This is a genomic window from Tenacibaculum ovolyticum DSM 18103 (assembly GCF_000430545.1).
Taxonomy (GTDB): domain Bacteria; phylum Bacteroidota; class Bacteroidia; order Flavobacteriales; family Flavobacteriaceae; genus Polaribacter; species Polaribacter ovolyticus.
Genome location: NZ_KE387163.1, coordinates 398,110 through 513,452 on the forward strand (window position 1 = coordinate 398,110; position 115,343 = coordinate 513,452).

A 115,343-nucleotide genomic window follows, 5' to 3' on the forward strand; every position below is an offset into this window, starting at 1 on the left:
TAAACCTCATAGAGATTATGAATTAGGCTACGAAGACGGTAATTTCCGTTTACACATACCAATTATTACCAATTCTGGTGTTCAATTTATTTTAGATAATAACGAGTTAACAATGTTACCTGGTGAATGCTGGTACACCAATGTAAACTACGTGCATTCTGTTAAAAATATAGGAAAAGAAGATCGTATTCATTTAGTAATAGATTTAATTAGAAACGAATGGACAGATGAGCTGTTCTTCTCTTTAGCACCTAAAGAAAGTTTTAAAGCTATACCCAAAGAAAATGATTCTCCTGAAACTATTAGACAAATTATTAACGAATTAAAACGTAGTGAAGAACCTGCTGCAAAACAATTGATTAATGAACTACAATATAAATTAGATAATCTAAACATTATTTAAACGGTAATTATAAAAAATATGGAGACAAAGCAACATTTTAAAGACAGAATACAATTACCTTTTAAGTTTGATGTAGAAAAAATGCTTAAAGAAGCAAATGCTTTTAAACAAGAAAATTACGAGTACTATAAAGTTATTTCATTGCGTGCACCTGCACATTTGGTTGACAAATCACTTCCTTTTCCACCTCCAGCAGTTGATTATGCTGATGGTTCATGGACAGATTGGATGAATACTCCCAATTTAGAAAAATCACCTTATTTAAAAAGTATTGTTAACCAATTTAGTGAATATACTACTGTAAATTTGGTGAGGTTATTATTTTTAGCTCCAGACTCTGTAGTAAAAGAACATAAAGACCCTACTTTAGCTCTAGAGGAAGAGAAATCGATGATTCGTCTTACTATTCCTATTGATAATAATAACGGTGTTGAGTTCTTTTTAAATAATAAATTGGTAGATATGAAAGTGGGAGAATGTTGGTATTTACGTTTGTCTGATTCACATCGTGTTATTAATGAAGGAACTACTGATCGTATTAATTTAACGATAGACGTTATACCTAATGATAAAATTATTGAAATGATTAACAATGCTCGTTAAAAACACGAACATTTATAATTTAATATATGAAAGGAAAAACACCTTCATTAATGTTTTTGCAAAAACATTCTAAAATTGGATTAGCATACTTTCTTATAATTGCTTTTTTAGGGGTGTTGCTTCGTTTTTTTTCAATAATAGATTTACCTATAAACTATCGTTTTACTGTACACGCACATTCTCATGTTGCTTTGTTAGGTTGGATTTATACCGCCTTAACTACACTTATTTTTAAAATGTATTTAAGTAAAACAAATGTTTCTATTAAATACAAACGATTGTTTTGGGCTACGCAACTTACCATTGTTGGTATGCTAATTAGTTTTCCTTTTACAGGGTATGCGCTATTTTCTATTGTATTCTCTACGCTTTTTTTAATAGCTTCTTATTTTTTAGCAAATTTGGTTTTTAAATACACTCCAATAACTTATAAACAAACAAACTCTTATAAATGTATTCGTATTGCATTGTGGTACATGATTATTTCGAGTATTGGCCCTTGGGCTTTAGGTATTATTATAAAAACGGTAGGAAATGGTTCTGATTTATATAGAAATGCTATTTATTTTTATCTTCATTTTCAATACAATGGCTGGTTTATTTTAGCATTATTAGGCGTTTTTCTATATATTTTAGAGCAACAAAAAATTACACTTACGAATAAAACATTTCAATCCTTATTTTGGTTGCTAAATAGTGGGGTTATTTTAACTTTCGGTATTTCTTTACTTTGGATGAAACCTACTATTATCGTTTTTATTCTTTCTGGTTTGGGAGCTATGTTGCAGCTCGTTGCTTTTTATATTCTATTAAAGGAATTGCATTTTTTTAAAGAGCAATTAATTACCATTTTTTCTAAATTTTATTTTCATTTATTAAAAGTTATTGGGTTATTATTTTTCTTAAAATTGGTATTTCAAATAATTGGGTCAACTCCCTATTTTGCAAGAGCAATTTCATCAAATGTCGATTTAATTATAGGGTATTTACATTGGACATTTTTAGGAGTAGTTAGTATTGCTCTTTTACTTTTTTTACATCAATTTAAATTAATAAAACTATCCAAAAAGAGTGTTTTAGTTTATTTAATAGGTTTTATTTTAACTGAACTCTTTATTTTTTATAAAGGAATAATTGTTTGGACCAACCTTTCTTTAATTAATAACTATTTTGAATATTTAGTAATTGTAAGTTGTATTCTTTTAATCGGAATTTTTAATCTTTTTATAAATCAGTTTAAAAGAAAATAATTAGGATTAAAAACATCTTTTTTACTACTTTTATCTAAAAATTATAAATGCTATCTAACGCTTGTAAATATGCTATTCGGTCGGTACTTTACTTATCAATACACAATACTGAAAATAAAAAAGTTGGGGTTAAAAAAATTGCAGAAGAACTAGAAGTACCTCAACCTTTTTTAGCTAAATTATTACAACAACTTACTAAAAACAAATTAGTTTCTTCTTCTAAAGGACCAACTGGTGGTTTTTATTTAAACGAAACTAATTTAAAAAATACTGTTTGGGACATTATAATATGTATAGATGGCTCTACAAAATTTGATAATTGTTTTATGGGCTTATCATCTTGCAGCGACTCCAACCCCTGTCCTGTACACTTTACTGTTGCTCCTTTTAAGCAAAAGTTAATGGCTGATTTTAAAGACAAAGACATTCAAGAATTTACAGAAAACATCAAATTAAAAGGAAGACATATTTCTTTAAAAAATTTTGATATTTAATGAATTATCAAAACTAAAGCTATAAAATAAGCACAATTAACTATTTTCTAAGAAATACACGTTTTTGTTTTTTTTATAATATTAAGAGAATTAAAAATCTTTCTTTTTAGATTTATAAATAATCCTCCAAGCAGGAAGAACAGTCCACAATACAAGAACTAATGTAGATAATACCATTCCAATATTTGTTCCAAAGAACTTTTGAAATACTGCGCCTGTATAGCCTAGTAATGCAGAAATATCTAATTTTAATAGTATTAATATTCGAGATAAGTCAACAGGATTAAACATCGTAGCGATTAATGAAAATTTGTCTAATGGATATTCTTGCATCATTACTAAAGAAATTAAAAATAAACCATCATAGATTACAGCCAAAAACAGCCATAATAAAATAGCATATCCGAAGCCTTTAATTTTATTTTCATTTGATAATGCAATATTAAATGCCAAAGCCACAAAAATAAAAGTCAAAAAAGCTCCTACGGCTATAAGAGATACAAAGTTAAAAATATCATTAGATTCTAGTAAACCATAAGCTAAAAATGGAATACCTAAACCTATAACTAAACTTAATGAAAGCGATATAGAAACTCCTAAATATTGCCCCATAAATATTGTAGATCTTTTTAAAGGTTGTGCTAATAATAACTCAGTAAATTCACGCGAATTATAATAGTACATTACTCCAAAAATTGTTCCGATTAAAGGTGTAAGCACTACAATAACATTCATTAAAGTAATTACTGCTTTTGAAACATCGTTATTTAAAAACAATAACACAAAACCGAGTGCTAAATAGAATAAAAAATACACATAACTCCAACTGCTACGCATTAAATCGTAAAAACTATATTTTAATATTTTAAACATTTTCTTTAATTAAAATTGCTGCAATAGCATGTTCAAGATCATTTTGTTTGGTTTGCTCTTTAATAGCAGTTAATGTACCTTTAAAATAGATTTTACCATCTAATAAAAAAACTATCTCATCTGCCATTTCTTCAACAAAACTCATAATATGAGAGGTTATTAAAATGGTTTTACCCTTTTTCTTTTCAGCTAGAATTATTTTTTTTAAGTTTAATAAAGAGATTGGGTCTAGCCCCGTAGTTGGTTCGTCTAATATGATTAATTCACTATCAAACATAAAAGTTAGTACTAAATTTACTTTTTGTTTGGTTCCTCCTGATAAATTACCTAATTTTTTATCTAAAAATGGCTGTAAACGAAACAACTCAATCAAATCTTGATCTACTGCTGGTTTAGATCGCAAATTTTTGACCATTTTTATTAATTCATTTACACTTAAGTTACTAGGGAAATTAGCTATCTGTGGTAAATAATTAATGTTATTTCTGTATTCATGCTTTTTTAAAACACTTTTGCCATCAATAACAATATCTCCTTTATTAGGAACTACCATTCCTAAAACACTTTTTATTAAAGTTGTTTTCCCTGAACCATTTGGTCCTAAGACTGCAAAAATTCCACCAGATTTAATACTTAAATCTAAACCTTTAAGAACTTCTACTTTTCCAAATTTTTTATATAAACTTCTTATTTCAATCATTTAAATGGCTTCATTAATGGGTTACTGTCAACCAATTCATCTGGTGTAAATACAGGTGATACTTTTTCTGAGAAGTTAATAATATCAACAAACAAACTTCTCATTAAAATAATTGTTTCAGGGGTTTTATTAACTATATAAGAAAATAATTTTACGGGTCTGTATGGTATATCTCCAACACCGTTTTTATCTAAATCGTACCCTGTGTATGAACTCCAGTAATTATTATCAAATTTATTATCGTTTATTTTACTATTGTAAGAAATATCAAATGAGTTATTCAAAAAATTATTATCCTTAAAAATATTAGTATAACATGCTCCCGCAATTTTTATTGACCAACCATTACTTATAAAATTATTTTTAAGGTAATTGATTCTTGTAGATCCTTCTACATTTATACCTATAGTATTTTCTTTAAAAGTATTATTCTCTATTTCTGCATCATAAATCTCTTTTAATAACAATCCATATGAAGCTGTTCCCCAATTTTTTGTAAATGTATTTCCTGTCATTTTTATAAACTTAGAAAACATTACGGCAACTCCTGCCCCATTATTTTTAAAAATATTGTTATGGTATTCGTTTTTATTAGAAAACATGAAGTGTAAACCATAGCGCATGTTATCATGACTATTATTATTTAAAACTTTACTTTCTTTAACAAATTCTAGATAAATACCATCTCTTAAATTATGTGCTTCATTGTTTTCAACAAGCATATTCGAACAGTTCCATAAATGAATACCATTTCCAGATGCTGATTGGTCTACAGCTTGACTTGAAACGTGGTTATTAATAATCTTACCATTATGAGATTTTTCAATTAAAAACCCAAAAAATACACTTTCCAATCTATTGTTCTTAAATGTAAAATGATTGCTTTTAGAAATATAAACTGCTGCATAATCTTTTGTATAACTTTTCCCTGGATTTATAATATTTAATCCAGATACCGAAACACTATCAGATTTTACAACAAGCACATATCCTTTATATTCACCATTAATAATAGGCTTACCTTTACCAATTATTTGCAAAGGCTTATCTATTAAAACATTACTTTCTAAATAAGTACCTTTTTGTATAATAATTTTATCGTGGGGTTTTGCTTTAGCGATGGCATCGGTTAAAGTTTTAACCTTACAAGATGTACACACCTCAATAGTCTGAGAGTAACTATTTAAAGTAAAAATTATGATTCCTAAAAGTTGAATTATCTTCTTTTGCATTTTGTTATTTAATATTCAAAAATTAGTATCTTTTTTTAATGGTTATATAAAATATTATTCTTCAGAAACATGTATCCTTTTTAAACTATTAAGAGTATTTATACTCCTATTATTAAAAACCTGCCCTAAAAATTAAATTTCAAGACAGATTTATTTAATTTTTAAATATATTCTATTTCGAAAACCAACTCGTTTTAATTTCTTGCCAGTTAAATATTTTATCAGCATCAACTTTAGTAAATTTTTTAGCTTCTTCTTTTGAAGAAAATGCTGATAAATTCGCCCCCATTGGACTTTTTATTGATGGACTAATTAAATATGTAGCTGCTTTTGCATCAATTAATAATGTTGGTTTTAAATAATCTGTAACTAAAAACAATGCTATTTTATCTATTTTTTTATCGTCTAAGTCATTTAACATACATTCAATAGCATCGTACTTATAAGGTTTTCCTTTTTTAGTAACTATTTGTGCTGCATGTGCTTTCTCTACAATATTCATCTTACAAAAAGAACAAGCGTCTTTGCCGTATTCAATCTTTGATGGCGCTATTGAACAAGCGAAAATTAGATTCAACATCAATAAAAATACGATTCCTTTTCTCATATATTTTTAGTTTCTTTTTTTCCGACAAAAAATGCAATAATGGTAAGCATCATACCAACAAACATTAAATAACCTCCTGTGTGTGGTAAAGAAGTAACATCAAAATTTAACATTTTTTGATATCCTAATAATGGTGGCTTATAGCTCATAGGACTACCATCTGGGTTTACTACTTTTATAATAGCATGCGGATCTAAATCACTTCCGTATGCTGTTAACCATTGATTAAAATCATACATACCTAGCACACCTAAAACGGTCATTAATATAAACCAACCAATAAACCATTTATAGGAAACTTTACCAAAAAAACCAAGTAAACCAATTAACACACCCAGTCCTGCCATACCACCAATTACTTTCGGAAAAACTGAAAACTCCCACATATCTGCTGGTTTTGGTATTACTTTCATACCAATATAATGATTAAGACCATCAATATTTGTTAAATCAAATTCAGAAACTCCTTTAATACCATCTATATGAATGTTCATTCCTAAAGGATCTGGATATTGCGGAGCACCAAGCATAATGTTCCATAAAGGAAACTTGAATAAACTCAATAATAGTAAAGAGCCGATAATCATAATAATACCTGCTTTTTTCATCTGTGTGTTTTTTAAACCTAAGAAGGTTTTTATTTAGTATCTTTAGTTTTTAAAGAAGGCTGCTTGATAACTAAATATCAACCTATAAAATCAAGCAGCCAAATCAACTAAAAATCAATTATAATTTATTATTCACCATCTAAAGACCAAGATAATTTTATGTCTGAGTTTTTTGGTGAAACTCTAATATACCCTTGCATTTCTTGATGTAATGCTGAACAGAAATCTGTACAATAAAAAGGCCAAACACCTACTTTTTTAGGATACCATGTAAGCGTTTTTGTTTGCCCTGGCATTATTAATAATTCAGAATTATTAGCTCCAATCATTGCAAATCCATGCGGTACATCAAAATCTTGTTCATGGTTTGTGATATGAAAGTATACTTTATCTCCTACTTTAACACCTTCAATATTATCTGGTGTAAAGTGAGATCGAATCATAGACATATAAATATGTACGTCTTTCCCTTCTCTTACTACTTTTGCGTCTGCTGGTGATGTAATAGCATACGGATGCTTATTTTCATCTAACCTATAGAATTTTTTAGAATTATTTTTTATAATATCTGCTGGTATTGCAGCTGCATAATGGGGCTCACCATGTGTTGGGAAATCTAATAATAGCTCCATTTTCTCACCTGATATATCATATAATTGCGCAGAGTGTTCTAATTCTGGTCCCGTTGGTAAATAACGATCTTTTGTAATTTTATTCATTGCAAACATATACTTACCAAAAGGTTTTCTTGAGTTACCTCCAGGAATTGTTAAGTGACCTACCGAATAATAAGTTGGTTTTCTATCAATTACTTCCCATGTTCCTAATTTCCATTTTACAACTTCAGAAGAAATAAAGAAAGTAGTATATGCGTTACCTAAACCATCAAACTCTGTATGTAACGGCCCTAAACCTCCAGACTTAACAGAACCGGCTAAAACATCTTCATAATTTAAAATAGGAATTCCATAAGCTTCACCATCAAATTTTTTATTTTCGATAGCTTCTAACATTTTAGAAAAAGAGTGAATTGTTAAATCTGCCGATAACTTTCCATTACCAATAATATACTCACCTGTTGGGTCTACATCACAACCATGTGGTGATTTTGGAGTTGGTAAAAAATAAATAGCTCCAGGAATATCTGCCGGATTAACCGTTAATACTTCTTTTACCATTGTAGATGTTGCAGTATGAGTATGCTCATCATATACATTATGTGCATAGTTTGTTAGCATTTTAGTACCACCTCCATTATCTACATATTCTTCAATTTTTTTCCAGTTAATAGCTGCAATAAAATCTTTATCATTTTGTGAAGCATTTACTTCTAATAAAGTACTTGCTTCCTCAGTATTATAGGTAGTAAAGAAAAACCATCCATGAGATTTATCTCTACCAGGGTGAGAAAGATCGTAGTTAAAACCTGGCATTAGTATTTGGAATTTAATTCCCATTCTACCTGTTTCTTTATCTACTTTTATAAAAGATAAAGCTCCTTTAAAATTCCCTTTATATTCATTAATAGGCACATCAACCTGTGGTACTGGAACAGAAAAACGTGTTCCTGCAACGACATACTCTGTATTTTCAGTAATAAATGAAGAACTATGGTTACCTGCACTATTAGGTACTTCTATAATTTCTTCAGTCTCAAAAGTTGTAAGACTAATCCTTGCAATACGTGGTGTGTTATTACCATTTATAAATATCCAACGTCCGTCTAAAACTCCATTCGTTTGAGAAATATCTGGATGGTGAGAATCATCCCAAGGTATTTGACCAAAAGAAGTATTTAACATTGGTTTTGTTTCTTCAGAATATCCATAACCTGTAGTTGGGAATTGAGAAAAAACAGGAATTTCTTTAAACATTCTACCTGAAGGTAAACCGTAAACTGTTAAGTTACCACTATAACCTCCTGATATAAATGCATAATGCGAATCGTGTTCACCTGGTGCAACATATACCTTTTCTGCTTTACTACTATTTAAAGCACTTTTATTACTATTATTACCTTTATTACCACAACTTACAAACAAAAAAGAAGTTGATAAAATTAATATTAAAAATTTAAAACTTGTTCTCATCAGTGTTTATTTTATAATTAATTATTATAATGTTCTAAAAAACTCTAGAACCTGCCTCGCTTCTTCTTTAGAAAGATTTTGATTGGCCATAGGTGAACCATTAAACTTCATTAATAACTCTTTTGCTATTGGATCATTCTTAACCATTTCGTCAGGATTTAAAATCATATTCATTACCCATTCAGGTGAACGTCTTTTTAAAATATCTGTAGGGTTTGGACCAATAAATTTTCTATTTGTTCTATGACAAGCTGAACATTTACTTTTAAAAACTTTAGCTCCTTTATCTGCCATAGCTTTATCTATTGTTTCAGCTAATTCTACCGACTTAATAGGCCCAATACCTTTGTTATTTAAATCTATTGTTCCTGCTTCTTTAACTTTTTTAGTTGTTGTTTTTTTAGTTTCTGTTTTTTTTACCGCTGCTTTTTTTGCAGGTTTTTTATTATTTGAGGTATCCTTTTTTTCTCCACCTCCACAACTAACAAATAATGTAATTAACATTATCATTAACACATTTTGTAATCTCATTTTATATTGATTTTTAGATTATTATTTATCACTTGGCACTAATACGTCTCCAATAACATGTATCCAACCATTACTAACTTTTACAGATTTTAAAATTTTGGTTCCTCCAACAAATAATCCATCTTCTTTTTTAGTAACTTCTAAATATTCTCCAGATGCCATATAAAGTTTTCTGTTTTTTCGTACGTTTTTCTCTAAAGTAGCAACAGTATAATTTGCTGGAGCAACATGATTTTTTAAGATAAATGATAGTTTTGATTTATTTTCAGGCTTTAATAATGTTGCTACAGTTCCTTCTGGTAGTTTATCAAAAGCTCCATTTACAGGTGCAAAAACAGTTAATGGACCTGCATTTACTAAAGTATTTTCTAAATCAGCAGCTTTAACAGCAACAACTAATGTTTTAAAGTCTTCTAAAGAAGCTGCTACTTGTAGCGCATTAGGTTCAGAATCTTCATCTACCACAGCTGATTGCCCTTTATGTGCTTTCTCTGTAGTTGCATTAGTGCCATTAATAGTTTCTTTTTTTGTCTCTTTACATGAAAAAAATGCAAAACATATGAATAGTGTTAAAATTGAAATTTTTGTTCTCATCAGTTGACTTTTTAAATTCTACACAAAATTAAAGCAGCTGATTCTTTAAAAATATGATTAATATCATACAAAAAGACTTTTTTATCTTTTATTAATTTATAAAAATTTTAATACTTGTTTATCTAAATGTTTCCATGAATTAACATTTATCGTTTCAAAAACAGCTATCATTTTAACTCCATAAGCTGTTAATTTTGTACCTCCCCCACTAACTCCTCCGACACTTTTAATAACCACAGGTTCAATTGCATTATTATTAACAGATTCGATCAAGCTCCAAGCTTTTTTATATGAAATACCAAGCTCTTTAGCCGATTTAGATAAAGACTTAGTACTGTTTATCGATTTTAATAATTTGACCCTTCCATCTCCCAAAAAAACATTGCCATCTACTTCAATCCAAATTTTACTTTTAATTTTATATTCCATAAATAAATATTAGTTCATCAAAAATAATGCTATAGATAAACCTAAACTATGACATAAATCATCCTATTGGGTTACCTATTTATAATCATAACAAATTGAATACTTATCTCATTTTCAAATAATAGCTAAACACCTTATAAACAAAGGGTATAGATATATTTCGCTATTTCTTAAAAAACATAACGCCTTGATTTAATGATAAATATCATGTAAATTATGTTTTTAAATTCTCTAATTTGTACTAGAATTAAACAACTATTTTATGCCTATTAAAAGTTATTTAGCACACCCTCATGATGGAAAAAAGGAAGAGCTTCAGCAAGCAATTTCAATTTTAAAAGGATGTGAAATAATTCCTGCAGAAAATGAAAATGTACTTGTTGTTCTCACAGAAACACAAGATGATGCAGAAGATAAAAGTTTAAAAGAAACTATAGAAACCATTAAAAGTTTAAAATTACTTGCCTTGGTTTCTGGATTTAATACACCAATAAAATAAATAAGATATGAACGCCTCTTTAACAAGTAGACGAAGTTTTATAAAAAAAATGGCTGCTACAGCAGCAATGACAGCTGCAGCAACTATGTTTCCTGGAATTATTTTTGCCAATGAACAATTGGCAGGAATTTCAAATGGAAATTTAGATTGGAAAAAAGGACCTTGTCGTTTTTGCGGTGTAGGTTGTGGAATTTTAGTTGGTGTAGAAAATGGAAAAGCAATAGCCGTAAAAGGAGATCCTAATTCTAGCGTTAACAAAGGATTACTTTGTGTAAAAGGATACCACCAAATTATGTGTATTCAAGCCAAAGATAGGTTAGAATATGCTTTAGTTAAAAAGAATGGTGCTTATGTAAAAACTCCAATTAGTGAGGCATTAGATATAGTTGCTAACAAAATGAAAGAAACCATTGAAAAACATGGTAAAGATTCTGTTGCTATGTACACTTCTGGGCAATCTACGATTCCAGAAGGCTATGTAGCTTCAAAGTTTATGAAAGGAGCTATTGGTACAAATAATTTAGACTGTAACGCTCGTTTATGTATGGCAAGTGCAGTTACAGGCTTTTTAACAACTTTTGGAGCTGATGAACCAATGGGCTGTTATGAAGATTTTGATCATGCAGATTATTACATTACTTGGGGAAATAATATGGCAGAAATGCACCCTGTATTATTTTCTAGAATGTTGGAGCAAAAAAATACGAGAGGTGCTAAAATTATCGATTTTGCTACTAGAACAACACGTTCAAGTATGGCAGCAGATAAATCAATTTTATTCGAACCTCAAACAGATTTAGCTGTTGGTAACGCTATTTGTTACGAAATAATTAATAATGGTTGGGTTAATAAGTCATTTGTAGAGAAACACTGCAACTTTAGTAAAGGACTTACCAAAATGGGGTATGGTTTAGAAGATAATTATAAATTTAAAGACAAGCCTACCAAGATAAATTTTGATGATTATAAAGCCTTTTTAGAAGATTATTCTCCTGAAAAAGTATCAAAACTCACAAAGGTTTCTGTTAAAGACATAAAATATTTGGCAGCTATTTATGGTGATCCAAATAAAAAAATAATGTCACTTTGGTGTATGGGTGTTAATCAACATACAAGAGGTACTTGGATGAATAACATTATTTATAACATTCACTTATTAACAGGTAAAATATCACAACCAGGTAATAGCCCGTTTTCTTTAACAGGTCAACCTTCTGCTTGTGGTACTGCTCGTGAGGTAGGTACTTTTACACATAAACTACCGAAAGGAGTTGTAATGAATCCAAAACATAGAGCTAAAGCTGCAAAAATTTGGAAAGTTCCTGTAGAAAAAATTCCATCAAAACCAACATACCATGCTACTGAAATGTTTAGAGCTGTTGATAGAGGTGATATTAAATTTATTTGGACACAGGCTGTAAACCCGTTAGTCTCTTTACCAAGAACAAGTAGATTCCGTCCAGGAATGGAAAAAGATTCTTGTTTTGTTGTAGTTTCTGACGTCTTCCCTACTCCAACTTCAGATGTTGCTGATGTAATATTACCAGCATCTTGGCATATAGAAAAATCTGGACTTTACGGAAATTCAGAAAGAAGAACACAACACTGGGATCAAATGGTAGAAGGACCTGGAGATACTACCCCTGATGCTTGGATGTTTATAGAAGTTGCTAAACGTATGGGATACGGAGATTTATTCCCTTACTCTAAAGAAAACCATGTAGAAGAAATTTATAATGAATATCGTCAGTTTCATGAAGGAAAAAAACACGGTATGGCACCTCTTGAAGTTCTTAAAAAGGAATCTGGAGCAATATGGCCATATGTAGACGGTAAATCAACTCAATGGCGTTTTAATTCTAAATACGATCCTGCATGTACAAATGGTGAAGAGTTTCATTTTTATGGAAAACCAGATGGTAAAGCAGTTATTTGGCAACGTCCTTACGAACCTGCACCTGAAATGCCTGATAAAGAATATCCTTTCTGGTTAAATACGGGTCGTGTTATTGAACACTGGCATACAGGTTCTATGACACGTAGAATTCCTGTATTACACCAAGGAATGCCAAATGCATATCTTGAATTTCATCCAGATGATGCAAAAGCTTTAGGTATTAGAAATGGTGAAAAAGTAAAAGTATCATCACGAAGAGGTTCTTGTATTATGCCTGCTTCTATTAACGAAAGAGGTTTACCTACCAAAGGACAGGTTTTTGCTCCTTTCTTTGATGAAAACATGTTAATTAACGATGTAACACTAGATGCTTTTTGTCCTATTTCTAAAGAGCCAGATTATAAAAAGTGTGCAGTTAAAGTAGAAAAAGCATAAATTATGAGAAAACGATTAGGTATCATATCGCTATTTGTAGTGCTATTCATTGCTTTTATTGTTATTTGGAATTATAGTTATTACCAAGGACAAGAAGAAGCTTATATTCCTATAAAAACGAATAACGCTGTTCCTACAATTCCTACGGAAGCTGGTGTTTTTAAACGTTCTGAACATGCTTTAGATTATACTAATATGCCTGTAGATTTTGAACATCAAAGAACATTAGAAACATATTATGATAATAGAGCATATCATGGAGCACCACCTAGTATTCCGCATCCTGTAAATGAGCATCAAAGCTTAGGAGCAAATGATTGTTTAAAATGTCATGAAAATGGTGGTTTTGTTGAAAAATATAAAGCATACACACCTGTTACTCCACATCCTGAATTGGTTAACTGTAGGCAATGTCATGTAACTCAAAAATCTAAAACCTTATTTAAAGCAGGTAATTTTGCAAAAGTACATGCACCGAAAGTAGGAAACAATAATGCTTTAATTACGAGTCCACCTGTTATACCTCATCAAACACAATTACGAGAAAACTGTTTAGCATGTCACGCAGGCCCTAGTGCTCCAAAAGAAATAAGGGTATCACACCCTGAGCGAGTTAATTGCAGACAATGTCATGTACCAAACACTAAAGAACTTACAGAGATAAAAGCTTTTATACGAGAACAATGATAAATACAAATTACATAAAACAAGGTTGGTTTTTAAGTATCGCTTTCTTATTTATTGCTACATCTTGTAAGCATAAAGAAGATGAATATCATAGTGTTACTGATAAAATTGAAGCTAAGAGTAAACATTATAATGGTATTTCTATTTCTTCAGAAAAATACACTGGAAATTTAAAGTTAATAGAAATAACAGAAAATGGTATAACCTTTTCTATTCCTGAACGAAAGGGTGAAATAAAATCATATGCCTGTACTGAGTGTCATTCGAAACCTTTACAGCAAATGCAACGTAAAGATTTAAAAAAAGCACATTGGAATATTAAATTAAACCATGCCAATGCTAACACTATGAACTGTACAACTTGTCATGATGGAAATAGCATGAACAATCTTAAAAGTATAACAGGACATAGTATTGATATTAACAATAGCTATAAACTATGCAGCCAATGCCATCAAAAACAATATAAAGATTGGACAGGTGGCGCACATGGTAAACGAATAGGTAGTTGGGCTCCTCCAAGAGCTTCTTTAACTTGTGTGAATTGTCATAACCCACATTCACCAGGTTTCGATACCGAATGGCCTGCAAGGTTTAATACACAAGTAGCTAAAGAACGAAAGTAACCTAACATTTCTTTAATATCAATTTATTTGATGTTGATGATTTTATAGAAAATATAATATATGAGTGGAATTGGTAAATATTTTAGGTTAAACTTAAACAGTACAACCAAACAAGAATCTTCTAGTGGCGGTTGTGGTTGTAATAGTACTTCTGGAGGTTGTAATTCTCATGCATCTAAGGAAGAATTAAATAATGAAGAGTTTTTTGAAGCTGCTGTAGATGCTTCTATAGGTGAAGAAAGACATAAAGACGGATTTGAACAGGTTTTTGATGTAAAAATGGATCGTAGATCTGCTTTTAAAAAATTAACCGCTAGCTTATTAATTGGTGCAGGTGCAGTTTCTTCTTGTACTAGTGTCGTTTCGAGTGAAGAGTCTAAAGAAAAAGCACAAATAGATTGGGAAGAGCAATTTAAAGGAAACTATAAATTGATGGATGATAAAGAAAAGAACGCAACTGTTGATCGACTTGTACGCTCTTATCAATTACGTACAGGTAAAAACGTTAGTATGTCTTCTAAAAATGCAGAAGAAGATGTATTATTTGGGTATGCTTTTAATATATCTAAATGTCAAGGATATATGGACTGTGTAAGTGCTTGTGTTGAAGAAAACAATCAAGATAGAAATTCGCAAATGGAATATATCCGTATTCATGAAATGAAAGACGGAAAAGGATTTAATTTTAATGAAGCTGATGATAATTATTATCATGAAGTTCCTGCTGAAGGGCATTTTTATATGGGAACTCAATGTTTTCATTGCGATAATCCACCATGTGTAGAAGTATGCCCTGTACAAGCTACTTGGCGAGAAGAAGATGGTATTGTAGTAGTAGATTACGATTGGTGTGTAGGTTGTAGATATTGTATGGCTGCCTGTCCTTACGATGGTCGTCGTTTTAACTGGAGTAAACCTGAAGTTCCTGAAGAAGAAGTAAACAAAAATCAACATTATTTAGGAAACCGAATGCGTAAAAAAGGTGTAATGGAAAAATGTACTTTCTGTGTACAGCGTTCTAGAGCAGGTAAAAACCCTGCATGTGTAGAGGCTTGCCCTACTGGTGCTCGTATTTTCGGTAATTTACTAGATCCTGAAAGTACGATTCGTTGGGTATTGGAAAATAAAAAAGTATTTAGATTAAAAGAAGATTTGGGTACAGAGCCTAAGTTCTGGTACTTTATGGATTAATTACTATTGCGTTAGGGATTGCAGTGATATCCTTTTATTTGTCTCTTTGAGTCGAGTCGAAAAGTTATCAAATAAAAGATTTAACGGAAAGCCCGACCCTTAGGGAACACCCTAAAATAAGATATATACTAAGAGTTATAATAAAAGATAAAATGAAAAGACTTAAAGTTTTTGGAAGTTTAATTAAAGACAGTCTAGATGTAATTACACACGGAACTAAAAAGTACCATTTATGGATGGCTTTTTTAACCTTCTTAATGTTAATCGGAATGTATTGCTATTCTATTCAGTTAGAACATGGCCTTAGTGTTACAGGAATGACCGATCGTGTAAGTTGGGGGTTGTACATCTCTAATTTTACATTTTTAGTAGGTGTAGCAGCAGCAGCAGTAATGTTGGTTATGCCAACCTATGTTTTAAAAGATGTAGACTTTAAACAAGCAGTACTTATAGGTGAAGGATTAGCAGTTGCTGCACTTGTAATGTGTTTAGCTTTTGTTGTTGCCGATATGGGAGGACCCTCTGTCTTATGGCATATGATGCCTATTGTAGGAGTTTTTAATTTCCCTAATTCGATGTTAACTTGGGATGTTATCGCCTTAAATGGATACTTGTTTATTAATATTAGTATTCCCTTTTATATTTTGTTTAGACATTATCAAGGTAAAGAATCTAAAAAAAATGTGTATTTACCAGGAGCAATACTTTCTGTTTTTTGGGCAGTTGGTATTCATTTAGTCACCGCTTTCTTATACCAAGGTTTACAGGCAAAACCTTTTTGGAATACAGCATTATTAGGACCTCGTTTTTTAGCATCTGCCTTTGCTGCTGGTCCTGCATTAATTATTTTAGTTTTAGCTATTATTAGAACTTATACTGAGTTTAAAATAGAAAATAAAACGATTAAAAAACTAGCTTTAGTAGTTACTGTTGCTGCTCAAATTAACTTAATTATGTTAGTTTCAGAATTATTTAAAGAGTTTTATGCTCCAACTCATCACAGTGAAAGTGCTTATTATTTGTTCTTTGGTTTACATGGAAAAACAGCACTATTACCTTGGATTTGGACAGCAATAACCTTAAATGTTATAGCAACCGTTATATTAACTTTTCATAAGCTTAGAAATAACTTTAAAGTTTTATTCTTTGCTTGTACTATTTTATTTATTGCTATTTGGATTGAAAAAGGTTTTGGTTTAATTATTCCTGGGTTTATACCTGGTCCTTACGGTAAAATAGCAGAATATACTCCTACTGGAATAGAAATTGGAGTTACGATAGGTATTTGGGCTATGGGAGCACTAATTTTTACAATACTAGCTAGAACTGCTATTCAAATAGAAATAGGTAAGTTGAGGTATAAAAAATAAAACATTATAATATATAAGTAGTTTTAGTGTTTTTACGTAATAAAGTAAATAACACTAAAACTATTTTACTTCTGGCACACTTGCTTTATATATCTCAACTCCTTTGGTAGATATTATTGTGTAATTAGCATTTGCTTTTATTAAAACTGATTGTCCCTTTTTTACTTTAATACGATTCCCTTTTTGTATAACAGTAACCGAGCCTTCTAAAATAATTAGTATTTCTACTGATTTTGATTTCGATTTATAATTTAAAGGTCTTTCTGTTTGAATTTTACTTAATTTAAAATCCTTTACTTTTGTTCTATAAACCAATTCACTATTACTAGGATCTTCAAGACCATATAAAATATTTGGTATGGTTTCTTCAAATTTTGTATTTTTTAAAAGTTCTATAACATCAATATGTTTAGTCGTTAAACCACCTCTTAATACATTATCCGAATTAGCCATTAATTCTATATTTCTGCCTTCTAAATAAGAATGCGGAACACCTGCATCCTGAAAAATTGCTTCTCCCTTAGATAAGTTTACTATATTAAAAAAATAGATAGAAAATATGCCCCGATCAATATCTTTAGATTTTTTATTATTCAATACTTTTGCCGACCAATATTCTGGAGAAGATTTATCTAGTTCGTTATTTAAAAATTTTGGTAAAATTTTTTCTGCCAGCGGTTTCAAAATTGTATTTACTTCTTTCTGGGGAAATTCCATCACTTTTTTATACAATTCAAAATAATTCCCATCTTTAAAAACATCCAATAAAAAGTTTAATTCATTCGTTTTTTTTAAGTTTTCTATTAGCTCTTTTTTTTGCAAAAAACCATGTAGCAACCAAAAATCACCTAAAGCTACCATTATCTCTGGTTTATGATTTTTATCTTTATAGTTTCTGTTTTTTGCTGTTAAGGCAATCCCTTTTTTATTTTCAAGTTCAAACCCAATTTCTGCCGCTTCTTTTGTTGGATGCACTTGTATTGACAACATTTTGTTTACATCTAAAACTTTAAATAAATAAGGTAATTTACCAAAAGTGTTCGCAACTCTTACCCCTAAAGTTTCAATTGGTTTTTGTCGTAAAAAGAAGTCTAAAGTAAAATTACCTCTTTTTGTTTTTATAATCGAAGGAGCTTTTAAGTGTGCTCCTAACCAATATTCTGCACAAATGGCTACTTTTTTGTTTCTACGAAGTAAATTTGAAATAAATTTTCTCCCTCCCCAATCATAGTTCTGTATTTTTCCTTCAATTAAGAAAATTTTCTTAATAGTTTTTTTTAAAATTATCATAGTTTTCTGAAAAAATTAATAGTTTTTTGATTAATGTAATTTTAAGAGAAGATGTCATAAATATTCTTCTCAAAAAAATTTTATTCTTTTTTTCATACTATACTTGAAGTAAAGATTGGTTTTCTTTTATTGCTTTATTAAATTCTGTTTTTTTTCTTTTACCATTATAAAACCAAGCTATTTGACCTAATTGCCCAATAATTTTTACAGAATCTCTCATTGATAATTTAGACCCATCAGCATGTATCCATCTTTTAAGAGGTTGTTCACATAATATTTCCTTTGCTTTTTTAAGTCCAAAATGAAGGGTAATTCTTCTAAAAATTTCTACATCAAAAATCCATTGTGTTATAAACTTCTTACCGAATGAAATTTCAATAACATCTTTCTTAAAGATTTTTGCTCCACATTGCGTGTCGTTAAAATCCATTGAAAGAATTTTTCTAATAACATAATTTATTGTCAAACTAATTATTTTCCTTGCAGACTCTTTGGTAATATTTGCTCCCATCCTACTCATTCTAGAACCACTAACTATTTTATAATTAGAATTTTCGATAGTTGAAACTAAATCATCAAAATCTGTTAAATCTGTAGATAAATCTGCATCTAAAAAACCTATATAATCTAAATCTTCTTGCTTAGCCATATATAACATACCTTGTCTTACAGCTTCTGCTTTTCCTCCATTTTTTTCACAGTTATACACTGTAATAAAATCTTCTTTTCCTTTTCTTAAATCATGTAAAACTTCTAATGTTTTATCTTTACTACCATCATTTACAAAACATAAATGATAACCTGAATTTTTATCTATAAAATCTATAAATTCTTTACTTAATAACCTTTTTTCTTCGTTATAACAAGGTATTACTACTCCAACACATCGCTGCTGTATAATTACACTTTTATATTTTGCATCTTTATTTGTTGTTTCTGGTACCCCTATTAATCTTTTTACTCTAGCACAAACTTCAGTTAAACTTAAAGGTTTTTTCATATAATCATTAATACCTAAATCAAAGCCTTTTGTTATCATTTGATCATCAGTATTACCTGACAAAATCATAATTGGTGTAGAAGATTTTTTAATATCTCTAATATGCTTTATAACCTCCATTCCAGAAACTAAAGGCATATTTAAATCTACAATTACTAAATCTGGTTGAGAAGAATCATATAGTTCAATTCCTTTTAATCCATTAGATTCTGTAATAACTTCATATCCTAATTCTTTTAGTCTACTTTCTAGAGGAATTAACACTAATTTTTGGTCATCTATAGCTAATATTTTCATGGTTAAGTTTTCGGGGGTTAGTTATAATACACTAATATAGTGTATTTTACGAATTTACCAATGTAATTTCTAATAATTATTATTTACTATAGATGAACAGCAGTTTGGTACTGTTTAATGTATGTTATACTTTAATTAAAAAAGTATATATTTACTATTGAGAATCATTTAAGATAATTAACAAACAATAATTTACTTAAAATTATTGTTTTTTTGTAAAACGATAAGTCAAAAAATAGTTTGCCTAAAAAGCAATTTATTTAAATAAAAATAGCCTTTTGAAAGAAACTTCTAATAAGTATTTAATTACCGCTTTGCTATTAGGGCTTGCATTTCATGGTACTTCTATCTTCTTTACTTTAGAAACAACCTATGATGCGTTAATTCATTTATTTTTTGCAGATCATTATGCTAACAGCTGGTTTGAGCCTTGGAATTATAAATGGTACACAGGTTTTACCGTTATGAGTTACCCGCCTTTAGTACATCAATCTATAGCTTTATTGTCTTTAATTGGTGGCTTAAAATTTGGAATGTTTACCGTAGCTATTATTGCCATAATTTTATTTATTACAGGTGTATATCGATTTTCTTTATTAATTACCTCTCATAAACAATCAGCTGGTTATGCAGCCGTATTAGCTGTATTCTCTTCATCATTTGTAGAAACATTACATATTTTTGGTCAATTACCAAGTATTATTGGGATTTCTGTATTAATGCACGCTTTACCTGAAGTTTATTTGTGGTTAAAAACAGGTAAATACTGGTATTTAGCAACTTCACTTTCTTTAATTTCTGTAACGGTTACTTCACATCATGTAACTCCTATATTTGGAATGATTTTCTTTATTTTTCCACTCATAGGTTTGGTTATAATGGATGCTTCTAAAGAAGAAGTAAAAACAATGAAAGCTGTAAATTTTAAGGTATTTATAAAATATTTTGCAAAGCTTTTTAAACGGATGATTACTTTTGGAGGATTATCTTTAGTAATCATTATTGGTTGTTTACTTCCTTATTGGATTAATTCTAAAAAAAACCCAATTACGCAAGTTCCTATTCCACATGGATCACGTGATAATTTTTTAGAAATCACCTCATCTGGATTAGTTTTCTTTACAATTCCTTGGGGAATATTATTAATTCTTTTACCTTATTTTTTTTACAGATATTATAGTAAACGTTACTTATTTTTTGGTCTTTCATTTACTATCTGTGTTGTTTTAGGTACTGGGGGTACTACTCCAATTCCTAGAATGGTTTTAGGAGAAACAGCTTTTAATATTTTAACTTTAGATAGATTTACTTTATGGGCATCTATTATGGCACTACCTTTATTAGGTGAGTTTACTTTTCGATTTGTAAACGGTGATTTAAAGACATTAATTCAATCTAAATTTGGCGCAGTATATCATCGTATTATTGGTGGTATTTTAGCTTGTTTATTCGTATTTATGACTATTTTCACGATGAGTTTAGGTTATTTTAGACCATCACAGCCTCAGAAAATAAAAATGTTGCCTATTGTTAATTTTTTAAATCAAGATGATCACGATAAGTGGCGCTTTTTAACTTTAGGTTTTGGTGATCAAATGGCATGGTTAAGCTCCTTAACAAAAGGATTATCTGTAGATGGAAATTATCATTCTGCAAGGCGATTACCTGAGTTAACTACACGACCTATTGAACGTTTAGAGAATTCTAAATTTAAAGGCGTTGCTGGTATTGGTTCTTTACAGCAATTTCTAACAACCCCTGCTAAATACAATCTAAAATATATTTTCTCTAACGATAAGTTCTACGACCCTATCCTCTATTTTTGTGGATGGCAGCGATTACGACAGTTAGAAAATGGTATAATGGTCTGGGAGCGCTTAAATATACCTCCACTTTCTTCTATACTTCCAAAAGAAGATGTAAGTAAATGGCAAAAAATTCTTTGGGGTTTAATGCCATTTATAACTGTGCTCTTTGCTTTTGTTTTAAACATACAAATGTTATGGGTAAATACTTTAAAATCTAGAATTAAAAAAGCTCCTGAATTTTTAAAGTTTCAGAACAACTATACTAAATTTTCAAAAGGTCTTTTAACCATAACACATATTTGGACAATTATTTTAGCAATCATTTTAGGTTACGGTTTTTACGAGTTCTACTTAAGAAATGATTCTCATCGAAATCCTAAAAATGCAATTATTGCATATTATGACGCTTTAGATTTTAAAGAGTTTGAAAAAGCATATAATTTAATCGCCCCAAACAGCAATATGACAATTGCACAGTTTATGTTAGAGGTTTCTGTTACAGATGGTTTATTAAGTAGTTACGCAAAACTAGACGCCATTACTACTACCATTCTTCATAAAACCGATAGCTCTGCTATTGTAAAAGTTAATACAGAATGGATTACTCCGCTAGAAAAAGTAAATAAAGAAGAATTTAAATCACTTATAAAAGAAAAAACAAAGTGGTATATACAACCACAGGAATTAAATAATGATTTACCTCCTGATCAATTATATTCTAATAATACTACCAACTATTTTAACCAAGGAAGAAGACGTATTACTACCGAACAAACACTACATGAAGATGTATTAAAGCAACCTGTTTTAGAAGTTCTTTCTGCTAAGCTAGTTAAATTTAAACAACACTACGCCATTATTGGAGAGGTTCAAAACATAGACAATGTTCCTGCCGATGTTGTTTTAAAAGGAACTTTATATAATGATAATAACAAAAAGCTTGCTACCTATGATGCCAAATACCATGTTAAACATAAATTAATGCCAAAAGAAACTAGTTCTTTTAAAATTAATTTTGAAGGTATTGCTTGGTCAAACACCAAAGATTCAATTCCAAAAACTTTTAATCCTGATGAATTTACTCCTGTTGCTTTTGAAGAACAACCTACCAAATTCAATTTGCATATTGCAGGAAATGTTTCTGGATCTGATTTACATAAAAACATAACTTTAAGTAACCTAAAAACACATCCGAAAAGTGTCACAGGAACCATTTTTAACAGTGGTATACAAGAAATTACGGTACCACAACTACTAATTAGTTATTATTCAAAAAATAAAGACTTACTTTGGGTTGACCATCTATTTGTTAAAGAAGGTGTTCGTCAACAACGTAAACAACCTTTCGAGTATAATATTTTAGCTTGTGATTCTATAAAAATGATTTATACAGATATGAAAAATGTTTTTGTAAACGGTTTACCTAATGAAGCAATCGCGAACAAAATAATAGGAAAAAGGATAAAAAACCATAGTTATAAGCAACTACAAACAATACAACATCAATATTTTAAATATATAAATATTGAAATGAACGCATATATAGGTAATCCCAATTAATGAAACTTAAATACTCATATATATTTTTAATAGGATTGATTTTTTTATCATCCTTTTCTATCTTACAAGAAACGGAAATACCTTCTAATATAAAACTAATTACTAAAACTACTAAGTTTAAAGCTGGAGATGATATTACCTTAAAATTCGCTACTTCTAATAGCTCAAAACCATTTTTATATTGTACAAATAGTTATAGTACAATGCTTATAAAACCTAATTTAGAAAACAATGTTCTATACTATAAATTCCCAAAAAACCTGTGTAAAAAAAGAGGCATTGTACACTGGAAATTAAATAAAACTATACTTATGGGTAAGTTAAACATTGTTCCTTTACAAGAAGTAGCTACAATGGAAACATATATTGGGCCTCCAAGTATTGAAGCTGGTAGAAAAGATTATAGTATGCATATAATTATACCTACAGATTCTTTAGATAATCCTTTAGCTGAAAAAACTTTAGTTACCACTAAATTTCAATTTTTAAACCAGCAAAAAAAAGAGGCTATCTATATTAAAAATTTAATAGCTTATAAAAATTTATATTCTCCTTTAAAGGATGGTCGTATGTTGATTTCTTCTGAGTGTTTAGATGAAAACTCTAAAGAATATACAGTAATAGTATATCCTGCAAATCCTACTAATTTTAAGATCTTTGCAAAAAGACATCATTCATATGCTGATGGAAACCAAATCACTAATTTTTCAACCTCTGCGGTTAAAGACGAGTATAATAATATTGTAAGTGATGGTACATTTGTTAATTTTTTTATCAGAAATAAAAAAGGAAATATTTTAAAAACATCTGGTACAACTATTAAAGGTATTGCTACCGCAAAAATGATTCATCCTGACTACGAAACTACCTGGAAGGTTAAAGCCTATGTTGAAGGTATGGCTGAAAGTAATACTATTAGCGTAAATTATAAACAGGTTATAGAAGATTTTAAAGTTGATTTTTCTAATGATAATAGACTTATTACTATAGGCCCTTTGCAAAGTTTTATGCAACAAATGGTTCCTGACGGACTCATTGTATCTCTCTTTGTTTATAAAAACAATGTGCTAATAAATTCTGAAATAAAAACATCATATAATGGATTTGTTAATTTTAATCTGAATACAGCAGCTTATAAAAAAGATACTTATACTTTAAAAATCACATCTGCTGGTTTAAAAAAAGAATTTAAAAAAATAACACTATGGTAGGTATCAATAGAAATATTATTCGTTCCATATTAATAGCATCATATATAATGATTATAGCCTTTATTATTGGCGGTATTAGCGCACTTTTCAGCTACCTAAATACAGGTGCTGATAGGAGTTTAATGTTACATACCGAAATTGCAAAAGAAATATTATACACCCCTAAAATTACATGGTCTCCTTTGCAAAATGAAGGTAGGGAAATGGATTTAGAAAATTTAAAAAACTTAGAGAGAGATTATTTAAATGCTTGGTACGTAAAACATATTACATATAAAACAAATACAACTACTGGAATTGAAGATTATTATACAGATCATGCGCGTCAAAACATTTATGAGGCTATAGAAATTAACAAAAAACAAAAAATTTCTATTGATGCCACTACCCTAAGGCATCAACCTACATTAAACTTTTTTAGTGAAGACGGACAATTAGCTATTCTTACTGATTCTGATGTTATTGAATACAAACGTGTTTTAGAAAAAAACAAACTTATTTTAGAAACATCTGAAAAAGCTACTTATAAAATTATCTTTTTATTAGAAGATGGTTTTTGGCGTATTCGGCACTTAGTTAAAGTAGATAGTGAAAATCACGTTCTTAAAAATAAATCAATTCCTATAGATAGTTTACATATAAAAGGTATTAATTATTATCCTAAAAACACTCCTTGGAATATGTTTGGTAGCACTTTTAGTGAAGATACCATTAATAATGATTTTAAAATAATTAAAGAAGCTGGTTTAAATTCGGTACGCATTTTTATACAGTATGAAGATTTTGGAAAAGCAACAGTTAGAAATGATAAACTAACTAAATTAATACAAACTTTAGATCTTGCAAAAGCTAATAATTTAAAGGTTGTATTAACACTCTTTGATTTTTATGGTAATTATTCTGTACTAGATTGGACATTAAACCAACAACATGCAACAACTATTATTAAAACTGTAAAAGATCATGATGCTTTACTTGCTTGGGATATTAAAAACGAACCTAATTTAGATTTTAAATCTAGGGGAAAAGAAATTGTAATAGCTTGGCTAGATAACATGATTAGCCTAGTAAAATCCATAGATACTAAACACCCTGTTACTATTGGTTGGTCTAACACTAAAAGTGCTGTAATTTTAAAAGAAAAAGTTGATTTTATTTCTTTTCATTATTATGAAAATTTAGAAAACCTATCAACAGCTGTACAAGAACTAAGAGAGAAAATACCGAATAAGCCTTTAGTTATGCAAGAGTTTGGAATTTCTTCTTATAATGGTTTTTGGAAACCCTTTGGAAGCTCTAAAAAAGATCAAGCTAATTACCACAAAAAAGCCCAAGAACTTATTGAATTGAATGATTTACAATTTATGTCTTGGACTTTATATGATTTTGAAAAAATTCCTAAAAGTGTTGTAGGTAGTCTTCCTTGGAGAAAAAAACCTCAGAAAAAATTCGGTTTTATTACTAAATCTGGTAAGAAAAAAGCTGCTTTTAAATATATTTCAGGTTCTAAATAGTTTATATCTATACTTTAACTTTTTTATTTATAATTTTTTCAAACTCATCTATATAAATTTTTGTTATTTTTTTCATTGGGTATGCCGTTGCTGCTTTATAATTAGCATCTTCTAAATACTTTCTATGATTATCATTTGTTACTATTTTTTCAATAGCACTTGCTAAACTTGTTATACTTGTTGGTTCAAAATACTCTCCTTTATACCCTTCATCTTCTATTAAAGTTTTTAAATCTCCTAAATTTGGCATAACAACAGCTTTTGCATAACTTCCTGCTTGGTGTAAAACTCCTGAACTACCTGTTGTTGACGTATATGGAAAAACAACTACTGCGCTTTCATTAAAGATTCTTGCTACATCACTTTCTTCAACATAGCCTGTAAATGTTAATTGAGGTGTTTGTTTATATTTTTCAGCTACTTCTGCTAAATAGCCCTTTACATTTGGATTATCGGTACCAGCAATTACAATTTCTAAATCTAAACCTGTTTTTTTTCTAATTTCCACGACAGCTTCAATCATATTTTCTACCTTTTTATAGGTACCAAACTTACCAAATGTCATAATTTTTAAAGCTCCTTCAGGTAAATCCCCTTCAGGTTTATCTGGGATTTCAAATGTTCCATGCGGAATCATTTTTACATTACTAACTTTATATTTATTTTCTAATGTTGTAACATATTTATGCATTGTTACGGCAACTAAATCTGCTTTTAAAATTAACTTTGTTAAAGTCGTTCCTATAAAATTATATATTTTTTGAGCTACTTTATTTTCTGTAAATCCTGCACTTTTTAAATCTACCTGCTCTAAAATATTATGCAATAATACTATCGTTGGTATTTTTTTCATCCTACAAACTAAGGGCAATAGTAGCCCCAAAGCTGCTGCTATTTTTTTATCTCCAAACTTCATAAACTGTAAATTAAACAATACAGCATCTGGTTTCGTTTGTTTTACTGCTTTATTAACCGATCGTATCGTTTTATAACTATTAAATTTCCAACATTCTTTAACTGTTATTTTACACCCCTCTTCTGTAAATTCAATATCCTTTGCGCCTGTTGTAACATCAGTTAATAAAATTAATTCTGTTATTCTTTCATGTTGTCTAAAATGCTTTGTTAAATAATAAGCATATTCATTTAATGTTACTTTACTTGGTGGGTATGCTGTTACAATTGCTAATTTCATGGCTATTCTTTTTTAATTATAGTTTATAATACAACTATACATAGTTGAAGGGAAAAGATTTAAATATTTTGTTTTATTAATATAGTATTATCCTTTAAGAAAAAGAAGCTTAGTTGAATAAGTAGTAATAAAATCATAGCAAATATTTGCATATGTACCACTTGCTCTAAGGTTTTATGAAATAAAATTATTAAAATTATTTGTAACATTCCAAAAATACCAGAAACAATTACTGGGATATACTTATCTAATGACAAATAATAATAAGCAAAAATATTCGAAATTGCAAAAACGCCTGTAGCTAAAGCGTACTTCCATAATAATGGTGCAATTTCAAAGTAATCACTACCAAATAATATAGTTATAATTTGTTCTGGAAAAATAAAGCTAGCAACGATAATTAAAGTTGCAATAATAGAAATATAACCAACATATTTTAATAGAATAGGTAATGTCGGTTTTCCTTCTTTTTTTAATTCAACAACAGTCGGTAATAATAACATTACAAACATCCAAGCTATAAAATAAACAACTCTACCAATTAATGCTAAAGAAGCATATAAACCTGCATCATAAGATTCGAAATAATGTTTTACTAGTAAAATATCACTGTTATTTATAATAATTTGTGTTAATTCATAAAATGCTGTAATTATAAAAAAATTGCGAACCATTTTTTTATGAGAACTATCTAATGGTGTTTTTTTAGAAAATGAAATAATTTTATAACTAAATGGTATTAAACCAAATACAAAAGACCCTAAAATTCCTATGGCTATTAATATTGATGATTCAATATTAAAAAAATACAATAATCCGAAAGTAATTAATAAACGACTTATCATTTCTAGCTGATAAGTAATTGATAATGATGTTAACCGTTTTTTACCTTGAAAAATTCCTCTATTTACACTCATTAAAAAATAAAGAGGAACTCCTAAACCAAATATAACAAACATACTATAGGAAGTTGTTCTGAAAAAATATTGTAATTCTTTAGAAAAAACAATAATTAACAATCCTAAAAATATACTTGTAATAAAAGCGTTTTTATAAACTTTTAGTATAAATTTTTTAAAAACTAATCCTTCAAAAATTACTGAAAATTTTGCTGTTACCAACTGAAAAGTCATTGCTACAAAAGAAAGTACTAATAAAAAAGTGACCATAATGGCTGCATCAGCAAATTTCTCAGGCCCTAAAAACCTACCTAATAGTAAATTATATAAATAATTACCTCCATTTACAAGTAAAACACTTATCATAAACAATTGTTCTGACGAAATTTTATACTTTAAAACTTTTGGCATCTTTTTCTTAATTTAATATACGTATCTCTTCAAAATTATTTTTTCTAACTCAGTTTATTTATTTTTAATAACTCACAAATAACATTATGTATTTTGTTATTTTATAAACCAATAATTGTTTTGTGAAAATTTTTAAATAACTGAATATCAAATTCAAAATGTAAGTAACAAAAAAAAAATAAAACATAAGTGTTTTATTTTTTTTATTTATTTGGGGATATATTTTAACATATAGAAAAATGAGTTTTCTTATTTTTTCATTAAAAGAATTGTGTTGGTGCTAAATAATATTTTAAGAATATTTTTTTTAGAAAAAAAATATCTTAATTTTTATTTAACTGATTATGCTACATTAATTTCATTAAAATGATCATAAATTTCTTTACATCCATAACCTGTAACTGAAAATAATTTATCTTCTTTTAAGGCAATAGCTGTTAGTGTACTTATTGCATCTAAACCTTCTTTACTTATTTCTTTTACATTATCAATATTTATAGTTACATCTTTACAATGCTGTAAATTATGTTCAAAATAAACAATAAAAAATCTAGAGGTTGTGGTATTTAGTTTACCGTTTAAATAAAATTTTCCTTTTTTTTGTGAGATTTGTAAAGCCATAATTTTATAGTTTAATGATTAGTTACATTACAAATATCATACTTAAACTACTAAAAAAGTATATGTTATCGATGAAAAACCATTTTATATCGTTCAATGTATGGATGCTATTCCTTAACTTGCATACAACAACAAAAAAATATGAAAATTAAAAAAATTATACTTCTGTTTTTATTTCTTATTACCGCTTCTATGTATTCTCAGAATATGAAAGAAGGTTTTACTTATTTAGAGACTGGTAAATACGAACAAGCTGAAACCTTTTTTATGGTTGTTTTAAAATCATATCCAAAAAATAAAACAGCAAGACTTTGTTACGGTAGAGCCATTGGTTTAAATGGGAATGCTGAAAAAGCAGTTTCTTTATTTACAAATCTTTTAAAAGATTTCCCTACAGATTTTGAAGTAAAATTAAATTATGCTGAATCTTTACTTTGGAATAAAAAATATAAAAAAGCTAAAAAGTATTATAAAACTCTTCTAGAAGAAAATAACAAAAGCTTTCCTACTCTATTAGGCTATGCCAATACATTATCTAATTTAAAAGAATACGACAAAGCTATTATTTACGTTGATAAAGCTTTAACTGTTTTACCTAAAAATAAAAATGCTTTAATTTCTAAAAAATACATGCGTTTGGGGTTGGCTAATAACAAAGTTAATACTCAAAACTATCTTGAAGCTGAAAAAATATTAAAAGAAAATTTTAAGGACTTTAAAAACGATAAAGAAACTTTATTAAACTTAGCTAATCTATACTTAATCTCAAACCAAATAGATAAAGCTAAAAAGACATACAAAACTATTGGTGAAACTCCAGAGAACAAATTATTATCTTTAAATGGAATTTCTCTAGCTTATCATCTTGATAGTGACAATAAAAAAGCATTAGAAATTAGCAAAAAAGCAATTAACCTTTTAAATGCGACAACAAATACAAGTATCAAAAATCAAACAAAAGAACGTTTTATACAAGCTTTAATTTGGAATAAAAAATACTCCTTAGCTAAAAAAGAAATTAACACTTTAATGTTAAACAATAAAAATCCAGAAAGTTGGATATTATCATTAAGAGCTACTTTAAACATTTACAAAAGTGATTTTAAAAAAAGTGTCGCTGATTATAATTTAATTTTAAAGAAAGATAGTGCTTCTTTTGATGGAAATTTAGGAAAAGCAAATGCATTAAAAGCTTCAGGATATTTTGTTAATGCTTATAAAAGTGCTGAAAAGACGTTATCTTTTTATAAAAATCAAAAAGATGCGACTAATTTTATCAAAAAATTAGATAGAAGTTTTACTCCTTTTGTAAAGGTAAAAAGCTCTTATTCTTTTGATAATGGAAATAACGAAACACATTTATACGCTGCCAATTCTGAGTTTTCATTTACAACAAAGTTCAAACTATTAGGTAATTATAGCTACAGAACAACTGCAAATACTGTTACCAATGTAAATGCACACTCTAATAATTTTTTATTAGGGTTATCATATCAACTATTAAACAATTTAACTTTTAAAGGTAGTTTAGGGATTACTGCTTCTAATACTGAATCGAAAAACTATAAGGAATTACTAACAGATTTATCATTAAGTATAAAGCCTTTTAAACTTCAAAATTTAGAATTAGGATATAAAAGAGAAATTCAGAATTTTAATGCTGACTTGTTAGATAGACAAATTGTTCAAAATAATTTTTTAGTAAATTATAGTTTAAATACAAATTTTAATTTAGGGTGGTATACGCAATATTACTACACTTCTCAAAACGATAATAATACCCGAAACTTACTTTTCACCTCATTATATTACAATATTTTAGAAAAACCTTCTTTAAAAGCCGGTATTAACTACCAGAACATCTCTTTTAAAAATCAAGTTCCTTCAATTTACTTTAGCCCTAGTAAATTTAACGCAATAGAAGTTTTTTTTAACATTATAAAAGATGAGACTATTGCTAAAAATAAAGAATGGTTTTATGAATTAACTGCTGCAACTGGTTTTCAATATATTGAAGAAGGCAAAAAACAAAGTACTTATAGAGTACAAACAAAATTAGGTTATAAATTCTCAGAACGTAGTTTATTAAACATTTATGGTACTCAAAGTAATATAGCCTCAGCAACAGCTACTGCCGTAAACAATGGCTTTACTTTTACAGAAGTAGGTTTACAATTTAAATGGTATTTTCTTAAAAAACCTTTCTTTAAAAAGTTAGAGCAAAAAAATTAACTTTTGCTCTAACTTTTATTCTTTCAACTTACCGAGTTAATTAATAAGTAATTTTAAAGAATTATACTTTTTATTATTGCTTATTATTTTACATATATACATTCCAGAAGTTAGATTTTCTCTACTAACAGGTATTAAATTACTACCAATTTCTGTTGAATAATTAGTTTTATACACTAACTGCCCTAAGTAATTATATATGTTCAACTTAACTTCTTCATTTTGATCTGCTGTAAAGTAAATATTCCCAGAACTGTTTATTGGATTCGGTATTGCCAAAATTTTATTTTTTTCTACTAAATTTTCATCAAACTGATTTGCTTTCAATCCAAAAGCAACATCATTAACTGCTATTGTAAATGGAACATACGTAGCGTAATCTCCTTGTAATGAGAAAACAATTGTTTTTATATCTGTAATTTCTCCAGGGTTTCCATTTTTATCAAGAAAATCATTAAAAGAAATAGTGTATAATATTTCATTGTCATTTGCTGGTATTGTTATTCTTAAACGATTATCCCAATCAGTTATTCCGTCTTGAACTAATATAACTTCTACTGGTTTTGTATTTTGAATTTTAAACTGAATTGATTCATAATCTGACACATCTAATGTTTGGTCTCCCCCTAATACATGTCTAAACAAATTAATAGTTCCTTTTATTTCCCCACTTACTGTTGGCTCTCTTTCTATTTGATAAATATCTTCACTATTATCTTTATCATTATTTTCAATATTAAAAGAATTTACACTTACATTTTCTTCTAAATAATCAATTCCCCAAGGCCCATCAGCTAAATACAATGCATCTTGTTGTTTTGAAGTATTTGTACTTAAAGAAAGTCCTATATCAAATAATTGACCTGTAGGAATAATTATAGTTTCATTCCATTCACCTGTTAAATTAACAACTTCTGACATATTTATTCTATCTGAAACTTCTGTTCTAGCTAAAACAGCTTCAAAATTTAAAGAACTTGCTTTTGTTTTATTAATAATGTTTAAATGTATGTTTCCATTTTTGTAGTAACCAGAACTAACAAATACTGGTGGTACTACATCTTCTAATGAAGAGCTTTTTAATGGTTTAATTGATTTAAACGTATCTAAAATATGGTTACTAAGTGTAAAAACTTGAGAGAAAGAGCTTCCCCATACCTGGAAATTATAATAATTTCCACTCGGATATTGTTCTATATTCCAAAAGCTAAATAATTCGTTTTCGGTATCTCCTAATTTAATTGAAAAACCTAATGTGTATTCTACTTCACCTGTAGCTCTTTTTATTTTAGAACTTATTACTTGATGCCCTCTAACGGTTACTGTTCTTACATCTTCTAAAACCGAATTATTTAATCGATCGCATATTTCTTTTGAATGATCATAAACATCTCCTTCTGTTGCTGTTGCCAAAACCGCTGAGATTCTCTCTTCTCCAGTATATAAATCAACCGAGAATATTTCCTTTGCATTTGTAATCCCTAATAAATCTTTTGGCGTAGATACAAATGCATTTTCTGTACCGTACATTCCTGTAACTGGTAAAAAAGCTTCTATGGTAGATGGGTTTACCCCTTTTGATAATAATTTAGTTTTCTTTTTATATCTTTTTTGTAACCTTTTTTTATTAAATAATTTACCATTTTTCTTACGTTTAAAATTTCTTTGTGCAATTAAATTTGCCAATTTACCATTACTCTCTAATCCTCCATCGAATGCTGATGTTACATTTGTTGCACTAGATATATCTACAAAATTTGTAGCTGTTATTGCTGAGTATGGACTTGCTGTTATATAAAAAACGGCGTCGTTAAAATCATTATCACAAGAACCATAATCACGTCTAATGTCTTCAAATCCTAAAATTATTCTCTCATTATCTGGATCATTTAATAATACATTATGATTTCTTAAATTTACATCTGCTTCTGGGTTATAATCTGGATTTGAATATACCTTCCAATACCCATCCATAACCGTACTATAATTAGCACTCCATGCATTTGCTAACAATACCCAGCCAATTCCTGTTCCGGCAGGAAAAGTTCCTATCTTCACCTTATCTCCAACCTGAAGACCTCCTCCACTTCCTAAAGCAGATGCATTTGGAAATATAATTGTTATATCTTCTGCTGCTGGCGCTGTTGCTGGTGGGTTATTAGCATCATAAGTATAAAAACCTAATACATTTCTATAACCTGCTCCTTCACTAACAAAAGTTACGTACACTTCTGCTTCTTCTGTAATTGACAAATCTGTGTCGTAACCAGAAGATATATAATGTGGATTATAATCTGGCACGGGATAACTCTCAGGAAGAGAATTACTAATCATTTCTAGTGTTTCTACTGATACATCATCTCCAGGACTTTCTAAATAAAGAGGAGTTCCGTTTGATGTATAAGACCCTAAGTATTGATAGTTCTGAGCATAAATAGTCGTTGTTGCTATAACTAATAAAAATAATAATTTTTTCATAGTATATGTATTTAGTGTTTATACTATAAATTTAATCACTTATTAAAAACAAACTTAAATTACTAGTTATATGGTAATTAAAAATAGGTGAAATGCAAACATCTTATGTTTAAGCAAAATCTATTTTTAAAAAACAATAAATATTACTTAATAATAAAGCTTTATATACTTGATTTTAAACAAAAAGGCATCAATTATTATTTCCTATTATGTTTTATAAATAATCCCTCAAGAACTTCCTATATCATACATTAAAATTTCACTTTTAAAATTAGTTGAAAACCAATTTTAAAAGTGAAATATATTTTGTTCTAATTAGATAATTATTTTTAATGAATCAATAACTTAACATTCTTGTAAGGTAATTTTTGACTTATTAATTTACAAAAATATAACCCTGCTTTTAATGATTCTCTATTTAAAATTATTTTATTTTCACCTATCTTGGTTTTAAAATCTATTTTATATACTAATTTTCCTAATTGGTCATATACAGCAAACTTTAAGTTTTCTTCCTCTTTTGCATTAAAATGAAAACTACTTTGTGCCGTCATTGGGTTTGGAGCTATAATCACATTATTTTCATTTCCTACTATTACTACTGATGGTTTTTCTTCTTTAGAAAAGCGAATATCAGACAAGTTCATTTCTTTAGTTACACTACTACCATCTTTAGATGTCATGGTAAATACAATTGTTACTACATCATCTAATACTAATTCATTTCCTTTTGATGATTTAAAATCTTTAAATGGTATTACATAACTCTCTAAAGAATTATTTAATACAATGGTTGATTTGTATTGCTCATCAAATGAAGAAATGCTTTTCTTTACAAACGTAATTTCTAAATTTCCAGTCCCTCTAGCTTTTAATTTAAAACTATTGTAATCTGTTAAATCTACTGGTTTAAAACGAGGTGTTAAAGCTCTGTATGCTGCAAAATAAGTACTTGTTGTTGCTGACAGTTGAACATTTCGTTCTATTGGAAATTCATTATCCTCAAATATAAAATCATTAGGTAATATTTTATAACTTGTTATTGATGTAGATGTTTCAGAATCATCTACACCCCAAGGACCGTCTGACATGAATAAATCATCTGGAGTAGCAATACCATCACCAATTCTAAAACCAATATCAAATAAGTTTCCTGTTGGTACTTGTAAATTTGTTATATATTCTTTGCTTAAATCGATTGTTGATGTTGAGTTCTTAAAATCACTTGTTTCTGTTATTCTATAACCAGCATCGAAATTTACATTTTCACTTGCATTAGTATTTACTACTTGTAAATCTAATGAACCATTATTATACTTCCCTTTTCTTACAAATACTGTAGGGGGCGTTGAAATTTTATAAGTAGAAATTGGTTTTTCTATATTTAATAAACTTACCACTTCTTTACCTAATGAATATAAATCATCTAAAGAATTTGACCATATTTGAAAATTATAAAAAGTAACATCTGCTTCATACTTATCTAAATTCCAATGACTTTCTATTTCGAAATTGGTTTCGCTGTTTACAACCTTTGCTGAAAGACTTAATACAAACTCTACTGTATTATCGGCATTTTTAATTAAAGATTTAATAAACTGCTGTCCATTTATTTCTATTGTTGACACAGAGATTAATTGTGCTCCAAGCAAACGATCACAAATATATTTAGTGTGCTCATATACACCGTTTTCTGTTTTTAAAGCCATAATTGACGCTATAGCAGTTCCACTTTTCATATAATCTACTGCATAAATAGCTGTTGCATTTGTTATTGCTACTAAATCTAAAGGTGTAGATTCAATTGTTACATCTTCATTTATAATTCCTAAAGGTATAAAGTCTTTTAACTCAAAACCTGTTGCTTTTTTTCTTTTATAGTCCTTCGTTTTTATAACTCTAGCTGCTTTACTACGATCAAATTTATAATTGATTTTTGTACGATTATAATTTCTTTTATTTATAAGCTCTGATAATCGACTGTTACTTTCTAAACCTCCTTCATTTCCTCCTGAAGTTGGTGGTAAAATAACATCACACTCTCCATAACCTGAACATGAAGGGTCCTCACAATCAATTAACCCATCACCATCATCATCTATTCCGTTATCACAAATTTCTTGAAGTACTGGTGCCGTAGGACAACGCGCTCCGTCATTACTCGCACTCGATGGTCCAAAAGCAAATAAGTTTGAATCCATATCATCTGAAGGACTTAAATCTTGAACACTTTGTATAACATAGATTGTACCTGTTTGGTTTGCTGATACATAAAATCTTCCTGAAGCATCAAAATAAACTGCACCGTACGTATAATCCAAGCCTGATAATATTGGTACTTCCCCTAACGACTCAACAATACTCGTTGTTGGGTTAATACGATATAGTATATTAGAATTCTTTTCAACAGTGTATAAATTACCGTCAACTGCGTTAAAAGCCCAGTCATGAATACTTATATTTTGAGATAGACTTTCTGTTGCTAAATGTTGACTATATGTTGCTGAATTCGGATCTAGATCTATTTTATAGTAAGTTGTTCCTCCTCCTTTAAGGTAATAAACACCTGTAGCACTTATGTCTCCAACATATCTATTATTACTAGGTAATTCATCTATATAAAAGGTTGTTGTTGAAAAATCATTTCCAATTCGTACTATTGTTTTGGCTGGAGAACTTAATGAACCCCATATAAAACCATCCGCGGGGTTATAAGCAGCTGCATTTATACTTCCTGGAGTAACATCTTCTGCTACAAGATAAGAGTTACCCGATGCTAAATCAATAGAATACACATCGTTATATTGGAATAAGTATGCATCATAAACACAATTAAAAGGAGTATTTTGTGCATTTAATGCTATACTGAATAAGAGTAGTAGTAATAATAATAAATTGGGGGTCGAGTTAGTAGTTTTTCTTTTCATGATATTGTTTTATACCATCAATTTAAGAAATTTCTTTTAAAAACTACTTTTTTTTCGTTATAAACAACTGATTTATAGATGAGTTGTAATTTTATAACGTTTATATTATAATAAATTTAAACGTTTCATTAATTCTGGCCTGTTAGAACGACTTACTGGAATAACTTCCCTTTTTATAAGCACACTATTATCTTCAATATCAATAATTTTTTTAACATTAATAATATATGAACGGTGTATTTTAAGAAATAATGATTCTGGTAATTTTTCTTCTATCTTTTTTAAAGTAGAATGCACAACGTAATTTTTATTCTCAGTTTTTATATTAATATAATCCCCTTTGGCTTCTATAAGATAAATACTTGGTAAATCAATTTTTATAAGTCGCCTATCTATATTTACATAAAAATCATTTGTGTTTTCTGAAATTATTTCTGAAGCCTTTTCACTTTTATGTTTTTGAGCTTTCTTAATTGCCTTTTCAAATCGAGGAAACTCAACTGGCTTCAATAAATAATCTACAATAAAATCATATTCAAAAGCTTCTATAGCAAACTTAGGGTCTGAAGTAGTTAAAATTATTTTTGGAGGATTTTTAAGCGTTTTAATAAAATCTAAACCATTAAAGCTTGGCATGTGAATATCTAGAAAAATAAGATCTATATCATTCGAGTTCAAAAACTTTATTGCATCCATTGCATTAGAAAATTCATCAACCACCTTTAAAGAGCTTATTTGATTGCAAAGAGTTTTAATAATAACTCTTGCTGTTTTTTCGTCATCTACAATAATACAATTCATAATCTTAAATAGTTTTCAAATATTCCGAAATAACTATTAAAATTTTCTCAAAATCTTCAACCTTATCTAAATTAAGTTCTCTTAGATTATGTTCAAATTCATTAGCTATTTTATAACTTTTTTCAAGTCCTAAAATACTAATTTTATGTTTAAGTCTATGAACATTTTCTTCTATTTTTTTAAACTCCTTATTTTTTAAACTGTCATAATAGTCTTTTTTCTCTTCAGGAAATTCAGTTTTAATAACATCTATAAGCATTTTACTTACTGATTCGTCTCCATTTGCTAACTTAGCAACATACTCTAAATTAGGTTTTTCCATAATTATTTTTTTATTGTAAAATGAAAGGTAGAACCTAATTTTAATTGAGATTCTATCCAAATATTACCTTTATAAAGGTCTATAATTTTTTTAACAATAGATAATCCTATTCCTGCAGATTTGTAATCATTCTCTAATTTAGAAAAAGCTATGAAAATTTTCTGAAAGTATTTTTCTTCAATACCTTTTCCGTTATCTTTTATATAAAATTTCCAAAAATCAGCATCTTCTGAAAAACCTATTTCTATTTTTATATTCTTTTTGTCATTAAATTTAATTGAATTATCAATTAAATTTAAAAACAATTGCTCTATTCTGTTCTCGTCTCCCTTTATGTTCGGTAACTTTTTAGGAATATCTATATTTATATTATCAGGTAAGTTTAATTCTTTTTTAATCGTTTTTAATAATTTATCTAAATCTAAATTAGATCGTTTATGTTCTTCTTTATCAATAGTAGAATACTTATGAATTGCTCTTACTAAAGTATCAATTTTCTGAGTATTCTCTCTTATTAGTTCTATTCTGTCTTTCCCTTCATTATCTAACACCTTACCATAATCTTCCCTAAGCCAAACAGACAAAGCTTCTATATTTTGTATTGGTGTTTTTAAATCATGAGAAATCATATGAGTATAATCATTTAACTCCTGATTCTGTTGTTCCAAACTTTTTAATAATGAATCTTTTTGTTTATTTATTTTAATAATCTCTTTCGTTTGATTATCTATAAAATCAACTAATTTTAATGAATCTGAATTTTCTATAGGCTTATCTTGTTCTAAATCGTAAAACTTAAGAGTATCAATTACACTTTTAAGTTTTTCTATAACTTTTCTTTGAGAATTAGTTTCTTCCTTTAATTTTTCATTTGCATCAAAAAGTTCTTCAGAACTTATCGCTGTAGCTCTTTGCAACATTGCAAATTGATTTTCTGATGTCTTGTAAGACTTATCTATAGCATCTAAAAAAGTTTCTAACTTTTTATCTGATAACAATTCTTCAGGTAAATACTTTCTAATTTGTCTTTTTAAAAGTGAGTTCATTATTCGCTAATTAGCGTTACAGTCATTGTTTGATTATGTAATTGACAATTATTTTCTCCATTAAACGGGGCTATCTCTCCATAAGAATAAAACCCGCAAAAGGTGGTTTGATTACCAATAACCTCTATTACCTCTTCTACCTCTTCTTCTACTCTTTGATCTAACACTAGTTTTCTACCAATACAACTAACTAAAATTGCCAATTGTGGTTTATTCTGTCTCAATTCATTTGCATTTATAGCTGCTATTTCTGCTGCATTAACAATATTATCTACATTAGTCATCATTAACTGTACTTTAGAATTTTCAAAAATATCTCCTGCTAATATCATTGAATTATCCTCTTCATTAATATTTAAAATTGTTCTAACAATAGACTGTTTATCATTTGTAGATTTTACTTTTAACGGATATAATAAAGCTGCTCCTGGTAATTCTTTAGAGTTCTCTCCTAAATATTTTTTGTATAAATCTAATGCTAATAAGTTATCTAGTTCATATAAAATATTTCCTTTAGATTTTGTTACTATTCTTTCTGGACCAAAAGGTGTCCAACCTCCATTAATAGAAAAAGTTACTTCTAAAGATTCTCCATATAAACCTATCGCAACTATTTCTCCAGGTTTAGGGTTCTCATTATAAGACGATATCGTTTTCTCAAACCGTGCATCATCACCACATAAAGCACCTGTAATTAACAAATTATCATTAGTAGCTGAATTCATTCCTTTTGTTAATTGACTACCATTTATAAAACTTCCTTCTGAAATAATAAATACATGCTTTAATCCTTCTTCTGAAAATTGATTAATTAATTCTTTACCAACTAAAAAACTATCTATTTTTGAATCTAAACTTGAATCTAAAAAATTGGTAGTCTTTATTACAAAATTACTTTTCTCAAATTCAATAGCTGTGATAGTTATAGTATTTTCATCAATAGATTCTGAAGAAATGTCTCCACAAGAAGAGCCAAATACAATATGACCGTCTTTAAAAATAGTTCTTATCTCTTCATAAATAGTCTCACTTTCTAATAAAAATCTATTCCCAAAAACTAAAACCAGAGGTTCTTTAAGTTTTATTTCTTCTGATAAATATTTCCAATCAGAATTATTTTTTCTTTTAAGTTGTAATGTTTTCATTTAATTCTTTTTTTATAGTAAAGTAAAAAGTAGTTCCTTTATTAGGTTCACTTTCTAACCAAATATCTCCCTCGTTTAAATCAATTATTTTTTTAACAATAGATAATCCAATACCTGTGGAGTCTTTTCGTTTATTTAATGAGTGAAATACTTGAAAAATTTTATCATGATATTTTTTTTCGATTCCAATTCCATTATCTTTTATAGAAAACTGATGAAAAGTTTTCTTTTCACTGTAATCTATCTCTATAATGCCAAATTCTTTATCACTAAACTTAATAGCATTACTTAGAAAATTCTGAAACAATTGTTGAAACTTAGTTTTATCTCCTTTAACTGTAGGTAGTTTATTTAATATATTAATTGATATATTTTCAGGTATAAATAATATTTTTTTTAGATCATTTAAAGTAATATTTAAATCAACTTCTTCTTTTTCTTTTGTTTCTGAACCAGCACTAGAGTATTCTAAAACATTAGAAATTAACTTTTCCATAGTTTCAAGTGTAGTACCAATTAAATCAAAATTATCAAGTGTTGGCTTATCAAGTTTACCTTCATTATCTGCTTTAATCCAAGAAACTAAAGCGTCGATACTTCTTAACGGAGATTTTAAATCATGAGAAACAATATGTGCATATTCATGTAACTCATCATTACTTCTTTCTAATTGATTTAAAAGTTTAATATTTTTTAATTCTATTATTTTTCTTTCTTTTATATTTATTGCACTTTTAAACTGCATAGAAACTAAACTAGCAATATTTTCTAATGTTTCTAAATGTTTTTCTCTGTAATGATTTTTTTCTTTATGCTCAGAATCTATAACACCTATAACCTTACCTTCACTTATTATTGGTACTGATATTTCAGAGAAACGTCTTTCATCTTCTATGATATACCTATCATCTTTAGAAGTATCATTAACAATTTCTCCTTTTCCTGATTTTGCAACACTTCCTACAATTCCTTTACCAATAGGTAAAGTATATTCGTTTATAATTTCTCTATTTACTTTTAATCTATAAGAAGCTATTTGTTCTAATTTATTATTATTGTGGTTTACTAAATAAATCACACAATCTTTAGACTCTAAATACTTCGCTATTATTTTAGTTACTTCCGATGCTATTTCATAAATATTATCTCTTCCTAATATAGATTTAGCAAGATCATTTATCATGTCAATAATTAATGTTCTTTCTCTTTTTAACGTAATATCTTCAATAAGTGTTACATGATACTTTATTTTACCATAAGAATCTCTTACAGCATTTACATTTGTTTTAGTCCATAAAACAGAATCATTTTTTCTTTTGTACCTTTTATTTATAACAAAATTATCAATTATTCCGCTATCCATTTTTTCAAAATGCTCTTTAGATAATTGAAAATCTTCTTTAAAACAAACGTTTTTAATTGTTAATTGTAAAAGTTCTTCTTGTGAATACCCTAGAAAATTTTGAAAAACACTATTGGTTTTCAAAAAACGACCTTGTTCTGTAAGTGTTATTCCTAATGATGAATTCTCTACAATTACATCTAACTCTTTTTTTTGTTCTTCTATTAGTTCAGTCGTTTTTTTTGACTCTGTTATATTTCTAATTATTCCTTGGGCTGCAATTTTTTTACCTTTTTTATCATATATTAAACTAGCGTTTATTTGAACCCATTTAACCTCTTTCTCTTTAGTTAAAACTCTAGCAGTATAATTTGAAAAGGATCCTGTTTGATACAATGCATTAAAAGATTCAAAAGCATAAACACTATCTTCTGGATAAATAAGATTTACTACATTTAATTTTTCTTTTGAAATATCATACCCAAAAAACTTAACAGCTGTATCATTCATTTTAAGAACATTACCTGTTAAGTCCATTATTATATAAGAGTCATTGATATTATCAAAGACTCCTTTTAATTGTGATGATTTTTCTTTTAATAATCCTTCGAGTTTTAAATTTGTTTCTTTTAATTCTTCAGATATTGAATACAAATCTCTAGACTTATCTTCTAATATTTTTTCAGCTATTTTTCTTGCAGCTTTCTCTCTTTTTAGAGCTCTTTCTAGTATATCAATTTTGTTCTGACTCATTAATCTTGATTAATAACAAATTTTACTTCAGTACCATCTTCTTTTATTTTTTCTAAAACAATTGTTGCCGTAGCATTAAAGTGTTCAAATGTTTTATTCATTAAACCAAGACCAAAATGATGCATAGCTCTACTAGACTTGTAAATCATTACTAATGATTTATCTTTTCTATCTTTAATTACAAAAGTAGGTAGCTCTGCTTCTGGATAAATTTTTCTTACCTCTATATGAATATGATCTTCAATAGAGGCTAGCATTTCTATAGGATCTTTATAAGTTGCCAAAAGACCTGGATAGCTCTTTTCTATAACGCTAAAAAAATGCTCTGCATACACTAATAATAAATCATCTATAGATATAGCTGTGTTTTTACTTAAATTTTCTAGTAATTGTAACATTTCAGAAAAGCTGTAAGTTCCTATTGATGTATATATACCTTCAGATTCTAATGTTGATTGAGAAATAATTTTATCTACCATCTCTAAACCAAATTTATCTTCTACCAAGTCTAAAAATTCAGTAAAAACTATGCCTTTCATATTTAATATTTTTTTAATTCATTCATGCTCCAATAAGATAAAACTGTTTCTATTTTTTCAACATAGTCTTCATATTTTAAAGGTTTTAAAATATAACCAGAAACTCCAATTCTATAACATTCTTCTAAATCTTTTTGATTATCTGAGGTTGTTAGAATCACTGTTGGAATGTGTTTTAAATCATCGTTATTTTTTAATATTGTTAAAAATTCTATACCGTTAATTTTTGGCATGTTTAAATCTAGTAAAATTAAATCAGGTAAACTACTTTTTTCTTCTAAAATCTCAAGTGCTTCTTCTCCATTTTTTGCTTCACTAATATCATGCTTAAGTTCTAAGGATGAATTAGTTCTTTTCATTTTCATTATTTCAATAATGTTATCTTCAATCAGTAAAATGTTTAGTCTTTTTTTCAAAATATATAGAATAATGGGGTTATTACCATAAAAATACCTTTTTATATAAAGGGTATTAATTACATATGTTTAATTAATCTTTTCTATAGTTAAAATGCATCTAAGTGTAGATGAATAGTTTTCTTATTTAAAGAAATTTTATATAGTAACACTTTTAATAAAGTTCAAGGAAAATAGGAAGATCTTCTTATTATACTCTTTTGTTGTGTATATAAAAATAGTGTAATTTTACGTTTTTTTAAAGAAAATGACAATTCAAGACTTAGTTGGAAAATATAATATTATTGGAAATAATCAAGATGCCGAAAAACATACTTATAAAGGTATACTTTCTTTAAAACTTGACGTTAATAATAGAATCATTGCTAAATGGATTATTAATAATGAGCAAGAACAAATCGGAACGGGTTTTTATAATGATAATATATTAGTAATTAACTTCAATTATCAAGGAATTGATTACAATACCTACAAAGGTGTTGTTGTTTATAAATGTATATCTAAAGACATTTTAGATGGTTTTTGGTCTGAAAAACATGGAAACCCTTTGTATATAGGTAAAGAGTGTTGTTTTAGAATAACTAAAGAAAAAGAATTATTAAACTAATATAACAATCGTATGCAATGTCCTTGTAATTCTAGTAGAGCATATAATGAATGCTGTAAAAATGCACATCAAAATATTGAATCAGTAACAACTGCTGAATCTTTAATGAGATCCAGGTACAGTGCTTTTGTTTTAGCAAATATTAATTACCTACAAGAAAGTCATCATTCAACTACACGCCCTTCTAACAGAGAAAAAAAAGAAATTCTTACTTGGACTAAATCTGTTGAATGGATTAAATTAGAAATAATTAACACAACTAAAGGCTGTTATACTGATTTAACTGGTACTGTTGAGTTCAAAGCTTTTTTTATGGAAAATGGTAATATTGACATTATACATGAAAATTCTTCTTTTTGTAAAGAAAACAACCATTGGAAATACCTTAAAGCAAATTAGCATTTACTTACAAATTATTACTTTATTTATATTTTTTTAAAAAATTCAACAATGTTTTAAAAAAAAGTTTACATTTGCCGTAATAATGTTAAACAATAAAGGAAATATAAACTCATTATCTATCGTAAACTTTACGACAGCTATTGTGTACACTACAATTATTTCTATTACAATTATTATTACCCTTTAGGGGTCTACTTTACACATATAATCCAATCATCCTATTTATATTTTCAAAAGATTTGAAAACAGATAAATAACAACTAAAATTCTATAATCAATTATTTTTATACCTTTTAAAATGAAAGTTTTAAAATTCGGAGGCTCATCTGTAGCCAACAGTCAAAACATTACCAAAGTAGTTCAAATAGCATCTAATGCTGCTATTAAAGAAAAAGTCGCAATAGTTGTTTCAGCATTTGGAAAAACTACCAATAAATTAATAGCTTCAGCAAATAAAGCTGCTAACAACGAAGTTAATTACACCAACCTTTTTAAAGAAGTAAAACAGCATCACTTGCAAGTTGTTAATGATCTTGTAAATAAAAATACACAAGATGAAGTTTCGCAAAAAGTGAATACTTTATTTAGTCAATTACAAACTCTATTAGAGGGGTGTTTTTTATTAAAAGAAGTAACTCCTAAAACCATGGCAGCTATAAGTGGGTTTGGAGAATTACTCTCTTCATATATAATCTCAGAAGTAGCAAAGAACAATTTAGATGCTACTTATAAAGATAGTAGAGAGCTTATTAGCACATCTAATGTTTTTGATAAAGCACAAGTAAATTTTAAACTAACGAATAAAAATATTCAAGAATACTTTAATCAAAACCTGCATCAAATTACTGTTTTACCAGGTTTTATAGCAAAAGCAGAAAATGGTTTATCTACAACCTTAGGTAGAGGTGGTTCTGATTATACTGCTGCAATTTACGCCGCAGCTTTAAATGTTGATGAGTTACAAATATGGACCGATGTTAGTGGAATGTTTACTGCAAACCCAAGTGTTGTAAAACAAGCTTTTCCTATACCAGAAATATCATATCAGGAAGCTATGGAACTTTCTCATTTTGGAGCCAAGGTAATCTACCCTCCTACTATACAACCTGTATTAGAAAGAGAAATTCCTATCGTAATTAAAAACACTTTTGAACCAGAAAATACAGGAACTTTAATTACCAAAGAAGCGAAAAGTTTAAATCTTGTAAAAGGAATTAGCCATATAGAAAATATTACCTTATTAACCTTAGAAGGTAGTGGTATGGTTGGTGTTTCTGGAGTTTCTAAACGTTTATTTGAAACGCTTTCAAATAAAGACATTAATATTGTATTAATTACTCAAGCGTCATCTGAACATTCTATTTGTGTTGGTATTTATGATGAAGACGCAGAGAAAGCGACTAAAGCAATTAATGATGCCTTTGAAATTGAAATTGAACGTAAAAAAGTAAAACCTGTTATTGTAGAACAAGGTCTTGCTATTTTAGCTTTAGTAGGTGATAATATGAAAAACCATCAAGGTTTAAGCGGACAAATGTTTAGTGCTTTAGGTAAAAACAATGTAAATATTAGAGCTATTGCTCAAGGAGCTTCTCAAAAAAATATATCGGCCGTAATAGATAGTAACGACGCTAAAAAAGGGTTAAATACATTACATGAACAATTCTTTGAAGAAAAAGTAAAGCAACTTAATTTATTTGTTACTGGTGTTGGTAATGTAGGTGAACGTTTTTTAGCTCAAATACATCAACAGCAACAATACTTAAGAGACCATTTAAAAATGAATATTCGTGTTGTTGGTATTGCTAACTCAAAAAAAATGGCTTTTAATACAGATGGAATCGATTTAACTAATTGGAAAGATTTATTAGCAAATGGAAAACCGACAACTTTAGATGAGTTTTTTAACAGAACTAAAACATACAACCTTCGTAATTCTGTTTTTGTAGATAATACAGCAAATCAAAAAGTATCAGAAGTTTATGAAAAATATTTACGCACTAATATTGCCGTAGTTACCTGTAATAAAATAGCTTGTGCTTCTGATTTAGAAAATTACAAAACTCTAAAAAAAGTATCTAGAAAATACAATGCTCCGTTTTTATTTGAGACCAATGTTGGTGCAGGCTTACCTATTATTGACACGCTAAAAAACTTAATCGCTTCAGGTGATAGAGTTCATAAAATACAAGCTGTATTATCTGGTAGCTTAAATTTTGTTTTTAACAACTTTAATACTTCATCAACTTTTCATGATGTCGTTAGTGAAGCTCAAAAACAAGGATATACCGAACCAGATCCTAAAATTGATTTAAGTGGTATTGATGTAGCTAGAAAAATATTAATTCTTGCTAGAGAAAGTGGATATGATTTAGAATTATCAGATATTGAGAATAACTCTTTCTTACCTGAGAAAAGCTTAAATACGACTAATAATGATGATTTTTACGCAAGTTTAACCGAATTTGAAGCTCATTTTCAACAAATATTTAAAGAAGCTAACGATAAAAATTCTCGTTTAAAATATGTAGCTGAATTTTCTGATGGTAAAGCTAAAGTTGGCTTACAACACATCCCGTCAGATCATCCTTTTTATAATTTAGAAGGAAGTGATAACATTGTATTATTTTTTACAGATAGATACCCTGTTAATCCTTTGATTATAAAAGGTGCAGGTGCAGGTGCTGATGTTACAGCTTCAGGAATTTTTGCTGACGTAATTAGAATAGGTAACAATTAACATCCATAGTATAAAATTATACAAAAATCATATCAAGAAGGAAGCTTTAATACAGCAACCTACTTGTTTTAATTGTAAAAAAATGAATTATATAAAAATATTTGCTCCTGCAACCGTTGCTAATGTTTCTTGTGGATTTGATTCGATGGGATTCGCTGTAGATACGATGGGTGATGAAATGACCTTCACTAAAACTACAGAAAAAGGAGTGCAAATAACAGAAATTACAGGTGCAGATGGTTTAAGTTTAAATCCTACAGAAAATGCTGCTGGTGTAGTAGCTTTAGCAATGTTAGCAAAGCATCCTGTTAATTTTGGTGTTAAAATAACCATGCACAAAGGTTTTTCACCAGGTAGTGGTTTAGGTAGTAGTGCCGCGAGTTCAGCAGGTGCTGCTTTTGGTGTAAACGAATTACTAAACAAGCCTTTTTCAGCATTAGAACTAACAAAATTCTCTATGTTAGGTGAAGAAGCTGCTTGTGGTACTCCAATAGCTGATAATGTAGCAGCAGCTGTTTATGGTGGTTTTGTTCTTATTAGAAGTTACGACCCTTTAGATATTATAAAACTACCAGTACCTGATGAATTACAACTGGTTGCTATTCATCCGCAGATTGAAGTAAAAACCAAAGATGCTCGTGAAGTTTTACCTGATAGCGTACCTTTAAAGAGTGCAGTTACACAATGGGCAAATGTTGGTGGATTAGTAAGTGGCTTACACACCAGTGATTATCAACTGATAAGTAATTCTTTAACTGATGTTATTGTTGAACCTGCTCGTAAACATTTAATTCCACATTTTGATTTAGTTAAAAGTGAAGCTATTAAAGCTGGTGCTTTAGGTGCAGGAATTTCAGGATCGGGACCAACTATTTTTGCTCTATGCAAAGGAGAAGAAGTTGCTAAAAAAGTACAAGCTGCTATACAAAATGCGTATGCTGATAAAAATATTGATTTCACTTTGTTTTCATCAAAAATAAATACAGAAGGTGTTCGAATTTTAGATTCAAAATAAAATGATTTTTTGTTTAGAATCGAAATTACTTCGGCAATAAAAAACAAAATAATATTATAAAAAAACTACATTGCTAACTGCAATGCAACACACAAACAACACAAAAATGAACTATTATAGTCTTAATAAAAAATCACCCAACGTAAGCTTCCAAGAGGCTGTAGTTAATGGGTTAGCACCAGATAGAGGTTTGTACTTCCCTGAAAACATTACACCATTACCTAAAGACTTCATTGATAATATCGGAAACTATTCTAACGAAGAGATAGCTTATGAAGCTATTAAACAATTTGTAGGCGATGAAATTCCTACTGAAATATTAAAGAAAATTATTTCAGAAACCTTATCATTTGACTTTCCTGTTGTAGAAATAGAAGAAAATGTAAGTACTTTAGAACTCTTTCACGGCCCTACAATGGCTTTTAAAGATGTTGGTGCTCGATTTATGGCGCGTTGTTTAGGTTATTTTAACAGAAATAATGACAATGAAGTTACTGTATTAGTTGCCACTTCTGGAGATACAGGAGGAGCGGTAGCTGATGGTTTTTTAGGTGTTAAAGGTGTAGATGTTGTTATTTTATATCCTAGTGGAAAAGTTAGTGATATACAAGAAAAACAATTAACTACACTCGGACAAAACATTACCGCTTTAGAAGTAGATGGTGTTTTCGATGATTGTCAAGATATGGTTAAAACTGCATTTTTAGATAATGAAATCAACCCTATTTTAACTTCGGCCAACTCTATTAATGTAGCTCGTTGGTTACCACAAATGTTTTATTTTTTCTTTGCTTACAAACAAGTATACAAGCAACAAAAAGAAGTTGTTTTTTCAGTACCAAGCGGAAATTTCGGAAATATCTGCGCAGGTATTATGGCACAAAAATTAGGTTTACCTGTCAAGCACTTTGTCGCTTCTACAAATATAAATGATACCGTACCTAATTATTTGATAAATGGATTGTATGAACCAAAGCCTTCAAAAGCAACTATTTCAAATGCTATGGATGTAGGAAATCCAAGTAATTTTATACGTATTCAAGAATTATTTGCAAACAATATTGAAGCTTTAAAAAATACGTTCTCATCATTCTCTTTTACAGATAAAGAAACTCGTGAAGCTATGGAGTTAATTTATAAAAAAAATGGCTATGTTGCAGATCCACACGGAGCAGTAGGATATTTAGGTTCTAAAGAATACCAAAAAGAGAATCCTAATGATTTATGTATTTTTTTAGAAACTGCTCATCCTGTTAAGTTTTTAGATGTAGTTGAAAATACATTAAAAATTAAAGTAGCTATACCAGAACAAATTAAATCTATAATAAATAAAGAAAAAAGTGCTATTAAAATCAGTAATTACAATGATTTAAAAAACTATTTAAACTCATAAAAAAATATTAGCCACTTTTTAATGTGCTAAAAAGTGGCTAATACTCTAAAAAATTTTTATTAGGTTAATCTATTCTATTGATTTTCATTTTAATTGATGCAGATGTATTTGTATACTTATCAGAAAGGATAAGGATTTTATAATTCTCCAAATCAAGACTAAACTTATGTTTATATTTAATATCGGAACTGTAAAAACTATACATTTTCTCAATATCTTTTACTAAAATTCTTAAAGTGTATTGTACATCAGAATAATAATTACGGTTCTCAACTTCTGGTGGTGCATCATACCCCCACTCTTCAATAAAATTTATTATTTCTATTTTTAGGCATTCATCTTTGCTTCTAACTACAGCTCTTTTATTACTAGATAATAAAAAAGTCTCTCCAAACTGAATTGGTAATTCTTTCACCTTTGTTTGTGCAATTACATTTACTTGCATTAATGAAATAACTATTAATAGAATTATTGTGCCTTTACTTATCAAGATATCTTATTGTATAAAATTAAAGAATAACTTTTATGATTTTCTCCTTATTTCTTTGCTTACATTTTTATTGTTGAAAAATAAATATTTTTCTTGTATCCTTGGTTATATAAGGTATTGGTAATTTTAGAAAATTGCTTTTTATGAGTTTCGTTAAAAATAAAATATGTTGGAAATTTTTCTCCATCAATTGATAAAATTATAGGCACTATAGCTTCTTTAGTATCATTGATTTTTATTTTATCCATTACCGAATACGTAAACTCTTTGTCTTGTATTTTACATATTTTATCTATGTCACTTATAAGCATTATAGCATCAATTCTAATTTTCCCCGTTACATTTATTTTATCTATTTGTAAACCAGAAACTTTATTTATGTTTGAATTATAAAAAATATTTTCATCAAATTTTAAATCTTCGTATTCAAAAAATAAACCTTCCTCAAGTTGAGTGGATATTTTTTTTCCATAAAGGTATTTTTTCACTAAAATAAAAGGTGTTATTATTATAAAAACAATAACTGCTAACACAAATCCAATAATAGATGAAATAATCGCTTTACCACTAACAGAACTTTTAAAGAATAATTCCCAATATTCTCCTATAGTATTTGTCTTAAAACAATATGATATTATTTTAATCAAATTTCCTGAATTAATAAAAAAGTTAATTATTAATATTATAATTCCAACTCCTAGCAATATTATCCTTAATCCATCCATATTGTTAATTCTTTTCCTTTTTTTTTGTTTTTGCTTAATTTAAAATAAAGAAATATCATTTTTAGTAACTAAAACTCTAATTTTTCTTTACCATTTCGTAGTTAGTTCTAATGTCTATAGTCATAATCACAAAAAATAGCTAGTACTTTACGACTCTTATTTTCTTTTTCTAAATAGAGCATTGCTTCTTTTATGTGTTGTTCTACTCCCTCTGAATCAATAACGTCAAATTCTAACGAAACATCAATCATCCCTGTATCTCCTATCGGCGTTATTTCTCCTATAGTAAGGTTCTTAATTTTGGCATTTTTCGCTACCTTTTTTGCTTCGCAATAACCATTAGATATTTTTTCGTGAACATCTTTCTTTATCTGATCTTTAAAAGTCATTTTTTTACCGCAAGAATTTGCGAACATTATAAATACCACAATCATTAATGGATAAACTACCTTTTTCATTTCTTATTTATTTTTATTCAATTCCCAGAAAACTATTTTCTTTCTATTTTTTTTACATTGTATAAGCACTAAAGTAGTTAAAAAAATTAATTCATGATAAATTATCATGAGGACTGTATAAAATTATTAGAATAAACAAAAACAACTAAAAACATTATTATAACAGTTTAAATACAATCACCACTTGTTACTAATAGCACACTCATAATAGTATATACTATTTATATGCTTGATAAATAAAAAAGCCCCAAAAGGGCTTTTAATTTCTGTTTTTCTAAATTAATACAACCATTACTTTATTAACCTTTATTTTTAATTAACTACTTCATTAAATTTCTCCCAAAAAATAGTATCGAAGGAAGACAGCGCAAAATTATTTCCAGATCCTGTTGCCTCTCCCATTCTAATAATTACGATATTCTTACTAGGTATGATGTAAATGCGTTGACCATCTTTCCCCATAGCTGCAATCATATCTTTGGGAGCATTAAAAACCAGTTCGCCTGTAAACTTTGTTTGAGAAGATGGTAACATATATTCGTTTTTTCCGTTTAGCCACCATAAATACCCATAAGATGGATTAATGTTTTGAGATGTTGTTGTACTTTCTATAAAGAAGTTTTCGTTAACAATTTGCTTTCCGTCCCATTTTCCATTTTGAGAAGCTAATAAACCAAACCTAGCCATACTCCTTGCATCGCTATTATAAATACGATAGATAAAACCATTATTCCAAGATCCTGTCATACCTATTTTGTTACGTAATTCATTATTAAAATAATTTTCAAAATCTGTAGTACTTGTCTTTTCAATAATATTCATCAATCGTTGAAATACATTAGCATATGCCCACCTTGTTCCTGCATTAGCTAGATAAGTTAAATTAGATTTAACAACTAACTGTGATTCATCATTTAGTCCTGATGTCATCGATAGTAAATTTTTTATTGTAATTAAATTTTCTTGTTGAGTTGTTGTGTTCGTCCATCCGTCACCTAGGTATTCTGATACTTTATCTTCAATATTAATTAATCCATTTTTTTGAGCAATACCCGTAGTTGCTGTAACCAAAGTTTTTCCTGCGCTGTTCCATTGCCAAGTATCATTAACTGTATGTCCATTATAATATTCTTCTACCACAATTTTGCCTTCAACCAATACCATAAAAGATTTCGTATTCTCATTAATAAGAAAACGCTCTAATTCTTCCAACTTATTCAAGTTCCAATTTAACTTATTGGGTAGTGTAGTTTCCCAATCAGTCGTATTATTTGGCGGAAAATAAAAAGCTTCTTCTAGTGAATCCAATTTGATTGATTCATCAGACTGACAACCTAAAACTGTAAAGAAAATAAATATTACAAATAATCTATAAACCATAATTGTTTTTATTTTTTGACACTATTTATTAAAAAAGGTTTAATCTAATTAATTAGATACTTTATCAAAAAAGTAGATTAGTCTAAATATACTTTTATAAGCACACTTTCTTTTGTTTTTTTTTAGAAAAAAATGAATGGAAAGCATATCTTTTATTTAAAATAATTAAAAACATAGAAAATTAAATATTACAGACAATAAAAAGGCACCAGATAGTATGTTTTTATTATAACTTTGCTTTTTATAAAACCTTTAAATAAAATGTTTTCAACTTTATTAACTCTGCATTCTATAACTCGCTGGATTGTATTAGTTTTTTTGCTCTTTTCTATTTATCGGGCACTAGTTGGTTACATAACTAATAAAGCTTTTTCAAAAACAGACAATGCTTTTCGGCATTGGACAACTACTTTTGCCCATATTCAATTAATGATTGGTATGACCCTTTACACTCAAAGCGCTATTATAAAATACTTTTGGTCAAATACTAAATTAGCTATAAAAAACTTAGAATTAACATTTTACAGTTTAATACATATTGTTTTGATGACAACTGCCATAGTATTATTAACAATTGGCTCTGCCATAACAAAAAAACAAACAAGTGATAAAGATAAATTTAAAACAATGTTAGTGTGGTTTTCCATTGTACTAATTATTATTTTTATTGCAATTCCTTGGCCATTTTCTCCATTATCAAGCAGACCTAATTTTAGAGCATTTTAATTTTGAAAATACTTTATTATTTTCTTAATTTATTTTATGTTTTGTATAACATAAAATAACTTTTTTTTAACTATTTTCGACTTATGAACACATATTTATTCACTTCAAACAAATTAAATCTTAGTATTAAAAGTTTACTTATATTTATTTAAAAATACTCCTTTATTATTGCTAATAAAGATAATAACATACAAATTAATCAGAAGCGTAAAATTTAAAATAGTTAAAGACGACAAAATTAATTTTAATAAAAATTACAACAAAATAATAGAACTAAAAGAAATAGTTATGCTATAAAATATTTAATGTATTTTAAACATAAGACTTATAAAATCGTAACAATTCATATATAAAACTTTTATTTAATAAACTCACTTAAAAATTATGTTACAATTATTTTCTCAAAAAAACATTACAGATTTTGTAAATCCCCGAGAAGGAGAAACAAAACTAGGTGAACATGCACAAACCATTTTATCAATTGAAAAGCTTACAGATTCTAAAGCTAAGTTTGTTATTATTGGTGTTCCTGAAGATATTGGTGTAAGAATGAATTATGGTAATGGTGGTGCACATACTGCTTTTACACCTGCTTTAAAAGCATTTTTAAATACACAAGAAAATCAATTTATAAGCGGAAAAGATATTCTTATTTTAGGGTATTTAGATTATTTAAAGGAAGCATTAAATTTTGATGGCTCAGATAGAGAAAAAGGAGATTTATTGGTGAAAATTATCGACAAAGAATTATCTGAAATTATTAAACTAATTATTAAAAGTAACAAAACTCCTATTATTATTGGTGGCGGACACAACAATTCTTACGGTAACTTAAAAGGATTATCAGAAGGTAAAAACAATCCTATTAACGTAATAAATTTAGATGCACACACCGATTTACGTCGTTTAGAAGAGCGTCATAGTGGTAATGGATTTTCTTACGCAATAGAACATAACTATTTAGATAAATATTTTATGTTTGGTTTACATGAAAATTACACCCCTCAATATGTTTTTGATATTATTCATAGTAATACAAATATAGATTATAATACCTATGAAGAATTAGAAGTATACAAATCAATTCCCTTTGAAAATGAATTGCTACGTGCTAAAAACTTTATTAAAGATAAATATTTTGGTATTGAAATTGATTTAGATTGTATTCAAAATTTTCCAAGTAGTGCAATGACTCCTAGTGGATTTACATCTCAACAAACAAGAGAGTTTGTTTATTATTTTGCTAAAAACATCAATGCTAGTTATATTCATATATGTGAAGGTGCCCCGTCAGTAGTGCAAGATCCTACTGCTATAAACCAAGTTGGAAAATTTATTAGTTATTTAATTTCTGACTTTATAAAAGCAAAAAACAATATCTAATCTCATTTTTTAATTATACAACTCAATAAACTATATTTAATATTTAAATAAAATGAAAAACATAATAGTAGCGCAAATAAGCGTTAAAAAAGAATTTAATACTGAATTTTTAGATTTTGCAGAAATAATGGTTGCTAAAAGTAATAATGAAGATGGTTGTATTACATACCGTTTAAATAAAGATGTATATAATGATAGTGAATACATTTTTTACGAAGAGTATATAAATAAAGAAGCCATCGATTTTCATAATACATCTAGTCATTTTATTGATTTTATCAATAAAATTTCACCTATGCTTTTAAAAGAACCTATTATTAATATTTATTAACTTATAAACAGCGATTAACATATATTGATCGCTGTTTTTTTTAACTTAATGTATTTAACCATTAATCAATCCAGTTTTTAAATTCTTTTACACGCTCTCTACTTACTATTATTTCAGTTTCTGTATAAGTGTGTAGTATTATTTTTAAACGAGAATTTGTATATGAAATAATGTCTTTTATAGCATTTATATGAACGATAAAAGTTCTATTAACACGAAAAAAATGTTCAGGATTTAATTGTTCTTGCCAATGCTCAAGAGAATGATCTATTAAATAATTTCTATTAGCGTTCGTATGAATGTAAGTTGATTTGTTTTCAGAATAAAAGCATTCAATTTCATCAACATGTATAATCTTTATATGTTGACCAACCTTAATTGTAAAACGCTTTTTAAACTTTCTATCAACTGGGTTAATTAATAACTTTCTAATATCATCAATATTAACCTGTACATCAGATTGTTTTATCTGGTTTTCTTTAAACTTATCTACAGCAACCTTTAACTCGTCTTCATCAAGTGGTTTTAATAGATAGTCAATTGAATTTAATTTAAATGCTTTTAATGCGTATTCATCGTAAGCTGTTGTAAAAATAATGGCTGATTTCACTTCTATTTCTTCAAATATTTCAAATGATAATCCGTCAGATAACTGAATGTCTAAAAATATTAAATCTGGATGTTTGTTGTCTTGAAACCAATTAATAGATTCTTCAACAGAATGTAACATTGTTTGCACTTCTATATTTAATCCAGAAAGCATTCTACTTAAGCGTCTTGCTGCTGGTTTCTCGTCTTCAATAATAATAACATTCATATGCTAACTAAATTAATTCTTATCCATGTATTGTTTAACCTTACGCTCTTCCCAACTCTTGCTAAACAAATTTTCTTTACCAAATACATTAAATGCATGTATTAATAAACCTATTCCCCACCAAAAGAAAAAACGGTAATTGTCAATATCAAAAAAAGCTTCTTCAAATGAATCCCCGTATTTAATATCTTTATAAATTCTTCTTCCAATGAAAAACAAATTTACAAGTATATATACAACTAAGTGTTTGTAAAACTTTTTAATTTCTGTAACTCTTTCTTGTGCTTTTAGATATCTTTCTGATTGATTATTTAACTCCATACTATTATTCTGTTTCATTCATTAATTCTTCTACTTTCTGTTTTTCCCACTTCTCTATAAAAGTAACTTTATATTTAAAAGTATACAGACCATGTATTAAAAGCCCAAACGCCCATAATAAACAGTTTACCCAAATATTAGTTCTTGCCCATTTTAATGTACCTGGATTATGAATATGGCTTTCGAAGAAATCAAATATTCTATTTGAAAAAAGTAATAAAACAATCATCATAATTGCAAAAACCTGAAGATGATTATAAAATTTCTTAATTCTTTTTACTCTTTTTTCAACTTGTGTATAATTTCCCATTATTAAAATTTATTATCATCCATATACTTTTCAACTTGTTTTTTTTCCCATTCTTTGCCAAAAAACAAATTAGATCCAAAAACTCCTAACCAGTGAAAAAACACTCCTATTCCCCAAAACAACCAAGTTGAGTAGGTTCCGAAATGGGTTGCAGCTTCTTTAAAGCTTAGCTCATTGTCTTGGGTTAATCCAAAAATAATAACCCCAGAAATAAAAATATTTACAAGTATATAAATGGCTAAATGAATATAAAATCCTTTTATTTTTTCAACTCTTTTTTTTGCTAATAAATATTTATGCTCTTCTGTAAAATCTCTTTCCATTTTAGTTATTATTTTGTTCGTTCATTAATTCTTTAATCTTCTTTTCTTCCCAACTTTTTCCTAAACCGATCATTTTAAAACCAAAAACATTTAACCAGTGTGAAAAAAGTCCTATTCCCCAACCTACTACTGAAAACCAAAACCAATGAAAATGTGGCTCAAAATTTAAGTTTGTAAAAATAATAATAGGTATAACTATACAGTAAATTGTTAAATGTGTGTAAAATCCTTTTATCTTCTTTACTCTTTTTTTTGCTAATTGATACGTATGTTCAGGAGTATTATATTTTTCCATTTTAGTCATATTTTTTAGTTTCACTTTCTTTCATCATTTCTTTAATTTTTCGTTCTTCCCAACCTTTTCCTAAAAAAATATTATAATTATTTACTTCTAAAAAATGAAAAGTTAATCCTATTCCCCAACCAAATATCGGAAACCAAAACCATTGAAAACCAGGTGAGAATTTTAAATTAATAAATATTAAAAAAGGAATTACCACACAATATGATGCTAAATTTTGATAAAATTCTTTTAATTTTTCTACTCTTTCTACAGCTCTTACATATTTGCTATTTTCAATATTATTTGTATTAAATGACATATCTCTTGTTTTTGTTAACAGTGGTAAACTCACTGTAAATATTTTATTATTATTTGTTATTTCAACACTTTTATTCGTTATTAAACCATAACGATCTGCAATGTTTCTTAACCCAACCTTTGTGCTTTTCCCTAAAGTTTCTTTAGGATTAATATTATTTTTAATTTTTAAAAAACCTTCTTTCTCAAAAATATTTATCTCTAATGGCTTTGACGATGAAACCACATTATGTTTTACTGCATTCTCTAATAATAATTGTAATGATAATGGAACAATTTTTAATTCTGAATTACTAACTTCTAACGGAATATTAAACTGTATCGCATCTTCAAAACGCATTTGTAATAACTCCATATAAGCTCTCGCAAATTTTAATTCCTCTTCTAACGGAACCAATTCTTTATTTCGTTGTTCTAAAACATATCTATAAATTTTAGATAATTTAGTAGTAAATCTTTCTGCTTGATTGGGATTTTCTCCTATTAAAGAAGTTAATACATTTAAGCTATTGAATAAAAAATGTGGATCTATTTGATTCTTTAATGTCTCAAATTTAGCTGTTTCTGTTTTCGCTACAATTTCATGCTGGGTAGTTTCCTGCTTTACAGAATCTTTCCAATTTATCATAAATCCACGTGCATGATAAAAAACTGCAATACCTAATGATATTATAATTGCAAATAAATGCACCCAGATTAAATATCCTTTAAAAAAATTAGATACTGGATGACCAAACATAACTACATATTGTATGTAATGAATGACTAAAACAGCTACAACTGTATAGGTAACTGTAGCAATTACACCTGCCCAAACACGTTGATCCGTTTGGGTTACCCAATCCCACTTTGTATTTAAATAATCATTAACTATCCCATTACCTAAACCTAATACAAAAGAATACATTGCTGAAATTAAGAATGTTAAAGCAGCACCTTTTAATGTAAATTGTTGATTTATTACGATAAAAAAAACACCAAATGCAATAGTTAACTTTAAACAAATCCAAATATCATTTTTTATACTTTTAATAGGTGTTTTCATACTTTTTTCTTTAAATAATACTTTTAAAACTTAATCTCTAAAGATACATCTTTATCAATAACGGTAAACTTGGCGTCTTCAAATACAGGAGGCCCAAAACGATTTATATTATTTGTTGAAACCCCATAATCTTCAATTGGCATTCCATTTGCTTGAAAATCCATTTTATCATTATCATTTTTATCATGAAAACAAATAACAGCGTATTCACCTTTTGGCACATCATTAAAAACGACAATACTTTTACCTTCTTTTATAACAGATGATTTTGCTAGTATAGGTTCATTTCTAAAGTTTTCTTTATTGTATAAAGCATAACTTACTTTTCCTGCATCTGAAGTAGCATTAATAACAGTTACCGTTATTTTACTACTTTGGGCAGTTAATTTTTCTGTTACAAAGAATACTATCATTAATAAAGATATTGTTAAGAATTTCATGATTTTATTTTTATTGGTTAAACACACTACAAATATGCTTCTGAAGTACTGTTTTTAAAACTAAAAAGAACTCAATTGTATTTTTTTTAGGATGAACTGTAACAATTCGTATTTTTGAGCTACTTATAGACAATCAACTGTACTAAACTTAGTGAAAAAAGAACTAGAAAATAAATTTTTAGCAGATTTCGAAGCCAATCAAAACATTGTGCACAAGATATGTAGGCTTTACACTACAAATCAAGATGCACATAACGATTTGTTTCAAGAGATAACTATTCAGTTATGGAAAAACTATAGTAAATTTAGAGGAGACGCTAAATTTAGTACTTGGATGTATCGAGTTGCTCTAAATACAGCAATTTCTTTATATAGAAAATCTACGAGAACTGTAAAAACGCAAGATATTGCTGATTATGCTTTTAAAATAAAAGCCGAAGATTATGATGAAACTGAAGAATTACAATTAAAAGCGTTATACAATGCAATTCGTAAACTAAATGATATTGACAAAGCGCTTATCTTTTTATACTTAGAAGATAAACCCTACAAAGAGATATCAGTAACTTTAGGTATTAGTGAAGTAAATGCTAGAGTTAAAATGAACAGAGCAAAAGATAAATTAAGAAAAGTATTAAACCCATAAATTAGAAATGGATTTAGATAAATATAAAAAAGCATGGGATAATCAACCTAAAGAAACAGATACTGTTTCTAAAGTTGATATCTATAAAATGGCACATTCGAAGTCATCATCAATAGTAAAATGGATTTTTATTATTGGAATATTAGAGTTCTTATTTTGGATTGTATTAAACTATTTAACCGCAAAGAGCGATTATATGAAAGTTTATGACAAACTACATTTAACCTCTTTTATTAAATTTACCTATTACGTTCATTATGTAGTTATAGTTATTTTTTTATATGTTTTTTATAAAAATTATTCATCCATTTCTATAATGGATGGAACAAAAGATCTTTTAAAGAACATCTTTAAAGTTAGAAAAACCGTGAAGCTTTATGTATATTATAATCTAATTACTTCTGTTGTTATATCTCTAATCATAAATATTATTATATTTAGTGATCAAAATAAATTAAAAGAAATTTTTAAAACAGAAAGTACTCTTATTAATGAATCTAGCTTTTTTATTACAATGATAGTAGTTCAAATAGTAGCTCTGCTAATCTTCTTAGTCTTATTTTGGCTCTTCTACCAACTACTTTATGGTATTTTATTAAAAAAATTAAACAAAAATTACAAAGAATTGACTAAATTGGAGGAATTAAATTAATTTCTCATGAAAAAAATAATATTTTTTTGTTTTGCTTTATCATCAATAGTAAGTTTTTCTCAAGATTCTAATTTTTGGGGCAATGTTCGTATTGGAGGTACCTTTGGTTTTAGCCTTGGCTCAAACAGTACTAGTGTAGCTATTTCACCTAGTGCTATTTATGATTTTAATGAAGAGTTTTCTATAGGTGCCAGTATTGGATACTTGTATAATAAAAGTAAAAGTTATAGTGCTAATGTTTATTCTGCTAGTGTTATTACCTTATATAGACCTATTCGTACAATAGAGTTTTCTGGTGAATTAATACAATCTTATGTTAATAGAACCATCGGAATTATTAAAGACAACTATAGCTATCCTTCTTTAAATCTTGGTGCTGCATATGTTACAGGAAAAATTGCGTTTGGTGTTCAATATGATGTTTTACATAAAGAAGATAAGAGTATTTATTCAAACCCCTTATCTCCTTTTGTAAGAGTTTTCTTCTAAAAGCATTTAAGTTCATTTAACAGTTTTTCAAGCATTTCATTTGAAAAATCTAAATGGGTTACAATACGTATTTTACCTTCTCCCATAGAGATCAATAATATCCCCTTTTCTTCCATTTTATTAATAAAATCTAATGGGTTAATAGTATCATTTACATAAAAAATGATAATATTAGTTTCAATAGTTTCAACTTTTTTTACATAAGAACAGTTCTCTAAGATTTTTCCTATCTGCTGTGCTTTTTTATGATCTTCTGCTAAACGATTTACATTATTATCTAAAGCATAAATTGCTGCTGCTGCTAAAAAACCAGCTTGTCGCATTCCTCCCCCAAATAATTTACGTACTCGTAATGCTTTTTCTATATGCTTTTTGGTTCCTATTAAAACAGACCCCACTGGTGCACCTAATCCTTTTGATAAACAAATAGAAATTGTATCAAACAACTCACCATATTGTGCTGTTGTCTCGTTTTTAGCTACCAACGCATTAAATAAGCGAGCTCCATCTAAATGAAATGCTAAATCATTAGCATTTGTTATTTTTTGAATTTTCTTTAATTCTTCAAAATCCCAACAAGCCCCTCCTCCTTTATTTGTTGTATTTTCAATACAAACTAATCTATTAAATGGAACATGAATATCTCCTCTACCAATAACTGCTTTTGCTAATTGATCGGCAGTAAACATCCCTCTATTACCATCTATTAAATGAGAAGTTACTCCAGAATTAAAAGCAGCTCCACCACCTTCATAATTATAAACATGTGCCCATTTATCACAAAACATTTTATCTCCTGGTTGTGTATGTATTTTAATAGCAACCTGGTTTGCCATTGTTCCTGAAGGAAAAAATAACGCAGCTTCCATATTAAACATTTTTGCTACTTTTTCTTGTAGTTCATTTACCGTGGGATCTGCACCAAAAACATCGTCACCAACTTTAGCACTCATCATTGCCGCTAACATTTCTTTTGATGGCCTTGTAACCGTATCACTTATTAAATCTATTGTCATTTTTATTTAATTAAAAGTCATTACGAATAAAACGATACAGTCTCATTTTATAAATTGTTTCACTTTGTTCGATATGACGGTGTTTTTAATATTAATAATTACTCCCAATTAGTAAATTATCTAGTATTTTAGGAGTATACCTTCTTTTATATTTCAATTGGTTTTCTTAATTAGTAATAATTTCTTTCCCGGTTTTATAAATTCAACTGCTACTCCATCACCAAACTCCTCTTTATCTAATCTTACATCATTCAATTGCATATCTTCGGGCAAAGAACAAACATGTAAAAAATCAGAATTTAATTTACCTACTTCTAAGAATGTCATTACTTTCATCATAATAAAAAGTAAAGTATCCTTCATTTATTATCATTTTATTTTTCCATTAATAATTGTAAAAATCCAGAAAATGAAGTACAAAAAAATAGAATAACAGTTATTAATTTTTTCGTAGCATAAAATAATTCCTTAAAAATAGAAAAAACTATTAGTTATTTATAAAACACTCTCGTTCAATCTTAATTTTTAACTTATTTTTGTGACGATTATGGTAACACAAGAACAGTTTAAAAATATATCAGAGCGTATCTCTAAATTAAAGTCGTATTTAGATATTGACAAAAAATTGATTGAAATAAATAACGAAGAAGAAAAAACTGTTGATCCTAACTTTTGGAATAACCCAAAAGAAGCAGAAATTTTAATGCAATCTCTTCGTTTTAAAAAAAAATGGGTAAATGATTATAATTTAATCATTTCAATGAATGAAGATCTTAATGTTTTATATGATTTTTATAAAGAGGGAGAAGTTGATGAAGCTGAAGTAATTGATCAATTTGATAAAACAATCACTTTTTTAGAAGATATTGAATTTAAAAATATGCTTTCTGATGAAGGTGATAGCCTAAGTGCAACTATTCAAATAACAGCTGGTGCCGGTGGTACTGAAAGTTGTGATTGGGTAGAAATGTTAATGCGTATGTATACCATGTGGGCAGAAAAACAAGGTTTTAAATTAAAAACTTTAAATTACCAGGCTGGTGATATTGCTGGAGTAAAAACAGTTACCATAGAAATTGATGGTGATTATGCTTTCGGATGGTTAAAAGGTGAAAATGGCGTACATCGTTTAGTTAGAATTTCTCCTTTTGATAGTAACGGTAAACGACATACTACTTTTGGATCAGTATATGTATACCCTGTAGCCGATGATACCATTGAAATAGAAATAAACCCTGCAGATATTGAAATTGTTACAGCTCGTTCTAGTGGTGCTGGTGGACAAAATGTAAATAAAGTTGAAACTAAAGTTCAATTAACACATAAGCCAACTGGTATTCAAATTCAATGTTCTAACTCACGTTCACAACATGATAATAGAGCTACTGCTTTAAAAATGTTGAAATCGCAATTGTACGAGATTGAATTACAAAAAAGACTAGCAACTAGAGAAAATATTGAAGCAGGTAAGCTTAAAACCGAATGGGGTAGTCAAATTAGAAATTATGTAATGCATCCTTATAAGTTAGTTAAAGATGTACGTACAGCCCATGAAACGGGTAACGTTGCAGCTGTAATGGATGGAAACATTAATCCTTTTTTAAAATCTTACCTAATGTTAAACGGACAAAAAGATAACTAGATTGTTATTTATAACAACAAACCATATTTAATAATGATAAAAATATACCACAATAATAGATGCAGCAAATCACGTTGCGGATTAGAAATTTTAGAAAATTCAGGAAAAGAATTTGAAGTTGTGAAATACTTAGAAAATATTCCTACCGAAAATGAATTAAAAGAAATTATTAATTTACTAAATATCTCTCCAATTCAACTTGTTCGTAAGAATGAAAAAATTTGGAAAGAGGTATTTAAAGGAAAAGAATTATCCGATTCTGATGTTATCAAAGCTATGGTTGATAATCCTAAGTTAATAGAACGTCCGATTGTTATAAATGGTACTAAAGCTGTTATTGGTCGTCCTTCTGAAAATATTTTAGAAATTATATAATGATAACTCTAGAAATCTAGATTTTTTTTTATTTAACACTAATTAACAACTAAGTTTTTAGTTATTGGTTATTTCATAGTATATTAGCTACTTAATTAATATACAATTTACTATGAAGAAAATTTTATTGGGTATATCCCTCGCATTGCTTACCTCTATAGGATATAGTCAAAGTGCTAAAAAAGAAAAAATTAGTATAATGAAAATTCCGATTGATTCTTCAGTCAAGATAGGTAAACTGTCAAACGGAATGACGTATTATATTCAAAACAACCCAAAACCAGCCAACAAAGTAGAGTTACGTTTAGTCGTAAATGTTGGATCTATCTTAGAAGATAAAGACCAACTAGGTTTAGCTCATTTTATGGAACATATGAGTTTTAATGGTACAAAAAATTTTAAAAAAAATGAATTAGTCGATTATCTACAGTCAATAGGAGTTAAGTTTGGTGCACACTTAAATGCTTATACTGGTTTTGATGAAACAGTATACATTTTACCTATTCCAAGTGATGATAATACTAAGTTAGAAAAAGGTTTTCAAATATTAGAAGATTGGGCTCATGGCGCTTTATTAGAAGGTAAAGACATTGACGAAGAACGAGGTGTCGTTTTAGAAGAATATCGCTCTCGAAGAGGTGCAGATAGTCGTATGCTAGAAAAATACTTACCTAAAGTAATGCATGGTTCTAAATATGCAGAAAGACTACCTATTGGTACAAAAGAAAATTTAAAAACCTTTAAGCACGAAAGTCTTCGTCGTTTCTATAAAGATTGGTACCGTCCAGATTTAATGGCTGTTATTGCTGTAGGTGATGTAGATGTAAATATTTTAGAAGAAAAAATTAAAAAGCATTTTAATCAAATCCCTACTGCTAAAAACCCTAGAAAAAGGGAAGTTGCACCTCTAAAAAATCATAAAGAAACTTTTATTGCTATTGAAGCTGATAAAGAAGCTCCTTTTTCAAGAGTACAATTAATGTATAAAGATTATGATAAAGCTAAACCAGAAACAACAGTTGGTGATTATAGAAACTCTTTAGTGAAGTCTTTATTTTCTCAAATGCTAAACAACCGTTTAGATGAGTTACGTAATAGTGAAACTCCTCCATTTGTTTATGGGTATAGTTATCACGGAGGTACTTGGGCTAGAGCTAAAAATGCTTATCAATCTATGGCTGGTACTAGTGCCGATGGTCAATTAAAAGGATTACAAGCTTTATTAGATGAAAGTGAACGTGTAAAAAGATACGGATTTAAACAAGGTGAACTTGATAGAGCAAAAAAGAACGTAATTGCTCGTGTTGAGAAATCTTTTAAAGACAAAGATAAAAGAGATTCTAATAGAATTATTGGAGAATATGTAAATAATTTCTTAGAGCAAGAACCTATTCCTGGAATTACTTGGGAGTATAAAACACATCAAATGCTATTACCTTCTATAAAAATTGATGAAGTTAATAACATTATTAAAAACTTTTTACATGATGATAATCGTGTAGTTGTAATTACTGGTCCTAAAAAAGTAGTTACTGAACAACAAGTTTTAGATGCTTTAAATAATGTAAAGACAAAGAAACTAGAAGATTATAAAGATGAGGTTATTACTACTTCTTTAATCACAAAAGTTCCTACTCCAGGTAAAATCATCAATGCATCAGAAAATAAAGATCTAGGAACTAAAACTTTTACTTTAAGTAATGGTGCTAAAGTTACCTTTAAAAAGACTGACTTTAAAAACGATGAAATCTTATTTGACGCTTTTAGTTTTGGTGGTACATCTTTATATTCTGATAAAGAATTAAAAGCTACATCGTTCGCTAACGGAGCACTTTCTCAAGCTGGAGTTAACAGTTATACAAAAACAGATTTATCAAAAATGATGTCTGGTAAAATTGCACGTGTAAATCCTTATATCTCTGGTTTAAGTGAAGGTTTTAGAGGTTCTGCTTCACCTAAAGATTTAGAAGAGCTTTTTCAAATGGTCCATTTATACTTTACTTCTTTAAATAAAGATCAAAAAGCATTTAATTCTTATGTAAACAAGCAAAAAAGTTTTTTAGGAAATTTATTAGCTAGTCCTAATTTCTTCTTTCAAAAAGAAATGTCTGAATTTATGAATGAAGGAAATTCTCGTTACACAGGTTTCCCTACTCCTGAAAAATATGAGACTGCTGATTATGATTTAGCATATAAAAAGTACCAAGAACGTTTTGCTGATGCTGGTGATTTCCATTACTATTTTGTTGGAAATGTTGATGAAAAGAAACTAGCAGAATTTTCTATGAAATACTTAGCTTCTTTGCCTGCTAAAAATTCAAAAGAAACATACAAAGTGAGTTCATTCAGACCTTTATCTGGCGCACACTCAAAAACAGTACAGAAAGGTAAAGATCCTAAAAGTAATGTAAATATAACTTATCAAGGAAAGGCTAACTACAATAAGAAAGATGCATTAGCTTTTTCTAGCTTAGGTGAAATTGTTGGAATTAAATTAACTGAAAAATTACGTGAACAAGAAGGTGGTGTATATTCTTCTAGAACTCGTGGTAGTATTTCTAAAATGCCTTATGGATGGTATAGATTTAATATTTCTTTTCCTTGTGCTCCTGAAAATGTAGAAAAATTAAAAACAATTTCTGTTGACCAAGTTGCTTCTATTGTTAAAAACGGACCAACTGAAGAAGATTTAATGAAAACAAAAAAAGCGATAATTTTAGATCATAAAGAAGATTTAAAAAAGAATCGTTTTTGGCTAAGAACAATTAAAAATGTTGATTATCAAAAAAATGATGCTACAGATGCTCTTTCTTTTGAAGATCGCGTAAACGCTCTAACAAAAAAAGATATCCAAAATGTTGCTAAGAAATATTTAAATAGCGGTTATATTTTAGGAATATTGAATCCTGAAAAATAGTGTATTTTTAAATTACATAATAAAGCTCCCAAGAAATTGGGAGTTTTTATTTTTTTAAAAACTTCGACTCCAAAAATCCCAAACCATAACCATAAAACTGAGTAAAAGTGGTTATAATACTTAAAAAAGCAACTTTACCGTTTTTATTCTGACTTAAAGAGTCTATAAATATGAATAAGAAATAAAAGCTATAAAAAACTAAGAATTGCCAGTAGCCAAAGAAACTTAAGATAATACTTATATCAAAACCTATAATAAACAAACTAGGAAACCAATAAGTGATTTTTGCTGTTTTTGGATACTTTCTACTTAAAATTGGTCTTGCTGTTCCAAATGCAAAAGTTTGTTTAAAAAACTGTTTTATAGTACTTCTACGCTTATGATATACAAATGCTTTTTCAATTAATTGAGTTTTAAATTCATTTTCCCATAAACGAAACGTTAAATCAATATCTTCACCAGCTTTCATCTTAGAAAAACCTGCTGTTTTTTCAAAAGCTTCTTTAGAAATCCCTAAATTAAAACTTCTTGGTTGAAACTTCCCTACTCCTTTCTTCTTTCCTCTAATTCCACCTGTTGTTAACACTGAAGTCATAGAGTAATTAATCGCTTTTTGTAGTGATGTAAAGCTCTCATGTGCAGCATCAGGACCTCCAAAAGCATCCGTATAGTTTTCTTGCAAAGATTTTTGTACTTCTAATAAATACTGAGGAGGAACGATTACATCAGAATCTAAAATAATAAAATAGTTACCATTAGCACGTTCCATTCCAAAATTACGACTTGCTCCTGCACCACTATTATCTTTATAAAAATATTGTATACTTAGTCTATCCTTATAACAACTCACAACACCCTCTGAATAATATTGTGATCCATCTTCAATAATAATCACCTCAAAACTATCTTCAAACTCTTGTTTTACAAGGCTTTTAAGTAGTTCATAAATTTCTTGCGGTCTATTATAAACAGGAACAATTATAGAGAATTTTAACTTCATTACACTAAAATACTAAGGTTAATCTTTTTAGTAATACCATTCCAAAGATTAATCCTCTTTTGTAATGATTCTTTTGCATAATACAATACATCATCCCATTTTTGTTGGTCTTCACCACACAATTCTTCTATCATTTGTAGTGATAATGGTCCATGTTCATCACCATCTAATTCTATATGTCTTTTTAAATAATACGTTAATTTATTATAATTAAGATTCGATTTTTCTTCAGTATTCTTAACTATCTCAAAAAACATATCTGGTATTACATCTTCTCTACCGAAAGTAAAACTTGAAGCTATAATATGAGGCTCTGAAGTATTAATAACATCGAATGTAAATTTTAAAAATTCCTTTACTTCATCAATAACAATACTACTATTTAGTACTTCATTAATATTTTTACCTTCAATTAGTTTAAAGATAAAGGAATTCATTTCAGCAATGTCAGCTCCTACTTCTTTCATTGCATCAATATACATTTCAAAATGACTTTTAGGCTCTCCTAATTCATTTACATCTGTTTCTTCACAAAGTACAATTTCATTAATAAATCGCGCTGTTTTTGGATTTACAACAGGAATCCATGGCAAATTCACACAAGTTAATTGTTGCTGTAGTGTTTTTAATAAAGACATAAAATCCCAAACTGCAAAAACATGAGACTCCATAAAAATTTTTATATCGTCAATGCTTTTTAGTGATGTGTATAAAGCATGCTCTTTTAATTGTTTTCTTAGAGGAGCTAATTCCTTTTCAATATGTAAAATAGTATTCATTTCTAATAATTATAAATAAAAAATGCAAATCTAGTGATTTGCATTTTATAATTTTTCTATGATTTAAAAATTACTCTTCAGTAAATTTATCCATTACAGCTGTACTTACTCCCATGTTAGAAAAACCTCCATCATGAAACAAGTTTTGAAGTGTTACTTTTTTAGTTAAATCAGAAAACAATGAAATTGTATAATCTGCACACTCTAATGCTGTTGCGTTACCTAATGGTGACATTTTTTCAGCATATGATATAAACCCATCAAAACCTTTTACACCTTGTCCGGCAGTAGTTGGCGTTGGTGATTGAGAAATTGTGTTTACACGTACTTTATGATCACGTCCAAAGAAATATCCAAAACTACGGGCTATAGATTCTAAATATGCTTTATTATCAGCCATATCATTATAATCAGGAAATACTCGCTGAGCTGCCATATATGTTAACGCAACAACACTTCCCCATTCATTCATGGCTTCTTTGTTATATAAAACATTCATTACTTTATGAAAAGAAACAGCTGAAACATCCCATCCTTTCGTTGTAAAATCATATTTAGAATCTGTATAATGACGTCCTTTACGTACATTAACTGACATACCGATTGAGTGTAAAACAAAATCTATTTTACCTCCCAAAATCTCCATTGATTTTTCAACTAAATTTGTTATGTCATCCATAGAAGTAGCATCTGCAGGTATAATCTCAGATCCTGTTTTTTCTGCTAATTCTTTAATCTGTCCCATACGCATTGCAATAGGCGCATTCGTTAATACAAACTCTGCTCCCTCTTCATGTGCACGTTCAGCAACCTTCCATGCAATAGAATTTTCATCTAATGCTCCAAAAATAATTCCTTTTTTACCCTTTAATAAGTTGTACATATTTTACTTTTTAATGTATGTAGTTGTTTGTTTTATACTTAATTCAATAATTCTTTTGCATGTGTTAATGCACTTTCTGAAATGTCTTTACCACTTAACATTTCTGCTATTTCAATTACACGTTCATCATTAGACAATAATTTTAAGTTTGATGTTGTAACTCCGTCTTCCTCTCCTTTATATACTTTATAATGCTGTAATCCTTTGGCTGCAATTTGCGGTAAATGTGTAATTGTTATTACTTGCATATTTACTCCCATATCTTGCATTATTTTTGCAATTTTATTAGATACTTCTCCAGATACTCCTGTATCAATTTCATCAAAAATAATAGTAGGTAGCTTGGTATTCTCTGATAAAATCTTTTTTATTGATAACATTATCCTAGATAATTCTCCTCCTGATGCTACTTTTTTAAGTTCGCCAAAATTACCTCCTTTATTCGCTGAGAATAAAAATGATAAATTGTCTTTACCATTTGTAAAGTAATCTTTTGAAACGCTTAATTCTATCGAAAAACGAGCATTTGGCATTCCTAATTCTGTAAGTAAATATTCTAACTCTTTTTGTAGCTTAGGAATTGCTTTGTTTCTAGATTTAGTAATCATAGCAGCAACTTCATCTAGCTTTATTGACACTTCTTTAATTTCAGCATTCTTAGCATCAATCAATGTCCCTGCTCCTTCTACTTGAGCTACTTTTTTAGATAATGATTCATGAATAACTTGTAGTTCTTTAATCGACTCAACAGCGTGTTTCTTTTGTAAATTATATACTAATTGTAATCTATCATTTAGCTCTTCTATTTCATTCGGATTAAATTCGACTTCTTCATTAGCACTTTCTAATTCAGAAATTACATCATCTAATTCAATTTTTATACTTGAAATTCTCTTTGAAAGGTCTTCATAGTTTTTAGAATAAGAACTTATTTTTTGTAAGTTATTTTCTAAACCATTAAATAAATTCTGTAAACCAATATCATCATTTATAGAGACTTGCAATGCTTCAGATAAATTTAATTTTATTTCCTCTATATTATTTAATTTATCTAACTTTTCTTCTAAGATCTCTTGTTCACCTATTTTTAAGCTCGCATCCTCTAATTCATTAAACAAATGCAAGTTATACTCATATTGTTCATTAAATTTTTCGGTTTCTTCTTGTAAAGTCTTTAAATCTTTCTTTAAAAGCGAATACTTACGTAACCCTCTTTTATAGGAAGCTATTTTAGTTTGATTCTTAGCTAATGCATCAATAACAGAAAACTGAAATACTGTATCTGATAACTGTAATGTTTGATGCTGCGAATGTATATCTATCAACTTACTCTTTAAAGCTGATAAAACTGATAAATTTGCAGGAGTGTCATTTACAAATGCTCTTGATTTACCTGAAGGAAGAATTTCTCTACGAATAATCGTTTCGGCTTCATAATCTATATCTAATTTTTCGAATAAACTTTGTAAAGAATATTCGTCAATATTAAATTTAGCTTCAATAACACATTTCTTTTCTGTGTTTTTTAAGGAAGATAAATCAGCTCGATTTCCCATTACTAAGCCCAAGGCTCCTAATAAAATGGATTTACCAGCTCCTGTTTCACCTGTTATGATAGATAAACCTTTTGTAAAATCAATCGCTAAATGATTGATTAACGCGTAATTATGTATGGATAAGTGTGTCAGCAAATTCTATTCTTTAGAAAAATTAAAAATACAAATTTTCAATGAATTATATTACTAAAAAAAGAATGGAAGTTTACAGTTTATATATAAATAAAATAAAGGTAGCAACTATACTTAAAAAGTCTAAAATACAATTACTTAATCATGTTTAGTCGAAAAACAATTCTATCTTAAACTTAATAATTATTTAATTTTTTTCCACTTATCTTTATAAGTAGGTGCAATTTTTTCCAATACACTAATCATTTTTTGGGTGTTTTTCGCAGGTTTTCCATCAGAAAAAACGCTTGAAATTTCATCACCTTTAGCATCTAAAAAAACACGAATCATATAATTACCTATTGTAATGTTATGTAATTTATCTAATGCTATAACATTGTCTTGAATTCTTTGTTTTGCTACTTCTTTTTTCTCTGAAAAATTGTCAAATCCGTTTCTGTGATACTCATAAAAAATAGTTCGTAAAGGACTAAATTTAGAAGATAATAAATTATCTATTAACGCAAAACGATTTTGTTTTCCTATTTGGTTTTGCCATCCTGTTTCACCACTAGATTGCGCTTGTAGCATAACATTTTCTGCTTTTTTAAAATAAGCAGTTCCTGATTTTAAAGCGAAAGTATCAGCATCTGCACCTAAAATCGTATACACATAAAAAGCAATTGTTGATACTAAATTAGATTCGTAATTATTTGGGTTAAAAATTAACGGAGCAAACTCACTATAATTAAAATTAAAATTAGTGTCATTAATATTTAAAACAGGAGTCGCGTAAGAAGAGTTATATACAGGCCTTGTAGATTGCACTTGTATTGTTGCATTAAAATTGTTACCACTTTGCTCGTTTACAATAATGGTAAAGGCACAATTAATTCGTTCTTGTTGTTTGTAATTTTTGTTAGTCCATTGTTTTTCATTAATAAACTCAGTTAATGATTTTTCTAATGTTTCATAAACTTGTTTATTACTACTCTGAACTTTATCAGTATTTATCGTTACAAAAGCGTTTAATTCTTGCGATTGCGTTGTAAAAGTTGACAATATGGTTAAAAGAAAAAAGAAAAAATTACGCATTTATTATAATTTTATTTGTCTGGCCGAGCGCAGTCGAGACCTATTAAAACCTCTCGAAAAACTGCGTTTGTATCTTCAAAGTAAAAAACATTTCACTTTTCAATAATACCCGAGAAGACAATATAATTATTATTTAATTTTATTGATAATTTCATTAATTATATCAACTGACACTTCTTTTTTAGACTTTAAATCGAATACTTTTTGGTTAAAATCAGTATCAATAATAGTAATTTTATTAGTATCAGTAGCAAAACCAGCTCCCTTATCTTGTAACGAATTTAAGATAATTAAATCTAAGTTCTTACGTGTAATTTTATTTTTTGCATTTTCAACTTCATTATTTGTTTCTAATGCAAATCCTACTAATAATTGATTTTTTTTAATAGCTCCTAATGATTTTAAAATATCTTTTGTAGGCTCTAATTCTATTGTTAACGTTGAATCTTTCTTTTTTATTTTCTGCGTTGCAATATTTTTTGGTCTATAATCTGCAACAGCTGCCGACAAAATTGCAATATCTACATCATTATAGTAAGTATGACAAGCGTCATACATGTCTTGAGCTGATTTTACATCAACTCTTTTAATAAAAGAATGTGTTACTTTTTGGTAAGAAGGTCCTGATACTAAAACAACTTCAGCTCCTAAATTAGCTGCCGTTTTAGCTATTTCAAATCCCATTTTACCTGAAGAATGATTTCCTATAAAACGAACAGGGTCAATAGCTTCATATGTTGGCCCAGCTGTTATGAGTATTTTTTTTCCACGAAGTGGTAATTTAGAAACAATATCTTTTTCTATAAAATCAACAATATCTTCAGGCTCTGCCATACGACCTTCACCGACTAATCCGCTAGCTAGCTCACCAGAAGTAGCAGGAATTAAAATATTACCAAAATCTTGTAAACTTTCTAAACTTTTTTTAGTTGATGGATGCTTATACATATCCAAATCCATTGCTGGTGCAAAATAAACAGAGCATTTTGCCGATAAATATGTTGCTAATAACAAATTATCACAAGTACCGTTTGCCATCTTAGACATCGTATTTGCAGTTGCTGGAGCAATAATTAGTAAATCAGCCCATAAGCCCAAATCTACATGATTATTCCATAATTCATTTTCATCTTCTTTTTCGTAAAAAGTAGAATGAACCGGATTTTTTGATAAAGTAGAAAGTGTAAGTGGAGTAATAAAATCTTTAGACGCAGGAGTCATGACTACCATAACTTCTGCGCCAGATTTTATAAATAAACGAACCAAGTTCGCTGTTTTGTATGCGGCAATACCTGCAGTAACGCCAAGTAATACTTTTTTACCGCTTAATACAGACATCTTATTCGGTGTCTGGAGTTCTGTGATATATTTTACCATTTAACCATTCATCTACTGCAATAGCATGAGGCTTTGGTAAACGTTCGTAAAATTTAGAAACTTCTATTTGTTCTTTATTTTCAAAAACTTCTTCTAAACTATCGTTATAAGTAGCAAATTCATCTAACTTATCAACTAATTCTTTCTTTAAATCAGAATTAATTTGATTCGCTCTTTTAGCTATAACTGAAATAGCTTCATAGATATTCTCTGTTGGAGCTTCGATAGCTTCTTTATTATAAGTAATAGTACTTAATGGTGCTTTCGTTTCTTTATAATCCATTTTTTAACTTTTAACTAATTGTTCTTGTTCTTTATTTAATGCTGCTAACATTTCATTAGAATCTTTCATGAATTTAGACTCAGGAAAACTTCTTTTTAATTTATCGTATGCCTTTTTAGCTACCTTAATTCTATCAGCTTTTCTACGCGGCGTACTCTTCATTACAAAATCATGTGCTGCTTTTAAACGATAATATAATGCTTCTTCTTTATATTTCGTTCCTAAATAATCTGATAATAAATTATCAAAAGCAGTTATCGCTGCTCTATAATTTCTAGAATCATAACCTGCAGTTCTATAATATGTTTTTGCTATTTCAAATGCTTTTTTCTCTAACTTACTTCTTAATTCAGCATAATACTTGTTAGCTTCATCTAATTTATCTGAATTTGGATACCTGTCAATAAATGATTGGAACGATTCTAATGCTTTTCTTGTATCTGTTGGATCCAAGCTAAAACCTGGTGAAGCTTTATAATAACTTAATGCTGATAAAAAAGCAGCTTCTTCTCTTTTAGAACTTTTAGGGTAGTTTTTTGTAAATCTATTAAAGTAATAACCAGCCAAACCATAGTTTTTCTCGTTAAAATTTGATTGAGAAACCATAAACTGTATACGTTCCATCTGAGGTTTACCCCTATATGACGGTGTTATTTTTTCAAATAAACGTAAAGCTTTACTGTACTTTTGTACTTCGTACATTTTGGTAGCCATCTTGTATTGTTCATCAATACTTCCCTTATTCAATACTTTCTGATATTCTCCACATGAAGACAAGACCAATAGCATTACAATTATATACGCTAAATTTTTCATTTTTTGCATTTGGCAAAATTAGTGATTAATTATGGATTATTAAAACGATTTTTCACTCTAAATAGAGTATTGCAATAAACCATTAAATCTATTATAAAAACTCGTAATAATTATTAAATGTTTGTTAATGTTATTCTACAGTATTTGCAGCTCCTTGTGCAACAATTTGTTTCACATCATTATCAAACAAATATAAGCCTCCTTTATCATCACCTATTAAATTAATTTTATCTAAAATATTTCTTGCTAAAGCTTCTTCTTCTATTTGTTCTGCAACATACCATTGTAAAAAGTTATGCGTTGCATAATCTCTTTCTTCTAAAGTAATATGTACTAAATCGTTTATTGATTTTGACACCATTACTTCATGATTAAACAATGTTTGAAACATCTCTTTAAATGATCCAAACTCGGTTGGTGGTGCTGCTAAATCAGAAACTTGTGCATGTCCTCCTCTTTCGTTTACAAACTTTACTAGCTTTAACATATGCATACGTTCTTCGTCTGAGTGTGCGTACATAAACTGTGCTACCCCTTCAAACCCTTGAGTTTCTGCCCAACATGCCATTGATAAGTATACTTGAGATGATTCTGCTTCTATTTTTATTTGCTTGTTTAAAGCATTTTCTATTTTTTTTGATAACATTATTTTATTTTTTTTAGAGGTTTTTTATTTAAGAGGTATTCTAAATTTTAAACAAAGATGCTAAAAAAAGACTACAATTAAAAAATTGTAGTCTTTTATAACTCTTGTCTTTTTATAAAATTATAGGTTGTCTATAAAATCTGATATTTTCGTTTGTAAATTTTCTGTCGCTTTTACTAGTGGTAATCGAATTTCGTCTAAGCAAATTCCTTTTTTTAGTAATAATGCCTTAATTCCTGCAGGATTATTTTCTTCAAAGATATAAGATACAACATCCATCAATTTGTAATGAATTGCATAAGACTCTTTAGTTTCTCCTGCCAAACCTAATTGAATCATTTTAGAAAACTCTTTTGGTAATCCTTGTCCTATTACTGAAATTACTCCTGCAGCTCCTGCTAAAACGACTCCTAATGCTAAATCATCATCACCAGAAATTATTAAAAAATCTTTTGGTTTGTTCTTTAATAATTCTAAGTACTGTTGCTGATTGTTACCTGCTTCTTTCACAGCTACAATATTTTCAAAATCATTTGCTAAACGTAAAGTTGTAGCTGGCTCCATATTCTTAGCTGTTCTACCAGGTACATTATATAATATAATTGGTTTAGTACTTACTAAAGAAATTGCTTTAAAGTGTTGATAAAAACCTTCTTGCGTTGGTTTACTATAATAAGGTGCTACAGATAAAATACCATCAATATTTGATAAGTCTAATGATCTTAGTTCATCAATTACTGTTTGTGTATTATTACCACCAACACCTAATACTAAAGGCAACCTTCCTTTATTCTCATCAGAAATCACTTTAATAATTTCTTCTTTTTCTTCTTTTGTTATTGTACCACTTTCTCCTGTTGTTCCATTGATAACTAAATAACTTACACCGTTATCAATATTGTAATTTACTAACTTTCTAAGTGCATTAAAATCTACACTTAAATCTTCGCTAAATGGAGTAACTAAAGCAACTCCAGTACCAACAAATTTTTGCATTATATTTTATTTAAAATCGTTAAATATTTTTTTAATTCTTTATTTAAAACTGCCTCATTTAAGCCTTCATCAGCTACAACAATATCATACAATCTATCATCAATATCTGCAAAACCAGCTTTTAAGTTTGCTTTAGACAACAAAGTTATCATATTAGTATATAAATTAGGTGTTTTTACATAGTTAATCAATAAATCATAATCGTTTTTAACGAAATTTTTTAAATTGTCTGATTTTAAACTAGCATTAAATCCAATATCTTTTTTAGTAAAAAAAAGAGGAGAAGTATCTTCTTTCTTTAAAAATTCTTTATACACTAATACTTCTATATTTTCTTTTTTAAAAGAAAGTACATTTACTAAATTAGCTATCATTACATTTTCTAAGGATTCGTTATCTAATAAAATTAAAATTTTTTGAACCTTATTTAAATTATGATTTTTATTTACTTTTTTATCAATAGCTTTACTATACGTTTTTTCTATTGACCTTTGTTTCAGTTTACCTATCATTTTTAATAATTACTATTGCTAATGTACATTATTTATGCTGGATTTCTAACAATATAAATTGATTCAATTGCTTACCATATACTTGAAAATTATCATCAGAAACTACTATTAACGATTGATTTCCATTTGACAATTCAGGACCAAAAGTAATCCCTTCAATATTATCAATAATAGTGTCAGTTAATTTACCTTGTATTGATTCAAAATCAAATAACAACTCTTTTTTAAGCGGAATATATTCTTGTTTTTTTAAAGATTCAATATTTAAAGAATTTGTTGAGTCATCATCAATAGTTGCCTTAAAAATTCTAATAGTATTTCCTTGAGTTCCATATCCACTTTGATAAATTCTTTCTATAACAAAAAAACTATTCTTTGTATATTCTAAAATAGCAGTTACTCCGTTTAAATTAACTGTTCCTTTGGCTGGTTTTGTTATTTTTTCTAATTGATAAGTAAATTGTTTCGTCGCTTTTTTAGTTTCATTATTAAAATACGTAATTCGTATTGGTGATTCTGTTTTATGAAACGTTGGCTCTTCTCCATCTGCAGCCAATGGGCCTTCCATTGCTACCCAATAACCTTTTTTATCAATACTTTTCGAAGAGCTTTCAAAAGTTGCATTATGCTTTGGTTTTGCTAAAGAGTTTGCTTTAAAATAAGACGGTATCTTAATCTTATCTTGTATTTTACCTAAGCTATTTACTGTAAAAATAACTGGACTTTTACCTTTTCTTATAGATCCTTCGCTTACCAAGTTTATTTGATCATTTACAACAAAAATAGATTCTAAATCTAATACATTATCTTTATAAAACTGACTTACTGAATCTACCTTAATTGTTTGTTTAAATTCTACTGATTCTATTGAATCATCCTTTATTAAAATATCTCCAACTAAAATTCTTGGATTTTTTGAATCATCAACTACCATATAATATTGATTATTACTAAAATCAATACCTGAAATACCTCCAACAATTGTATTTTCAAATACTAATGAGTCTTTAACTATAAACTCATTTAAAAATTTTAATGATATTTTCTCTGTTTTACATCCTGTAAAAACTAAGAATACGACAATATAAAATAACTTTATTTTCATATTGCAAAAATACTATTTAATATAGATGTAAGGGTATAAAAACCACTTCGTCTAAAAATAAAAATTAATACAAATGAAAAAATATTTTCCTTTAATATTAAAAATTATCGCTGCATCTATAATGCTACAAACATTGTTTTTTAAATTTACAGGAGCTGAAGAGAGTGTTAACCTGTTTACAAAAATAGCAGGAAATAACGAAGCTTTTGCTAGAATAGGAACTGGTATTTTAGAGTTAATTGCTTCAATTTTATTATTTTCTCCAAAAAAAACTTGGTTAGGAGCTATTTTAACTGTCGGGCTAATGGCAGGAGCAATTATAGGCCACTTAACAAAATTAGGAATAAATCATAATAACGATAATGGGCTTTTATTTTTTAGTGCAATAGTTACATTTGTTTCTGGGGCAATCTTATTATTTTTTAATAGAAAACAGCTCCCTTTTATTAAAAGGAAATCATAAGTTTTTAAATTACAATATAATTACTTAAAAAGCAGCTTTAAATTACCTAAAACTGCTTTTTAAGTATCTCTTTTATTTTACATTTATGTAAATTTCTGCCTCTCCATTAGTCGGGTTTTGTGCCTTTTCTCCGTATACTTCAAAATCTGATGTGTAAGCACGTTTAATATCAGACTCCCATATTTTCATCCATTCATCTACTACAGCATTTTTTGTTAAATCTCCTTTTGCTACATATTTCTGATAATTAGCCGCTTCAATTCTCTTACCTACAAATCCTAAAGGAACATTATCAATATCACTTACTTTATATCCTAAAATCATTGTATAAGGCTTTGTATGATCACTTTCATAGTCAGTATATACTGCATACGTACTATCCTCAAGCCTATTTGTAACTTTACCTATTAAGTCATCTGACATAAATTGCTGCCATAATTTAGGTATATCTTGCATTGCTTGCCCGTTTTCATTGGTCGTTCTAATTGAAATTCCAACTACATAAAATCCTTCTTTCTTTAATGTATTCATTTTTATATTTTTTAATATTTATACAAAAGTAAAAGTGAGTTATGACAAAGGAGTGTCAGGGGTAGTTTTGTTTTTTTTCAAAATTTAAAAACACTCTTCTAAAATTACATTAGGTGATTTGAAATCATTCTCTATACAATTCTATAAGTAAAAGCAATTACTCTAGACTACTTCAACTTATTACCTTCTCTTTTTTAATAATTGAATTATTACAAGTAAAAAAATAATCGGTGTAATAAACTCAATTATATATTGTTATAATTTTACTTGGACTAATTTTTTTAAACATATATAGTTCCATAAAGAAAGTAGTATCCAAACAGGCGAAGAAAAAACAATAGCAAATAAATAAACAACTGACATACCTTTTAATGTCGCTGTAAATATATTATCTGTTGAAAGTTTCATTGAAATTGCTGTAAAAACGCAAACCAATAATAAAGTAAAAAGGCAGATACTTATCGAAATAAACACTATTTTAAATTTAGATTGCAACCGTTTATTTTCAGATGTTTTAATAAAAGCAAAAGAATGAATTATTAATATAGAAATATTAATTAATACATAGTATCCAATGGGCATTTCACCTAAATAAAACTTAATTGAAATATTACCTATAAGTACATTAATCAATATATAAATAAGATATAGATTTAAATTATCCTTTATTATAGTTACGTTTAATTTGTTAGACATCTCTAAAAATATGTTTTAAATAAAAAACAAGGGTTAACAATTATAGTTTAATCCTATTTTTTAATCAACATATATTAACTTCTTACCTAGTTCGCAAGATTTGCCTTATTAAGACCTGCTTTATATTTTTCTTCACAAATTTTAAAATACTCTTCTAAACTCATATCATGTGGTTCAAAATTATTTTCTGTATTTCTCATATTAGTAATACAGTCTATTCGAAAAGCTCTAAACTCATTACGTAACCTACAAAAAGCAATTAATAGCCAATTTAAATTAGTACTATACATAGCAAATGGTTCTACTATTCTTTTTGTTGTGTTTTTTTGAAGTGAATGGTATTCAATTTCTAACAACTGAAAATTAGTGATTGCTGTTTGCAATTTCATTAAATGATTACTCGATTTTTCTTTTTCTTGATTAAACCGAAATACAATTCTTTTAGATAATAAGTCTGCTCTATCTTTTTGTGAATATTTTAGAACAGCTTTAATTTTAGTAATAGCATTTGTATAATTATCAACAAAAGAAGCGTCTTTATTTTTTAAAATTAATTGCTCTGCTGTAATTAAAGCATTTGCTTCTTCTTCGGAAAACATTATAGGTGGTAATTGATACCCTTCTTGTAAAAAATAACCTTTTCCTTCTTCTGTAACAATTGGTATTCCTGAACTTTCTAACGTTCGAATATCTCTATAAATCGTTCGAATACTTACATTAAATTTCTCTGCTAATTCTCTTGCTGTAATTAATCGCTTAGATTGTAATATTGTTACAATTTGTGATAATCTAGAAATTCTTGGTTTTTCCATTTTAAAAATTATACTTTCTTTAAAATCACTGCTTTTACTATTAAATACTGAGAAACAACATATAATGTAATAATAGCAATATCGAAAAAATGCTTTGGACTGTAAAAATTATTTAAAGCTATTAAGCTATCTGATGCTATAAATAAAATACTTCCTAATAACAACCAAGTATTAGCTGTAGATTTTTCTTGTAAATAATTTAACAATGCGCAAGTACCAAAAGTTGAAATTGCTATTCCATATACAATTACAGGTACTAACATTTCTCCTAAATTATCTTTTATTAAAAATAATACAACTGTAAATAGTGCTACAAAAACAATTGATGTTGTTAATATTTTAACAATTGATGCTGTTTTTAAAAATTTAGTTGTCATTTTTATATACATAATATGTGCTATTAAAAATGATCCTAACCCAAATACAAAATAATTGGTTTTATCTAATAAAAATACATCTCCCCAAAAAGAGAAAAACAATGCTGAAACCAACCAGAAATTAGCTTTTTTAACCGATAACAAATAAACAATCACTAACGTTGTCATTAATAAAGGTTTAAAAATAATTTCTGAACTTTTATTTTGAATAATAACGGCATAAATATCAGTAATAGCAACTAATAAAAACACGATTGATGCTACTATAATTTTTGTTTGTTTGGTCATAAAAAATATTTTTAGTAAATTATTAATACAAAAGTAAATACTAAAATAAGAATAGTCTATCTAAAACTAATAGAATATTTTTTTTAGATTTACATAAGTAAAAACCTCAATAACGATAATAATCATTATTGAGGTTAAAACTAATAGAATATAAAACTCCTTTTTACTTACAAGGGCCGATCGTTTTCCACCAGTGCTCTCCGCTACCTGGAGTTATCCAAATAGGACCTGTTTGTGCTTCATATATAGTATTGTTATACACAACTCTATCTCCTGTATTATATGTTACAGGGTATACTTTCCATCCTGAAATACCAACACATGAAGAACCTCCAGCTCCTCCTGTAGATACATCAACAGTTATGGTAATTGCAGCTGAAGTTGTATTTGCTCCATCATTGTCAGTTGCTAATGCTGTTACAGTATAATTCCCTTCCACTACATTTAACCAACTAAAAGCATACGGACTTGTAGTATCTTCTCCTAATTTAGTACTTCCTGCAAAAAACTCTACTTTAGCAACATTACCGTCACTATCTGATGCTGCTGCTGATAACAATACAGTATCTCCTTCGTTTACCGAAGTATTATTAGAAGGTGCTGTTAAAGCTACTGAAGGTGCCACATTAGTAGTTCCACCACCTGTACCGTCTCCACAATCTTGAAGATACTCCCAAGGCTGTCCACTTTCTGTATTCTCAGAAGGAACATCTCCTTTTGTCCACCATTTAGCTTTATAAAGTTTATTTTGATACGAAGCCTCTTGCCCTTCTGTATATGCTTTTGATATCAACCATTGAGCAGCACTACATCCATTACCTCCAGTATTACCACCGCCTGTATAAGGAGACCTAGGATAATTTTCAGCATTTGCAATAGCTTGTGATTGAGAAACTCCACCAAGTACCTGACTTGCTGTATATAAATATCCGTAAGCTGAAGAATTATTTGCACCTAATAGTAATTGCCATATCATTACACCATCATTGTTGCTATTACTTGCAGCAATATGCCCAGAAAGATCTGCCATATTTTGATAAGTATAAGTATAATATGGCCCCCAAGGTTCATTAGGAAAATGTGTCCCTGCTGCAATAGAGAATCCATATATGTTTGCATAATACTTATATGAATCATACATTATTTTTCTATTACTTGCTGCTCCTGTATTATATCCTTGATAAGCTATTAAATCTATTTTATCTCCAACTGCTTTCATTACCGGAATCATATGACCTGTAGTTGCAAAACCATATAAACTAATAGCTTCATTAGGTGAAATTGCATTATATAGCCCTGCATCTGACTCGCCTGTAACCGTGTTTCTTTTACTATAAGCAAAAGGAGAAGTAGAATCATCATTATTTAATCCTCCTAAAGCACCAACTCCGGCTGGTGCACAGGCTAATAAATATTCACCCTTAGGCATAATTGCTCTAGAGTTTATAAAAAAATCTTTAAATCGTTGTACATTAATTGGGCTACCTATTGTTGCAAAACTTCCGTTAGGCTCAAAGTCCCAATCAATCCCTTCAAACCCCATATCATCCACCAAATCTTTAATTTGTTGGTAATTGATATTATAAGCAGCATCTGAGCCCCAATAAGTTTCTCCTCCTATTGATAGAATTACTTTTGTTCCTTTAGATTTTAAAGCTGCTACAGATTCTTTTAAAATATCTCCTTCATAAGGAGTTTGAATTCCTGTACCAGTAATATCAAGAGATCCTTTTTGATATGTTAAATTAGGCTTTGCAAATGCTAAAAAAACATGAGTTACGTGTTCTGGAATATCTCTTAATTTTGTACCTCCATTTGCGGCTGGAAAACTCTCTGACCATGAAGGAAAATAACCAAGAATAACAGGTTTTGTAAGCGTTGTAGCTCTTGCTCTCATGACTGAGTTCCCTGTAGATTTTACTGATTCTGAAGCTAAATTTTTATCAACAAAATTTTCGTTGCTACTACAGGAAAAAAACATAGTAAATATTATAGTTAAAACTGTAATGCTTTTTAATAATTTCATAATGTATAGATTTTTGGGGGTTACGTAGTTTTTTCTATAGACGTTATGTTTTTTAATAAAATTATTATAATAAAAATTATTTTGACTTATGATAAAAGCTATAATCGCTTTAACTATTTATTTATACAAGTTTTTACTATTTGTCCTTTTAAAAAAAATAAATCTACAAACAGTAACAAAAAAGCCATGAACAACACTTTATCACATAAAACAACTTTTGTTAACAAACCATAATTACATTTTTTTAATTCATTAACATAACTATATATAATTTACAGTAGATTAAACAACCCAAATAAAAACCTTAAGTATGATAACAAATAATATCGTTAGTTATTTCATTATGAATATTAAAAAAATAGAGCATTCATTAATGAATGCTCTATTATATATCAAAATACTTAACAAATGTATTAATGAACTATAACATATCAATAAAATTTTGCTCTGTAATTATTGGAATTTCTAAACTTTCAGCTTTCTCTAGCTTACTTGGCCCCATGTTATCTCCTGCAACAATAAAACTTGTTTTTTTAGATATTGATGAACTAACTTTTCCGCCATTATCTTCAATAGCTTTCTTTAATTCATTTCTACTCATTTGATGAAAAACTCCTGAAACCACAAATACCTTTCCCGTAAGCTTATCTGTTTGACCTTCTAAACTTTCTGCAGAAACTTCTAATTGTACTCCGTGTGATTTTAATCGACTTACTAACTGAATATTTCCTAAATCATTAGAGAAATCGATAATACTTTGAGCAATCCTACCTCCTATTTCATCTACTGAAATTAACGTTTCTAAATCGGCAGTCATCAAGTTATCTATAGATTTAAAATGCTTTGCCAATTTTTTTGCCACTGTTTCTCCAACAAAACGAATTCCTAGAGCAAACAATACTTTTTCAAACGGAATTTCTTTTGATTTTTTTATTCCTACAACCATATTTTTAGCTGATTTCTCTGCCATTCGTTCTAACGGAATCACTTGTTCTACTGTTAAATCATATAAATCAGCATAATTTTGAATCAGACCTTCTTTTCTTAATAAGTCAACAGTTTCTCCTCCTAACCCATCAATATCCATCGCTTTTCGACTGATATAATGTTGAATTCTACCAGTTATTTGTGGAGCACAACCAAATTCATTAGGGCAATAATGTTTTGCATCACCTTCACTTCTTACCAATTCTGTATTACATTCAGGGCAATTAGTTGCATATATTGTAGGTTTAGAATTATTAGGTCTTTTAGAAAAATCAACCGCAATGATTTTCGGAATAATCTCTCCTCCTTTTTCTACAAAAACGGTATCGTTTATACGAATATCTAATTTTTCAATTTGATCAGCATTGTGTAATGAAGCTCTTTTTACAACAGTTCCTGCTAATTGCACTGGGGCTAAATTAGCAACAGGCGTTATCGCTCCTGTTCGTCCTACTTGATATGTTATTTCATGCAATACGGTTGAAACCTGTTCTGCTTTAAACTTATAAGCTATTGCCCAACGTGGTGATTTTGATGTATAACCAATCTCTTCTTGTTGCTGTAAGTTGTTTACTTTAACTACAACTCCATCTGTCTCGTAAGGTAAATCATGTCGTTTAGCATCCCAGTGGTTTACAAAATCAAAAACTTCATCAATCGATTTTGCCAATGCAATTGTTTCAGGTACTTTAAACCCTACTCTTCTTGCAGTTTCTAAATTCTCAAAATGTGTTTTATATTTACGTTCTTCCGTAACTACTTGATACAATAAACAATCTAATGGTCGTTTTGCTACTTCTGCACTATCCTGTAATTTTAAACTACCGCTTGCTGTATTCCTAGGATTCTTATATTCTTCTTCTCCATTCGCTACACGCTCTTCATTCATTTTATTAAATCCAGCGAGTGGTAAAATAATTTCTCCTCGCATCTCAAAATCACTTACGAAGTCCGATTTTAAACTTAATGGAATTGAACGAATTGTTTTAATATTTGTAGTTACATTATCGCCTTGAAAACCATCTCCACGAGTAACTGCTTTTACAAACTGTCCTTTCTCAAATGTTAAATTGATAGATGCTCCGTCATATTTTAACTCACATGTATATTCAATATCATCAGAACCTAACATTTTTTGAATACGTTTTTCCCAATCTAATAAATCATCTTTAGAATAAGAATTATCTAAAGAGTACATTCTATTTTTATGAACAACTGTTTCAAAATTTTTAGTAACTCCACCTCCAACTCTTTGTGTTGGTGAATTTGCGTCAAAAAAATGTGGATTTTCGGCTTCTAATTGCTCTAACTCTTTCAGCTTAATATCAAAATCGTAATCTGAAATAGTTGCATTATCTAACACATAATAGTTGTGATTATGTATTCTTAATTCATCGCGAAGCGATTGTATTTTTTGTTGAATTTTCATTAAAAATAGTAACTCTAATAAATTATTTTTTCTTCACTGTTCCGGTTAAAAAGCTAACTCCTTTAGGTAATGGATTTCCTGAAGAACGACGGAAAGAGACTATTTGACCAACATGCCAAGTAGCATCTGCAATTGGTCCGTTTATAGCATTCCAAAAAGGAAATTCTTTTTCTCCAAAGATTATTTTGTACTGCGATAAGTCTTTACTTAACTTTAAAATATCACTTGCTTTTTTTAAATTTTCTAATGTTTTTTTACGCTTTTCGGTAAATGTCATTTCTGGTTGCTTATCTCCATTAGGCTTATTCAATACTGCATTTAAAGTTACTTGAGACAAATCTAGAATATGATTTATGGTTTCTATAGTTGTTCTTGCATCATTATTAGGCTTAAAATCTAAATCTTTCTCTATTAAACCTTCTGTTGCCCAATAGTAACGGAAACCTAAACCATCTACCATTCTGCTCGCTACTGTACCTGCTGTAAATTCTGCTGAAGCTTCAGGAATCTCATAATATGGTAATTTCGATTGAGAACTTGCTGTTGCCATTAATAACACTGTTAAAAGTGAGGAAAAAAGTAATTTCATTTTTAAAAATTTTACGCTAAATTAAGGAAAAAAATCAGGTATAAATAGTGTAGTACTTGGCTTTTTTCAACAAAAAAACCGAAGCGAAAGCTTCGGTTTAAACACAATATACATCTATTATGTTATTTTTTTAATTTCATTGTATAAACAACATCTCCTTCGGTAGCTGAGAATAAAAGCTCTTTATCATTTAGCAGTTCAACTTTTAAGCCATTTGCTAAACTTTCATCTCCTTCAAACTTAATTACCTTAGTTAATTCTTCAAACTTCCAAACACCTTGCTTTTCGTTATTATTCATAACAACTTGGTATTTACCATCTGAATGAAAAACCATCCAACTAGCATCTTCTGAATAGCTTTGAATTTCTTCACCAATTTGAACTGACTCTACAAGCCATTTACCTGATGTTAAAAAATTTAATTCGTTAATTTCTTGGGAAAAAGATATTGATGTTACACTAAGTAACAATAAAAGTATAGGGAATACTTTTTTCATATTTTAGGGGCGTTAGGGGATTAAATATGTTCCGAATATAATAAAAAAAGCTGAAATAAAAAATATCTCAGCTTCTTTCTTGTTTATTAATTTAGTTTAATAATAAGTATAACGACGTACTTTAGCAATATGTTTTGCTAAACGCATAACTTGATGAGAATATCCATATTCATTATCATACCAAACATACACTACAATAGTATCTCCATCTGCAATAGTTGCTTTACTATCAAAAATTGATGGAGCTGTTGTACCTACAATATCAGAAGATACTAATTCATTATTTACTGAATATTGAATTTGCTCTACTAAATCACCTTCTAAAGCATATTGCTTCATTATAGCGTTTACTGCTTCTACGGTAGTAGTAGAATTTAACTGTAAATTTAAAATAGCTAATGATCCATTTGGTACTGGTACTCTAATAGCATTAGATGTTAATTTACCTTCTAAAGCTGGCAATGCTTTTGCAACTGCTTTACCTGCTCCTGTTTCGGTAATTACCATATTTAAAGCTGCTGCTCTACCTCTACGATACTTTTTATGCATGTTATCTACTAAATTTTGATCATTAGTATATGCATGAATAGTTTCTAAGTGTCCTTTTTTTATACCGAAATTGTCTTCTAATACTTTTAACACCGGTGTAATTGCATTCGTTGTACATGAAGCTGCAGAAAATACATCTATATTATCAGGGTTATTTTCTGAATGATTTACTCCGTGTACAATATTTGGCACTCCTGATCCTGGGGCAGTTAATAAAACTTTGCTTGCTCCCTTTGGCACTAAATGACGACTTAATGCTTCTTTATCTTTAAAAGCACCTGTGTTATCAATAATTAACGCATCATTAATTCCGTAAGCAGTATAATCAATATCTTCTGGTTTTCCAGCAGAAATAATATATACTGTAGTTCCATTTATAATTAATGCATTGTTATCAGCATCCACCTGAACAGTTCCTAAAAAGTCACCATGAACAGAATCAATACTTAATAATGATGCTCTTTTTTCTAATACTGCTTCATTAATTTCTCCACGAGTAACTACAGCTCTTAATCTTAATTGAGAACCTTTACCCATTTTACTCATTAACTCACGTGCTAATAAACGACCTATACGACCAAAACCATATAAAACAACATCTTTTGGCTGAATACCTTCTGCTTGAGTAGCGTCTTTTAATTGATTCTTTACAAAAGTCAATTTATCTACAGTAACATCATCTTGTAATTGATATTCGTATGCTAATTTACCTATATCTAATTTTGATGCAGGTAAATCAATTGATTGTATTGCCTTTGCTATTTCTAAAGCATCGTTAATTAAGATTGGCTTAGCGACAAATTCTTTCGAATAATCAATTAAATTTAAAACCTCACTAGCTCTTTTGTCGACTAATTGATTTCTAAATAAAACTAACTCTATTGATTTATCGTACCATAAATCATTAACGATATTAATAAATTCAACCGTAGCTCTTCGAACTTGGGCTTGGCTTACTACTTCTTTTTCGTAATTTGTTATTGTTGACATAGTTGTGTGTTAACTAAATTTTAAAAAATTTGCTGCAAAAATAAGTATTTCAAACGGTTTCGTAAATGTTTTTACCAAAGAAAAAACTCGTTAAATTAATTTTTAACGAGTTTTTAATACTTAATAGTAAACCACCTTTATAACATTAATCATTCTATAAATTAAAATAGCAATAAAGAAATTTAATATTAAAACCTAAATCTTTCAATTTGACCTGAAGGACTTATCATTTCTAAAAGAAGTCTTCTATTAGAACCTTTATCTAATAATTCAACAGCATTTAAAGGCGAACTTATATTTTCACCATTTACTTTAGTTAAAATATAGCCTTTACCAACTTCAAACTCTTTAAAGGCTCTGTTTTCAGTTCTTTTAATCTTTGCTCCTCCTTTTATATTGAATCTTTTTTTGTCTTCAGAATTTATATTCTCAAACTCAGTTTGTAGCACGTTACTTATTGGTAATTTAATTACCTTAGTAAGCTTAACAACCTTTGTTAAAACTTCTCCATCTCTATCAATGTTTACATTTACAGATTCCCCAGGGCGTTTGGCTGTTAACTGCCCTTTTAAATCAGAATACTTCGTAATTTTAACATCATTTAATTTAATAATAACATCACCTTGTTGTAATCCTGCTTTTTTTGCACCACTGTCTTCAAAAACTTCTGCTATTTTTACACCTTGTAGTTCTTCTGTATTTTTAAAGTCTGGTTTAAATCCTATTAAAGCTTGTTGTACCGAACCATATTCTAACAAATCATCTACTACCTTTTTAGCTATATTAGATGGTACTGCAAATGAATACCCTATAAAAGAACCTGTTTTTGATGAAATAGCCGTGTTAATACCTATTAATTCACCTCTGGTATTTACTAAAGCTCCACCACTATTACCAGGATTAACTGCGGCATCTGTTTGAATAAATGCTTCTATATTCCTATTACCATCTAAATCTCTACCTTTTGCACTTACAATACCAGCAGTAACAGTAGATGTTAAATTATAAGGATTTCCTACCGCTAAAACCCATTCTCCTATTTTCGCATTATCAGAATTCCCAAACGGCAAATTCGGTAAATCTTCATCTGTTTCAACTTTTAATAAAGCAATATCGTTATCTTTATCAGCACCTACTAAAACAGCTTTTAATTTCTTCCTATTATTTAACGTAATTTCAATTTCACTCGCCCCATCTATTACATGATTATTTGTTACAATGTAACCATCTGGTGAAATTATAACTCCACTCCCTGTTCCTACCTGCTCGTATTTTCTTGTTTCATTTCTTCCAAAAAGTCGTGCATACGGATTTTGTTGTGTTCTTACAGCAGTATTTTTGACATGTACTACTGCATGTACAGTTTTATCTGCTGCTTCTGTAAAATCAGTTGGCGTAGATGATGAATTTATAACTGTTGGTGTGTAATTTGCTTTTACTGTTTGTAGTGTTGGCTCTATATTTCTCTCTACAATTACTTGAGGGCTCTCTATCATTGCTTTATATCCTGCAAGTGATATCACTCCTCCTAAAAACGCTATTCCTAATGTTCCTAATATTTTTTTCATATTCTTACAAAATTTAATATAATCAAAGATAACATTTTAACATTCTAAACAAATCTGTTTAACTTTGTTTAACTGATTTTAACCCCTTTTTAACACTCTTTATTACTCAATAAAATATGTATATTTGCTTTATATGAGTACAACTTTTTATAAATATCAAGGAACTGGAAACGATTTTATTATTATTGATAATCGTGAAAAAACCTTTCCAAAAAACAACATTCCTTTAATTACTGAATTATGTGATAGGCATTTTGGTATTGGAGCTGACGGTTTAATTCTTTTAGAAAGTGATGTTAGTACTGATTTTAAAATGATTTATTTTAATGCTGACGGCACACAAGCAATGTGTGGCAATGGTGCCAGATGTGCTGTAGCTTTTGCAAAAAAACTACATATAATTGATTCTGAAACAACGTTTACAGCTATTGATGGTGCACATTATGCAGAAATTACAAATGATCTTGTTTCGCTACACATGATTGATGTTAATGAACTTATATTAAATAACGGATATACTTTTGCTAATACAGGCACACAACATCATGTTGAAGTTGTAGATAGTTTAGATAATTACCCTGTTTTTGAAAAAGGGAAAGATATTCGATATAATATTTACGGTGAAAAAGGTAGTAATGTAAATTTTGTTGAGCAACTAAACTCAAATACTTTTAGAGTTAGAACCTACGAAAAAGGAGTAGAAAATGAAACTTTAGCTTGTGGTACTGGAGTTACTGCAGTTGCTATTGCTATGTATGCTACAAAAAAGACGACAGATACATCAATTAGCTTACCTGTAGAAGGAGGTTTATTAGAAGTTAGTTTTAATGAAAAAGATGGAAATTATACCAATATTTTCTTAAAAGGACCAGCAGTTTGTGTGTTTAAAGGAACTATAGATTTATAATGAATACTTTAAAAGGAACATCTATAAATTTAAGAGCTCTTGAACCAGAAGATTTAAAGTTTCTATTTCAAATAGAAAACAATGAATCTTTTTGGGAAGTTAGCCATACGCAAACCCCTTTTTCTAAATTTATTTTAAAACAATATTTAGAAAATGCACATTTAGATATTTACGAGGCTAAACAATTACGATTAGCGATAAAAGATAGTCTGTCTTCAAATACTATTGGCATGATTGATCTTTTTGATTTTAATCCACAGCATAAAAGAGCTGGTATCGGAATTTTAATTCATCCAGATTATCAACAAAAAGGATTTGCTTCTGAAGCCTTACAACTCTTAATTAATTACAGCTTTACACACCTACAACTACATCAGTTATACGCAAATATAACTGACGACAATACGAATAGCATCCGTCTTTTTACAAAGCATAAATTTAAAGAAATAGGCATTAAAAAAGATTGGATTTTAACTAACAGAATTTATAAAAACGAAATTTTATTTCAACTAATCAATGAATAAAAAAATAATATACGGCATTGTTGCCATAGTAGTTTTAATTGGAGGAATTATTGGTTTTAATTTTTATCAAAAGATTTTTAGTAAAGCTGTCACTAAAAATGGTGCTATCTACATAAAATCTAACGATACATTTGATAATTTAAAAACACAACTTTCTAATTATATTGATAGCCCTGAAAATTTTATTTGGGTAGCTGAAAAGAAAAAATTTACAAAACCGAAAGGAGGTAAATATCTACTTAAAAAAGACATGAGTTTAAACGATGTCGTAAATTTACTTAGAAGTGGGAATCAAACACCTATAAAATTATCTTTTAATAATCAAGACTCTCTAGAGAAATTAGCAGGAAGAATTTCACAACAAATTGAAACTGATTCAATTTCTTTATTAAAAGTAATGTCAGATAAATCTTTTCTTGCAAAAAACAATTTTAATGAAAAAACTGCTTTAGGAATGTATATTCCGAATAGTTATGAATTTTATTGGAATACTTCTGCTGAAAAATTCCGTAATAAGATATTACGTGAATACAACCGCTTTTGGAATACAGCTAGATTAGAAAAAGCTAAGAAGCTAAATTTATCTAAAAAAGAAGTTATTACATTAGCTTCTATAGTTCAAAAAGAAACAGCTCAAAAAAGTGAGCGACCAATTGTAGCTGGGCTATACTTAAACAGATTAAGAGATAACTGGCCACTACAAGCTGACCCAACTGTTATTTATGCTATTAAAGAGCTTAAAGGACAAGATTTTGTTGTTAAACGTGTTTTAAATAAAGACCTTAAAATTCAATCTCTTTACAATACTTACCAAAACACAGGCTTACCACCATCATTAATATCAATGCCTGATGTTTCATCTATAGATGCTGTTTTAAATTATAAAAAACACAATTATTACTATATGTGTGCTAGCGTTGAAAAAATTGGATTTCATGATTTTGCAAATTCTTTAGCACAACACAATAGAAATGCTGCTAAATACCAAAGATGGATTACAGAACGCGGTATAAATAGATAATTTATTGTTTAAAATTAATACTCATATGGTTTACCTCTTTTTATTATTTTTAATAGTATAAAACGTAATCAATATTATTTAAATCTTAAGCATCATTAATTAACTTACATAATAAGTTAGCTAATGATGCTTTTTAGTTAAAAAAGCATCATTAAAATAAGATTAGTTATCCAATTATCTTTAAACACCTATAAAACAGAACTTAATAAGATTAATTACCCTTCTTAAATAAATATTAACAAATATTTAATTCACATAAAAAAAACTAAAAAAAAATCAAATAAATAAAACAAACACCAATAAAATAAATTAATAACAATCAAATTAAGAAATAACAACAATATCAACAATTACATCAAATCAATACAATACTAGCTATTCGTATTTTAATATATAATTGTCTTATATTTGCACCCGCAAAACAGAAAGCAACTAATTATCAAGTATTTAAGTTTTATATTAATCGGATTTATAACACTTACTAGCTTTAAAACGCTAAGTGTTAAAACAGATAAAAATATCACTACACCAACAGCATATTTTGCTAAAAACGTTAACATTCCTTTTTTACTAAAAGATTTTGTAGGATTTAAAGAAGCTTTAGCTTTTAAAGAATCTCAAGGTAAATACCGCGTAGTAAATAAACTAGGCTATTTAGGTAAATACCAATTTGGAAAAGAAACTTTAAAAAGATTTAGAATTTACAACACTACTTATTTCCTTAAAACTCCAGAACTACAAGAAAAGGCTTTCATAGCTTATTGTAAAGTAAATAAATGGATTTTAAGAAAAGATATAAAACGAAGCGTAGGAAAAACCATTAATGGTACTAAAATTACTGAATCTGGTATTTTAGCTGCAGCTCATTTAAGTGGTGCCGGAAATGTTAAGAAATATTTACGATCAAACGGAACTTTAAAATTTAATGATGCTTTTGGTACTTCTATAAAATCTTATATGAAAAAATTTGCAGGTTATGACGTATCTAATATAAGCGGTAATAAAAGTCCTCAAATTTAAAATATCAAATTATATTTTAAATAAAAAAAGACAGCTTAATTAAGCTGTCTTTTTTTTATGATTTATGTAGTATAAAAATAGTTGGACGTTTATGTAAATCTGTTTTTATATTTTTCCATTCCTTTATGGTAAATGTTTTTATATATTCAGACGGAAGTGTTATATCACAAGCTACACAAACTCTCGTATCTGGAGATAAAGTAGCACGTAAATCATCTAGCATTTTCTCGTTTCGATACGGTGTCTCTATAAATATTTGAGATTGATTTTTATCTCTCGAAATTTTTTCTAATTCTTTAATTGCTCTTTTCCTATCAGATTTATCAATAGGTAGATACCCATTAAAAGCAAAATTTTGACCATTCATACCTGATCCCATCATTGCCATTAAAATTGAAGATGGCCCTACTAAAGGTACAACTTGAATTCCTTTTTCATGTGCCAACTTTACAATACTCGCCCCAGGATCTGCAACCGCAGGAACACCTGCTTCTGACAACAAACCAATTGAAACTCCTTTATCGCATGTATCTAAGTAATTTTGAATTTCAATATCATTAGAATACTTATCTAACAACAATAATTCTAAAGATGGTTGTGCTTTATTAGGTGTAATTCTTTTTATAAATCTTCTTGCTGATTTCTCATTTTCTACAATAAAAAAATCAAGATGCTCAATTACTTTTTTAACAGATATAGGCATTACCTCTAAAGGTTCAGTATCCCCTAATGTTGTTGGTATTAAGTATAATTTACCTTTCATTTAGTTTTCTAATTTTGATGCTATATTCTCACAAGCTTCATCTAACATTTTATATACATTCTCAAAACCTTGATCACCTCCATAATATGGATCTGGTACATTTCTATCTTCAGATGGATATAGTTCATTTAAAATAAGCTTTACTTTTGGAATATCGTTACTATCATCTATCATTGAAATGATGTTATCATAATTACTCTCATCCATAGCAAAAATTAAATCGAACTCTTTAAAATCTGATTTCACAAATTTTCTTGAGCGTTGATTTGTAATATCAACTCCATATTTTCTTGCAACAGCTATCGATCTTTTATCTGGTAACTCACCTACATGATATCCTGCAGTACCTGCAGAATCAATTTCAAAAAAATCAGCAGATAATTTAGACTGTAAAATACCTTCAGCTAATGGTGAACGACAAATATTCCCCAAACAAACCATTAGTATTTTTTTCATAATTACATCGTTAATTTCTTTGTTAAATCTTCAACATACTTCTTAAATTGCTTATCTGTTTCTGTTAAATTATCAACAGTTTTACAAGCATGTAATACCGTAGCATGATCTCTTTTACCTATTTGACTTCCAATACTTGCTAATGAAGATTTAGTCATACGTTTAGCAAAAAACATTGCTAATTGACGTGCCTGAACAATATGTCTCTTACGTGTTTTCGACTGTAAAGTAGCAACATCCATATCAAAGTATTTAGATACCACTTTTTGAATATAATCTATAGAAACTTCTCTTTTAGTATTCTTAACAAATTTATCAACGATCTCTTTTGCTAATTCAACACTAAACTCTTTTCTATTAAAAGAAGCCTGTGCAATCATAGAAATAATAACACCTTCTAATTCACGAACATTAGATTTAATATTCTTTGCTATATATTCAACTATTTCTTCTGGCATTTCAACACCATCTCTATATAGTTTATTTTGAAGTATAGAAATACGCGTTTCAAAGTCTGGAGCTTGTAGCTCTGCAGATAACCCCCATTTAAAACGAGACAACAAACGTTGTTCAATATCTTGCATATCAACAGGTGCCTTATCAGAAGTTAAAATTACCTGTTTTCCATTTTGGTGTAAATGATTAAATATATGAAAAAACACATCTTGTGTACCTGATTTACCTGATAAAAATTGAACATCATCAATAATTAACACGTCAATCATTTGGTAGAAATGAATAAAATCATTTCGTGTATTTGATTTAACTGAATCTATAAATTGCTGTGTAAATTTCTCTGAAGAAATATACAAGACTGTTTTATCTGGGTATTTATCTTTAATCTCAACTCCAATAGCATGAGATAAATGTGTTTTTCCTAAACCTACTCCTCCATATATTAATAATGGATTAAATGAAGTACCTCCAGGTTTATTAGCTACAGCCATACCTGCAGATCGAGCCAATCGATTTGCATCTCCTTCTATAAAATTCGCAAAGTTATAATTAGGGTTCAATTGAGATTCAATTTTAACCTTTTGTAAACCAGGAATAATAAAAGGATTTTTCAATTCTCTTTTAGACTCTAAAGGAATAGTTACTTTTTGAGGTTTTAGAGGTTTACGATTCGAACTTGGAATCTTAACCGTTTGCGGACTATTACTACTATACGTATTTTCCATACGTACATCATAAATTAATTTAGCGTCACTTCCTAATTCTCTAACCAAAGCAACCCTCAATAGTTTAATATAATGCTCCTCTAACCATTCGTAGAAAAATCTACTTGGTACTTGAACAGTAAGGGCTTCCCCTGCTAGTTTAATCGGTTTAATTGGCTCAAACCAAGTTTTGTATGCCTGAGGCTTAATATTATCTTTTATAAAAGACAAACATTCCTTCCATACTGAATCAGCAGTTTTAATCATGTTGGTTTAAAACAGTTTTAGTTGTTAATTTTTACTCAGTTTTTTGGGGACTCCAAATACGCTTATTTGGGTTAACAAAAATGTGAATAAAATTCAGTATAAAAAAATCAAATCACTATTGGTTTTTAATTATTATTTACGTAATGTTATTTCTATATATAGTCCATTATGCTTTTTAGAAAAAAGCATAACTCTACACTTGTTTTATATAGTTAAACAAACTAAACAAGTACTTTCTTCTCAGTAAGATATGAAAGAATAACAAAGATCACATAAAAGTAACTTATTACATAACTGAATATTACACGTAAAAATATAAACAAAATAATGCAACATTACAAGTAACTTCATTTTTATTTAATGAAATAAAAAACTGTTCATATAATAATAAAATAACCTTTATAATTTACTTTAAAAATCTCCTTCTATTAAGTTTTGTTTTAAGCATAAAAAAAGAAAATATCTCAACCAATTATTTACACAAATAACACATTTTAATGTTTATAAGTTCATTATTAAAAAAATAACAGTTAACTTAAATTATACATATAGAAAAACTAAATTTACAAAATAACTAAATCACTAAAATTTAATGAAAATATATACAAAAACTGGTGATAAAGGAACTACGGCTCTTTTTGGAGGTACACGAGTACCTAAACACCATTTACGAATAGAAAGCTACGGTACAATAGATGAGTTAAATTCATATATTGGATTAGTAAGAGATCAAAATATTGATAATATTTTAAAGTCAAAACTTTCAAAAATTCAAAGTGATTTATTTATACTTGGGGCTATGCTTGCAACTCCCCCAGAAAAGGAAACCTTAAAAAATGGTAAAGAAAGATTGAATATTCATAAAATAACAGATACTTCTATTCAGTTTTTAGAAGATGAGATTGATTTAATGAATAAGGCTTTACCTCAAATGACTCATTTTATTTTGCCAGGAGGTCATCAAACCGTGTCATTTTGTCACATAGCTCGCTGTGTATGTCGTAGAGCTGAACGTTTATCAGTAGCATTAAATGAAGAAGAACATGTAAGTGGTGTTGTTTTAATGTATTTAAACCGACTTTCTGACTACCTTTTTGTACTGGCACGAAAATTGACCCAAGACTTAAAAGCAGAGGAAGTTAAATGGATTCCTGAAAAACTGTAACATTAAGTTCTTTTTTTATTGACCCAACATTTTTAAAAAAAAACTTGCTTTTTTAAAAAAAAAAATTATTTTTGCGAAAATCTTATTTAAACAGATAAAGAAATGTATTGGACACTTGAACTAGCATCATATTTAGCAGATGCACCTTGGCCTGCAACCAAAGACGAACTAATCGATTACGCTATTCGTACAGGTGCTCCCTTAGAAGTGGTTGAAAATTTACAAGATATTGAAGATGAAGGAGACTCATACGATTCGATAATCGAAATTTGGCCAGACTATCCAACCGAAGAAGATTATCTTTGGAACGAAGACGAATATTAAACAAACACATAAAAAAAGTCTCTCTTTAGAGGCTTTTTTTTTGCTTACTTTTAAGCACTAAAACTATATATAATAAGTTGGTTAGTTAAAACTAAGCAACTACAAAACAACATATTAAAAATGAGCGTTTTAAACTCGATTATAAAACTTTTTGTTGGAGACAAACAACAAAAAGACCTAAAATCTCTACAACCTATTGTTGATAAAGTACGATCTTTTGAAAATTCATTAAGTAGTTTATCTAATGATGAGTTACGAGCTAAAACAATCGAATTTAAATCGAAAATTAAAGAGGCTACAAAAATATTTAATGATAAAATAGCTGTATTAGAAGAAGAAGTATTAACTGCTGATATTGATAGACAAGAAGATGCTTATGCTGAAATAGATGGTTTAAAAGATGAAGCTTATAAAGCTTCTGAAGCTGTTTTATTAGACATTATGGGAGAAGCTTTTGCTGTAGTTAAAGAAACTGCCAAACGTTTTACCAAAGAAGATAAATTAGAAGTTACTGCAACCTCTTTCGATAGAGAGTTATCTGCTACAAAAGAACATATTACTTTAGATAATGACAAAGCATATTGGGATAGCTCATGGGATGCTGCTGGTAAAGAAGTAACTTGGGATATGATACATTATGATGTACAACTAATCGGTGGATCTGTTTTACATAATGGTAAAATTGCCGAAATGATGACAGGTGAAGGTAAAACTTTAGTATCTACCCTACCTGTATTCTTAAACGCTTTAACAGGTAACGGTGTACATGTTGTAACTGTAAATGATTATTTAGCAAAACGTGACCGTGCGTGGATGGCTCCTGTTTTTGAATTTCATGGTTTAAGTACAGATTGTATTGACTTTCACCAACCAAATTCAGAAGAGCGTAGAAAAGCATATAATGCAGATATTACTTACGGAACAAATAACGAATTTGGTTTTGATTATTTGCGTGATAACATGGCTAGTTCTAAAGAAGATTTAGTTCAAAGAGCGCCGAATTATGCAATTATTGATGAAGTAGATTCTGTTTTAATTGATGATGCTCGTACCCCTTTAATTATTTCTGGCCCTGTACCACAAGGAGATCGCCATGAATTTAACGAATTAAAACCTTTAGTTGCAGATTTAGTATCACTTCAAAGTAAATACTTAGTAGGTGTTTTAGCTGAAGCTAAAGCATTACTAAAGGCTGGTGACGATAAAGAAGGAGGCTTTTTATTATTAAGAGTTTATAGAGGTCTTCCTAAAAACAAAGCTTTAATTAAGTTTTTATCTCAAGAAGGAATTAAACAAATTCTTCAAAAGACAGAAAACTTTTACATGCAGGATAATAATAAGTTAATGCCTGAGGTTGATGCTGAATTATGGTTTACTGTTGAAGAAAAAAATAATCAAATTGATTTAAGTGATAAAGGTATTGCTCACTTATCTGAAAAAACAGGAAACGATACATTTTTCGTTTTACCAGATATTAGTGTTATCGTTGGACGTATAGATAACAGTGAAGATGCTGCTGAAGATAAAGCAAATCAAAAAGAAGAATTATATCGTGATTTTAGTATAAAGAGCGAGCGTATTCATACAATGAATCAACTTTTAAAAGCATATACTGTTTTTGAAAAAGACGTTGAGTATGTTGTAATGGATAATAAAGTAATGATTGTTGATGAACAAACAGGTCGTATTATGGACGGTCGTCGTTATTCTGACGGATTACACCAAGCTATTGAGGCAAAAGAAGATGTAAAGATTGAGGATGCAACACAAACATTTGCAACCGTTACTTTACAAAACTACTTTAGAATGTATCGCAAGTTATCTGGTATGACAGGTACTGCAATTACTGAATCTGGTGAATTCTGGGAAATTTACAAGTTAGATGTTGTTGAAATTCCTACAAATAGACCAATACAAAGAGATGATAAAGAAGATTTAGTTTATAAAACTACTCGTGAAAAATACAACGCAGTTATTGATGATGTTGTAGAATTATCTAATCAAGGACGTCCGGTTCTTATTGGAACAACTTCTGTAGAAATATCTGAATTATTAGGTAGAATGTTACAAATGCGTAAAATCCCTCATAATATTTTAAATGCAAAATTACACAAACGTGAAGCTGATGTAGTTGCAGAAGCTGGTAAAGCAGGAATCGTAACAATTGCAACAAACATGGCTGGTCGTGGTACCGATATTAAATTATCTGACGAAGTTAAAACTTCTGGTGGTTTAGCAATTGTAGGTACTGAACGTCATGACTCTCGTCGTGTAGACCGTCAATTACGTGGTCGTGCAGGACGTCAAGGAGATGTTGGTTCTACTCAATTTTATGTAGCTTTAGACGATAATTTAATGCGTTTATTTGGTTCTGATAGAATTGCTAAGATGATGGATAGAATGGGATTAAAAGAGGGTGAAGTAATTCAACACTCTATGATTTCTAAATCTATTGAAAGAGCACAAAAGAAAGTTGAAGAAAATAACTTTGGTATTCGTAAACGTTTATTAGAATACGATGATATTATGAACGCTCAACGTGAGTTTGTTTACAAACGTCGTCGTCATGCTTTAGATGGGAAACGCTTACAAGTTGATATTGCAAATATGATTTATGATACTTGTGTTTCGATTGTAAAGCAAAATAAAATGAATAGTAATTATCAGAACTTTGAGTTCGAATTAATTCGCTTTTCATCTATGACCTCTCCTTTTTCTGAAGAAGAATTTAATAAATTAACAGAAGAAGAATTAACAGACAAACTATATGTAATTGTTTCTGATCATTATAAAAATGATACTGAAAGACACGCAGATAGTGCTTTTCCTGTAATTAAAAATGTTTATGAAAATGAAGGAGATCGTTACGAACGTATTGTAGTACCTTTTACTGATGGTGTTAAAACTCTTCAGGTTGTTACCAATTTAAAAGAAGCTTACGAATCTGAAGGAAAATCTTTAGTTAACGATTTTGAAAAGAATATTACCTTATCTATTATAGATGAGAACTGGAAAGATCATTTACGTAAAATGGATGAGTTAAAACAAACTGTTCAAAATGCAACATATGAACAAAAAGATCCATTATTAGTTTATAAATTTGAAGCTTTTGAATTATTTCAAGGAACAGTTGATAAAGTAAACAAAGAAGTTTTATCTTTCTTATTTAAAGGTCAATTACCAAGTCAAGATGCTTCACAAGTATCAGAAGCAGTTGAACAAAAAAGAGAACAGTTAGATACTCGTAAAGACGAAGTTCAAAATTCATCTCAAGAAGCAATGAGTAGAGCTCGTAATTCGCAAACACAAGAACAACAAGTTATTGAAACAGTTGTTCGTGAACAACCAAAAATTGGACGTAACGAAAAAGTTACTATTAAAAATGTTATGTCTGGTGAAGAAAAAGATGTTAAATACAAACAGGCAATTCCTTTACTAGAAAAAGGCACTTGGGTGTTGTATAACAAATAAGTCTTATTTTACAAGAATAAATAAAAAAGCTCGGTTTTAACCGAGCTTTTTTACATTAAAAAAACATTCACCTCACAATTTAATAAAACACTACCTAACAACACTTTACAATTTATTTAATTTTAAAACACATTAGAAAAGTATTTTTACTAAGATTATTTAGCATACTTTAAAATGAAAAAAAGAAAATTAGATATTGCTGTTATTTCTGATGTGCATTTAGGTACTTATGGATGTAGGGCAACCGAATTACATAATTATTTAAAATCTATAAATCCCAAAATATTAATATTAAATGGAGACATCATTGATATTTGGCAATTTAAAAAAAGATACTTTCCTAAACCACACATGAAGATTATAAAACAGCTAATGTCTTATATTACTTCTGGCACAAAAGTCTATTACATAACTGGAAATCATGATGAAATGCTACGGAAATTTAAAGGATTTCGTCTTGGTAGTTTTGAAATTGTAAACAAATTAGTTCTTGATATTGACGGTAAAAAAGGTTGGTTTTTTCATGGTGATGTTTTTGATGTAACAATGCAACATTCTAAATGGTTAGCAAAACTTGGTAGCATTGGTTATGATACTTTAATTATTATAAACACTGCCGTAAATTGGACAAGTAATAAACTTGGATATGGAAAATTATCTTTTTCTAAAAAAATAAAAAACAGTGTTAAAAGTGCTGTGAAATTTATTAATGATTTTGAAAAAATAGTTTCAGAAATAGCTATATCAAAAAAATATGATTATGTAGTTTGCGGACACATACATCATCCCGAAATAAAATCAATCCAAAATAAAAATGGAGGTACTACCTATTTAAACTCTGGAGATTGGATTGAGAACTTAACCTCTTTAGAATATCATAACAAATCTTGGTCGTTGTATGAATATGAAAAAGATGAAATTGCTAAGAAATTCTCCAATAACACAAATATTAATGATTCTGAGTTTATGAATATTGAAAACAGTAATCATAAAATTTTTGAAGATCTTTTAAAGGAATTTAACATTAATTAAAAATTATGAAGATTTTATATGCTTTTCAAGGTACAGGAAACGGGCACGCAAGTAGAGCAATCGAAATAATACCTTATTTGCAGCAAAAAGGAGAAGTTGATGTTTTAATTAGTGGTTATCAATGTGATTTAGATCTCCCATTTAACGTAAAATATAAATATTATGGATTAAGTTTCATTTTTGGAAAAAAAGGCGGTATTTCTTTTTGGAAGACAATAAAAAAAATGAAACTTAAAAATTTATTAAAAGAAATAAAATCTGTTCCCTTAGAAAAATACGATTTAATTATCAATGATTTCGAACCTATTACAGCTTGGGCCTCTAAATTTAAACGCAGTGAAATAATATCTTTAAGTCATCAAAATGCCGTTTTAGACGCAAATGCACCTAAACAAGGAATCTATAGAATAGAGCGATTAATTTTAAAATATTATGCGCCTGTAAAAATAAAATTTGGCTTTCATTTTAACACATATTCTTCTAATACTTTTACTCCAATTATTCGTAAAGAAATAAGATATAGTACTATTACAAACAAGAAACATTATACCGTTTACCTACCTTCCTATAGTGACAAAAAAATTATTAAAATACTTTCTAAAATAAAAAACACGAAATGGGAAGTTTTTTCAAAAAACACAAAAGAACATATTTTTAAGAACAATGTTATAATAAAACCAATCAATGGGCCCAATTTTATTAAAAGCATTTGTTCTAGTGAAGGTGTTATATGCGGTGCTGGTTTTGAAACACCTGCAGAAGCATTGTATTTACAAAAAAAATTATTGGTTATACCTATGAGAAACCAATATGAGCAACAATGTAATGCATTATCTTTAAAACAAATGGGAATACCTGTTTTAAAGAAATTTAATAAAAGACATGTTAAAAAAATTTCATCATGGGTAAATTATAAACAATCAATAAAAATTAATTACCCCGATATTACTGAAGACATATTAGATGCAATTATGTTACCGTACTACAAACAAATCAATCTACCTATCACTACCATTGTATAATTTTTTTATTTTTTGCCTTTAAGAAAGTGTTTGTCTTAGAAAAGTGTTTAGAATTAAACCATCCTCTCCACGCGCCTAAAGGAGATGGATGTGGAGCTGTAAATACTGTATGTTTTTTACGATCTATAATACTACCTTTATTTTCTGCAAATTTTCCCCAGAGCAAAAAAACGACACCTTCTTTGTCATCTGATATTTTTTTTATAACCTCATCAGTAAACTGTTCCCAACCTTGTTTTTGATGACTTCCTGCCTCCCCTTCTCTAACTGTTAAAGTCGCATTTAATAATAAAACTCCCTGTTTTGCCCAACGAGATAAATCTCCTGAAATAGGATATGGTATTTCTAAATCAGTTTCAATTTCTTTAAAAATATTTTTTAATGACGGCGGATGCTTAATTTTATCATGAACTGAAAAACATAGCCCGTTTGCTTGCCCGATACCGTGATATGGGTCTTGTCCAATAATCACTACTTTTAAATCATTAAAAGAACAATAATTAAAAGCCGCAAAAACAGCTTCTTTCTCAGGAAAACATTTGTAACTATTATATTCTAATTTTATGAAACTTTTCAATTTCTTAAAATAAGCTTTCTCAAATTCTAAATTTAAAATATTCTTCCAGCTATTAGTAATATTCAGTTCCATTATTATTTAATTTAAAAATCAAAGATAGTATTTTGTCTATTTCTAATAATAAAAAGAACCGTTCCTTTACTCAAATAACCAGTTCCTTAAATAAGGATACTATTTTTTAAAATCGTAATGTAGTTTTGTTAAAAAAAAATGAAACATAAAAGTCAATTTACCCTGTTCTATTTATTTTTATCAACAACTCTTTTAACTTTTAATAGTTGTTCTAACAACGATACTATTACACCAATACTAAATACTGATGAATATTTTAAATATACATTAAACAACAGTACCGAAAGAGTGTTTGACAAAAATATGACAGCATATTTTGTTACGAACCCTAGTACTACCTATAAAAGATTCTATTTTAGAGCTTCGGCAAATACTACAAATGGTAGTAGTGTTTATGTAGATGGTAATTTTACTTTTTTTAACTACGCTAGTTTCACTGCTGCCTCTAGCATACCCTGGGGAATCCCTTCAACACCGATAGCTACTAACTTCTATTTTACTGAACTTTTTTCTGAAGATGGATTTAAATTTTTTCCACATAATGAATACAATTCAAGCCCTATAAATTGTACAATAATCACACATGCTTTTAATGTTGGAGAATATTTAGAATTCACATTCACGGGAAACTATACGCATATTACAGATCCTAGCATTACAGGCACAATAACAGGTACAGGAAGAATGAAAAGAGAAAGTGATCAATAAAATAGTTAATTATGTTTCCAAAATTACTAGAATATCAAAACATTACTATTTACACCTACGCCATTTGCATTGCATTTGGTACACTACTGGCTGTATTATACACAAAGTGGCAGGCAAAAAAAACACTTGATATAAATTTAAAAAACTCATTTTTCTATATTGTATTTATAGTTGGTTTTATTGGAGGTAAATTATTTTTATTTTTTGAAAAACCTTTATACTACATACAGAATCCACAAAGTATTTTTACTGTTTTTTCTGGTGGCTTTGTTTTTTATGGTTCTTTTATATGCATTACAATAACCATTATTTGGTATTTAAAAAAACATAAAATTCTTGTTTTACCAATGTTAGATATTTTAGCAATCACAACAACAATTGTACATTCTATAGGTCGTTTAGGTTGTTTTTTTTCAGGATGCTGTTACGGAAAAAAGACTAATTCTATTTTCGGAATTACTTTTCCTAGTACAGGATTAACTACTGTACACCCTACACAACTTTATGAAGTTTTATCTATTCTATTTATAATGAGTTTACTCTTTATAATCAAACAAAAGAAAAAATTTAATGGTCAAATATTCATGTCTTATGTTGTTTTATACGCCATTGTTAGAAGTTTTTTAGAAGTTTTTAGAGGAGATAATAGAGGTTTTATTATCGATCGTTTATTATCTCACTCACAGTTCATTGCCCTTTGCCTTATTATTATAACTATAGTAGCCTATATCAAAATAAATAAGAAAATTAGTATTCATTAAAAATTAACTTAATTATGAAAAAATCAATTTTTAAATCAATTTTACCAATAACTTTATTAATTATAGCTGTATCAATAATAGGTTCGGGATGTAATGGAACCGATCCTAATATAGATCCTTCTACCTCTTGTGGTAGCGCAACGCCAGTTATAGAAACTGCTCTTAGTAGTTTAGCTAATGATGCTATGGACTTACAAGTACATGAATACACATTTACTACAAATGTAGCTGGTAATATTTGTGAAATTGGTTATCAAAGTTTACAACAAACCACTCCTTTTGCAGTTAACAATACTGCTGTTAGTTATACTATAGAAATTGTAGGTGGCCCTTCAATTACAAATACATTCTCTTCTTCAGCTGTAGAATATAGAACCATTGGTGGTACTTTTCCTATAACTCCAGGCGTAAATTATGTTATTAGAAGAATCGGTGGAGATGGTTTAAATTCCTCAATGGGACATACATCAAATACTACATTTCCATATACTAACGGAAACATAACTTTCTTAAGTTCCAACTTTGTAGATAGCGCTTCATCTGGTGGCGGACCAATAGCTAATAAAGGTATCCCTAAAATATACTTCAGGTTTTTAGCTGACTAATATTTTTTTCTAAATAATTTTAAATAAAAAACTATGAACAAAATTAAATATTTAACACTATTGCTTGTACTAGCCTTATATAGTTGTAGTAATCAAAACGGAGAAGGTGGCTATCCTGATAATCCTTGTAATATAGATGAACAAGGATGTTATATAACTCAAAGTAGTACAAATACCCAGTATTCATTTAATTTACTTTTTGATGATACTAAAACAATTGTGCAATACGTTACCGGACACCCACAAGGAGATTATTATCATATATACAGTACACAATCTTCTCCTTTTATGGATTTTTATACTTTTGCAATAAACGCTGGAGATACCTCTACCTTAGATCAAAACTGGAACTCAACGGCTGGAAGTTATTTAACTATTGATGGTTCTCCATACCCTCAAAATAATACAACCACCCTAAATACAATTACTGGAGGTACACAAGTTGGAGATAATATTAAAATAGATTTTGATGGTAGTTTTTATTACCAGCAAGGAGGCACTCCTTATACGCTAACAGGTACATTCTGTGTAACAATTGATGAAGTAATAAATTTAGCTGAACATGTATATATTACTGATGGTACTAGCTTGAAAGTAGTTAATGTTTCAAACCCTTTAGCACCAAATTTAGCACATTCAATCCCTGCTTCAACCTCATATTATGTAAATACATTTAATAGCGTTGCATATGTTGGTTATTTTGATGCTATCGAACCTTTTGTAAGTTTTGTAAATATATCCAATCCTTCTTCTGCCTCAATATTTGGTTCAATAGCTAAAGGAACAAATTATGGTAGAGTTACCGATGTAGTACAAGTTGACAACCTTACCTATATTTCTGATGAACATAAAGGATTTCATAAATTACATATCGCAAATTCAGATTATACTACTGTAGATGTTCATGATGTAATGAGTATGACTAAAAAAGATAATAGTTTAGCTATTATCGATTTTTCTGTTGGCTTACGTAAAATAGATGTTACCAATGCTAACAGTCCTCTTATTACAAATACATTCAATTTAACAGATGTAGATATTGCTTCTTATCCATATACAACAGGTAGTTTTCATAGTTGGACGAGAACTGATGGAACTGATTTTTATATTGCCAATATAAACGATAAAAAGTTAAAGAAGTTTCAAGAAACAGGCTTTGGTTATAACCTTGTAAATGATTTAGATATTAATGGTTATGCAACAGCTTTTACTATTGTAGGAAATTATGCTTATATAACTACACATGCTAGTTCACTAGCTCCTCTACAAACTGGTTTTGATGGCATTACGATGATTAATTTATCAACAATGACAATAGTCGATACAAAGCCTTTAAACAAAGCAAGTGGCGTTGTTGTTAAAGCCAATTATGCATATGTAACCGATAGTAATGGGCTTCATATTTATGACATTAGTAGTACTAACTTAACCCATGTACATACATATAATAATGGATTTGGGAACTATATTTCTTTATAATAACAAAAAATAAATTATGAAAAAAATACAAAAAATTATAGTGCTATTAGTTCTTATATTCTCTATTACTAGTTGTGATAACAATGATGATGTTGTAACACCTACAAATATTTTTACAGTAGCAGCACAAACCTATGAAACCACTAATTGTTATATTGAATTTGATACTGATGCTCCTATAGATCATTTAAACATCTTTTTGCTAAACGGAAGAATGTATGATAATGATTTAAATATAAATGGCTCTTCTGATGATTATCTCTTTAGTTTAAATACTTCTAATTTTGTTTTTCTACAGCTTAATTTTAATAGCAACCCTACTTTAATTAATAACGGACCTATTGCAGGAAACACATACATTGTTTCTAGTACCGATAGTACTATTGGTCATAATTTAACTGTAGATCCATTTACCCCTAATTTTAATACAAACGGTATTGATTTTGGAATAGGAAATGAAAATACAGGTACATTTCATACTCCTGGAACTGGTGCTCTTACCGTTACTTTAAATAACTACGCTTTTAACAGTAATACAAATACTGGGACAATAGATTTAGATTATAGTTTTATGAATCAAAACGGAATAGTAATTACAGGACATTACGATGGAGACTTAGGTGTAATTTTAGATTAAACATTATACTTTTTATACCTCTAAAACATTCCTTATATTTAGTATCTAATTAACAAGCCTTCTGACCTTAAAAAAACTCCATATCACGCTATTTTATTTAATAACATGGAGTTTTTCATTCTCTCAACAATACAGTAATTTCTCTATAAATAATGGCTTACCTAGTAATCATGTTTATAGGATAACACAAGATTATGAAGGTTTTATTTGGATAATTACAGATAAAGGTATTTCTAAATTCGATGGTAAAAACTTTAAAACATTCACTATAAAAGACGGTTTACCTTCTAACGATATTTGGAATATAAGAATTACACCAGACAATAAAATTTGGTACTTTTCTAAAGCTAATAAACTAGGTTATATTTTAAAGAATGAAGTATATAGTTTTTCTTCAAAAGCAAGTAAGGTAATGTACCCCAGAACCATTTTACAAGCTAAAAACATAATCAGTTTTAATGATGGTATTAATTATTTAACCTTAAAAGACTCTATATGGAAAGCTACATCAAATAAATTTCCAGAAGGCCATTCTTCTTCAATTCAAAAAGTAATTAATTCTACGACAAATTATCATGCAATTAACAAAACTAAAGATTCTCTTATTTTTTATTCAAAAGAAAAAAAAATAAAGCATAAAATAAATAAGAGTTTGTTTATAAAATTATATGAGCACGGTCAAATTAACGATAGCTTATATATAAATATTGGTCTTAATAATTATTTAATAGAAAACTTAAACACAAAACAAATAGCTACTTTCTCTTATACTTCACAAAACTTACCTAAGGAGGTAAAACATGTTAGATTTCATAATGTAAATAATAACACTCAACTTACTGGGGTCGATTTTGTAGGACATCTAAGTAAAGACTATTCTATAAAAAACATTATCCATATTCCAAAAAAATTAAATTCTCATTTTTCTTTTATCGATAAAACAGGTAATATTTGGTCGGCAACCTTTAATAAGGGGGTATTTATGTTACCCAAAGAAAAACAATTAGTTAATGTATTAGCTAAAAATAAAAAAATTCAATTTTTAAAAAACACACAAAACAAATTATATGCAGGTATTTATAAAGAGGGTTTCTTTAAAATTAATAAAAAAATACACCCTATTATAAAAAATAATAACTTTCAATATAGTATTAGTACTATAGATACTTTAAAAACAACTTTTTTCTCTTCTGAATATAAAGTATTTAGCTATAATAGTAATAAAAAATTGCTCATTAACATAGCTATTGGAGAACATAATAAAAATGAATTTGCTCGTAAATTAATTCATTTTAAAGGTTTTTTATATGGTGATAACTCTTTTGGAATTCGTAAAATAAACATAAAAAAACTTACTACTGAAAAAAATTATAAACTAAATGGGGTTACCTCATTCTCTAAAACAAAAACACAATTATTCACAGGAAATCAAGCTGGTTTATTTCAACTAAAAAACGACAACTTTATTAAAATTAACAAACACCATTTATTTGATAAACCTATTTTATGCCTAAATCAATTAAGCGATAATTATATTATAGTTGGTACAGATGGTTATGGTGCCTATATTACTAATGGAAACGATTTAATTAAAATTAAAAACACTAAAAAATATAACATTCAAGATATTTTTATTGATGACAATAAAAATATTTGGTTAGCCACACAAAAAGGAGTACATAAAGTAATTAAACATTTAAAAGAATATTCAATAACACAATCTTTTTATAAATCTGATGGTTTATTATCTAACAATATAAATTGTATCGCCATTAAAAATGATTCATTATACGCAGGTACTGACAACGGTATTTCTGCAATCTCATTACAACACTCCCCTATAAATCAATTACAAAAGATTTACGTAAAGTCTTTACGTATAAATAATATCTATTATAAAACCGACACCATATCTTTGCCGTATAAAAGCAATGGTCTTCTCGCTGTTTCTTTTGGAAGCATTAATTACAATAATCAACAAAACCTAACCTATCAATACAAATTAGAACCAATTCAAAACAATTGGATAACTACAAATACTACCGAAATAAATTTTACTGCTTTAGAACCAAATACGTATTCTTTACATTTAAAAGTAAACAACCATCATCAAAATCAAAAAACAAAGACTATTGTTATAAAAATAAATCCATTATGGTGGCAAACAAAATGGTTTAAAACTAGTTTGTTCTTATTTTTAAGCTTTTGTGTTTACCTCTTTAATAAATGGACAAAATATAATGTTGAAAAAACTACTCGAAAAAATATTTTAAAAAAACAAAAAGATATTGAATATGAGCTTTATGCATTACGTTCGCAAATGAATCCCCATTTTGTTTTTAACTCTTTAAATGCAATTCAATATTACATGACCAAAAATGAGATGGAACTCTCAGAAAAATACTTGGTTAAATTTTCTAGATTGATACGCATGTTTTTTGATTTTTCAAGAGAAAAAAAAATCTCTTTAGAACAGGAAATTTCTTTATTAAAAAGTTACTTAGAAATAGAAAAATTACGCTTTGGTGATGACTTTAAATTTAACTTTAATATTGATAAATCTTTAAATTTAGAAACTAAAATACCTACAATGTTACTGCAACCAATTGTAGAAAATGCTGTAAATCATGGTTTATTTCATAATGGCGGTAAAGGAATCATTGATATTTCTATAAAAAAATCAACTTTTAAAAACGAATTTATAATAGCTATAAAAGATAATGGAGTTGGGTTTAAAAAATCTAAAGAAATTCAAAAAAAATCAATAAAAAAGCACACATCAAGATCTACATTAATAATTGCCAATAAAATAAAATTAATCAATCAATCATTACAATGGTATATTTCCCAAGAAATTATTGATTTAAACTCTAAGAATACTTCTGGCACTTTAGTTTTATTAACCTTTAAAGAAATTAAAAATGATAAAAGCAATATTAGTTGATGACGAACACAAAGCTTTAGAAGGTTTACTACTTAAAGTTAAACAGTTTTTTCCTGAAATTGAAATCACAAAAACATTTCAAAATCCGCAAGAAGCAATAACATTTATAAATTTAAATAAACCAGATATTCTTTTTTTAGACATTGAAATGCCGTTAATTAATGGTTTTGATGTATTAGCCAAAATTAAAAACCCCAATTTCGAAATTATTTTTGTTACTGCATATAACAATTACGCTATAGAAGCATTTCAACACTGTGCAATTGGCTATATTTTAAAACCAATAGATAATGATGAACTTAAAACAGCCATTAATAATGCTATAAAAAATGTTCAACAAAAAAATGCTTTACAAAAAAATGAAATGCTATTAAATAAGTTAATTTCTATTAATTCTAAGGTAGATAAGTTAATTATACCTACTAATAAAGGCTTATTATTTGTACCATATAATGAAATTTTGCATATTGAAGGTTATGAGGGTTACACCAAAATACATACAACTAATACTTCTGAAATTATAAGCTCTTACAATATTGGTAAATATGAAAAAATACTAAATGACAACTTTTACAAATGCCATAAATCACACATTATTAATCTACAAAAAATACGTGCTTTTGAAAATGAAGGTTATATTTTATTAGATGATAAAAAAAGAGTTCCTGTTTCTAAAACCAAACGAAAAGAATTTATAGATTTGTTCTCTACATAAAAACTTTTTTTTTGACTAAGAATATTTCAAATAAGACGCTTCAAGATTTAGAATTCACAACAGTTTTAGAACAAGTTGCTGAACATTGTATTACTAATTTAGGTAAAGAGAAAACACTACAAATTTTACCTATCTCTAATAAGAGGAATTTATTTTTCGAATTAAATTTAGTTAATGAATATTTAGCTTCTTTTGAAAACGAGAACAGGCTTCCTAATCACTTTTTTGAAGATATAACTGAAGAAACTAAACGATTAGCTATAGAGAATAGTTTTTTAGAAACCGAAGCATTTTTAAGAGTAGCTACAGTTACAGAAACTGTAAATGAAATGAAAAAGTTTTTAAAAAAATTTGAAACCTACTACCCTACGCTCTTTACACTAAGTGACAAAATAGAACTTACTAGTTTTGTTTCTGATAGTATAAAAGAAGTAATAACCTCTTTTGGTAAAGTTGCAGATAATGCTTCTCCTATTTTAAAACAAATAAGAAAGGACATTAACGGTATTCGTGGTAAAATATCAGAAAGTTTTACACATGCTTTAACTAGAAATATTTCTAATGGTTATTTAGATGACATTAAAGAAACTGTTATAGATAATCAACGAGTTTTGGCTGTTACAGCAATGCATCGCCGTAAAATAAAAGGAAGTTTGTTAGGTTCATCAAAATCTGGTAACATTGTTTATATCGCTCCGCAGGCAACTTTAGCCTATAGCCGAGAATTGCAAAACTTAATTTACGAGGAAAAACAAGAAGTTATAAAGATATTAAGAGCTTTGGCTAGTAAAATTCATCCTTATACTCCTTTATTAAATGAATATATTACTTTTTTAACCCATTTAGATCTAGTTGGTTCAAAAGCCAAGTATGCAAGAAGTATAAATGGTTTATTACCAAAAATAACAAAAGACAAAAAGATATTTTTTAAAGATGCCTTTCACCCTGTTTTATGGAAAAAGAATAAAGAACAAAATATCGAAACTTTTTCTCAAACTATTCGATTAGACGAAAAGCAACAAATTATTGTTATTTCTGGGCCAAATGCTGGTGGAAAAAGTATTACACTTAAAACCATTGGTTTATTACAACTTATGTTACAAAGCGGTTTATTAATACCGGTTCATGAACGTAGTGAAACAACTTTATTTAATACAATACTAACTGATATAGGTGATAATCAATCTATAGAAAACCAACTAAGTACATATAGCTACCGATTAAAAAATATGCGTTCTTTTTTAAAGAAGTGCGATGATAGTACATTGTTTTTAATTGATGAATTTGGAACAGGTTCTGATCCTGAATTAGGTGGAGCTTTAGCTGAAATTTTCTTAGAAGAATTTTATGAAAGAAAAGCTTTTGGTATTATCACAACACATTATGCTAATTTAAAAGTGTTAGCAAACGAATTAGATAATGTAACTAATGCAAACATGCAGTTTGATGAACGTACCTTAGAACCATTATATAAGTTGTTTATAGGACAAGCAGGTAGTTCTTTTACATTTGAAGTAGCTCAAAAAAACGGAATTCCATATAGCTTAATTAATAGAGCTAAAAAAAGAGTAGAAACCGAAAAAATAAGATTAGATAAAACGATCTCTAATCTTCAAAAAGAACGTAATCGTTTACAAAAGACCTCTGATAGTTTAGTTAAACAAAAATCTAAAGGTCAAGAACACATTGAAAGTTTACAAGAAAAAGAACAAAAAATACAAAGTAAACTTTCTGGTTTTCAAGAGCTATACGATAACAATCAACGAATGTTATCTTTAGGTAGAAAAACAAATGAATTATTAAATAAGTATTTTCAAACCAATAATAAAAAAGAACTATCTACCGAATTTTTAAAGTGGGTTGCAGCAGAAAAAACAAAACACATCAAAAAAAGCCCACTAAAAAAGCTTAGTAAAACAGAAAAAAAACAAGATAAAATTACAGCAAAAAAACAAAAAGAGGCTATAAAAAAAGTAGAAGAGGAAGTGCTTCAAAAAGTAATAAAGGTTAGAGCTGAAAAGAAAGAAGAAGCTAAAAAATTAGCAATCGAAAAAGCTGCTTATGTGTATCAAATTAATGATCGTGTTCGATTAATTGATGGTACTTCTGTTGGTACAATTGATAAAATTGAAAAGAAAACAGTTTTTATTAATTATGGTGTATTTACTACCAAAGCAAAACTAACACAGTTAGAATTAGTAGAAAAATCTAAAAAAAAGAAATAAATAAAAGCCCCTCATTATTTAATATGGTTTAGTTAAAAATAAAATTATATATTTAACAAATCAATTTAGTAATTAAATCCCCATTAAATAATGAGAAACTTTTTTCAAGCTTTTCTCGCTTTTTTAATATTTGCTATTATTGCTCAATTTTTTTTCAATAAAAAAGTTGAAATAATTAAAAAAGTTGATAGTACGCGAAATATTAAAACGAAATCGCTTAATATAGATCCGGCTAAAATTATAATAAAAAGAGATTCTATTGTAGTAAAAAAAGATTCTCTTATTAAAAAGAATTTAAGTTCTGAGTTTAATTATAATTTAACATTATTAAAATTCAAACACAAATTCATTACCTCTTCAAAAAACACTAGGGTTCTTTTCCCTAAACAGTTTTATTATTTTAAAGACTCAATCTTAAGCTTCTTAAAAAACAATAAACAAAAAGAAATTATTATTACGGCTAGTTATCTTAAAAATGAAATAACAAAGAATAATTCAAATTTAGGAATTTCTCGTGCTACTTATTTAAAAAACAAGCTCGTAAAACATGGTGTTAATCCCAAAAAAATTATTATAAAAAATAAATTAGCTACTTATAAATACGATTCTAATGGCTTTTATGCTGACGGAATTACAATTCAATATCAAAATACACCTATAAAAAAGATAGAACAAATTACAGAGAAATTAAAATAATTATAAACTAAAATTCCCCAACAATGTTTTTTAACGACATAACTTTATCTTTTTCTATCGAACTTTTTTTTTGGATGTTAGGTTCTTTTTTAATTGGCTATTTTTTTGCAATACAATTTTATGATAAAAAAAACTCAACTACCGCAAAAAAAACGACTATAGAAGATAGTATACTAGATGAACCTGAAAAATTAGTTATAAGAGCTATAAAAACTTTTGAGAGAGGTGGTATAGAAATAAAAAAGTCAACAAAATTAAATTTTGACTCTATTGGTATTGCTTCAAAAAATGATAAAGATGACTTATGTAAAATTAAAGGAATTGGAAGTGTTATTGAGAAGAAATTAAATAGAATAGGAGTTTTTACCTACCAACAACTTTCAAACTCTTCTGACAGTGATCTAGAAACAATTACTCGCTTAATTCAATTCTTTCCAGGAAGAATTGAAAGTGATGACTGGAGAGGTCAGGCCAATAAGCTTTTAAATGACAATAAATCTTAAGAGATTTTCTTTTTGGTATATTTGTTTGCAATCAAAAAAACAAAACCATGAATAAAATTTTCTTAACAATTGTAGCTACTACTATCTTACTTATCTCATGTAAGCAAGAAAAAAAAGACACCGTTACAACTCCTACCAAAGAAAACATAGCTTTTAATCAAATCTTAAAAGAATATAACGAAGGAAAATTAAAATTAAACCCTATCAATGCTACTTTTGCTGGTGATAACCGTTTTAATGATCAATTTCCTAATACACTATCTAGTGACTATCAAATAGAAAATAATACTTTTTATAAAAGCTATAAATCTAAATTAGCTAATTTTAAAAATATTGACCTCAACGAAAGTCAAAAAATGAGTAAGGCTGTTTTAAATTGGGATTGTGATATGGCTTTAGCACAAGCAAGTTTTAAAAACGATCTTTTAATGCCTATTAACCAAATGTGGACAATTAATTTAACAATGGGGCAATTAGGTAGCGGTAGTAGCGCACAACCTTTTAAAACAGTTAAAGATTACCAAAATTGGCTTAGTAGATTAAATGGATTTTATGATTGGTTAGAAAGCGCTATAAAAAACATGCGTCAAGGAAGTAAAGAAGGTTATGTTTTACCAAAATCTTTAATTAATAAAATAATTCCTCAATTTAAAGTATTAGCTAAAACAAAGATTCCATCACACTTATTTTACTCACCTATTAAAAAATTTCCGAAAGACTTTTCTGATGCTGATAAAAAAACTCTAAAAGATGCTTACACAAGTATGCTAAACGATAAGTTGATCCCTGTTTTTAATTTAATGTACACTTTCTTAAAAACAGATTATTTAAATGCTGGTAGAGAAAGTAGTGGTATTTCTGATATTCCTAATGGAAAAGCATATTACAATCATTCTATTAAAAATTATACAACTACAAAAATGACTGCCGATGAAATTCATAAACTTGGTTTAAGTGAAGTTGCTAGAATTTTATCAGAAATGGAAAAAGTAAAAGAGCAAGTAGCTTTTAAAGGAAGTTTAAAGGACTTCTTTAATAATGTTAGAGAGAATAAAGATTTAATGCCTTATACCACCCCTAAACAAATTATCGATAATTTTAATGCAATTCATGAAAAAATGAAACCGCAATTAGAAAAATTATTTGATAATAAACCTA

111 protein-coding genes and 1 pseudogene (2 of these 112 only partly in view) are annotated in these 115,343 nt (G+C 28.4%); 50 read left to right on the plus strand and 62 right to left on the minus strand.

Translation table 11 applies throughout. From position 1 onward, the window contains the following. The 4 genes in view from H518_RS0111770 to H518_RS0111785 are tightly spaced (at most 47 nt apart) and all read left to right on the plus strand, a layout consistent with a single transcriptional unit that may run on beyond the window. On the plus strand, positions 1-403 hold the 3' portion of the coding sequence (locus H518_RS0111770) for an aspartyl/asparaginyl beta-hydroxylase domain-containing protein (RefSeq protein ID WP_028889236.1). Its footprint begins 317 nt before the window's first position; 403 of the gene's 720 nt are visible here — the last part of the coding sequence; its start codon lies off the left edge, out of view; the stop codon is at positions 401-403. 18 nt (positions 404-421) lie between these two features. After that, entirely contained in the window at positions 422-1,006 is a 585-nt protein-coding gene (locus H518_RS0111775; protein ID WP_043706881.1) for an aspartyl/asparaginyl beta-hydroxylase domain-containing protein, read from the plus strand. A 26-nt stretch (positions 1,007-1,032) separates the two neighbouring features. Then, positions 1,033-2,256: a hypothetical protein gene (locus H518_RS0111780; RefSeq protein ID WP_028889238.1), complete on the plus strand. Its 1,224-nt coding sequence runs from the start codon at positions 1,033-1,035 to the stop codon at positions 2,254-2,256. 47 nt (positions 2,257-2,303) lie between these two features. Next, positions 2,304-2,750, plus strand: coding sequence for an RrF2 family transcriptional regulator (locus tag H518_RS0111785; protein ID WP_028889239.1), 447 nt, complete (start codon positions 2,304-2,306; stop codon positions 2,748-2,750). A 90-nt stretch (positions 2,751-2,840) separates the two neighbouring features. Here H518_RS0111785 and H518_RS0111790 read toward each other — a convergent pair whose 3' ends face one another. From H518_RS0111790 to H518_RS0111830, 9 genes are all read right to left on the minus strand, one after another. After that, positions 2,841-3,623, minus strand: coding sequence for an ABC transporter permease (locus H518_RS0111790; protein ID WP_028889240.1), 783 nt, complete (start codon positions 3,621-3,623; stop codon positions 2,841-2,843). Continuing rightward, on the minus strand, positions 3,616-4,323 hold the full coding sequence (locus H518_RS0111795) for an ABC transporter ATP-binding protein (protein WP_028889241.1): 708 nt from the start codon (positions 4,321-4,323) through the stop codon (positions 3,616-3,618). The genes H518_RS0111790 and H518_RS0111795 overlap by 8 nt, the downstream gene beginning before the upstream one ends. Next, complete coding sequence (locus H518_RS0111800; RefSeq protein ID WP_028889242.1) at positions 4,320-5,555, minus strand: nitrous oxide reductase family maturation protein NosD; 1,236 nt, start codon at positions 5,553-5,555, stop codon at positions 4,320-4,322. Before H518_RS0111800 ends, H518_RS0111795 begins: the two co-directional genes overlap by 4 nt. 172 nt (positions 5,556-5,727) lie before the next feature. Beyond that, a complete protein-coding gene (locus H518_RS0111805) occupies positions 5,728-6,162 on the minus strand; it encodes a nitrous oxide reductase accessory protein NosL (RefSeq protein WP_028889243.1) in 435 nt (144 codons plus the stop codon). Next, entirely contained in the window at positions 6,159-6,770 is a 612-nt protein-coding gene (locus H518_RS0111810) for a hypothetical protein (protein ID WP_028889244.1), read from the minus strand. The genes H518_RS0111805 and H518_RS0111810 overlap by 4 nt, the downstream gene beginning before the upstream one ends. A gap of 128 nt (positions 6,771-6,898) precedes the next feature. Further along, positions 6,899-8,860, minus strand: coding sequence for a Sec-dependent nitrous-oxide reductase (gene nosZ / locus H518_RS0111815; protein ID WP_028889245.1), 1,962 nt, complete (start codon positions 8,858-8,860; stop codon positions 6,899-6,901). Between the two features lie 24 nt (positions 8,861-8,884). Next, positions 8,885-9,391, minus strand: a complete 507-nt coding sequence (locus H518_RS0111820; protein WP_028889246.1) for a c-type cytochrome — start codon at positions 9,389-9,391, stop codon at positions 8,885-8,887. Between the two features lie 21 nt (positions 9,392-9,412). Continuing rightward, positions 9,413-9,985, minus strand: coding sequence for a fasciclin domain-containing protein (locus H518_RS0111825; protein ID WP_028889247.1), 573 nt, complete (start codon positions 9,983-9,985; stop codon positions 9,413-9,415). 96 nt (positions 9,986-10,081) lie between these two features. Further along, positions 10,082-10,414 (minus strand): winged helix-turn-helix domain-containing protein, encoded by a 333-nt coding sequence (locus H518_RS0111830; RefSeq protein ID WP_028889248.1) that lies wholly within the window; start codon positions 10,412-10,414, stop codon positions 10,082-10,084. A 262-nt stretch (positions 10,415-10,676) separates the two neighbouring features. On the opposite strand from H518_RS0111830, the gene H518_RS0111835 reads away from it, so the two are divergent. The 6 genes from H518_RS0111835 to dsrP all read left to right on the plus strand — a co-directional run bounded on the left by H518_RS0111835 (position 10,677) and on the right by dsrP (position 17,119). Then, positions 10,677-10,913 (plus strand): hypothetical protein, encoded by a 237-nt coding sequence (locus H518_RS0111835; RefSeq protein WP_028889249.1) that lies wholly within the window; start codon positions 10,677-10,679, stop codon positions 10,911-10,913. Positions 10,914-10,920: 7 nt separating this feature from the next. Then, on the plus strand, positions 10,921-13,245 hold the full coding sequence (locus tag H518_RS0111840; RefSeq protein ID WP_028889250.1) for a periplasmic nitrate reductase subunit alpha: 2,325 nt from the start codon (positions 10,921-10,923) through the stop codon (positions 13,243-13,245). A 3-nt stretch (positions 13,246-13,248) separates the two neighbouring features. After that, the gene (locus H518_RS0111845; protein ID WP_043706884.1) at positions 13,249-13,932 is read left to right on the plus strand and encodes a multiheme c-type cytochrome; all 684 of its coding nucleotides are present in this window, start codon (positions 13,249-13,251) and stop codon (positions 13,930-13,932) included. Continuing rightward, positions 13,929-14,558, plus strand: a complete 630-nt coding sequence (locus H518_RS0111850; RefSeq protein WP_043706885.1) for a cytochrome c3 family protein — start codon at positions 13,929-13,931, stop codon at positions 14,556-14,558. The genes H518_RS0111845 and H518_RS0111850 overlap by 4 nt, the downstream gene beginning before the upstream one ends. Before the next feature lie 60 nt (positions 14,559-14,618). Then, positions 14,619-15,749: a 4Fe-4S dicluster domain-containing protein gene (locus H518_RS0111855; protein ID WP_028889253.1), complete on the plus strand. Its 1,131-nt coding sequence runs from the start codon at positions 14,619-14,621 to the stop codon at positions 15,747-15,749. A gap of 152 nt (positions 15,750-15,901) precedes the next feature. Next, the gene (dsrP, locus tag H518_RS0111860) at positions 15,902-17,119 is read left to right on the plus strand and encodes a sulfate reduction electron transfer complex DsrMKJOP subunit DsrP (protein ID WP_028889254.1); all 1,218 of its coding nucleotides are present in this window, start codon (positions 15,902-15,904) and stop codon (positions 17,117-17,119) included. A 60-nt stretch (positions 17,120-17,179) separates the two neighbouring features. Here dsrP and manA read toward each other — a convergent pair whose 3' ends face one another. Together manA and H518_RS0111870 are read right to left on the minus strand one after the other, a co-directional pair. Next, positions 17,180-18,409 carry a mannose-6-phosphate isomerase, class I gene (manA, locus tag H518_RS0111865; protein WP_043706887.1) on the minus strand — a complete coding sequence of 410 codons (1,230 nt, stop codon included), beginning with the start codon at positions 18,407-18,409 and terminating at the stop codon, positions 17,180-17,182. A 97-nt stretch (positions 18,410-18,506) separates the two neighbouring features. Next, positions 18,507-19,706: a response regulator gene (locus tag H518_RS0111870; protein WP_028889256.1), complete on the minus strand. Its 1,200-nt coding sequence runs from the start codon at positions 19,704-19,706 to the stop codon at positions 18,507-18,509. Positions 19,707-19,984: 278 nt separating this feature from the next. Here H518_RS0111870 and H518_RS0111875 point away from each other — a divergent pair, with 278 nt between their 5' ends. From H518_RS0111875 to H518_RS0111885, 3 genes are read left to right on the plus strand one after another with little or no spacing between them, the layout of a single operon-like run. Beyond that, entirely contained in the window at positions 19,985-23,074 is a 3,090-nt protein-coding gene (locus tag H518_RS0111875; protein ID WP_028889257.1) for a membrane protein, read from the plus strand. Then, complete coding sequence (locus tag H518_RS0111880; protein WP_028889258.1) at positions 23,074-24,285, plus strand: hypothetical protein; 1,212 nt, start codon at positions 23,074-23,076, stop codon at positions 24,283-24,285. Before H518_RS0111875 ends, H518_RS0111880 begins: the two co-directional genes overlap by 1 nt. Next, complete coding sequence (locus tag H518_RS0111885; RefSeq protein ID WP_028889259.1) at positions 24,279-25,799, plus strand: glycoside hydrolase family 2 TIM barrel-domain containing protein; 1,521 nt, start codon at positions 24,279-24,281, stop codon at positions 25,797-25,799. Before H518_RS0111880 ends, H518_RS0111885 begins: the two co-directional genes overlap by 7 nt. 7 nt (positions 25,800-25,806) lie before the next feature. Here the strand turns inward: H518_RS0111885 and H518_RS0111890 are convergent, their stop codons facing one another. The 3 genes from H518_RS0111890 to H518_RS19780 form a co-directional block, all read right to left on the minus strand. Then, entirely contained in the window at positions 25,807-26,994 is a 1,188-nt protein-coding gene (locus H518_RS0111890; protein WP_028889260.1) for a glycosyltransferase, read from the minus strand. 59 nt (positions 26,995-27,053) lie between these two features. After that, entirely contained in the window at positions 27,054-28,304 is a 1,251-nt protein-coding gene (locus tag H518_RS0111895; protein ID WP_028889261.1) for an MATE family efflux transporter, read from the minus strand. 342 nt (positions 28,305-28,646) lie between these two features. Further along, positions 28,647-28,925 (minus strand): hypothetical protein, encoded by a 279-nt coding sequence (locus tag H518_RS19780; protein WP_043706890.1) that lies wholly within the window; start codon positions 28,923-28,925, stop codon positions 28,647-28,649. 141 nt (positions 28,926-29,066) lie between these two features. Here H518_RS19780 and H518_RS0111905 point away from each other — a divergent pair, with 141 nt between their 5' ends. After that, on the plus strand, positions 29,067-31,157 hold the full coding sequence (locus H518_RS0111905; protein WP_028889263.1) for a tetratricopeptide repeat protein: 2,091 nt from the start codon (positions 29,067-29,069) through the stop codon (positions 31,155-31,157). A gap of 36 nt (positions 31,158-31,193) precedes the next feature. Here H518_RS0111905 and H518_RS0111910 read toward each other — a convergent pair whose 3' ends face one another. From H518_RS0111910 to H518_RS0111950, 9 genes are all read right to left on the minus strand, one after another. Next, entirely contained in the window at positions 31,194-33,635 is a 2,442-nt protein-coding gene (locus H518_RS0111910) for a DUF4114 domain-containing protein (protein ID WP_028889264.1), read from the minus strand. A gap of 329 nt (positions 33,636-33,964) precedes the next feature. Then, a complete protein-coding gene (locus H518_RS0111915; RefSeq protein ID WP_028889265.1) occupies positions 33,965-36,562 on the minus strand; it encodes a DUF6923 family protein in 2,598 nt (865 codons plus the stop codon). Positions 36,563-36,667: 105 nt separating this feature from the next. Next, complete coding sequence (locus H518_RS0111920) at positions 36,668-37,363, minus strand: LytR/AlgR family response regulator transcription factor (protein ID WP_028889266.1); 696 nt, start codon at positions 37,361-37,363, stop codon at positions 36,668-36,670. A 4-nt stretch (positions 37,364-37,367) separates the two neighbouring features. Continuing rightward, positions 37,368-37,685, minus strand: a complete 318-nt coding sequence (locus H518_RS0111925) for a histidine kinase (RefSeq protein WP_028889267.1) — start codon at positions 37,683-37,685, stop codon at positions 37,368-37,370. Between the two features lie 2 nt (positions 37,686-37,687). Beyond that, positions 37,688-38,731 carry a sensor histidine kinase gene (locus H518_RS0111930; protein ID WP_028889268.1) on the minus strand — a complete coding sequence of 348 codons (1,044 nt, stop codon included), beginning with the start codon at positions 38,729-38,731 and terminating at the stop codon, positions 37,688-37,690. Beyond that, positions 38,731-39,876, minus strand: coding sequence for an FIST signal transduction protein (locus H518_RS0111935; RefSeq protein ID WP_028889269.1), 1,146 nt, complete (start codon positions 39,874-39,876; stop codon positions 38,731-38,733). The genes H518_RS0111930 and H518_RS0111935 overlap by 1 nt, the downstream gene beginning before the upstream one ends. Next, a complete protein-coding gene (locus H518_RS0111940) occupies positions 39,857-41,971 on the minus strand; it encodes a PAS domain-containing sensor histidine kinase (protein ID WP_028889270.1) in 2,115 nt (704 codons plus the stop codon). Before H518_RS0111940 ends, H518_RS0111935 begins: the two co-directional genes overlap by 20 nt. Further along, on the minus strand, positions 41,971-42,510 hold the full coding sequence (locus H518_RS0111945) for a heme NO-binding domain-containing protein (protein WP_028889271.1): 540 nt from the start codon (positions 42,508-42,510) through the stop codon (positions 41,971-41,973). The genes H518_RS0111940 and H518_RS0111945 overlap by 1 nt, the downstream gene beginning before the upstream one ends. Positions 42,511-42,512: 2 nt before the next feature. Beyond that, complete coding sequence (locus H518_RS0111950; protein ID WP_028889272.1) at positions 42,513-42,926, minus strand: response regulator; 414 nt, start codon at positions 42,924-42,926, stop codon at positions 42,513-42,515. A 247-nt stretch (positions 42,927-43,173) separates the two neighbouring features. Here H518_RS0111950 and H518_RS0111955 point away from each other — a divergent pair, with 247 nt between their 5' ends. The 5 genes from H518_RS0111955 (at position 43,174) to thrC (ending at position 49,083) form a co-directional block, all read left to right on the plus strand. Further along, entirely contained in the window at positions 43,174-43,533 is a 360-nt protein-coding gene (locus H518_RS0111955; protein WP_028889273.1) for a hypothetical protein, read from the plus strand. Positions 43,534-43,545: 12 nt separating this feature from the next. Beyond that, entirely contained in the window at positions 43,546-43,932 is a 387-nt protein-coding gene (locus H518_RS0111960) for a YchJ family protein (RefSeq protein WP_028889274.1), read from the plus strand. Positions 43,933-44,233: 301 nt separating this feature from the next. After that, entirely contained in the window at positions 44,234-46,675 is a 2,442-nt protein-coding gene (gene thrA / locus H518_RS0111965) for a bifunctional aspartate kinase/homoserine dehydrogenase I (RefSeq protein ID WP_028889275.1), read from the plus strand. A gap of 82 nt (positions 46,676-46,757) precedes the next feature. Continuing rightward, entirely contained in the window at positions 46,758-47,690 is a 933-nt protein-coding gene (locus H518_RS0111970) for a homoserine kinase (protein WP_028889276.1), read from the plus strand. Positions 47,691-47,796: 106 nt separating this feature from the next. Further along, positions 47,797-49,083, plus strand: coding sequence for a threonine synthase (gene thrC, locus H518_RS0111975; protein WP_028889277.1), 1,287 nt, complete (start codon positions 47,797-47,799; stop codon positions 49,081-49,083). A gap of 64 nt (positions 49,084-49,147) precedes the next feature. On the opposite strand, the gene H518_RS0111980 is transcribed toward thrC, so the two are convergent. From H518_RS0111980 to H518_RS0111995, 4 genes are all read right to left on the minus strand, one after another. After that, entirely contained in the window at positions 49,148-49,528 is a 381-nt protein-coding gene (locus H518_RS0111980) for a hypothetical protein (RefSeq protein ID WP_028889278.1), read from the minus strand. Between the two features lie 104 nt (positions 49,529-49,632). Next, the gene (locus H518_RS0111985; RefSeq protein ID WP_028889279.1) at positions 49,633-50,298 is read right to left on the minus strand and encodes a hypothetical protein; all 666 of its coding nucleotides are present in this window, start codon (positions 50,296-50,298) and stop codon (positions 49,633-49,635) included. Between the two features lie 107 nt (positions 50,299-50,405). Next, positions 50,406-50,756, minus strand: a complete 351-nt coding sequence (locus H518_RS0111990) for a hypothetical protein (RefSeq protein WP_028889280.1) — start codon at positions 50,754-50,756, stop codon at positions 50,406-50,408. A 312-nt stretch (positions 50,757-51,068) separates the two neighbouring features. Continuing rightward, positions 51,069-52,136, minus strand: a complete 1,068-nt coding sequence (locus tag H518_RS0111995; RefSeq protein WP_028889281.1) for a serine hydrolase domain-containing protein — start codon at positions 52,134-52,136, stop codon at positions 51,069-51,071. Positions 52,137-52,397: 261 nt separating this feature from the next. Here H518_RS0111995 and H518_RS0112000 point away from each other — a divergent pair, with 261 nt between their 5' ends. The 3 genes from H518_RS0112000 (at position 52,398) to H518_RS0112010 (ending at position 54,576) form a co-directional block, all read left to right on the plus strand. Continuing rightward, entirely contained in the window at positions 52,398-52,862 is a 465-nt protein-coding gene (locus tag H518_RS0112000; protein WP_028889282.1) for a hypothetical protein, read from the plus strand. A gap of 384 nt (positions 52,863-53,246) precedes the next feature. Further along, on the plus strand, positions 53,247-54,245 hold the full coding sequence (locus H518_RS0112005) for a formimidoylglutamase (protein WP_028889283.1): 999 nt from the start codon (positions 53,247-53,249) through the stop codon (positions 54,243-54,245). Between the two features lie 52 nt (positions 54,246-54,297). Then, positions 54,298-54,576 (plus strand): putative quinol monooxygenase, encoded by a 279-nt coding sequence (locus H518_RS0112010; RefSeq protein ID WP_028889284.1) that lies wholly within the window; start codon positions 54,298-54,300, stop codon positions 54,574-54,576. 61 nt (positions 54,577-54,637) lie between these two features. On the opposite strand, the gene H518_RS0112015 is transcribed toward H518_RS0112010, so the two are convergent. Genes H518_RS0112015 through H518_RS0112045 form a run of 7 tightly spaced genes read right to left on the minus strand, consistent with a single transcriptional unit; the run spans position 54,638 to position 58,433 of the window. Further along, positions 54,638-55,393 carry a LytR/AlgR family response regulator transcription factor gene (locus tag H518_RS0112015; RefSeq protein WP_028889285.1) on the minus strand — a complete coding sequence of 252 codons (756 nt, stop codon included), beginning with the start codon at positions 55,391-55,393 and terminating at the stop codon, positions 54,638-54,640. 12 nt (positions 55,394-55,405) lie between these two features. Next, positions 55,406-55,732 (minus strand): 2TM domain-containing protein, encoded by a 327-nt coding sequence (locus H518_RS0112020; RefSeq protein ID WP_051263758.1) that lies wholly within the window; start codon positions 55,730-55,732, stop codon positions 55,406-55,408. Further along, entirely contained in the window at positions 55,719-56,024 is a 306-nt protein-coding gene (locus H518_RS0112025) for a 2TM domain-containing protein (RefSeq protein ID WP_081411185.1), read from the minus strand. Before H518_RS0112025 ends, H518_RS0112020 begins: the two co-directional genes overlap by 14 nt. Positions 56,025-56,026: 2 nt before the next feature. Beyond that, positions 56,027-56,347 carry a 2TM domain-containing protein gene (locus tag H518_RS0112030; RefSeq protein ID WP_028889288.1) on the minus strand — a complete coding sequence of 107 codons (321 nt, stop codon included), beginning with the start codon at positions 56,345-56,347 and terminating at the stop codon, positions 56,027-56,029. Position 56,348: 1 nt separating this feature from the next. After that, positions 56,349-56,642, minus strand: a complete 294-nt coding sequence (locus H518_RS0112035; RefSeq protein ID WP_028889289.1) for a 2TM domain-containing protein — start codon at positions 56,640-56,642, stop codon at positions 56,349-56,351. Position 56,643: 1 nt separating this feature from the next. After that, on the minus strand, positions 56,644-57,993 hold the full coding sequence (locus tag H518_RS0112040; protein ID WP_028889290.1) for a 2TM domain-containing protein: 1,350 nt from the start codon (positions 57,991-57,993) through the stop codon (positions 56,644-56,646). Between the two features lie 23 nt (positions 57,994-58,016). Beyond that, complete coding sequence (locus tag H518_RS0112045; RefSeq protein WP_028889291.1) at positions 58,017-58,433, minus strand: DUF2141 domain-containing protein; 417 nt, start codon at positions 58,431-58,433, stop codon at positions 58,017-58,019. Positions 58,434-58,584: 151 nt separating this feature from the next. Between H518_RS0112045 and H518_RS0112050 the strand changes: the two genes are divergently transcribed. From H518_RS0112050 to H518_RS0112060, 3 genes are read left to right on the plus strand one after another with little or no spacing between them, the layout of a single operon-like run. Beyond that, the gene (locus tag H518_RS0112050) at positions 58,585-59,079 is read left to right on the plus strand and encodes an RNA polymerase sigma factor (protein ID WP_028889292.1); all 495 of its coding nucleotides are present in this window, start codon (positions 58,585-58,587) and stop codon (positions 59,077-59,079) included. Positions 59,080-59,086: 7 nt separating this feature from the next. Further along, positions 59,087-59,731 (plus strand): hypothetical protein, encoded by a 645-nt coding sequence (locus tag H518_RS0112055; RefSeq protein ID WP_028889293.1) that lies wholly within the window; start codon positions 59,087-59,089, stop codon positions 59,729-59,731. Between the two features lie 6 nt (positions 59,732-59,737). Then, entirely contained in the window at positions 59,738-60,220 is a 483-nt protein-coding gene (locus tag H518_RS0112060; protein WP_028889294.1) for a hypothetical protein, read from the plus strand. Here the strand turns inward: H518_RS0112060 and H518_RS0112065 are convergent. Together H518_RS0112065 and H518_RS0112070 are read right to left on the minus strand one after the other, a co-directional pair. Continuing rightward, positions 60,217-61,236, minus strand: coding sequence for a threonine aldolase family protein (locus H518_RS0112065; RefSeq protein ID WP_028889295.1), 1,020 nt, complete (start codon positions 61,234-61,236; stop codon positions 60,217-60,219). The two genes, H518_RS0112060 and H518_RS0112065, sit on opposite strands and share 4 nt — an antisense overlap. A 153-nt stretch (positions 61,237-61,389) precedes the next feature. Beyond that, positions 61,390-61,599: a hypothetical protein gene (locus H518_RS0112070; protein ID WP_028889296.1), complete on the minus strand. Its 210-nt coding sequence runs from the start codon at positions 61,597-61,599 to the stop codon at positions 61,390-61,392. Between the two features lie 184 nt (positions 61,600-61,783). On the opposite strand from H518_RS0112070, the gene prfB reads away from it, so the two are divergent. The 3 genes from prfB (at position 61,784) to H518_RS0112085 (ending at position 66,170) form a co-directional block, all read left to right on the plus strand. After that, positions 61,784-62,878, plus strand: a complete 1,095-nt coding sequence (gene prfB, locus H518_RS0112075) for a peptide chain release factor 2 (protein WP_028889297.1) — start codon at positions 61,784-61,786, stop codon at positions 62,876-62,878. A 33-nt stretch (positions 62,879-62,911) separates the two neighbouring features. After that, on the plus strand, positions 62,912-63,253 hold the full coding sequence (arsC, locus tag H518_RS0112080; RefSeq protein ID WP_028889298.1) for an arsenate reductase (glutaredoxin): 342 nt from the start codon (positions 62,912-62,914) through the stop codon (positions 63,251-63,253). A gap of 112 nt (positions 63,254-63,365) precedes the next feature. Further along, positions 63,366-66,170, plus strand: a complete 2,805-nt coding sequence (locus tag H518_RS0112085; protein WP_043706894.1) for a M16 family metallopeptidase — start codon at positions 63,366-63,368, stop codon at positions 66,168-66,170. A gap of 46 nt (positions 66,171-66,216) precedes the next feature. Here the strand turns inward: H518_RS0112085 and H518_RS0112090 are convergent, their stop codons facing one another. The 12 genes from H518_RS0112090 to H518_RS0112145 all read right to left on the minus strand — a co-directional run bounded on the left by H518_RS0112090 (position 66,217) and on the right by H518_RS0112145 (position 77,329). After that, positions 66,217-67,170 carry a glycosyltransferase gene (locus H518_RS0112090; protein ID WP_028889300.1) on the minus strand — a complete coding sequence of 318 codons (954 nt, stop codon included), beginning with the start codon at positions 67,168-67,170 and terminating at the stop codon, positions 66,217-66,219. After that, on the minus strand, positions 67,170-67,949 hold the full coding sequence (locus H518_RS0112095; protein WP_028889301.1) for a DUF3050 domain-containing protein: 780 nt from the start codon (positions 67,947-67,949) through the stop codon (positions 67,170-67,172). Before H518_RS0112095 ends, H518_RS0112090 begins: the two co-directional genes overlap by 1 nt. 70 nt (positions 67,950-68,019) lie before the next feature. Then, positions 68,020-68,832, minus strand: a complete 813-nt coding sequence (locus H518_RS0112100; protein ID WP_028889302.1) for an enoyl-ACP reductase FabI — start codon at positions 68,830-68,832, stop codon at positions 68,020-68,022. Positions 68,833-68,870: 38 nt separating this feature from the next. Next, positions 68,871-70,523, minus strand: coding sequence for a DNA repair protein RecN (recN, locus tag H518_RS0112105; RefSeq protein ID WP_028889303.1), 1,653 nt, complete (start codon positions 70,521-70,523; stop codon positions 68,871-68,873). Between the two features lie 180 nt (positions 70,524-70,703). Continuing rightward, positions 70,704-71,594: a type IX secretion system protein PorD gene (gene porD, locus H518_RS0112110; protein WP_028889304.1), complete on the minus strand. Its 891-nt coding sequence runs from the start codon at positions 71,592-71,594 to the stop codon at positions 70,704-70,706. A 129-nt stretch (positions 71,595-71,723) separates the two neighbouring features. Next, positions 71,724-72,932: a bifunctional phosphopantothenoylcysteine decarboxylase/phosphopantothenate--cysteine ligase CoaBC gene (coaBC, locus tag H518_RS0112115; protein WP_028889305.1), complete on the minus strand. Its 1,209-nt coding sequence runs from the start codon at positions 72,930-72,932 to the stop codon at positions 71,724-71,726. Between the two features lies 1 nt (position 72,933). Further along, positions 72,934-73,254, minus strand: a complete 321-nt coding sequence (locus H518_RS0112120) for a DNA-directed RNA polymerase subunit omega (RefSeq protein ID WP_028889306.1) — start codon at positions 73,252-73,254, stop codon at positions 72,934-72,936. Positions 73,255-73,257: 3 nt separating this feature from the next. Continuing rightward, positions 73,258-74,070 carry an outer membrane protein assembly factor BamD gene (locus tag H518_RS0112125; RefSeq protein WP_237275376.1) on the minus strand — a complete coding sequence of 271 codons (813 nt, stop codon included), beginning with the start codon at positions 74,068-74,070 and terminating at the stop codon, positions 73,258-73,260. Positions 74,071-74,200: 130 nt separating this feature from the next. Continuing rightward, entirely contained in the window at positions 74,201-74,716 is a 516-nt protein-coding gene (locus H518_RS0112130; protein ID WP_028889308.1) for a ferritin, read from the minus strand. A 120-nt stretch (positions 74,717-74,836) separates the two neighbouring features. Continuing rightward, entirely contained in the window at positions 74,837-75,712 is an 876-nt protein-coding gene (gene dapA / locus H518_RS0112135) for a 4-hydroxy-tetrahydrodipicolinate synthase (protein WP_028889309.1), read from the minus strand. After that, entirely contained in the window at positions 75,712-76,224 is a 513-nt protein-coding gene (locus tag H518_RS0112140) for a DUF6913 domain-containing protein (RefSeq protein WP_028889310.1), read from the minus strand. Before H518_RS0112140 ends, dapA begins: the two co-directional genes overlap by 1 nt. 28 nt (positions 76,225-76,252) lie before the next feature. Then, a complete protein-coding gene (locus H518_RS0112145; protein ID WP_028889311.1) occupies positions 76,253-77,329 on the minus strand; it encodes an esterase-like activity of phytase family protein in 1,077 nt (358 codons plus the stop codon). Positions 77,330-77,402: 73 nt separating this feature from the next. Here H518_RS0112145 and H518_RS0112150 point away from each other — a divergent pair, with 73 nt between their 5' ends. Then, positions 77,403-77,792: a DoxX family protein gene (locus H518_RS0112150; RefSeq protein ID WP_028889312.1), complete on the plus strand. Its 390-nt coding sequence runs from the start codon at positions 77,403-77,405 to the stop codon at positions 77,790-77,792. Positions 77,793-77,864: 72 nt separating this feature from the next. Here the strand turns inward: H518_RS0112150 and H518_RS0112155 are convergent, their stop codons facing one another. The 10 genes from H518_RS0112155 to H518_RS0112210 form a co-directional block, all read right to left on the minus strand. Continuing rightward, complete coding sequence (locus H518_RS0112155) at positions 77,865-78,323, minus strand: GyrI-like domain-containing protein (protein WP_028889313.1); 459 nt, start codon at positions 78,321-78,323, stop codon at positions 77,865-77,867. 255 nt (positions 78,324-78,578) lie between these two features. Continuing rightward, positions 78,579-78,731, minus strand: a complete 153-nt coding sequence (locus H518_RS21130) for a hypothetical protein (RefSeq protein ID WP_155995215.1) — start codon at positions 78,729-78,731, stop codon at positions 78,579-78,581. Between the two features lie 374 nt (positions 78,732-79,105). Continuing rightward, a complete protein-coding gene (locus H518_RS19785) occupies positions 79,106-79,831 on the minus strand; it encodes a helix-turn-helix transcriptional regulator (RefSeq protein ID WP_043706898.1) in 726 nt (241 codons plus the stop codon). A gap of 8 nt (positions 79,832-79,839) precedes the next feature. Then, entirely contained in the window at positions 79,840-80,496 is a 657-nt protein-coding gene (locus tag H518_RS0112170) for a lysoplasmalogenase (RefSeq protein ID WP_028889315.1), read from the minus strand. A 163-nt stretch (positions 80,497-80,659) separates the two neighbouring features. After that, positions 80,660-82,522 carry an Ig-like domain-containing protein gene (locus H518_RS0112175; RefSeq protein ID WP_081411186.1) on the minus strand — a complete coding sequence of 621 codons (1,863 nt, stop codon included), beginning with the start codon at positions 82,520-82,522 and terminating at the stop codon, positions 80,660-80,662. A 421-nt stretch (positions 82,523-82,943) separates the two neighbouring features. Continuing rightward, the gene (gene ligA / locus H518_RS0112190) at positions 82,944-84,938 is read right to left on the minus strand and encodes an NAD-dependent DNA ligase LigA (RefSeq protein ID WP_028889318.1); all 1,995 of its coding nucleotides are present in this window, start codon (positions 84,936-84,938) and stop codon (positions 82,944-82,946) included. A gap of 22 nt (positions 84,939-84,960) precedes the next feature. Then, positions 84,961-85,527: a DinB family protein gene (locus H518_RS0112195; protein WP_028889319.1), complete on the minus strand. Its 567-nt coding sequence runs from the start codon at positions 85,525-85,527 to the stop codon at positions 84,961-84,963. A 122-nt stretch (positions 85,528-85,649) separates the two neighbouring features. Then, a complete protein-coding gene (locus H518_RS0112200; RefSeq protein ID WP_028889320.1) occupies positions 85,650-86,024 on the minus strand; it encodes a hypothetical protein in 375 nt (124 codons plus the stop codon). A 96-nt stretch (positions 86,025-86,120) separates the two neighbouring features. Further along, entirely contained in the window at positions 86,121-87,563 is a 1,443-nt protein-coding gene (locus tag H518_RS0112205; protein WP_028889321.1) for a glyceraldehyde-3-phosphate dehydrogenase, read from the minus strand. A 188-nt stretch (positions 87,564-87,751) separates the two neighbouring features. Beyond that, positions 87,752-89,131, minus strand: coding sequence for a trypsin-like peptidase domain-containing protein (locus H518_RS0112210; RefSeq protein WP_028889322.1), 1,380 nt, complete (start codon positions 89,129-89,131; stop codon positions 87,752-87,754). Between the two features lie 133 nt (positions 89,132-89,264). Here H518_RS0112210 and dapF point away from each other — a divergent pair, with 133 nt between their 5' ends. The 4 genes from dapF to H518_RS0112230 all read left to right on the plus strand — a co-directional run bounded on the left by dapF (position 89,265) and on the right by H518_RS0112230 (position 92,603). Next, positions 89,265-90,038: a diaminopimelate epimerase gene (gene dapF, locus H518_RS0112215; RefSeq protein WP_028889323.1), complete on the plus strand. Its 774-nt coding sequence runs from the start codon at positions 89,265-89,267 to the stop codon at positions 90,036-90,038. After that, a complete protein-coding gene (locus H518_RS0112220; protein WP_028889324.1) occupies positions 90,038-90,562 on the plus strand; it encodes a GNAT family N-acetyltransferase in 525 nt (174 codons plus the stop codon). Before dapF ends, H518_RS0112220 begins: the two co-directional genes overlap by 1 nt. Beyond that, complete coding sequence (gene mltG / locus H518_RS0112225) at positions 90,555-91,583, plus strand: endolytic transglycosylase MltG (protein WP_028889325.1); 1,029 nt, start codon at positions 90,555-90,557, stop codon at positions 91,581-91,583. The genes H518_RS0112220 and mltG overlap by 8 nt, the downstream gene beginning before the upstream one ends. Positions 91,584-91,991: 408 nt before the next feature. After that, positions 91,992-92,603 (plus strand): hypothetical protein, encoded by a 612-nt coding sequence (locus H518_RS0112230; RefSeq protein ID WP_028889326.1) that lies wholly within the window; start codon positions 91,992-91,994, stop codon positions 92,601-92,603. A 55-nt stretch (positions 92,604-92,658) separates the two neighbouring features. Here H518_RS0112230 and H518_RS21135 read toward each other — a convergent pair whose 3' ends face one another. From H518_RS21135 to dnaA, 3 genes are read right to left on the minus strand one after another with little or no spacing between them, the layout of a single operon-like run. Further along, positions 92,659-93,366: an SAM-dependent methyltransferase gene (locus H518_RS21135; RefSeq protein ID WP_028889327.1), complete on the minus strand. Its 708-nt coding sequence runs from the start codon at positions 93,364-93,366 to the stop codon at positions 92,659-92,661. Beyond that, complete coding sequence (locus tag H518_RS21140; protein WP_028889328.1) at positions 93,367-93,822, minus strand: low molecular weight protein-tyrosine-phosphatase; 456 nt, start codon at positions 93,820-93,822, stop codon at positions 93,367-93,369. 2 nt (positions 93,823-93,824) lie between these two features. Next, the gene (gene dnaA / locus H518_RS0112245; protein ID WP_028889329.1) at positions 93,825-95,249 is read right to left on the minus strand and encodes a chromosomal replication initiator protein DnaA; all 1,425 of its coding nucleotides are present in this window, start codon (positions 95,247-95,249) and stop codon (positions 93,825-93,827) included. A gap of 592 nt (positions 95,250-95,841) precedes the next feature. On the opposite strand from dnaA, the gene H518_RS0112250 reads away from it, so the two are divergent. From H518_RS0112250 to H518_RS19790, 5 genes are all read left to right on the plus strand, one after another. Continuing rightward, positions 95,842-96,414 carry a cob(I)yrinic acid a,c-diamide adenosyltransferase gene (locus H518_RS0112250; protein WP_028889330.1) on the plus strand — a complete coding sequence of 191 codons (573 nt, stop codon included), beginning with the start codon at positions 95,842-95,844 and terminating at the stop codon, positions 96,412-96,414. Between the two features lie 102 nt (positions 96,415-96,516). Then, positions 96,517-96,738 (plus strand): DUF2795 domain-containing protein, encoded by a 222-nt coding sequence (locus H518_RS0112255; RefSeq protein WP_028889331.1) that lies wholly within the window; start codon positions 96,517-96,519, stop codon positions 96,736-96,738. A gap of 120 nt (positions 96,739-96,858) precedes the next feature. After that, positions 96,859-100,209, plus strand: a complete 3,351-nt coding sequence (gene secA / locus H518_RS0112260) for a preprotein translocase subunit SecA (RefSeq protein WP_028889332.1) — start codon at positions 96,859-96,861, stop codon at positions 100,207-100,209. Between the two features lie 174 nt (positions 100,210-100,383). After that, complete coding sequence (locus H518_RS0112265) at positions 100,384-101,241, plus strand: UDP-2,3-diacylglucosamine diphosphatase (RefSeq protein ID WP_028889333.1); 858 nt, start codon at positions 100,384-100,386, stop codon at positions 101,239-101,241. A 5-nt stretch (positions 101,242-101,246) separates the two neighbouring features. After that, a complete protein-coding gene (locus tag H518_RS19790) occupies positions 101,247-102,263 on the plus strand; it encodes a glycosyltransferase family protein (protein WP_043706901.1) in 1,017 nt (338 codons plus the stop codon). Here the strand turns inward: H518_RS19790 and H518_RS0112275 are convergent. Beyond that, a complete protein-coding gene (locus H518_RS0112275) occupies positions 102,250-102,912 on the minus strand; it encodes a uracil-DNA glycosylase (RefSeq protein WP_028889334.1) in 663 nt (220 codons plus the stop codon). The genes H518_RS19790 and H518_RS0112275 overlap by 14 nt on opposite strands. 138 nt (positions 102,913-103,050) lie before the next feature. Here H518_RS0112275 and H518_RS0112280 point away from each other — a divergent pair, with 138 nt between their 5' ends. The 12 genes and pseudogenes from H518_RS0112280 to H518_RS0112330 form a co-directional block, all read left to right on the plus strand. Beyond that, on the plus strand, positions 103,051-103,620 hold the full coding sequence (locus H518_RS0112280) for a hypothetical protein (protein WP_028889335.1): 570 nt from the start codon (positions 103,051-103,053) through the stop codon (positions 103,618-103,620). A gap of 11 nt (positions 103,621-103,631) precedes the next feature. After that, the gene (locus H518_RS0112285) at positions 103,632-104,381 is read left to right on the plus strand and encodes a prolipoprotein diacylglyceryl transferase (RefSeq protein ID WP_043706902.1); all 750 of its coding nucleotides are present in this window, start codon (positions 103,632-103,634) and stop codon (positions 104,379-104,381) included. A 14-nt stretch (positions 104,382-104,395) separates the two neighbouring features. After that, a complete protein-coding gene (locus H518_RS0112290) occupies positions 104,396-104,986 on the plus strand; it encodes a hypothetical protein (protein WP_028889337.1) in 591 nt (196 codons plus the stop codon). Between the two features lie 33 nt (positions 104,987-105,019). After that, positions 105,020-106,465 carry an LVIVD repeat-containing protein gene (locus tag H518_RS0112295; protein ID WP_028889338.1) on the plus strand — a complete coding sequence of 482 codons (1,446 nt, stop codon included), beginning with the start codon at positions 105,020-105,022 and terminating at the stop codon, positions 106,463-106,465. 16 nt (positions 106,466-106,481) lie between these two features. Beyond that, entirely contained in the window at positions 106,482-107,102 is a 621-nt protein-coding gene (locus tag H518_RS0112300) for a hypothetical protein (RefSeq protein WP_028889339.1), read from the plus strand. 145 nt (positions 107,103-107,247) lie between these two features. Beyond that, a pseudogene (locus H518_RS21565) lies at positions 107,248-107,319 on the plus strand (two-component regulator propeller domain-containing protein); the annotation flags it as partial. 195 nt (positions 107,320-107,514) lie between these two features. After that, positions 107,515-110,046 (plus strand): sensor histidine kinase, encoded by a 2,532-nt coding sequence (locus H518_RS20545; RefSeq protein ID WP_051263759.1) that lies wholly within the window; start codon positions 107,515-107,517, stop codon positions 110,044-110,046. After that, positions 110,024-110,761, plus strand: coding sequence for a LytR/AlgR family response regulator transcription factor (locus tag H518_RS0112310; RefSeq protein WP_028889340.1), 738 nt, complete (start codon positions 110,024-110,026; stop codon positions 110,759-110,761). The genes H518_RS20545 and H518_RS0112310 overlap by 23 nt, the downstream gene beginning before the upstream one ends. 11 nt (positions 110,762-110,772) lie before the next feature. Next, a complete protein-coding gene (locus H518_RS0112315; RefSeq protein ID WP_028889341.1) occupies positions 110,773-112,986 on the plus strand; it encodes an endonuclease MutS2 in 2,214 nt (737 codons plus the stop codon). A gap of 90 nt (positions 112,987-113,076) precedes the next feature. Then, positions 113,077-113,682, plus strand: coding sequence for an OmpA family protein (locus tag H518_RS0112320; protein ID WP_028889342.1), 606 nt, complete (start codon positions 113,077-113,079; stop codon positions 113,680-113,682). 23 nt (positions 113,683-113,705) lie between these two features. After that, entirely contained in the window at positions 113,706-114,185 is a 480-nt protein-coding gene (locus H518_RS20550) for a hypothetical protein (RefSeq protein WP_155995217.1), read from the plus strand. 47 nt (positions 114,186-114,232) lie between these two features. Next, positions 114,233-115,343 carry the 5' portion of a DUF885 domain-containing protein gene (locus H518_RS0112330; protein WP_028889343.1) on the plus strand. The gene runs 680 nt beyond the window's last position, so 1,111 of the gene's 1,791 nt are visible here — the first part of the coding sequence; the start codon lies at positions 114,233-114,235; its stop codon lies off the right edge, out of view.

Coding starts and splice junctions, on each gene's coding strand:
- H518_RS0111840 (WP_028889250.1), top strand. CDS start 10,921: ATGAACGCCTCTTTAACAAGTAGACGAAGTTTTATAAAAAAAATGGCT.
- ligA (WP_028889318.1), bottom strand. CDS start 84,938: ATGAAAATTCAACAAAAAATACAATCGCTTCGCGATGAATTAAGAATA.
- H518_RS0111895 (WP_028889261.1), bottom strand. CDS start 28,304: ATGCCAAAAGTTTTAAAGTATAAAATTTCGTCAGAACAATTGTTTATG.
- H518_RS0112125 (WP_237275376.1), bottom strand. CDS start 74,070: ATGAAAAATTTAGCGTATATAATTGTAATGCTATTGGTCTTGTCTTCA.
- H518_RS0111795 (WP_028889241.1), bottom strand. CDS start 4,323: ATGATTGAAATAAGAAGTTTATATAAAAAATTTGGAAAAGTAGAAGTT.
- H518_RS20550 (WP_155995217.1), top strand. CDS start 113,706: ATGTTTTTTAACGACATAACTTTATCTTTTTCTATCGAACTTTTTTTT.
- H518_RS0112070 (WP_028889296.1), bottom strand. CDS start 61,599: ATGAAGGATACTTTACTTTTTATTATGATGAAAGTAATGACATTCTTA.
- H518_RS0112100 (WP_028889302.1), bottom strand. CDS start 68,832: ATGTACAACTTATTAAAGGGTAAAAAAGGAATTATTTTTGGAGCATTA.
- H518_RS0111955 (WP_028889273.1), top strand. CDS start 43,174: ATGACAATTCAAGACTTAGTTGGAAAATATAATATTATTGGAAATAAT.
- H518_RS0112130 (WP_028889308.1), bottom strand. CDS start 74,716: ATGTTATCAAAAAAAATAGAAAATGCTTTAAACAAGCAAATAAAAATA.
- H518_RS0111925 (WP_028889267.1), bottom strand. CDS start 37,685: ATGGAAAAACCTAATTTAGAGTATGTTGCTAAGTTAGCAAATGGAGAC.
- H518_RS0111960 (WP_028889274.1), top strand. CDS start 43,546: ATGCAATGTCCTTGTAATTCTAGTAGAGCATATAATGAATGCTGTAAA.
- H518_RS19785 (WP_043706898.1), bottom strand. CDS start 79,831: ATGGAAAAACCAAGAATTTCTAGATTATCACAAATTGTAACAATATTA.
- H518_RS0112175 (WP_081411186.1), bottom strand. CDS start 82,522: ATGAAATTATTAAAAAGCATTACAGTTTTAACTATAATATTTACTATG.
- H518_RS0111830 (WP_028889248.1), bottom strand. CDS start 10,414: ATGGAATATAAAATTAAAAGTAAAATTTGGATTGAAGTAGATGGCAAT.
- H518_RS0112170 (WP_028889315.1), bottom strand. CDS start 80,496: ATGACCAAACAAACAAAAATTATAGTAGCATCAATCGTGTTTTTATTA.
- H518_RS0111915 (WP_028889265.1), bottom strand. CDS start 36,562: ATGAAAAGAAAAACTACTAACTCGACCCCCAATTTATTATTATTACTA.
- prfB (WP_028889297.1), top strand. CDS start 61,784: ATGGTAACACAAGAACAGTTTAAAAATATATCAGAGCGTATCTCTAAA.
- H518_RS0112255 (WP_028889331.1), top strand. CDS start 96,517: ATGTATTGGACACTTGAACTAGCATCATATTTAGCAGATGCACCTTGG.
- H518_RS0111800 (WP_028889242.1), bottom strand. CDS start 5,555: ATGCAAAAGAAGATAATTCAACTTTTAGGAATCATAATTTTTACTTTA.
- H518_RS0111980 (WP_028889278.1), bottom strand. CDS start 49,528: ATGCAAGTAAATGTAATTGCACAAACAAAGGTGAAAGAATTACCAATT.
- H518_RS0112015 (WP_028889285.1), bottom strand. CDS start 55,393: ATGAATGTTATTATTATTGAAGACGAGAAACCAGCAGCAAGACGCTTA.
- H518_RS0111775 (WP_043706881.1), top strand. CDS start 422: ATGGAGACAAAGCAACATTTTAAAGACAGAATACAATTACCTTTTAAG.
- H518_RS0112310 (WP_028889340.1), top strand. CDS start 110,024: ATGATAAAAGCAATATTAGTTGATGACGAACACAAAGCTTTAGAAGGT.
- H518_RS0112090 (WP_028889300.1), bottom strand. CDS start 67,170: ATGAAGTTAAAATTCTCTATAATTGTTCCTGTTTATAATAGACCGCAA.
- H518_RS0111785 (WP_028889239.1), top strand. CDS start 2,304: ATGCTATCTAACGCTTGTAAATATGCTATTCGGTCGGTACTTTACTTA.
- H518_RS0112220 (WP_028889324.1), top strand. CDS start 90,038: ATGAATACTTTAAAAGGAACATCTATAAATTTAAGAGCTCTTGAACCA.
- H518_RS0112000 (WP_028889282.1), top strand. CDS start 52,398: ATGTTTTCAACTTTATTAACTCTGCATTCTATAACTCGCTGGATTGTA.
- H518_RS19780 (WP_043706890.1), bottom strand. CDS start 28,925: ATGGCTTTACAAATCTCACAAAAAAAAGGAAAATTTTATTTAAACGGT.
- H518_RS0112275 (WP_028889334.1), bottom strand. CDS start 102,912: ATGGAACTGAATATTACTAATAGCTGGAAGAATATTTTAAATTTAGAA.
- H518_RS0111945 (WP_028889271.1), bottom strand. CDS start 42,510: ATGAAAGGCATAGTTTTTACTGAATTTTTAGACTTGGTAGAAGATAAA.
- nosZ (WP_028889245.1), bottom strand. CDS start 8,860: ATGAGAACAAGTTTTAAATTTTTAATATTAATTTTATCAACTTCTTTT.
- secA (WP_028889332.1), top strand. CDS start 96,859: ATGAGCGTTTTAAACTCGATTATAAAACTTTTTGTTGGAGACAAACAA.
- H518_RS0112290 (WP_028889337.1), top strand. CDS start 104,396: ATGAAAAAATCAATTTTTAAATCAATTTTACCAATAACTTTATTAATT.
- H518_RS21130 (WP_155995215.1), bottom strand. CDS start 78,731: ATGAAACTTTCAACAGATAATATATTTACAGCGACATTAAAAGGTATG.
- H518_RS0111920 (WP_028889266.1), bottom strand. CDS start 37,363: ATGAATTGTATTATTGTAGATGACGAAAAAACAGCAAGAGTTATTATT.
- H518_RS0111855 (WP_028889253.1), top strand. CDS start 14,619: ATGAGTGGAATTGGTAAATATTTTAGGTTAAACTTAAACAGTACAACC.
- H518_RS0112060 (WP_028889294.1), top strand. CDS start 59,738: ATGAAAAAAATAATATTTTTTTGTTTTGCTTTATCATCAATAGTAAGT.
- H518_RS21135 (WP_028889327.1), bottom strand. CDS start 93,366: ATGAAAGGTAAATTATACTTAATACCAACAACATTAGGGGATACTGAA.
- H518_RS0112035 (WP_028889289.1), bottom strand. CDS start 56,642: ATGGAAAAATATAATACTCCTGAACATACGTATCAATTAGCAAAAAAA.
- H518_RS0111835 (WP_028889249.1), top strand. CDS start 10,677: ATGCCTATTAAAAGTTATTTAGCACACCCTCATGATGGAAAAAAGGAA.
- H518_RS0112265 (WP_028889333.1), top strand. CDS start 100,384: ATGAAAAAAAGAAAATTAGATATTGCTGTTATTTCTGATGTGCATTTA.
- H518_RS0111985 (WP_028889279.1), bottom strand. CDS start 50,298: ATGGATGGATTAAGGATAATATTGCTAGGAGTTGGAATTATAATATTA.
- dapF (WP_028889323.1), top strand. CDS start 89,265: ATGAGTACAACTTTTTATAAATATCAAGGAACTGGAAACGATTTTATT.
- H518_RS0112120 (WP_028889306.1), bottom strand. CDS start 73,254: ATGGATTATAAAGAAACGAAAGCACCATTAAGTACTATTACTTATAAT.
- H518_RS0111820 (WP_028889246.1), bottom strand. CDS start 9,391: ATGAGATTACAAAATGTGTTAATGATAATGTTAATTACATTATTTGTT.
- H518_RS0111970 (WP_028889276.1), top strand. CDS start 46,758: ATGAATTATATAAAAATATTTGCTCCTGCAACCGTTGCTAATGTTTCT.
- H518_RS0111940 (WP_028889270.1), bottom strand. CDS start 41,971: ATGAGTCAGAACAAAATTGATATACTAGAAAGAGCTCTAAAAAGAGAG.
- H518_RS0111935 (WP_028889269.1), bottom strand. CDS start 39,876: ATGAAAACATTACAACTTAAAAGAAAAAATAATTCTGATTGGAAATAT.
- H518_RS0112155 (WP_028889313.1), bottom strand. CDS start 78,323: ATGAATACATTAAAGAAAGAAGGATTTTATGTAGTTGGAATTTCAATT.
- H518_RS0111995 (WP_028889281.1), bottom strand. CDS start 52,136: ATGGTTTATAGATTATTTGTAATATTTATTTTCTTTACAGTTTTAGGT.
- H518_RS20545 (WP_051263759.1), top strand. CDS start 107,515: ATGTACCCCAGAACCATTTTACAAGCTAAAAACATAATCAGTTTTAAT.
- H518_RS0111810 (WP_028889244.1), bottom strand. CDS start 6,770: ATGAAAAAAGCAGGTATTATTATGATTATCGGCTCTTTACTATTATTG.
- H518_RS0112320 (WP_028889342.1), top strand. CDS start 113,077: ATGAGAAACTTTTTTCAAGCTTTTCTCGCTTTTTTAATATTTGCTATT.
- manA (WP_043706887.1), bottom strand. CDS start 18,409: ATGATAATTTTAAAAAAAACTATTAAGAAAATTTTCTTAATTGAAGGA.
- H518_RS0112145 (WP_028889311.1), bottom strand. CDS start 77,329: ATGAAAATAAAGTTATTTTATATTGTCGTATTCTTAGTTTTTACAGGA.
- H518_RS0111825 (WP_028889247.1), bottom strand. CDS start 9,985: ATGAGAACAAAAATTTCAATTTTAACACTATTCATATGTTTTGCATTT.
- H518_RS0112005 (WP_028889283.1), top strand. CDS start 53,247: ATGTTACAATTATTTTCTCAAAAAAACATTACAGATTTTGTAAATCCC.
- H518_RS0112025 (WP_081411185.1), bottom strand. CDS start 56,024: ATGGGAAATTATACACAAGTTGAAAAAAGAGTAAAAAGAATTAAGAAA.
- H518_RS0112200 (WP_028889320.1), bottom strand. CDS start 86,024: ATGAAAAAAGTATTCCCTATACTTTTATTGTTACTTAGTGTAACATCA.
- coaBC (WP_028889305.1), bottom strand. CDS start 72,932: ATGTCTGTATTAAGCGGTAAAAAAGTATTACTTGGCGTTACTGCAGGT.
- H518_RS0112140 (WP_028889310.1), bottom strand. CDS start 76,224: ATGATAGGTAAACTGAAACAAAGGTCAATAGAAAAAACGTATAGTAAA.
- H518_RS0111905 (WP_028889263.1), top strand. CDS start 29,067: ATGAAAATTAAAAAAATTATACTTCTGTTTTTATTTCTTATTACCGCT.
- H518_RS0112205 (WP_028889321.1), bottom strand. CDS start 87,563: ATGTCAACAATAACAAATTACGAAAAAGAAGTAGTAAGCCAAGCCCAA.
- H518_RS0112295 (WP_028889338.1), top strand. CDS start 105,020: ATGAACAAAATTAAATATTTAACACTATTGCTTGTACTAGCCTTATAT.
- H518_RS0112040 (WP_028889290.1), bottom strand. CDS start 57,993: ATGAAAACACCTATTAAAAGTATAAAAAATGATATTTGGATTTGTTTA.
- dsrP (WP_028889254.1), top strand. CDS start 15,902: ATGAAAAGACTTAAAGTTTTTGGAAGTTTAATTAAAGACAGTCTAGAT.
- H518_RS0112300 (WP_028889339.1), top strand. CDS start 106,482: ATGAAAAAAATACAAAAAATTATAGTGCTATTAGTTCTTATATTCTCT.
- H518_RS0112045 (WP_028889291.1), bottom strand. CDS start 58,433: ATGAAATTCTTAACAATATCTTTATTAATGATAGTATTCTTTGTAACA.
- H518_RS0111990 (WP_028889280.1), bottom strand. CDS start 50,756: ATGAAAAAGGTAGTTTATCCATTAATGATTGTGGTATTTATAATGTTC.
- H518_RS0111780 (WP_028889238.1), top strand. CDS start 1,033: ATGAAAGGAAAAACACCTTCATTAATGTTTTTGCAAAAACATTCTAAA.
- H518_RS0112085 (WP_043706894.1), top strand. CDS start 63,366: ATGAAGAAAATTTTATTGGGTATATCCCTCGCATTGCTTACCTCTATA.
- H518_RS0112010 (WP_028889284.1), top strand. CDS start 54,298: ATGAAAAACATAATAGTAGCGCAAATAAGCGTTAAAAAAGAATTTAAT.
- thrC (WP_028889277.1), top strand. CDS start 47,797: ATGAACTATTATAGTCTTAATAAAAAATCACCCAACGTAAGCTTCCAA.
- H518_RS0112055 (WP_028889293.1), top strand. CDS start 59,087: ATGGATTTAGATAAATATAAAAAAGCATGGGATAATCAACCTAAAGAA.
- H518_RS0111930 (WP_028889268.1), bottom strand. CDS start 38,731: ATGAACTCACTTTTAAAAAGACAAATTAGAAAGTATTTACCTGAAGAA.
- H518_RS0112285 (WP_043706902.1), top strand. CDS start 103,632: ATGTTTCCAAAATTACTAGAATATCAAAACATTACTATTTACACCTAC.
- dapA (WP_028889309.1), bottom strand. CDS start 75,712: ATGCAAAAATTTGTTGGTACTGGAGTTGCTTTAGTTACTCCATTTAGC.
- H518_RS0112065 (WP_028889295.1), bottom strand. CDS start 61,236: ATGACAATAGATTTAATAAGTGATACGGTTACAAGGCCATCAAAAGAA.
- H518_RS0112095 (WP_028889301.1), bottom strand. CDS start 67,949: ATGAATACTATTTTACATATTGAAAAGGAATTAGCTCCTCTAAGAAAA.
- arsC (WP_028889298.1), top strand. CDS start 62,912: ATGATAAAAATATACCACAATAATAGATGCAGCAAATCACGTTGCGGA.
- H518_RS0112195 (WP_028889319.1), bottom strand. CDS start 85,527: ATGAAATTACTTTTTTCCTCACTTTTAACAGTGTTATTAATGGCAACA.
- H518_RS0111880 (WP_028889258.1), top strand. CDS start 23,074: ATGAAACTTAAATACTCATATATATTTTTAATAGGATTGATTTTTTTA.
- H518_RS0112150 (WP_028889312.1), top strand. CDS start 77,403: ATGAAAAAATATTTTCCTTTAATATTAAAAATTATCGCTGCATCTATA.
- dnaA (WP_028889329.1), bottom strand. CDS start 95,249: ATGATTAAAACTGCTGATTCAGTATGGAAGGAATGTTTGTCTTTTATA.
- H518_RS0111805 (WP_028889243.1), bottom strand. CDS start 6,162: ATGAGAAAAGGAATCGTATTTTTATTGATGTTGAATCTAATTTTCGCT.
- H518_RS0111870 (WP_028889256.1), bottom strand. CDS start 19,706: ATGAAAATATTAGCTATAGATGACCAAAAATTAGTGTTAATTCCTCTA.
- H518_RS0111890 (WP_028889260.1), bottom strand. CDS start 26,994: ATGAAATTAGCAATTGTAACAGCATACCCACCAAGTAAAGTAACATTA.
- H518_RS0111885 (WP_028889259.1), top strand. CDS start 24,279: ATGGTAGGTATCAATAGAAATATTATTCGTTCCATATTAATAGCATCA.
- H518_RS0112280 (WP_028889335.1), top strand. CDS start 103,051: ATGAAACATAAAAGTCAATTTACCCTGTTCTATTTATTTTTATCAACA.
- H518_RS0112210 (WP_028889322.1), bottom strand. CDS start 89,131: ATGAAAAAAATATTAGGAACATTAGGAATAGCGTTTTTAGGAGGAGTG.
- H518_RS21140 (WP_028889328.1), bottom strand. CDS start 93,822: ATGAAAAAAATACTAATGGTTTGTTTGGGGAATATTTGTCGTTCACCA.
- thrA (WP_028889275.1), top strand. CDS start 44,234: ATGAAAGTTTTAAAATTCGGAGGCTCATCTGTAGCCAACAGTCAAAAC.
- H518_RS0111850 (WP_043706885.1), top strand. CDS start 13,929: ATGATAAATACAAATTACATAAAACAAGGTTGGTTTTTAAGTATCGCT.
- H518_RS0112250 (WP_028889330.1), top strand. CDS start 95,842: ATGAAAATATATACAAAAACTGGTGATAAAGGAACTACGGCTCTTTTT.
- H518_RS0112030 (WP_028889288.1), bottom strand. CDS start 56,347: ATGGAAAGAGATTTTACAGAAGAGCATAAATATTTATTAGCAAAAAAA.
- porD (WP_028889304.1), bottom strand. CDS start 71,594: ATGCGTAATTTTTTCTTTTTTCTTTTAACCATATTGTCAACTTTTACA.
- H518_RS19790 (WP_043706901.1), top strand. CDS start 101,247: ATGAAGATTTTATATGCTTTTCAAGGTACAGGAAACGGGCACGCAAGT.
- H518_RS0111790 (WP_028889240.1), bottom strand. CDS start 3,623: ATGTTTAAAATATTAAAATATAGTTTTTACGATTTAATGCGTAGCAGT.
- mltG (WP_028889325.1), top strand. CDS start 90,555: ATGAATAAAAAAATAATATACGGCATTGTTGCCATAGTAGTTTTAATT.
- H518_RS0112020 (WP_051263758.1), bottom strand. CDS start 55,732: ATGAAACAGAATAATAGTATGGAGTTAAATAATCAATCAGAAAGATAT.
- H518_RS0111910 (WP_028889264.1), bottom strand. CDS start 33,635: ATGAAAAAATTATTATTTTTATTAGTTATAGCAACAACGACTATTTAT.
- H518_RS0111845 (WP_043706884.1), top strand. CDS start 13,249: ATGAGAAAACGATTAGGTATCATATCGCTATTTGTAGTGCTATTCATT.